Origin of the sequence: Amycolatopsis orientalis DSM 43388 (genome assembly GCF_000411975.1) — a bacterium.
Taxonomy (GTDB): domain Bacteria; phylum Actinomycetota; class Actinomycetes; order Mycobacteriales; family Pseudonocardiaceae; genus Amycolatopsis; species Amycolatopsis orientalis_D.
Map to the genome: position 1 here is coordinate 57,136 of NZ_ASXG01000109.1, position 93,063 is coordinate 150,198.

The 93,063-nt window shown below is 70.9% G+C and carries 79 protein-coding genes and 1 pseudogene (1 of these 80 only partly in view); 37 read left to right on the forward strand and 43 right to left on the reverse strand.

Annotation, left to right across the window (positions count from 1 at the left end):
* From L942_RS21210 to L942_RS21225, 4 genes are all read left to right on the forward strand, one after another.
* Positions 1-95 carry the end of a M20/M25/M40 family metallo-hydrolase gene (locus L942_RS21210; RefSeq protein ID WP_037363104.1) on the forward strand. Its footprint begins 1,195 nt before the window's first position, so only the last 95 of its 1,290 coding nucleotides appear in the window; the start codon falls outside the window, past its left edge; its stop codon occupies positions 93-95.
* Between the two features lie 28 nt (positions 96-123).
* The gene (gene pepE, locus L942_RS21215; RefSeq protein WP_037363108.1) at positions 124-858 is read left to right on the forward strand and encodes a dipeptidase PepE; all 735 of its coding nucleotides are present in this window, start codon (positions 124-126) and stop codon (positions 856-858) included.
* Positions 859-1,084: 226 nt separating this feature from the next.
* Positions 1,085-2,365 (forward strand): MFS transporter, encoded by a 1,281-nt coding sequence (locus L942_RS21220; RefSeq protein WP_200862873.1) that lies wholly within the window; start codon positions 1,085-1,087, stop codon positions 2,363-2,365.
* 26 nt (positions 2,366-2,391) lie between these two features.
* A complete protein-coding gene (locus L942_RS21225) occupies positions 2,392-2,916 on the forward strand; it encodes a MarR family winged helix-turn-helix transcriptional regulator (RefSeq protein ID WP_235079291.1) in 525 nt (174 codons plus the stop codon).
* 45 nt (positions 2,917-2,961) lie between these two features.
* Here L942_RS21225 and L942_RS21230 read toward each other — a convergent pair whose 3' ends face one another.
* The 4 genes from L942_RS21230 to L942_RS21245 all read right to left on the reverse strand — a co-directional run bounded on the left by L942_RS21230 (position 2,962) and on the right by L942_RS21245 (position 6,487).
* Positions 2,962-3,606: a carbonic anhydrase gene (locus L942_RS21230; RefSeq protein ID WP_037363111.1), complete on the reverse strand. Its 645-nt coding sequence runs from the start codon at positions 3,604-3,606 to the stop codon at positions 2,962-2,964.
* Positions 3,607-3,689: 83 nt separating this feature from the next.
* Positions 3,690-3,854, reverse strand: a complete 165-nt coding sequence (locus tag L942_RS44780) for a hypothetical protein (protein WP_086024907.1) — start codon at positions 3,852-3,854, stop codon at positions 3,690-3,692.
* Positions 3,855-4,442: 588 nt separating this feature from the next.
* The gene (locus L942_RS21240; protein WP_037363114.1) at positions 4,443-5,501 is read right to left on the reverse strand and encodes a M20 family metallopeptidase; all 1,059 of its coding nucleotides are present in this window, start codon (positions 5,499-5,501) and stop codon (positions 4,443-4,445) included.
* Positions 5,498-6,487, reverse strand: a complete 990-nt coding sequence (locus tag L942_RS21245) for a LacI family DNA-binding transcriptional regulator (RefSeq protein WP_037363116.1) — start codon at positions 6,485-6,487, stop codon at positions 5,498-5,500. The genes L942_RS21240 and L942_RS21245 overlap by 4 nt, the downstream gene beginning before the upstream one ends.
* A 111-nt stretch (positions 6,488-6,598) precedes the next feature.
* On the opposite strand from L942_RS21245, the gene L942_RS21250 reads away from it, so the two are divergent.
* The 4 genes from L942_RS21250 to L942_RS21265 are packed head-to-tail and all read left to right on the forward strand — an operon-like array spanning position 6,599 to position 10,247.
* The gene (locus L942_RS21250) at positions 6,599-7,351 is read left to right on the forward strand and encodes a glutamine amidotransferase (RefSeq protein WP_037363117.1); all 753 of its coding nucleotides are present in this window, start codon (positions 6,599-6,601) and stop codon (positions 7,349-7,351) included.
* A 31-nt stretch (positions 7,352-7,382) separates the two neighbouring features.
* Positions 7,383-8,378: a DMT family transporter gene (locus tag L942_RS21255; RefSeq protein ID WP_037363118.1), complete on the forward strand. Its 996-nt coding sequence runs from the start codon at positions 7,383-7,385 to the stop codon at positions 8,376-8,378.
* The gene (locus L942_RS21260) at positions 8,371-9,405 is read left to right on the forward strand and encodes a phosphotriesterase family protein (protein ID WP_037363119.1); all 1,035 of its coding nucleotides are present in this window, start codon (positions 8,371-8,373) and stop codon (positions 9,403-9,405) included. Before L942_RS21255 ends, L942_RS21260 begins: the two co-directional genes overlap by 8 nt.
* Positions 9,390-10,247 carry a ribokinase gene (locus tag L942_RS21265; RefSeq protein ID WP_037363121.1) on the forward strand — a complete coding sequence of 286 codons (858 nt, stop codon included), beginning with the start codon at positions 9,390-9,392 and terminating at the stop codon, positions 10,245-10,247. The genes L942_RS21260 and L942_RS21265 overlap by 16 nt, the downstream gene beginning before the upstream one ends.
* A gap of 309 nt (positions 10,248-10,556) precedes the next feature.
* Here the strand turns inward: L942_RS21265 and L942_RS21270 are convergent, their stop codons facing one another.
* On the reverse strand, positions 10,557-12,449 hold the full coding sequence (locus L942_RS21270; protein WP_051166129.1) for a putative Ig domain-containing protein: 1,893 nt from the start codon (positions 12,447-12,449) through the stop codon (positions 10,557-10,559).
* A 168-nt stretch (positions 12,450-12,617) separates the two neighbouring features.
* Here L942_RS21270 and L942_RS21275 point away from each other — a divergent pair, with 168 nt between their 5' ends.
* Positions 12,618-13,628: a helix-turn-helix domain-containing protein gene (locus tag L942_RS21275; RefSeq protein ID WP_037363124.1), complete on the forward strand. Its 1,011-nt coding sequence runs from the start codon at positions 12,618-12,620 to the stop codon at positions 13,626-13,628.
* A 536-nt stretch (positions 13,629-14,164) separates the two neighbouring features.
* Here the strand turns inward: L942_RS21275 and L942_RS21280 are convergent.
* Complete coding sequence (locus L942_RS21280; RefSeq protein ID WP_037363126.1) at positions 14,165-14,896, reverse strand: hypothetical protein; 732 nt, start codon at positions 14,894-14,896, stop codon at positions 14,165-14,167.
* A gap of 94 nt (positions 14,897-14,990) precedes the next feature.
* On the opposite strand from L942_RS21280, the gene L942_RS21285 reads away from it, so the two are divergent.
* The 8 genes from L942_RS21285 to L942_RS21320 all read left to right on the forward strand — a co-directional run bounded on the left by L942_RS21285 (position 14,991) and on the right by L942_RS21320 (position 22,422).
* Entirely contained in the window at positions 14,991-15,713 is a 723-nt protein-coding gene (locus L942_RS21285) for a cupin domain-containing protein (RefSeq protein ID WP_063695796.1), read from the forward strand.
* A 105-nt stretch (positions 15,714-15,818) separates the two neighbouring features.
* Positions 15,819-16,652 (forward strand): NAD(P)-dependent oxidoreductase, encoded by an 834-nt coding sequence (locus L942_RS21290; RefSeq protein WP_037363129.1) that lies wholly within the window; start codon positions 15,819-15,821, stop codon positions 16,650-16,652.
* A gap of 17 nt (positions 16,653-16,669) precedes the next feature.
* A complete protein-coding gene (locus L942_RS21295; RefSeq protein ID WP_037363132.1) occupies positions 16,670-17,065 on the forward strand; it encodes a nuclear transport factor 2 family protein in 396 nt (131 codons plus the stop codon).
* Positions 17,065-18,108 carry a maleylacetate reductase gene (locus tag L942_RS21300; protein WP_037363135.1) on the forward strand — a complete coding sequence of 348 codons (1,044 nt, stop codon included), beginning with the start codon at positions 17,065-17,067 and terminating at the stop codon, positions 18,106-18,108. Before L942_RS21295 ends, L942_RS21300 begins: the two co-directional genes overlap by 1 nt.
* A complete protein-coding gene (locus L942_RS21305; protein WP_037363137.1) occupies positions 18,105-18,983 on the forward strand; it encodes an intradiol ring-cleavage dioxygenase in 879 nt (292 codons plus the stop codon). Before L942_RS21300 ends, L942_RS21305 begins: the two co-directional genes overlap by 4 nt.
* 30 nt (positions 18,984-19,013) lie before the next feature.
* A complete protein-coding gene (locus L942_RS21310) occupies positions 19,014-20,228 on the forward strand; it encodes an MFS transporter (RefSeq protein WP_037363140.1) in 1,215 nt (404 codons plus the stop codon).
* Positions 20,225-21,262 carry a zinc-dependent alcohol dehydrogenase gene (locus L942_RS21315; protein ID WP_235079293.1) on the forward strand — a complete coding sequence of 346 codons (1,038 nt, stop codon included), beginning with the start codon at positions 20,225-20,227 and terminating at the stop codon, positions 21,260-21,262. The genes L942_RS21310 and L942_RS21315 overlap by 4 nt, the downstream gene beginning before the upstream one ends.
* Before the next feature lie 20 nt (positions 21,263-21,282).
* Positions 21,283-22,422, forward strand: a complete 1,140-nt coding sequence (locus L942_RS21320) for an alpha/beta hydrolase family protein (protein ID WP_037363142.1) — start codon at positions 21,283-21,285, stop codon at positions 22,420-22,422.
* Here L942_RS21320 and L942_RS21325 read toward each other — a convergent pair.
* Both L942_RS21325 and L942_RS21330 read right to left on the reverse strand, forming a co-directional pair.
* Positions 22,412-22,933: a type VII secretion system-associated protein gene (locus tag L942_RS21325; protein ID WP_037363146.1), complete on the reverse strand. Its 522-nt coding sequence runs from the start codon at positions 22,931-22,933 to the stop codon at positions 22,412-22,414. The two genes, L942_RS21320 and L942_RS21325, sit on opposite strands and share 11 nt — an antisense overlap.
* Positions 22,934-22,961: 28 nt before the next feature.
* Complete coding sequence (locus L942_RS21330) at positions 22,962-34,877, reverse strand: TcdA/TcdB catalytic glycosyltransferase domain-containing protein (RefSeq protein ID WP_037363149.1); 11,916 nt, start codon at positions 34,875-34,877, stop codon at positions 22,962-22,964.
* A 391-nt stretch (positions 34,878-35,268) separates the two neighbouring features.
* Between L942_RS21330 and L942_RS42075 the strand changes: the two genes are divergently transcribed.
* The 3 genes from L942_RS42075 (at position 35,269) to L942_RS44355 (ending at position 38,330) form a co-directional block, all read left to right on the forward strand.
* A complete protein-coding gene (locus L942_RS42075) occupies positions 35,269-36,198 on the forward strand; it encodes a hypothetical protein (protein WP_158684502.1) in 930 nt (309 codons plus the stop codon).
* Positions 36,199-36,351: 153 nt separating this feature from the next.
* Entirely contained in the window at positions 36,352-36,933 is a 582-nt protein-coding gene (locus L942_RS21340; RefSeq protein ID WP_037363151.1) for a hypothetical protein, read from the forward strand.
* A gap of 506 nt (positions 36,934-37,439) precedes the next feature.
* Positions 37,440-38,330 (forward strand): hypothetical protein, encoded by an 891-nt coding sequence (locus tag L942_RS44355; RefSeq protein WP_158684503.1) that lies wholly within the window; start codon positions 37,440-37,442, stop codon positions 38,328-38,330.
* Between the two features lie 28 nt (positions 38,331-38,358).
* Here the strand turns inward: L942_RS44355 and L942_RS44950 are convergent, their stop codons facing one another.
* From L942_RS44950 to L942_RS21410, 13 genes are all read right to left on the reverse strand, one after another.
* Positions 38,359-39,054 (reverse strand): hypothetical protein, encoded by a 696-nt coding sequence (locus L942_RS44950; RefSeq protein WP_051166131.1) that lies wholly within the window; start codon positions 39,052-39,054, stop codon positions 38,359-38,361.
* On the reverse strand, positions 39,051-39,449 hold the full coding sequence (locus tag L942_RS21355) for a YbaB/EbfC family nucleoid-associated protein (protein ID WP_037363156.1): 399 nt from the start codon (positions 39,447-39,449) through the stop codon (positions 39,051-39,053). Before L942_RS21355 ends, L942_RS44950 begins: the two co-directional genes overlap by 4 nt.
* A 17-nt stretch (positions 39,450-39,466) precedes the next feature.
* Positions 39,467-42,748 (reverse strand): right-handed parallel beta-helix repeat-containing protein, encoded by a 3,282-nt coding sequence (locus L942_RS21360; protein WP_037363158.1) that lies wholly within the window; start codon positions 42,746-42,748, stop codon positions 39,467-39,469.
* Between the two features lie 19 nt (positions 42,749-42,767).
* Positions 42,768-45,341 carry a hypothetical protein gene (locus tag L942_RS21365; RefSeq protein ID WP_051166132.1) on the reverse strand — a complete coding sequence of 858 codons (2,574 nt, stop codon included), beginning with the start codon at positions 45,339-45,341 and terminating at the stop codon, positions 42,768-42,770.
* Positions 45,342-45,358: 17 nt separating this feature from the next.
* Positions 45,359-45,592 (reverse strand): type VII secretion protein EccB, encoded by a 234-nt coding sequence (locus L942_RS21370; RefSeq protein ID WP_037363167.1) that lies wholly within the window; start codon positions 45,590-45,592, stop codon positions 45,359-45,361.
* A 16-nt stretch (positions 45,593-45,608) separates the two neighbouring features.
* Complete coding sequence (gene eccD / locus L942_RS21375; RefSeq protein ID WP_037363168.1) at positions 45,609-46,994, reverse strand: type VII secretion integral membrane protein EccD; 1,386 nt, start codon at positions 46,992-46,994, stop codon at positions 45,609-45,611.
* Positions 46,991-51,007 (reverse strand): type VII secretion protein EccCa, encoded by a 4,017-nt coding sequence (gene eccCa, locus L942_RS21380; RefSeq protein WP_051166133.1) that lies wholly within the window; start codon positions 51,005-51,007, stop codon positions 46,991-46,993. The genes eccD and eccCa overlap by 4 nt, the downstream gene beginning before the upstream one ends.
* Positions 51,004-54,942 carry a WXG100 family type VII secretion target gene (locus tag L942_RS44360; RefSeq protein WP_037363170.1) on the reverse strand — a complete coding sequence of 1,313 codons (3,939 nt, stop codon included), beginning with the start codon at positions 54,940-54,942 and terminating at the stop codon, positions 51,004-51,006. The genes eccCa and L942_RS44360 overlap by 4 nt, the downstream gene beginning before the upstream one ends.
* 45 nt (positions 54,943-54,987) lie before the next feature.
* A complete protein-coding gene (locus L942_RS21390; protein ID WP_037363172.1) occupies positions 54,988-55,542 on the reverse strand; it encodes a hypothetical protein in 555 nt (184 codons plus the stop codon).
* A 43-nt stretch (positions 55,543-55,585) separates the two neighbouring features.
* Positions 55,586-55,885, reverse strand: coding sequence for a WXG100 family type VII secretion target (locus L942_RS21395; RefSeq protein WP_037363175.1), 300 nt, complete (start codon positions 55,883-55,885; stop codon positions 55,586-55,588).
* Between the two features lie 33 nt (positions 55,886-55,918).
* Complete coding sequence (locus L942_RS21400; RefSeq protein WP_037363177.1) at positions 55,919-56,257, reverse strand: WXG100 family type VII secretion target; 339 nt, start codon at positions 56,255-56,257, stop codon at positions 55,919-55,921.
* 410 nt (positions 56,258-56,667) lie between these two features.
* The gene (locus L942_RS21405) at positions 56,668-57,216 is read right to left on the reverse strand and encodes a DUF1062 domain-containing protein (RefSeq protein ID WP_106964969.1); all 549 of its coding nucleotides are present in this window, start codon (positions 57,214-57,216) and stop codon (positions 56,668-56,670) included.
* A 241-nt stretch (positions 57,217-57,457) separates the two neighbouring features.
* A complete protein-coding gene (locus L942_RS21410) occupies positions 57,458-58,492 on the reverse strand; it encodes a bile acid:sodium symporter family protein (RefSeq protein ID WP_051166134.1) in 1,035 nt (344 codons plus the stop codon).
* A gap of 97 nt (positions 58,493-58,589) precedes the next feature.
* On the opposite strand from L942_RS21410, the gene L942_RS21415 reads away from it, so the two are divergent.
* Positions 58,590-59,444 (forward strand): LysR substrate-binding domain-containing protein, encoded by an 855-nt coding sequence (locus L942_RS21415; RefSeq protein WP_037363180.1) that lies wholly within the window; start codon positions 58,590-58,592, stop codon positions 59,442-59,444.
* A 411-nt stretch (positions 59,445-59,855) separates the two neighbouring features.
* Here L942_RS21415 and shbA read toward each other — a convergent pair whose 3' ends face one another.
* Positions 59,856-60,527 (reverse strand): RNA polymerase sigma factor ShbA, encoded by a 672-nt coding sequence (shbA, locus tag L942_RS45490; protein ID WP_235079305.1) that lies wholly within the window; start codon positions 60,525-60,527, stop codon positions 59,856-59,858.
* A 51-nt stretch (positions 60,528-60,578) separates the two neighbouring features.
* Positions 60,579-60,995: pseudogene (locus tag L942_RS46025) on the reverse strand (RNA polymerase sigma factor); the annotation flags it as partial.
* Between the two features lie 442 nt (positions 60,996-61,437).
* Here L942_RS46025 and L942_RS21425 point away from each other — a divergent pair.
* Positions 61,438-61,707, forward strand: a complete 270-nt coding sequence (locus L942_RS21425; RefSeq protein ID WP_009080567.1) for a WhiB family transcriptional regulator — start codon at positions 61,438-61,440, stop codon at positions 61,705-61,707.
* Positions 61,708-61,914: 207 nt separating this feature from the next.
* Here L942_RS21425 and L942_RS21430 read toward each other — a convergent pair whose 3' ends face one another.
* From L942_RS21430 to L942_RS21440, 3 genes are read right to left on the reverse strand one after another with little or no spacing between them, the layout of a single operon-like run.
* A complete protein-coding gene (locus L942_RS21430; RefSeq protein WP_037363183.1) occupies positions 61,915-62,919 on the reverse strand; it encodes an RNA polymerase subunit sigma-70 in 1,005 nt (334 codons plus the stop codon).
* 15 nt (positions 62,920-62,934) lie between these two features.
* Positions 62,935-64,491, reverse strand: coding sequence for an MDR family MFS transporter (locus L942_RS21435; RefSeq protein ID WP_037363186.1), 1,557 nt, complete (start codon positions 64,489-64,491; stop codon positions 62,935-62,937).
* Between the two features lie 34 nt (positions 64,492-64,525).
* Positions 64,526-65,134 carry a TetR/AcrR family transcriptional regulator gene (locus L942_RS21440; RefSeq protein ID WP_037363189.1) on the reverse strand — a complete coding sequence of 203 codons (609 nt, stop codon included), beginning with the start codon at positions 65,132-65,134 and terminating at the stop codon, positions 64,526-64,528.
* A gap of 100 nt (positions 65,135-65,234) precedes the next feature.
* Here L942_RS21440 and L942_RS21445 point away from each other — a divergent pair, with 100 nt between their 5' ends.
* Positions 65,235-65,978 (forward strand): SDR family NAD(P)-dependent oxidoreductase, encoded by a 744-nt coding sequence (locus tag L942_RS21445; protein ID WP_037363192.1) that lies wholly within the window; start codon positions 65,235-65,237, stop codon positions 65,976-65,978.
* 159 nt (positions 65,979-66,137) lie between these two features.
* Positions 66,138-67,364, forward strand: a complete 1,227-nt coding sequence (locus L942_RS21450; protein WP_037363195.1) for an LCP family protein — start codon at positions 66,138-66,140, stop codon at positions 67,362-67,364.
* A gap of 6 nt (positions 67,365-67,370) precedes the next feature.
* Here the strand turns inward: L942_RS21450 and L942_RS21455 are convergent, their stop codons facing one another.
* From L942_RS21455 to L942_RS21465, 4 genes are read right to left on the reverse strand one after another with little or no spacing between them, the layout of a single operon-like run.
* Positions 67,371-68,723, reverse strand: coding sequence for a sensor histidine kinase (locus tag L942_RS21455; protein WP_037363198.1), 1,353 nt, complete (start codon positions 68,721-68,723; stop codon positions 67,371-67,373).
* The gene (locus L942_RS21460; protein ID WP_037363200.1) at positions 68,720-69,400 is read right to left on the reverse strand and encodes a response regulator transcription factor; all 681 of its coding nucleotides are present in this window, start codon (positions 69,398-69,400) and stop codon (positions 68,720-68,722) included. Before L942_RS21460 ends, L942_RS21455 begins: the two co-directional genes overlap by 4 nt.
* Positions 69,401-69,450: 50 nt before the next feature.
* Positions 69,451-69,624 carry a hypothetical protein gene (locus L942_RS44955; protein ID WP_200862875.1) on the reverse strand — a complete coding sequence of 58 codons (174 nt, stop codon included), beginning with the start codon at positions 69,622-69,624 and terminating at the stop codon, positions 69,451-69,453.
* Positions 69,621-70,016, reverse strand: a complete 396-nt coding sequence (locus L942_RS21465; protein WP_037363205.1) for a hypothetical protein — start codon at positions 70,014-70,016, stop codon at positions 69,621-69,623. Before L942_RS21465 ends, L942_RS44955 begins: the two co-directional genes overlap by 4 nt.
* A gap of 143 nt (positions 70,017-70,159) precedes the next feature.
* On the opposite strand from L942_RS21465, the gene L942_RS21470 reads away from it, so the two are divergent.
* Positions 70,160-70,531 (forward strand): winged helix-turn-helix transcriptional regulator, encoded by a 372-nt coding sequence (locus tag L942_RS21470; protein WP_106964970.1) that lies wholly within the window; start codon positions 70,160-70,162, stop codon positions 70,529-70,531.
* A gap of 32 nt (positions 70,532-70,563) precedes the next feature.
* Here L942_RS21470 and L942_RS21475 read toward each other — a convergent pair whose 3' ends face one another.
* On the reverse strand, positions 70,564-71,331 hold the full coding sequence (locus tag L942_RS21475; RefSeq protein ID WP_037363207.1) for an IclR family transcriptional regulator: 768 nt from the start codon (positions 71,329-71,331) through the stop codon (positions 70,564-70,566).
* A gap of 157 nt (positions 71,332-71,488) precedes the next feature.
* On the opposite strand from L942_RS21475, the gene L942_RS21480 reads away from it, so the two are divergent.
* Together L942_RS21480 and L942_RS21485 are read left to right on the forward strand one after the other, a co-directional pair.
* Positions 71,489-72,199: a CoA transferase subunit A gene (locus tag L942_RS21480; RefSeq protein WP_037363210.1), complete on the forward strand. Its 711-nt coding sequence runs from the start codon at positions 71,489-71,491 to the stop codon at positions 72,197-72,199.
* Positions 72,196-72,825, forward strand: coding sequence for a CoA transferase subunit B (locus L942_RS21485; RefSeq protein WP_081655159.1), 630 nt, complete (start codon positions 72,196-72,198; stop codon positions 72,823-72,825). Before L942_RS21480 ends, L942_RS21485 begins: the two co-directional genes overlap by 4 nt.
* A 342-nt stretch (positions 72,826-73,167) precedes the next feature.
* Here L942_RS21485 and fahA read toward each other — a convergent pair whose 3' ends face one another.
* From fahA to L942_RS21530, 9 genes are all read right to left on the reverse strand, one after another.
* Positions 73,168-74,337, reverse strand: a complete 1,170-nt coding sequence (fahA, locus tag L942_RS21490) for a fumarylacetoacetase (protein WP_037363216.1) — start codon at positions 74,335-74,337, stop codon at positions 73,168-73,170.
* Positions 74,334-75,191: a hypothetical protein gene (locus tag L942_RS21495; protein WP_081655163.1), complete on the reverse strand. Its 858-nt coding sequence runs from the start codon at positions 75,189-75,191 to the stop codon at positions 74,334-74,336. Before L942_RS21495 ends, fahA begins: the two co-directional genes overlap by 4 nt.
* On the reverse strand, positions 75,158-76,357 hold the full coding sequence (locus L942_RS21500) for a homogentisate 1,2-dioxygenase (protein ID WP_037363221.1): 1,200 nt from the start codon (positions 76,355-76,357) through the stop codon (positions 75,158-75,160). The genes L942_RS21495 and L942_RS21500 overlap by 34 nt, the downstream gene beginning before the upstream one ends.
* A gap of 83 nt (positions 76,358-76,440) precedes the next feature.
* Entirely contained in the window at positions 76,441-76,980 is a 540-nt protein-coding gene (locus L942_RS21505) for a MarR family winged helix-turn-helix transcriptional regulator (RefSeq protein WP_037363232.1), read from the reverse strand.
* Between the two features lie 43 nt (positions 76,981-77,023).
* A complete protein-coding gene (locus L942_RS21510; protein WP_037363234.1) occupies positions 77,024-78,349 on the reverse strand; it encodes an MFS transporter in 1,326 nt (441 codons plus the stop codon).
* Positions 78,350-78,489: 140 nt separating this feature from the next.
* Positions 78,490-79,896 (reverse strand): FAD-dependent oxidoreductase, encoded by a 1,407-nt coding sequence (locus L942_RS21515; RefSeq protein ID WP_037363236.1) that lies wholly within the window; start codon positions 79,894-79,896, stop codon positions 78,490-78,492.
* On the reverse strand, positions 79,893-80,687 hold the full coding sequence (locus L942_RS21520) for an SDR family NAD(P)-dependent oxidoreductase (protein WP_037363239.1): 795 nt from the start codon (positions 80,685-80,687) through the stop codon (positions 79,893-79,895). Before L942_RS21520 ends, L942_RS21515 begins: the two co-directional genes overlap by 4 nt.
* Positions 80,680-81,525 (reverse strand): SDR family NAD(P)-dependent oxidoreductase, encoded by an 846-nt coding sequence (locus L942_RS21525; RefSeq protein WP_235079296.1) that lies wholly within the window; start codon positions 81,523-81,525, stop codon positions 80,680-80,682. Before L942_RS21525 ends, L942_RS21520 begins: the two co-directional genes overlap by 8 nt.
* A gap of 79 nt (positions 81,526-81,604) precedes the next feature.
* A complete protein-coding gene (locus tag L942_RS21530) occupies positions 81,605-82,024 on the reverse strand; it encodes a nuclear transport factor 2 family protein (protein ID WP_037363241.1) in 420 nt (139 codons plus the stop codon).
* 118 nt (positions 82,025-82,142) lie between these two features.
* Between L942_RS21530 and L942_RS21535 the strand changes: the two genes are divergently transcribed.
* On the forward strand, positions 82,143-82,820 hold the full coding sequence (locus L942_RS21535) for an IclR family transcriptional regulator (RefSeq protein WP_037363244.1): 678 nt from the start codon (positions 82,143-82,145) through the stop codon (positions 82,818-82,820).
* Position 82,821: 1 nt separating this feature from the next.
* Here the strand turns inward: L942_RS21535 and L942_RS21540 are convergent, their stop codons facing one another.
* Together L942_RS21540 and L942_RS21545 are read right to left on the reverse strand one after the other, a co-directional pair.
* A complete protein-coding gene (locus L942_RS21540; RefSeq protein WP_037363247.1) occupies positions 82,822-83,472 on the reverse strand; it encodes a response regulator transcription factor in 651 nt (216 codons plus the stop codon).
* Complete coding sequence (locus L942_RS21545) at positions 83,469-84,680, reverse strand: sensor histidine kinase (protein WP_037363250.1); 1,212 nt, start codon at positions 84,678-84,680, stop codon at positions 83,469-83,471. The genes L942_RS21540 and L942_RS21545 overlap by 4 nt, the downstream gene beginning before the upstream one ends.
* 168 nt (positions 84,681-84,848) lie before the next feature.
* Between L942_RS21545 and L942_RS21550 the strand changes: the two genes are divergently transcribed.
* From L942_RS21550 to L942_RS21570, 5 genes are all read left to right on the forward strand, one after another.
* Entirely contained in the window at positions 84,849-86,288 is a 1,440-nt protein-coding gene (locus tag L942_RS21550) for an ArnT family glycosyltransferase (RefSeq protein WP_037363254.1), read from the forward strand.
* Positions 86,285-86,914, forward strand: a complete 630-nt coding sequence (locus L942_RS21555; protein WP_037363257.1) for a GPP34 family phosphoprotein — start codon at positions 86,285-86,287, stop codon at positions 86,912-86,914. The genes L942_RS21550 and L942_RS21555 overlap by 4 nt, the downstream gene beginning before the upstream one ends.
* A gap of 99 nt (positions 86,915-87,013) precedes the next feature.
* Positions 87,014-87,778, forward strand: a complete 765-nt coding sequence (locus L942_RS21560) for an isocitrate lyase/PEP mutase family protein (RefSeq protein WP_037363260.1) — start codon at positions 87,014-87,016, stop codon at positions 87,776-87,778.
* A 10-nt stretch (positions 87,779-87,788) separates the two neighbouring features.
* Complete coding sequence (locus tag L942_RS21565) at positions 87,789-88,811, forward strand: aminotransferase class V-fold PLP-dependent enzyme (protein ID WP_037363272.1); 1,023 nt, start codon at positions 87,789-87,791, stop codon at positions 88,809-88,811.
* A 44-nt stretch (positions 88,812-88,855) separates the two neighbouring features.
* Positions 88,856-89,542: a hypothetical protein gene (locus L942_RS21570; protein WP_106964971.1), complete on the forward strand. Its 687-nt coding sequence runs from the start codon at positions 88,856-88,858 to the stop codon at positions 89,540-89,542.
* A 100-nt stretch (positions 89,543-89,642) separates the two neighbouring features.
* Here the strand turns inward: L942_RS21570 and L942_RS21575 are convergent, their stop codons facing one another.
* Positions 89,643-90,563, reverse strand: a complete 921-nt coding sequence (locus tag L942_RS21575) for a ferritin-like domain-containing protein (protein ID WP_037363274.1) — start codon at positions 90,561-90,563, stop codon at positions 89,643-89,645.
* A gap of 134 nt (positions 90,564-90,697) precedes the next feature.
* On the opposite strand from L942_RS21575, the gene rimP reads away from it, so the two are divergent.
* The 4 genes from rimP to L942_RS21595 all read left to right on the forward strand — a co-directional run.
* Positions 90,698-91,216 (forward strand): ribosome maturation factor RimP, encoded by a 519-nt coding sequence (gene rimP / locus L942_RS21580; protein WP_037363276.1) that lies wholly within the window; start codon positions 90,698-90,700, stop codon positions 91,214-91,216.
* Complete coding sequence (gene nusA, locus L942_RS21585) at positions 91,213-92,280, forward strand: transcription termination factor NusA (RefSeq protein ID WP_037363278.1); 1,068 nt, start codon at positions 91,213-91,215, stop codon at positions 92,278-92,280. The genes rimP and nusA overlap by 4 nt, the downstream gene beginning before the upstream one ends.
* Positions 92,281-92,402: 122 nt before the next feature.
* Positions 92,403-92,672, forward strand: a complete 270-nt coding sequence (locus tag L942_RS21590) for a YlxR family protein (protein ID WP_440201332.1) — start codon at positions 92,403-92,405, stop codon at positions 92,670-92,672.
* Positions 92,673-92,761: 89 nt separating this feature from the next.
* Positions 92,762-93,063: translation initiation factor IF-2 N-terminal domain-containing protein (locus tag L942_RS21595; protein WP_037363281.1), on the forward strand; the 302-nt coding region annotated here is incomplete at its 3' end.

Sequence of the window (93,063 nt, forward strand, 5' to 3'; positions counted from 1 at the left end):
ACAACCGGCTGTTCCACGGCGTCGACGAACGGGTGCCGCTGGAATCGCTGCGGTTCTCCGTCCGGGTCCTCGGCCGGCTGCTGCGGACTTGCTGAACAATGGCGGGGAACCAAGGAGAATCGCGTGACTGACTTGCTGTTGCTGTCCAATTCGACCAACCACGGCCGCGGCCCGCTGGAGCACGCGCGGGACGCGGTGGCCGAGGTGCTCGACGGGCGTACCGAACTGCTGTTCGTGCCGTTCGCGCTGGCCGACCACGACGGCTACACCGAGCGCATCGCCGCCGCCGTCGAGCCGCTCGGCGTGCGGGTGCGCGGGCTGCACGCCGCGGCCGACCCGGCCGCCGCCGTGCGCTCGGCCCCGGCGGTGTTCACCGGCGGCGGCAACACTTTCCGCCTGCTGGCCGAGCTGTACCGCCGCGAGCTGCTGGAACCGTTGCGGGAGCGGGTGTCGGAGGGGATGCCCTACCTCGGGGCCAGCGCGGGAACGAACATCGCCGGGCCGACGGTGCGCACCACCAACGACATGCCGATCGTGGAGCCGCCCAGCTTGTCCGCGCTGGGCCTGGTGCCGTTCCAGCTCAACCCGCACTACGTCGATCCCGATCCGGCCAGCACGCACATGGGCGAAACCCGGGAGAAACGGCTCGCGGAATTCCACGAGTGCAACGACATTCCGGTGCTCGGCCTGCGCGAGGGCACCTGGCTGCGGGTGCGCGGCGACTGGGCGGAACTGGCCGGGGTGTCCACGAGCGGCGGTGCGCCCGGGCGGCTGTTCCGGCGGGGCATGCCGGGCGAGGACGTCTCCGGCGACGTCAGCGAACTGCTCGCTCCGGCGCGCGAACCGGTGTGGGGCTGACGCGCCGCGGCTTCTGCCGGGTGCCGACGGGGAAGGGCCGGGGCCTGCGGGCTCGGCCCTTCCCCGTTTTCGCGTCCGGGGCGGAGCCTGCCCGGATAGCTTGACACAAGCATCTTAGGACAAAGATACTTCCCGGCGACCCCGCCGGCCGAGGCGGCCGGTCCGGCGCGGCGGGTCCGCGCGGTCCCGGCCGCCTCGCGATGGTCCGGCCCGGAAAGGAACCGCGGTGACTGTGCTGAGGGAAGGCCGGCGACCCGGCGCGCCGCTGACCGCGTGGCTGGGCGTGCTGGCGCTGCTGGCCGTCGTGGCGATCTCCTACATCGACCGGGTCAACGTCTCCGTGCTGATCACCGATCCGGCCTTCACCCAGCACTTCGGCATCAAGGGCAACCGGGCCGCGCAAGGCGCCCTGATGACGCTCTTCCTGGCCGGCTACGGCATCGCGGCGATGCTGATCACGCCGTGGTACGAAGCGGTTTTCGGGGTGCGGCGCGGACTGCTCGTCAGCCTGGGGTGCTGGGCGCTGTTCACGCTCGTGTCCCCGTACGCCGGGAGCGCGATGCTGCTGCTTACGCTGCGGTTCCTGCTCGGGGCCAGCGAGGGGCCGCTGTTCTCGCTGAAGACCATGTACGTCAAGGACAATTTCGCCGAAGGCGCGTGGGGCAAGCCGAACGCGGTCAGCTCGATGGGCGTTTCCCTGGGCACCGCACTGGGCATCCCGGTGATCACCTTCGCCCTCGTGCACTTCGGCTGGCACGGTTCGTTCCTGCTGCTCGCGGCACTCAACCTGGTGGTCGGGCTGCCGCTGGTCGCCCTGTTCGTCCGAGCCTCGCGGCACCGGACGGCCGTGCGGCAGCCCGCGTTGCGGCGGTTCGCCGGGGCGCTGCGCACGCCCAAGCTCGGCTGGATCCTGCTGATCGAGGTGGCCACGCTCGGCTATCTGTGGGGGAGCACCTCGTGGCTTCCGTCGTATTTGCTGCAGGCGCGGCATTTCTCGCTGGCGCAGATGAGCGCGCTGTCGGCGCTGCCGTTCGTGGTCAGCCTCGGGTCCGGGTTCCTCGGCGGATACCTCATCGACCGGCTGCCTGCCCGCCGCGCGCCGCTCGTGCTGGTGATCGGCAGCATCGGCACCGCGCTGTGCGCGACGACTACCACCTTCGCCGATTCGCGCTGGCTCGCGGCGGCGGCCCTGATCCTCGCCAACGCGTTCTGGGGCCTGCAGGGACCGGCGATCCCGACGCTGGTGCAGCAATACGCACCGGCGGGCGCCGTCGGCAGCGCCTACGGCCTGGTCAACGGGGTCGGCAACCTGGTGTCGGCGCTGCTTCCCACGTTGATGGGCGTGGCGATCGCGGCGGGCGGAGACCACGGATTCGCCGCCGGGTACGCCCTGCTCGCCGCGACCCAGCTGCTGACGCTGCTCGGTGCGGTCGTGCTGCTGTGCGGCCGGGCTCCGGCCCGCAAGGAAACCACCGCAGCCGATCAGCCCGCGGTGCAATCCCCTTAGGACGGACCCGGATAGGCTCCGTGCGCATGTCGCGGAACAAGGAGCCGATCACGATGGACCCGGTCGACCAGGTGGTCGCGGACTGGGCCCGGCAGCGTCCGGACCTGGACGCCTCGCCGATCGCGATCTTCGGCCGGATCCGCCGGATCGCCGACCTCGCCGCGGGCGGCCTCCGCGGGTACCTGGCCCCGTACGGCCTGACCCCGGGCGAGTTCGACCTCCTGTGCAACCTGCGCCGGGCCGGCCGCCCCTACCGCAAGACGCCGTCGGAACTGGCGGCCTCCGCGCTCGTCACCTCCGGCGCGCTCACCGGGCGGCTGGACGCGCTCGAACGCGCCGGGCTGATCCGCCGCCGCGACCACCGGGCCGACCGCAGGGTCAGCTACGCCGAACTGACCGCGGCCGGCCGCAAGCTCATCGACCAAGTCCTCGAGGGACACCTCGCCCGGGAACAATCGCTCCTCGCCGGTCTGGACGAAGCCGGCCGCAAGGACATCGAACGGGCACTCGCCCTGCTGGAACATGCGATCCGGGAAGCCGGTCCGAGGTGAAGGGAGTTCCGGAGGCGGGGTTCTCCCGCTGACGGAAGCGGACGGTCAGGCCGCCGAGTTCGCGGTGGGCGCCTCGATGCCGTGCGCGGCCACGACCTCGGCGCTGCCGTCGGCCAGCCGGTAGCGGAGGCCGACGACGGCGGCGCGGCCCTCGGCGACGCGGTCGGCGAGCACGCGGGAGCGGTCGAGCAGCAGGTCGACGGTGTGCTTGACGTGCTCGGCGAGGATTTCGTGCGGCTCGGTCCGGCCCGCGGCCCGGGCGGCGAGGACGCTGGGGGTGACCTTTTCGACGACGTCGCGGACGTAGCCGACCGGTGCGAGCCCGTCTTCGAGGGCGGCGGTGGCCGCGCCGACGGCGCCGCAGGAGTCGTGGCCGAGGACGACGACGAGGGGGCAGTTGAGCAGGTCGACGCCGTATTCGATGCTGCCCAGCACTTCGCCGCCGATGACCTGGCCCGCGGTGCGCACGACGAAGAGGTCGCCGAGGCCGCGGTCGAAGATGATCTCGGCGGCGAGGCGGGAGTCGGCGCAGCCGAACAGGACCGCGAACGGGTGCTGGTTCGGCGCGATGGCGGCGCGGCGGGCGGCGTCCTGGTTGGGGTGTTCCGGGGCGCCGGTGACGAAGCGCTGGTTGCCCGCCATGAGCAGGTCGAACGCTTCCTGGGGGGTCGTCGGTGTCGTGTCGGCCATGGGCTCAAGCGTAAGCCGCTCCGGGCGGCGATGGGTGTTGCCATCGTCTCGCCCGGAGCGGGTTTCAACCGGTCGTGACCGGGTCAGCGGCCCCGGCCGAGCGCCGCCCGCTTCACGAAGCCGACCGCGGCGGTCGCCAGGAAGAGGACCGCGCCGACGATGACGAGCCAGAACAGGCCTTTGATCACCACCCCGAGCACGATGCACACCAGCCAAATCACCAGAAGCAGACCGAGCAGCGCCAGCATGGAGTCCTCCTGACCGTGAAACTTGCGGTTGCCCGAGGAATACCCCCGCGAGGAGGGGCTAAGCGGTCCGGTCGGCACCGGATCGATGACGATCCCGCTGCCGGCGACCTTGACCGGCGAGGCGCCGGGCAGGTTTCGTGCTGGCTCGCGCCACCGCGCAGCGCGCTCATTCGGTCCGCCTCCTGCCTTCGCCGCCGCGATCGCGCCGCCACGGCGGGTGGGTCGGCGGGCGGTCGCTCCACGCCCGAGGCCGCGCCGTGGGTCACTTGGGCAGCCGCCGCCCTCTTGTCCACCATCGCTTCGGCCTCGGACGAGGGCCGTCCGGCAGATCTCAAGCGACACCGCCCTGCCGCGGTCGGCGGGACCGCGAACACGGCCACTGGCCGAAAGAGCCGGGTTGTCCGAACGCCGCAATCCGGCGCGTCGAGACCGGGCGGCTCCGCGCACATCCGATCCGGGCAGCGCGGGGCGGACGCGCTCAGCCTGGAGCCCGGTCAGCGCGCGGACCGCCGGGCGGCAGTCGCCGCGGCGGGCAACGATCTGGACCCGCTGCCGTCAGCCCGCGCCGGACCGGCAGCGCGGCGACAGTCAGCGCGCGGCGGACAGCACCAGTTCGCGGTAGTTGCGCACCGCCTCTCGCCAGGATTCCAGTTCCAGTTTCTCGTTCGCCGCGTGCATTTCCCGCGGATCTCCGGGGCCCCAGATCACGATCGGGGCTCCGGCCACCGAACCGGCCAGTGCCGAGGCGTCGGTGAAATAGGCGGCGGCGGGCGCGGCGTCCTGGCCCGCGAGCGCCGCCGGCAGCCGCGGGGTTCGGACAGCGGGCAGGTCGAGCTCCACCTCCGCGCTGATCGCCGGATCGAGCGACCGAGCCCAGGCGATCGCGGGCGCGCCACCGTCCACAGTGCGGACATCCAGCGTCAGAACCGCTGACGCCGGAACGATATTCGTCGCGGTCCCGCCTTGGAAGGTGCCGACGTTGACGGTTTCCTCGCCCAGATAGTCCTCAGTGGACAACGGGAGCGAGCCGAGCGAGCCGAGCGCGCGGTCGGCGAGCACCTGGATCGCGTTGCGCCCGAGATGCGGCGTGGACCCGTGCGCGGCCTTCCCCGTCGCGGTGAGACGCAGCCACGTGGCCCCGCGATGCCCGAGCGAGACGCGGTTCTGCGTCGCTTCCGGCACCACGACGATCCGTGGGGTCAGCTCCAGCGAGGGCGCCGCCTCGGCCGCACCCCGGCAGCCGATTTCTTCGTCGCTGGTGAGGAGGACCTGGGCGTCCGCGCCGGCTTCCGCGGCGTTGCGCAACGCTGCCAAGGCGGCGACCAGTCCGCCCTTCATGTCGACGCTGCCGCGGCCGTGCAGGAACTTCTCGTCGACGTCCGCGGAGAACGGGGGCCGCTCCCACAGGTCGGGGGAGCCGACCGGGACGGTGTCGAGGTGGCACACGAACAGCGCACCGTTTCTCGAACCGCTGCCGAGCAGTACCCACGGCCGGCCCGCGGTGGAGCGCTGCAGCACGCGGACGCCCGCGGTGCCGGTGGCGTAGGAGACGGCCAGCTCCAGTGCCGCGGCCTGTGCGGCGTTGTCGCCGGAGGTGGTGTCCTGGCGCACCAGGGCGCGCAGCAGGTCGAGGGCTTCGCCGGTCATGCGGAGTGCTCCCGGGTCGATTCGCGGACGACGAGCTGCATGGAAAGCACGTGGTCCGCGGGGCTCTGGCCGGCCGCGAGCCGGGTGATTTCGTCGACCGCTTTGCGGGCCATCTGCTCGGTCGGCTGCGCGACGGTGGTCAGCCTCGGCGACGTCCATTCGCCGAGGGTGATGCCGTCGCAGCCGATCACCGAGAGGTCGTCCGGCACCGAGACTCCGCCGCGGCGGGCCGCTTCGAGCAGGCCGACCGCGGCGATGTCGCTGGCGGCGAACACGGCGGTCGGCGTCGCGTCGGCCCGCGCCATGTGCGCGAAGAAGTTCATGCCGAACGCCGAGCTGAACGTCCCGCGCACGATCATCGACTCGTTCACCTCGATCCCGTGCGCCTTCAGCGCCGCCCGGTACCCCGCTTCGCGCTGGTCGGCCGTGCGCAGCCCGGCCGGGCCGCCGACGTGGGCGATGAGCCGGTGGCCCTGGGAGATCAGGTGGGCGGTCGCCTGGTAGGCGCCGCCGAAGCTGTTCGCGGTGACGTGCGCGATCCGCGGCCCGGCGGCCTCGACGTACTCGTCCAGGAAGACCACCGGGAAGTCGCCGGCCAGCCGGCTCGCGAAGGCCTCGTTGGTGCTGTTCATCCCCAGGTAGATCAGCCCGCCCACGTCCGGCACCCGCATCAGCCGTTCGACGCTGGCGCGCTCCCGCGAGGGCGACGAGCCGGTGAGGGCGGTGTAGACGTCGATGCCGTCCTCCGCGGCGGCGTCGGCCACCGCGTCCGCCAGCGTCGAGAAGTACGGGTTGTCCAGCGACGGCACCACCAGGCCGAGGCTGAGGCCGGTCACCTGTTTCTGCACGGGCGGATGCCCTTCGGCGGACAGCGCGGCGTCGATCCGCCGGGCCGTCTCGGCGGCGACGTTCAGCTCCCCCCGGACGTACCTCGACACCGTCGACACGGCCACCCCGGCCTCTCGGGCCACCTTCGCCAGCGACATCCGGCTCCTCCCCGTTCGAGCGTTGACGGCGACTGCACCCGCATCCTATATTGACGGCGTTGCGCTATGTTGCGCAACACACGCTAAAGCTTTCGCCCGAAGGAGTCGTCGATGGTCAAGGTCCTGCTAGCGGGGGAGTCGTGGGTCAGTGCGACCATCGACCACAAGGGATACGACCCGTTCGCGCACACCCAGGTGGAGATCGGGTGCGAGCGGCTGCTGGCGGCGCTGGCGGCGGAAGGGGTCGAGGTGACTCACCTGCGTTCGCACGACGTGGCCGAGAAATTCCCGCAGACGCTGGAAGAGCTCGCGGCCTACGACGTCGTGCTGCTCTCCGACGTCGGCTCCAACACGCTGCTGCTGCACCCGGACACGTTCACCCGGGGCCGTCCGACGCCCAACCGGCTGAAGCTGCTGCGCGAATGGGTCCACGGCGGCGGCGGGCTGATGATGGCCGGCGGCTACCTGAGCTTCCAGGGCTTCGAGGGCAAGGCGAACTACCACCGGACGCCGATCGAGGAGATCCTCCCGGTCGACCTCGACCCGTTCGACGACCGCGTCGAGACCCCGGAAGGCGTCCGCGCCCGGGTCGTGCGGCCCGGCCACCCGGTGGTCGCCGGACTCGACCAGGAGTGGCCGATCCTGCTGGGCTACCAGCACACCACGCTGAAGCCGGACGCCGAACTGCTGGCCACCGTCGAAGGCGACGTCATGCTCGCCGTGCGCCGGGTCGGCAAGGGCCGCACCCTCGCGTTCACCTCGGACATCTCCCCGCACTGGGCTCCGGAGGAGTTCATGGGCTGGGACGGCTACCGCAAGCTCTTCGCGCAGGCGCTGACCTGGCTCGCCGGACGCGAAAACTGAGCCGCGCGCACTCGGGATCAAGGAGGATTCGATGAGTACGTCACCCACCCGCCGCGCGACCTCGGTGGTCGTCCTGACGATCGCGACCGTCTTCGCCGGAATGCTCGGCCCGTTGCAGTCTCTGGTCAACGGACATCTCGGCACCGCGCTCGGCGACGGCCACGCCGCCGCGCTGGTCTCGTTCGGCACCGGACTGGTGCTGATGCTGATCATCGTGCTGGCGCGCGCCCGCACGCGCACCGCGTTCTGCCGGCTGCCGGGTCAGCTGGTGCGCGGCGAGATCCCGCGATGGAACTTCTTCGCCGGGCTGTGCGGCGCGGTGATCGTGCTCTCCGAAGGCGTGACGGTGGGCTTCCTCGGGGTGGCGATCTTCCAGACCTCGCTGATCTCCGGCATGGTCATCTCCGGCGTGGTGTGCGACCGGCTGGGCATCGGCGTCCCGTTCAAGCAGGCGATGAGCGCGCCGCGCGTCGCCGGGGCGATCCTGGCCATCTGCGCCACAGTGCTGGTCGTTTCCCCGAACTGGTCGGCCCCGCACATGATCGCGCTGGCGATCATGCCGTTCGTCGGCGGCCTGCTCGCCGGCTGGCAGCCCGCGGGCAACTCCGAGATCGGCCTGCTGTCCGGCTCGATGTTCATCTCCATCACCTGGAACTTCCTCATCGGCTTCGCGGCGCTCGGCCTCGTGTACGTCGTGCGGATGGCGGTCTCGGGCGCGCACTTCGCGTTGCCGGGCACGTGGTGGATGTACTTCGGCGGCCCGCTCGGACTCCTGTCGATCGCGCTGATGGCCTTGCTGGTGCGCGGACTCGGGCTCCTCCTGCTGGGGCTGGCCTCCACCGCGGGCCAGCTCATCGGCTCGCTGCTGCTCGAGGTCGTCGCTCCCGCGGCGGGTTCCAGCCTGCACCTGGTCACCGTCATCGGTGCTTTCGTCGCGCTGGCGGCCGCGGCGATCGCGATGATTCCGTCCCGGCACACCGCCGAACCCGCGGTCCTCGCCCAGCCGGCCGAGGTGCGCCGTGGCTGAGGTGCGCGGCGTCCTCGGGGCGATCGACGCGGCCGACCTCGGGCTGGTGCTGCCGCACGAGCACCTCTTCAACGACCTGTCCTCCGCGGTCGCCGAACCTTCCTATGCCTCCACCCGGCGGCTCGTCGACGCGGAAGTGGGGCCGGGCTGGCAGTTCCTGCTTCGCCAGGATCCGTACTGCTGCGCCGACAACGTGGCCGCGAAGGACCACGCGAGCGTCGTGCGCGAGGTGACGGCGTTCGCCGAAGCCGGCGGCGGCACGGTGGTCGACGCGACCGGCAGCGCGGCGATCGGCCGGGACCCGCGAGCGCTGGCCGCGGTGGCCGAGGCGACCGGGGTCAACGTCATCATGGGGACCGGTGCGTACCTGGAGAAGTTCGAGGGCGAGCGCATCACCGCGGTGTCCGTCGACGAGCAGACCGCGCGCATTCTCTCGGAGCTGGACGAGGGCGTCGGCGAAACGGGAATCCGGGCCGGCGTCATCGGCGAGGTCGGGATCTCGCCGCTTTTCACCGACGGGGAACGGGCTTCGCTGCGGGCCGCGGCGCTCGCGCAGGCGGCGCGGCCGGACGTCGGGCTCAACATCCATCTGCCGGGCTGGCAACGTCGCGGGCACGAGGTGCTCGACCTGGTGCTGGACGAATGCGGGGCGCGGCCGTCGAAAGTGGCGCTGGCGCACAGCGATCCGTCCGGCGACGACCCGGGTTACCAGCGCGAGCTTCTCGGACGCGGCGTGCTGCTGGAGTTCGACATGATCGGGCTCGACATTTCGTTCCCCGGCGAAGGCGTGGCCCCGACGGTTTCCCAGACCGCGCGGGTCGTGGCCCGGTGGGTGCGCGAGGGCTTCGGGGACCAGATCATGGTGTCGCACGACCTGTTCCTGAAACAGATGTGGACGCACAACGGCGGGAACGGGCTCGTGTTCGTGCCGACGGTCTTCGCCGATCTGCTCGAAGCCGAAGGCGTCCCGGCCGATGCCGTCGCCCGGCTGATGCGGGACGTCCCGGCTCGATGGCTGACCGCATGATCCCCTCGGTAGCAGTGGTCGCGTCGCTGAATGTCGACCACATCGTCCACGCTCCGCGCATTCCGGAGCCAGGGGAGACCCTGATGGGTTTCTCCACGAGCCGGGAACTGGGCGGAAAAGGCGGCAACCAAGCGGTAGCCGCTGCCCGGCTCGGCGCGGACGTGACCCACGTGCGACGGTCCCCGCTGCCCACCGGCCGGGCCGCGATCACCGTCGACGCGGAGGGCGTCAACTCGATCGTCGTCGTGGCCGGGGCGAACGCGGACATCCCGGCAGCCGCGGCCGAAGCGGCGATCGGCGAATTGCCCGGCCTTCGGGTGGTCGTCGGCCAGCTGGAGGCGGCCGCGGACGCCACGGAACGCGCCTTCGCGACTGCTCGCGAACGCGGCGTGCGGACAGTGCTCAACACCGCACCCGTCGACGAGGTGGCGGCGCACCTGCTGCCGCTGAGCGACGTGGTGGTGTCGAACGAGATCGAGTTCCGGCAACTCACCGGCCAGGATCCCTTCGACGACAAGGGTTTGCGCCGGGGAGGCGCCGAACTGTTCGCAGCGGGTTGCCGTTGGGTGATCGTGACGTTGGGGGCCGAGGGCTGCGTCGTCCTCGACCCGTCGTCGTCCGCGCGCGTTCCGGCGGTCGCGGTTCGAGCAGTGGACACCACCGCGGCCGGGGATTCGTTCGTCGGCGCGCTTGCTGCCCGGCTCGCGGAGCTCCCGGGCGAGCCGACGACCGCGGATGTGGTGGCGGCCTGCGGGTTCGCGGCAAAGGTGGCCGCGGTCGTCGTGACGCGGCACGGGGCGCATCCCTCCCTGCCGACCTTGGCCGAGGTTCTCGAGGCGTGACCCGGGCGGCGGCGCCCCTCCCCGGATGCCGCCGCCGGAGTTCGGGCAGCACTCGCTGGAGAGGTCCGGACGGGGTGTTCGGCTGCGGCGCGGCAGGTCTTCGGCGAGGTGGACCGGCAGGCGTATCCCTTGTGCCAGAACGAGATCGGGTCATGGTGCGGCTGGTTGTCCGTTCCACGACCCGCCGCTGGTGCAGCCGTTCTCGGAGAAATCGGTGCAGGACACGGTCTTCGGGCCAACGCCCGGGTCGTCTGTCCTTGGCGTGAAGCGGGGTCGCCCCGCGCACGGGACGGCCCCGCTGGCTGGGGGTCAGCTCACGGTCAGCGCCGTGTCGTCGAGGCAGAAGGACGTCTGCAGGCTCGAGTCCTCGGTGCCGGTGAAGGTCAGCGTCACCGTCTGGCCGGCGAAGGCCGACATGTCAACGGTGTGCAGCTGATAGCCGGCCGCCTGGTTCAGGTTCGAGTACGTGGCGAGCGTGGTCGAACCGGCCTTGACGGTTAGCTTGTCGTAGGCCGTCGTGGTGGTGGTCTCGGCGGTGTCGACGTGCAGGTAGTAGCTCAGCGACGCGTGGCAGCCGGCCGGGATGGTCACCGACTGCGAGACGGTGTCGGTGTGCGTGCTGCCGTAGCCGTCGAGGTAGGCGAGGTAGCTGCCGCTGTGCGGGGCTTCGCCGCTGGACGACGTGCTGATCACTCCGCTGGACGCGGTCCACGGGCTGGTGCCGTTCTCGAAGCCGGGGTTGCCCATTTTCTGGCCGGAGCAGGTGCTGCCGCCGGTCGGGGCGATCGTCCAGCTGAACGTCGTGGAGCCGGTGGCGCCGGAGGAGTCCTTGGCGGTCGCGGTCACCGAGTACGTGCCCGCGGTGGTCGGCGTGCCGGAGATCAGGCCGCCGGAGCTGATCGACAGTCCGGCGGGCAGGCCGGTCGCGGTCCAGGTGTAGCCGCCGCTGCCGCCGGACGCGGACAGCTGCAGGCTCGCCGCGGTGCCGACGACGCCGTTCTGGCTGCCCGGGTTGTTCGCCGTGACGCCGCCGCTCGGGGCGCCCGCGCTGAACGCCGCGGTGCCGTTGGGCGTGCCGAGGCCGGTCGGGCCGTCCCAGCCGGGGCCGGCGTTGCACTGCACCGAGGACGAGCAGCTGCCGTTGCTGCCGGAGGTCACGTCGTTGAGGTTGCCGGTGTGCGAGTACGGGTAGGCGGCGGGGGTGTCGGACGCGCCGGGCGTGCCGGCGAGGGCATACACGGACGCGATGATCGGGGCGGAGGCGCTGGTGCCGCCGTACACGGCCCAGCCGCTGCCGCCGTAGGTCTGGTACACCGCGACGCCGGTCTGCGGGTCGGCCACGGCCGAGACGTCGGCGACCGCGCGCTTGCCGCAGCCGGTCGTCACGTTCTGGAACGCGGGCTTGGTCACGTAGCCCGAGCAGCCGCTGCCCGCGCCGCTCCACGCGGTTTCGCCCCAGCCGCGCGCGCTGCTGTTGCGGGTCAGCGAGGTGCCGCCGACCGCGGTCACGTACTGCGACGAGGCCGGGTAGCTGATGCCGTAGCCGTTGTCGCCGGTGCTCGCGGTGATCGCGACGCCCGGGTGGTGGAAGTAGCTGGAGTCGGAGGAGGGTTCGGTGCCGTCTTCGGCGCCGCCGTAGCTGTTGGAAACGTACTTCGCGCCCATCGACACCGCGGTGTTCACCCCGGTGCCGAGGTCGGCCATGCTCGGCTGGTTCGCTTCGACGAGCAGGATGTGGCAATTCGGGCAGATCGCCGAAACCATGTCGACGTCGAGCGAGATCTCGCCGGCCCAGCCGGAATCGGCGGCCGGAAGCGGGCTGGTCTGCCCGTTTTCGTTGACCTTTTTGAAGCAGCCGTTCGCGGTGGTGCAGGGCGGGAGCCCGTAGGTGGAGCGGTAGCTCGCGAGGTCCGATTCAGCGTTCGGGTCGTCGTTGGAGTCGACGATGGCCACCGTGGCCGCGGAACTGCCCGAGGCGGTGAGGTTGTAGGCGGAGCGCAGGTCCGTCGGGCCGAACCCGCTGGGCAGCGCGCCCGGGGAGAGCATCGCGCGCATGGTGTCGGTCTGGCGCTCGGCGAAACACGTGACCATGCCGGGCTTCGGGTTCTCGGCGCAGACGCGGGCGGTCGGATGCGCCGCGGCGGGCGCGGCCACGGCGGGCAGTGCCGGGGCGGTCAAGGCCAAGGCCGCGAAACCGGCCATGGCAAGGATTCTTCGGGCTGAACGGGACACGATCCCTCCCAGGGAATTTCCTGCGAACGGCGTCGGGCCATTCGGTGCCCCGTTGTCTACAGTTCGTTCAGCCCTGGCGGTGACGCGCTGGTGCCAGTGGCGCAATGGTGTCGGCCAGCCCGGTGGAGGTGCCTCCGAATGGTTCCCGAAGCAATCGGCCATCTCCGTACGCTCGGGCTCAAAGCGGACGAAGCAGAAATCTATCTCGACCTACTTTCGTCGGGCCCGCTTCCGCCGGACCGGCTGGCGGACGAGACCGGCCGCGACCCCGGCGAGGTGCGCCGGGTGCTGGCGGTGCTGGCCGGGATCGGACTGGCCGGCCCGGTCGACGGACCGGGTTCGCCGATGTCGGCGCTCCGCCCAGACCCGGTGCTGGAAGTGCTGACCAGGCAACGCGAAGCCGAACTGGCCGGCGCCCGAGCGGCGATGACGCGCCTGTACGAGCAATACCGCCGGCATTCGGCCGGCTACGTCGCCGACTCGATGATCGAGGTGGTCAGCGGAACCACTGCCGCCGAACGGGTGCGGCAGCTTGAGCGAGCGGCGCGGACGGAGGTCCGCGGCCTGGACTCGCCGCCGTACTACGCCGACGCGGACGCCAACGAGATCGAACTGGAGAACCTGGCCCGGGGCGTCCGCTACCGGGCGGTTTACGGCAGGGTCGCGCTGGAGCGTCCCGAGTACGTCGCGGAAAACATCCTGCCCTGCGGCAAAAGCGGGGAGGAGGCGCGGGTGCTGCCGGAGGTCCCGGTGAAGCTGCTGATCGTCGACGACTGCGCGGCCCTCTCCGGCGCGGACCGCACCGTGCTGCTGATCCGCTCGTGCGGCCTGTTCGACGCGCTGGCCGGACTGTTCGAGATGTGCTGGCAGGTCGCGCTGCCCCTCGGCCTCGCCGCGGACACCTCCGGCCCGGAGATCCGGCCCAGCGAACGACGACTCCTCGCCCTGCTCGCGGCCGGCCTCACGGACGACCAGGTCGCCCGGGTGCTCGGCGTGAGCAGGCGGACGATGTTCCGCTATCTCGAGAACCTGATGGCCCGCACCGGAGCGGCGAACCGGTTCCAGCTGGCGTTGCACGCGACACGCAACGATTGGCTGTCGGTGGACAGCCAGCCGGGGGATTCGGTGGTGCGGTCGGTTCCGTTGTGAGGGGCGCGGGAGGGGCAGCTGCCGAGGCTGCGTGTTTGTGCGGTCGACGAACTGGATGGCTGGTGCGGGCAGCGAACCGGTTCCGGTTCGCGTCGCCTGTGCTTGGCCCTCGGTGGATTGCCCGCGGGGGAGGGCTTCGTCGGTGCGGTCGGGCGGGTTGTGGCGTCGGTTTTGGATGCATCGCGGGCGAAGGTGGGTGGTTGTCGAGCCGGAGGCACGTGCGGGCCTTGAGCCGGTTCGCACGGCACCAGCTGCCACGGCCGGCCGTCGGCGGACAGCTTCGGCGGTGCGGTCGGTTCCGTCGTGGGTGAGAGCCGGGGCTCGCGCGAATCGGCATCACGGGTGCTTGATTCGCGGTGCGAGAGCCGGAAAGCTGGCGCGGGGGCAGACCGAATGCGGTTTTGCGTTGCAGGCACCTCCCGCGGACGGCACCCCACCCGGCACGTCACCGCTCATCAGCACTCGCATCGCCGTTCCTCCCCAAGTCGGCTGCTGTCCGGGACATCATCTCGCGCCCCACCGACAAAAACCGGGCTTCAGCGGGAACGCGAGAGAGCGATCCAGTTCCCGAACTCGCACGCGAGGTGCATCCGGTGCCGGGCGATCATCGACGGCGCGGTCAACCGGGGGAACTCGACGCACAGCCGGGCGTGGAATCCGTCGGCCAGGTCGCGGAATTCGTGCCGTACCCCGCCGATCACGAGTCCGGCGCCGCTGCGGGCGGTGCCGGACGCTTCGAGCGGGAACCCGGGATTCCGGGGCGTGGCGAGCGAACCGGTCTCCGCGTAGTCGACGAAGAACCGCGTCGCGAACGGGCTTCCGCCGGTCGTCTCCACGACTTCTTGGCGGCCGTCGGGTGCCGTGTCGATCAGGAAGTGATCGGGGTTGGCCGCGACCATGCTGCGTGCGTAGTCCTCGCGGCCGGTGTCCGAGAACCAGGCGACGAATTCGGCGGCGGTGCCGGCACCGCTGACGTAAAGGTCGCACGTGCTGGTGGCTCGGCGGCCCCGGGACAGCGCGGTGAGCGCTCGCCCGGCGGCGTCGCTGCGCCGCAGGTCGCGGGCGAGCCGGTGGCGCACCTCGTCCGCGCCGAGGGCGAGTTTGGCTTCGGCGAAGGCCTCCCGCATGCGCGGGAGGGAGCCGGTCGGGGCGGGCAGGCCGATTTTCGCGGCGGCCTTGCGCATCCGGCCCGTTTCCCAGGCGAGCACGTCGTCGCGGGCGACCGGACGCCCGGCGAGGACGGCGCGGATGGACAGTGCGGCGGACATGGCGACCTCCGGAGGAACCAGGATTGAACAATCTTCGGTGTTAGGCTCACGATCTGACCAGCAATGTTCAGCGACAGCAAACAGGGGGCGCGCGGTGGAGGACAAGATCGGCCCGGCGCTGCGGCAAGCTCGGCTCGCCCGCGGCCTGAGCCTGCGCGGGGTCGCGTCGGCCGCCGGGATCTCGGCGAGCCTGCTGTCGCAGGTGGAGAACGGCAAGTCCCAGCCCTCGGTGAGCACGTTGTACGCGCTGGTCAGCCACCTCGGGATGTCGCTCGACGAGCTGCTCGGCCTCCGTGCCCGGACGGCGGACGCGGGGCGTCCGGCCGAAGCGGAAACCGGGCGGCCGGAGGTCGTCCAGCGCGCCGCCGACAACCCGGTGCTGGAGATGGCGAACGGCGTCCGGTGGGAGCGGCTCGCGGTCGGGCCCGGCGCCGCGGCGGACGCCCTGCTCGTCACCTACGAGCCCGGCGCGGCGAGCGCGGCGGACCGGAAACTCATGCGGCACAGCGGAACCGAGTACGCGTACCTGCTGTCCGGCGAGCTGACCCTGCTGCTCGACTTCGACCGCCATCACGTCCGCGCGGGCGATTCGCTCTGTTTCGACTCCACCCGTCCGCACCTGTACGTCAACCAGGGCGAAGAACCCGCGCGCGGCGTGTGGTTCGTCGCCGGACGGCACGATCTCGACCACACCCGGGACTGGGTCGCCGGACAGCTCGGCGCCGCGCCCGCCGCCGGGAAACCGTCCAACGCGGTCGAAGTCCTCGACCTGCTCGGTCTGGACCGGCTCTCCGCCGAACCGGATTCGCCCGCCTGATCGCACCCGTTCCTCCCGACCGCTTGTGTCTGCTCGCACTTGACATCTGTCCAGTGGTGTTTAATGTAGCTGAACACAAGAGTTAACACACCCTCGGGAGGTCCCGTGCTGATCGGATTCGCCGGGCTCGGGCGGATGGGCCGGCCGATGGCCGCGCGCCTGGCCCGGGCGGGGCACACCGTCCTCGCCTACGACCCGGGGCTCGCCGCCGCGCCGGAGAACCTCATCGTCGTCGACGCGGCCGAGCGGCTCGCCGAAGCGCCGCTGAGCTTCAGCATGCTGCCGGACGGAGCGACCACCCGCGACCTCGTGCTGCACGGGCTGTCCGGGGCGGGACCGGGCCACCTCCACGTGGTGATGGGGACCGTCGGACCGGCGCTGGTGCGCGAGCTGGCCGCCGGGGCGGTGGAACTGGCGGACGCGCCGGTGTCCGGGAGCGTGTCGATGGCGGAGACGGGCCAGATCACCACGATGGTCGGCGGAACCGTCGCGCAGTTCGAGCGGCTCCGCCCGGTGCTGGCGGCGATGACCGCGGCGCAGGTGCACACCGGTCCGGTCGGTTCGGGTTCGGCGGCGAAGCTCGCGGTGAACACCGTGCTCGCCGCCGTCAACCAGGGCGTCGCCGAAGGCCTGCTCGTCGCGGAAGCGGGCGGGCTCGACCTCAAGCTGTTCTACGACGTGTTGCGCACCAGCGCCGCCGGCGCCCCTTACGTGGGATACAAGGAGGAAGCGTTCCTCTCCCCGGCGTCGGCCGGGGTCGCCGCCCCGGTTTCGTTGCTCCGCAAGGATCTCGGCCTCGCGCTCGACCTGGCGGGACGGCACCTGCCCGGCGCGGAAGCCTCCCGCGCTGTCCTCGACGACGCGATCGCCGCGGGCCTCGGCGACGAAGACATGGCTCAGGTTCTCGCCGCACTGCGGCTGCGCAACGCCTGCGCGTGACCGAAAAAGGAGACGACATGACCGTTCGCGCCACCGCGCAGGTCGAAGCGGCCATCCGGGCGCTGGAGGAAGAACGTTACACCGCGATGGCTTCCGGCGACATCGACGCGTTCGCCGCGCTCGCGCACCCGGAACTCGCCTACACCCATTCGAACGCCGTCACCGACACCCTGGATTCGTACCGGGAGAAACTGCGGTCGGGCTACTACGTCTACCACCGCATCGACCACCCGATCGACCGCATCGTCATTTCCGGTGACACCGCGGTCGTCGTGGGGGAGATGCACGCGGACATCACCGCCGGCGGAACGCGAAAGACGTTGGCCAACAAGGCATTGGCGGTGTGGGTGCGAGAAGACGGCCGCTGGCTGCTCCTGGCCTACCAGCCCACTGTGCTGCCGGAGCCGAACTGATGACCGCGTTCGCCTACAACGCGTTGCCCGGCCGGGTGGTCTTCGGCCGCGGTGCCGCGCGGACACAGCTGGCCGCTGAAGCGGAAGACTTGGGGGCCAAGCGAATCCTCGTCATCGCCGCGGGTGCCGAAGCGGATCTGGCCACCGAGCTGTGCGCCCAGTTCTCCGACCGGATCGCCGCCACGTTCACCGACGTCCGGCCGCACGTCCCGATCGAGGTCGCGGAGCAGGCGCGAGCCGCGGCGGACGGCGTCGATCTGGTGCTGTCCGTGGGCGGCGGTTCTACCACGGGCACCGCGAAAGCGGTCGCGTTGACTACTGGTCTCCCGATCCTGGCCGTACCGACGACCTACGCCGGCTCAGAGGTCACCCCGGTCTGGGGACTGACCGAAGCGGGCCGCAAAACCACCGGCACCGACCCGCGCGTGCTGCCGCGGACCGTCGTCTACGACCCCGACCTGACCCGGACTTTGCCGCCGGGACTGGCGGTGGCCAGCGCCCTCAACGCGATGGCGCACTGCGTGGAAGCGTTCTGGGCGTCCCGGCGCAACCCGGTGTCCGGCGCGATCGCCGAGGACGGCATCCGGCACCTCGCGGCCGGACTCGCCGACCCGGCTTCGACCGGAGAACTGCTGCTGGGCGCGTACCTCGCCGGAGCGGCGTTCGCCGGTGCCGGATCCGGGCTGCACCACAAGATCTGCCACGCCCTGGGCGGCGCGCTCGACCTGCCGCACGCCCAGACCCACGCCATCGTGCTCCCGTACGTGCTCGCGTTCAACGCTCCCCACGCCGCCGATGCCGCCTCCCGCATTGCCCGCGCGCTCGGGGTGCCCGATCCGGTCGCCGGTCTCCACCGGCTGGGCGCCCGCTCGGGAATCCCCGCCGGACTGCGCGAACTCGGCATGGCGGAGTCCGATGTGGACACCGTGCTGGCCGAGATCGATCCGCCCGTCGACAACCCCCGTCCGGTCACCGCCGCCGGCCTCCGGTCCCTGCTGCACGCCGCGTGGGCCGGAACCGAGCCCGAGAAGGATCTCCCATGACCAACCGAGAAACCCTGGCCGCGCGACGAGAACAAGCCGTTACCGACGAGGTGCTGGCCAGCTTCGACGGGGCCGGCCCGCGGCTGCGCGAGGTGCTGCGGAGCCTGGTCCGGCACCTGCACGGGTTCGCCCGGGAAGTCCGGCTCAGCGAACAGGAATGGGAAACCGCGATCGGATTCCTCACCCGGGCCGGGCATCTCACCGACGACCGGCGGCAGGAATTCATCCTCCTGTCCGACGTCCTCGGACTGTCCATGCTGACCGTCGCGATCAACGAACCGCAGGTGCCGGGCGCGACCGAGGCGACGGTCTTCGGGCCGTTCTTCCACGACGAGGCCCCGGAGATCCCGCTCGGCGGCGACGTCGCGCGCGGCGCGGCCGGTACGCCGTGCTACGTGTCCGGACAGGTCCGCGACACCGGCGGCAAGCCGGTCGCCGGGGCCCGGATCGACGTGTGGGAGGCCGACGAGGACGGCTTCTACGACGTGCAGTACGCCGACGGCCGCTCCGCCGGCCGGGCGTGGCTGCGCACCGGGCCGGCCGGGGAGTACCGGTTCTGGTCGGTGCTTCCCGCGCCGTATCCGATCCCGCACGACGGGCCGGTCGGCGATCTGCTCAAGGCCGCCGGGCGCGGCCCGATGCGCCCGGCGCACCTGCACTTCATGGTCACCGCGCCCGGGTACCGGCGGCTGATCACCCACCTTTTCCTCGCCGGCGACCCGCATCTGGGCGACGACGCGGTGTTCGGCGTCAAAGAAAGCCTGGTCGTCGAGCCGGTGCCGCACGAGGCCGGCCCAGCGCCCGACGGGACCGAGCCGGCCGGCGCCTGGTCCAGCATCGCCTTCGACCTCGTGCTCGTCCCGGAACCGGCCTGAACTCGCGCACCTCACCGTGGAGAAGCGAACATGAGAAATTCCCGATGGATCGTCCTCGGCGGCTGTTTCCTCGCCTACCTCTTCGACGCGCTGGAGATCGTGCTGCTGTCGCTCGCGCTTCCGACGATCCGGCACGACCTGGGGCTTTCGGTGACGCAAGCCGGTCTGCTCGCGACCGCGACCCTGCTGGGCATCGGCGTCAGCAGCGTCACCGGCGGCTATGTCGCGGACAACTTCGGCCGGAAGAAGGCGCTGGTCGCCTCCCTGCTCGTGTTCGGCGGAGGCACGGCGGCGCTCGCCGTCGTGCCGGACTTCAGCGTGTTCCTGATTCTCCGGTTCCTCGCCGGGATCGGGCTCGGCGCGGTCTGGAGCGTCGTGTCGGCCTATGTGGTCGAGACCTGGCCGCCGCGGCTGCGCGGCCGGGCCGCCGCGTTCGTGATCAGCGCCTTCCCGGCGGGAGGCGCGATCGCCGCCGTCCTGTCCGCGCCGTTCCTGCCGAATTGGCGGATGATGTTCTTCGCCGCCGGGGTCGCGGTCGTGGCGCCGGTGCTGGTCGTGCTCGCCTTCTTCCCGGAGTCGGCGAGCTGGGCGGAGCAAAAAGCGCGGACCGGCCGCTCCGTGACAGTGGCGCACGTGCTGCGCGGTTCCCTGCGCCGCACTACGTTGCTCGGCACTCTCATGGCCGCGCTGGCGCTGACCGGGTACTGGGGCACGACCACCTGGCTGCCGACGTACCTGACCGTCGAACGCGGCTTGCCCGCTCCATCAGTCGCGGTGTTCGTCACCGTCCTCAACCTCGGCATGTTCCTGGGATACAACGGTTTCGGCCTGCTCGCGGACAGTTTCGGCCGACGCCGGACGATCGTGGCGACTCTCGTCGGCGTCACCGTCACCCTGCCCGTCTACGCCCTGGTGACCCATCAGCCGGCGCTGATGTGGCTCGGCCCGGTCTTCGGCGCGTTCACCGCGTTCTTCGGACTGTTCGGCTCCTATCTCGGCGAGCTGTTCCCCACCCGCGCCCGGGCCACCGGCGCGGGATTCTGCTTCAACGTCGGACGCGGGATCTCCGCTTTCGCCCCGTTCGTCTTGGCCGGTCTCGCCGGAACGATCGGCTTCAGCGGCGGACTTCTGGTGTGCGCCGGATTCTTCGCCCTCGCCGCGATCACCGCACTGTTGCTGCCTCGCACCGCTTCCGGCGACGTTGTCGCGCCCGAATCCGAGCGTGCCCGCGGAGTCGCGGCATGATGCGGGCGGCGGTTTATCACGGCCGGCGGGACATCCGGATCGAACAGGTGCCGATACCGAAGCCGAAAGCCGGCGAGGTGCTTGTCGCGGTACGGCGCAACGGCCTTTGCGGCACCGACGCGGCGGAATGGGCGAACGGGCCGGTCCTGGTGCCGCTGCACCGGCGGCATCCGGCCAGCGGGCACGTCGGGCCGATGATTCCCGGACACGAATTCGCAGGCGAGGTCGTGGAGGGGATCCCGGGGCTGCCAGCCGGGACCATGGTTTCCTCCGGCGCCGGTGTCTGGTGCGGACAGTGCGACCGGTGTGCCTCGGGGCGAACGAATGTGTGCCGCGACTACTACACCCTCGGCTTGAACGCACCGGGCGGTTTGGCGGAGTACGCGGCGGTGCCGGCGAAAACATTGCGGCCGGTCCCGGCTGGGATGTCCGCGGATTCCGCCGGGATGGCGCAGCCGCTCGCGGTCGGCCTGCACGCGGCGCGCAGGGCAGGCGTCCGGGACGGGGATTCGGTGGTGCTCATCGGCGCGGGGGCGATCGGGACGTTCGTGCTCGCCGGGCTGGCCCGCCTGCGGAACGCCGAGATCACGGTGCTCGACCTGCCCGGCCCGAAGCTGGAGCGGGCCGCGAAACTCGGCGCGGCCCGGACGTTGCCCGCTGGTCCGGACGCGGTCGAAGCCGTCCTGGAAGGCACGGGCGGCGCCGACGTGGTGATCGAAGCCAGCGGCGCTCCCGGGCAGTTCGAGAACGCGCTCCGGATGGTGGCGGCCGGCGGGCGAGTGCTGGCCGTGGGACTCCCGAAGGAGAAACCGGCGGTCGATCTGGCTTCGCTGGCGTTGCGCGAGGTGACCGTCGAGTCCACGGTTGCCCACGTGTGCGCGACGGATCTGGGGCCGGCACTCGAAATCCTGGCCGACGGGACGCTGGAGTCGCTGCTGCTGGACTCGGTGATTCCGTTGGCGGACCTGGTCTCGCGCGGGGTGGAACCGCTGGCCGCGGGCCGGGTCGACGGCAAGATTCTCGTGGCCCCCTGAGCAGGCAGAGAGGAAACAGCGTGCTGCAGTACTTCCGGGACTACCCGGCGAACCTGGCGTTGTCCATGGCGCTGGACATGGGCGCCAACATGGCCGAGATCGACCGGGCCTGCCGGGACCTGCGCGACCACGGCGCCGGGCCCGGGCTGGCGGAGGCGTTCTTCGAAGCCTGGGCCGGCGCCGGCGACCGGCTGGTCCGGGCGGCCGAGGCGGACGAGGCCGCCGGACGGCGCTACTCCGCCGCGGAGAAGTACCGCCGAGCCACCGTCATGTACCTCACCGGCGAGCGGATGCCGGAGCACGACAACCCGGCCCGTATCGCAGTGTACGACCGGCTTCTGGCCACCTTCGGCAAATACGTCGAACTCGGCGAGGTGAACTGCCAGCGGGTCGCGGTGCCGTACCAGGGGTCGGTGCTTCCCGCGCTGTGGGTACCTGCCAGCGAGGCCGAGGCCCCGGCCGTGGTGCACTTCAACGGTCTCGACGGAACGAAGGAGTTCCTGTTCCTGAGCGGCTTCGGCACGGCGTTGAACCGCCGGGGCGTCTCGGTGCTGTTCGTGGACAACCCCGGCGTGGGGGAGGCGCTGCGCAAACATGGGCTGCACAACTTCGCCGAGGCGGAGATCCCGGCGGGCGCGTGCGTGGACTACTTGGAAGAGCGTCCCGACGTGGACGCGGACCGCATCGGGATGGTCGCGCTCAGCCTCGGCGGCCACCACGCGGCACGGGCGACGGCCTTCGAACCGCGGTTCAAGCTCGGCGTGTGCTGGGGCGCCAACTACGACTTCGCCGCACGGTTGCGCGCTCGCGTCTCCGGAAGCGGTGCTCAGCCGTCGGTGCCGCATCTGGTCAAGCACCTGATGTGGGTCTTCGGGACGAATTCGATGGAGGAGTGCCTCGAGGCGACCCGGAACTTCCACCTGCGCGGGATCCTGGACCGGATCACGCAGCCGATCCTGATCACGCACGGGGAGGAAGACCAGCAGATCCCGGTCTCCGAGGCGTGGTCGACCTACGAGGGCTGCGTCAACAGCTCGCGGCGGGAACTGCGGCGCTTCACCGCGGACGAGGGCGGCGAGCAGCACTGCCAGATCGGCACCATGTCGCTGGGCACTGACTTCATGGCGGACTGGATCGCGGAGGTCCTGGTCAAGCCATGATCTCCCGGACGCTGTCGGCCAGCAGTCGCAGGCACCCCGGTGCTCCCGGGTTGAGCAGCAGATCAACGCCGTCGTACTCGTTCAGCAGGCGGATCAAATCGGCGGGAGCGGCCGGGTGCCAGCCAGCGGCGCGGACTCGGCGGCGGTGCGCCGGGGCGGTCGTGACGAGCAGGCACGGGATGTTGTCCGGCGAGGGCGCGACCATCGGGGAGTCGTCGGAGTCCACGGCCACCGCGAAGGCCGATTCGCGGAAGACGGCCGCCAGCTGGTCGAAGTCCGCATCGCCGCGGGCGGTCAGGCGGAGCACGGCGTCCAGCGGGTCGGTCGGGGAGTTCTCCGCCGCCGGTTCGTAGGACGGGTTGGGTTCGAAGCGGCTGACGGACCCGTCCTCGCGCGCGAGCCAGCCGCCCACCACGGCCCGCGGCGGCGGGCTCGGGATCTCGGCGCCGTCGGCCGCCGACGCTGGCTGCCACGCCGGGTCCACCAGCAGCACCCACTGGTCCTCGGACATCGCCGGTACCTCCTTCGCGTGCGGTGCATCATCCACGGCGGGGACCTCCTTCCGCCAGTTCGGCCAGTTCCGCGGCCTGGCGGGCGGACGCGGCGCGTTCCTGCGCTTGGTACCGGCGGATGGCCGCGGCCGTGTGCCACCGGTCCAGCCAGCCCAGTCCGACGACGCTCAGCCGGTGCGGGACCGGTCGCCTGGCCGGGCCGTCGAGGGCGGTGCGCAATGCGGTGCGGAACGCTTCCGGGGACAGGTCTTGGCCGGTCAGTTTCCGGACCGCGGCGGTCAGGTTCCGGGCGTAGCGGTCGGGGTTCGGGCGGTTGCCGAGCCGGGTGATTTCTTCCAGCAGCAAGGCGCGGCCGCCTGGGGCGTTTAGGACGGCGTCGAGGGTGCCGTGGCGGTTCAGAATCTCGACGGCTTCGGCGAGTTGGGCGACGTCAGCGCCGTCGCGGGTCGCTTCGGCCAGGTCGGTGAGCGCTGCGGCAGCGTCCGGCTTGCCGAGCAGGGTGCCGGTCACGCCGTGCAGGTGCAACGCGGCGTGTTGCTCGGTGAGGTCGGATTGGAGCGCGGACAACGCGACGACTTCATCGGCTGCGGTCCAGATCAGGTCCGGGCGTTCGTGCCGGGCGACGACCTCGGCGAGCGAAGCGGCCGGTTCGCCGCGGCCGAGTTCCGCGAGGATCCAGCCGAGCAGCTTGGCGGTGCCGTCCCGGTCGGTCAGCGCGATCGGTCCGGCGGGCGGGGCCGGGCGGAACCACCAGCGGTGCGTGGCGGTGCGCACCAGTTCTTCGAGCAGCAGGCCCGTTTCCGCGGGGTCGCCGCCGACCAGGTAGTCCGCGGTCGGGTGTTCGGCGGCGGAGAGCCGGACGGTAACCGCTCGTGCGGGAAGGTCGCTGCCGTGCGTGCGCAGCTGCTCGGTGAACGCCCGGGTCGCTGCCGGGTCGGTGGTCAAGTAGGACGATCCACTAGGGACGGACACTTCGGACGGTGAGTAGTGCACCCCCACCGGACGGCCGTGGTGTGTCCAGGGCCGAGGCGTCGCGGATGCCGGGCCGTCGTCCAGTCCGCGGAATACCCGGGGCGCCGGCGTGCCGGTCGACATCTCGACTCCGGGACCGGTGGGCGGGCGGAAAGAGATCGTGACCGGACCGTCCCCTTCGGACACTCGGATCTTCACCGGGACCCGGTCCAGCACGTCGGTGCCCAACGCGTCGGCGAGGTGCCCGGCCAGCTCGCGCGCGGCGGCGGTGGCGTGCGCTCGCCCGTCCGGTCCGGTTCCGGTGACGACGATCGGCGGGACCGGGCCATCCGTCGAGCGCAGCGCGTCGAGCAAGTGGTCCCGTGCTGCGGGCGAATCCGCCACCAAGACCGCGTCGGCGGCATGCAGGGTGGCGGCGCGCTGGACCTCGCCGAGGTGGTAGTGCACGCGGCTGTCGTCGACGGTCAGCAGGGCGCGGGCCGCCGGCGGCAGCGGAACGTCGTGGACCTTGCCGGTGTAGCTGCTGCGGTCGGTGACCGTGCGGACGAACGCGGACAGCTTCGGGTCGGCCGCGAGATAAGACAACGCCGCCTGCCATACCAGATCCGGATCCGCGTGCCGGCGCACGGCGGGCTCGACCGCGGTCAGGTGCAGGTCGCCGTCCCGGTTGTGCAGGCCGCGCACCAGAGTCTGGATCACGCCCTGGGTCAGTTTCAGCGTTTCTGACCGGTCGGACACCGGGGCCGGATCGCCTTGCGGCGGCAGGAGCCAGCTGTGGTCGCTGTTCATCCGGATCGCCGTCATGCCCGGCAGTTCGAGCGCGGAGTCGAGGCCGATCCTCCGGGCCGTCGCGGTCATCGCGACCGGGCCCGAGCGGTACATCACCGACTGGCGGTGCACCCGGCCCATCGGCGTGGCGAAGAAGTTCTGCCCGAGCGAGTCGACCTCGCGCGGCATCAGGTTCGCTTGCGTCTGCCCGTAATTCTCGCGCAGTTGGTCCAAATAGGCCGCGGCGAACGGATGTCCTTTCGCCATGGTGAAGGCCGAGTTCGCGATGTTCCCGCCGACCCGGTGCACCGCGTAGCCGGCGTCGGATTCGGCGGCGCGGACCACGTCGTCCAAGCCTTGCACGACGTTGTCGCCGTCGGTGTAGAGGCCGCCGAACCGGTGCATCAGCTCCAGCCGGAGGATGTCGCTCGCCGCCGCGTAACCCGGGCCGGTCTGCTTGGCCAGTTCGGACAGATAGAACTCCTGCGCGCGCATCGGGTGCTCGCTGGTGAAGACTTCGTCCACATTGATCAGCTGGACACGGTGTTCCGTCGCCCACCGCAGCAGGTCCCGGACGTCGTGCAGCGGGTCCGGGCCTTCTTCCGGGGCCGTCGTGGTCAGCGCCAGTTCGGTCTGCCAGCGCGGCACGTCGGTCCACAGCACGGGGACGATGCCCTCGCCGAGCCGGTCCGCGGCGTCGCCGAAATTGCGGCGGAAGGCGTGCATGGTGCCGGTGTCCTTGAGCGGGCCGCCGAGCCAGATCGCGTGCATCAGCAACGGTGTCGACGTGGTCTTGGGGAGCGGCTCGACGTCGCCGGGAGCCCAAGCGGACAGCTGGTCGTCCGGGCGCTCTTTCTCCAGGGTCCACTCGCGATTGTCGTCCAGGTTCGCCGGATCCAGGTGTTCGCGGCTCAGCTGGTAGCCCTTGGCGAGGTCGAGCAGGTCGAGGAAACTGATGCCCTGTCCGGCGGTGAGGGCACGGAGGTCGTGGCCGCGCAGGAATTCCGGCGGTTCCGGGGCGCGGTAGAGGCCGAACAGGTCCGGTCCCAGCAACGGGGCCGGCGATGGGCCGTCGACCGCGGTCTGCCGCAGGTCCGCCAGCAGTTCCTCGGGTGAAGCGTAGGGGGTTTCCTCGGCGCGTGGGGCGGTGTCGGGAGTGGACTGGATCGGGGCGCCGAAGGTGCGGAACTGGCCGCCGTCGGTGACCGCGGTGAACCCGTCCGTTGCACCGATGGCCTTGCCGAGTGCCGCGGACGCTCGCCCGAACAGCGCGGGCTTGGTGGGCGCGTGCACTGTGGACGGTCCGCCGAGTTCGCGGAGCGCGCGCTGGAAGTCGTGGGCCAGCCCGCCCGGACCGTCGGTCTGGCCGGTGCTGCATGCGATGAGCGTGACCGAATGGGATTGGGCCAGCGGTGCGGCCTGCGCGACGATCCGGGCGAACGTATCGCCGTCGACCCGCACGGCCCGGCCGCCGAGCAGGGTTACTTTGACCGATTGTTCGCGGCCGTGAGCGAAGACGAACAGGGAATCCTGGTCCCACGGTGCGGCGGTCTGGTCGGCCCATTCGCCGAATCGGCGCCCGGACAGCTCCGGCGTCGCTCCGGTGGTGGTGGCCTGCTTCAGCAGCGGGTCGAACTTCTCCGGTGTCGCACCCTCTGGAAGCGTGCTGACCATAGTGGAGTTGTTGGCGACCCAGTCTCGCTCGACGCTTTCGGTGTGCTCGTCCGCCGGGAGGAACGAGACTGCGCGGACCCGGCCAGCACTGTCGGTGATCTGGCGGACCTGGATTTCGGCTGGGTCGAAGCGGTAGGGCTGGTCGGTGTCAGTGTCCCAACCGGACACGGTGTCGTTCGCTTCGACAGTGCCTTCGCGGTGCTGTTCCGGAGTGTTCTCCGCTGGACGCGGCCAAGCGTGCGCGGTGATCTGGTTGTCCACTTCGGACTTGGCCTGCCACCATTTCCGCAGGGCCTCGTCGGCTTTTTCGCGGGCTTCCTGGATCCGGTTCGCCGCGTCGTCTTGCCGCGCGGTGTGGTCGGTGTGGTTGTTGCGGTACTCGTCCAGCACGGCCAGGATCCGCGCGGCCCGGTCCTGCGCGGCCTGCCGCTGCTGGACCAGCCCGGCCTGCTCGTTCCGGATCTGTTCGACTTGCCGCTGCGCGTCCCACGCCCTCGCGACCAGGTCGCTTTGCTCGACCGAACCCGGTTCTTCCCCGAGCGCCAAGGCAAGAAGCTGTTCGTCGAGTTCGTTGAGCCGAGCGATCTCCTCGTTGCCCGCGCGCAGTGCCTGGCCGATCTCGCGAGCCTCGTCCTGCGCCGTCTGCACCGCTTGCCGCAGCTGCGATACCGGATTGCCGTCGACCGGGAGATGCAACCCGCGTGCGCTCTCGGCGGCTGTGCGCGCGTTGTCCTTTTCGGACAGCCACGCATCATCGGAATCGCGCTGTGCCTGTTCGAGTTCCTCTTCGGCAGTGCGCCAGTCCTCGGCGGCTTTCTTCACCGCGTCTTGCGCTGACGCGAGCGGGGCGGGCAATGGCTCGCCGAGAGACTGTGCCAAGTCCGTTTCGCTCATCCGCGTCCGCGAAGACTGCGGCACCCGGACCTCGACCGCCGCGGTCTTGCCGTCGACCGTCGCGACGATCCGGTACTCGACGTCGAACCCGACCAGCCCGGTGCGGCCCTTGTCCTTGCCTACGACGGACCGTTGCGCCGCGGCGGTGCTGGACGTCGGGTCGTTGCGCCCGACCGGGCCGCGGACGTCGAGCCCGCCCCAGGAATGCGTGTCCCGGCCCGGGTCGGTGACGCCGCCGGTGCCGAGGTTTCCCTGCTGCTCGCCGGTGACGGTTTCCTTGGCCTCGCCGGTGAAAGCGGACCCGGACTGGTCCGAACGCTCCAGTTTCACCGAATCGCTCAGCCCGACCAGATCCGGTTTCACCACGCGGGTGTACACCGTTATCGACGCGTGGCTGCTGCCGGTCAGCGCGGACGAATGCAAGTCGGGAGTTTCGAACGGTTTGCCGACCATGTTCGGCAGATGCGCTTGCAGGGTCTCGTTGGTGATCGAGGACGTGAGCGTGTTGTGCGCGCCGGTGCCGGGTCCGGTGAGGCCGTTGCCCGCGCCAGCCAAACGCAACGCGCGGATGGCGGCGGCCCGCACGTCCGCGGCGCCGCGAAGCCCTTCGACGGTCGAAGACTTCGGCAGCGGACCGAAACCTTCCTGCTGCCACGCCGCCAGGCGGTCCGGAGTGGACTCCGCGGCACTGAGTTCGGTGGTCCGCGACCCGTACAGTGTGGTGTGGTATCGCTCGTTGCCGGAAATCTTGTGGTCGTCCGCGGACGACCGGGAGGTGACGGTCGCCTCTTGCGAAGCGACCGGGTAGGTGTGTCCGTCGCGGGCGACGACGAGTTCGAACTGGACCTGGTGCTGATACCGCGCCGACGGCCCGCTCGAAGACGAGGTCAAGGCCGTGGTGGTCGTCTTGTTCTCGACGGTCTGGTCGCTCTTCGCGCGGGTGCCGGAAGCCCCCAGGTACGCGCCGTCGTAACCGCTGACCTTGGCCTGGCTGTCCTGGAACAAACCACGGCCGGCACCGCGGACCTGCCCGCCGTACGACGAACCGCGGCCGGAATTCTTCTTGTCCGTCTGGGTCGCGTTGACGACGTGGTCGACTTCGCTGCCGTCGTGCTTCACGTCGAGGAACTGCGTGTCGAGGATTCTCGCCTTGAGCAGCAGCTGGTAATTGTCGGTCCAGAGCACGCCCGGGTCTTGCGCCAGCAGCGAAACACCGCCGTCCAGCGCACTGTCCACCAAGGACGTGACGGCTTCCGGGGAGGCGGTGTCGAGGGTGCGCTGGAGATTGTTCATCGAATCGTCCAGCACCGATTTCGGCAGCAGCCTGTCGCCGAGTTTGCCGAGCTGCTGCCGGGCGTCCTGCACCAGCTTCGTCAGGTTGGGCGCGTCCTCGAGGACCGCCGAGCCGAGCGAGCTGGATTTGCCGCCGACCAGCGGCGGAGCGGAAAGCTTGCCCGGCGCCGGGGTACGCGGCTCGACCGGCGGCAGCAACCCTTCCGCACGCGCCTGGTCCTCGGTCATCGCCACGAAGACCGAGCCCGGCAGATGGACGTCCGCGCCCGCGCGCGAGCTCGAACCGTTGACCGGGCCCTCTTGCCGGCTTTCCGCGATCAGCCGGACCTTCGCATCGTACTGCACCAGCACGGTCCGGCTGTCCGAAGAGGACCGATTGGTGTGGTCGACGCTCGCGGTGATCTCGCGCGACGAACCGGAGCTGCGCTGCCACGGGCTCCACTTCGCGGTGCCGAAGAGCTGGCCTTGCCCGTGGGTGTCGCTGCCGGGCGGCCGGACGGTGAGGCCGAATTGGACGTTGGCTTCGACGGACTGCTTGTGCGTGCCTTCGTAGCCGGCTTTCGCCCCGCCGGAATAGGTCCGGTCGCCGCCGCCGGTCGCGGAGACCGCGACGAGCTTCGGATTGCTCAGCGAGGCGCCCACGCCGAGGCCGCCGACTCGATCGGCGACGCGGCGTTCGTAGCGGAATCCGTTCGCCGTCCCGCCCTGGTTGAGCAGCTTCGGCGTGAGGCCGCGGAAGTTTTCCGGCGAGAACAGCCGGTCCACGCGGGCTCGCGCTTCGCTGCCCGGCAGACCGAGCACCGCGTCGCCGCCAGCCGCGCGCTGGAGCTGGCGCAGCGCCTCGTCCCGCAGCGCCTCGGTGTTCGCAAACGCTTCCACGTGCAGGAACTTCGGCGTCGGCTGGCTCTGCTGCTGGCTCAGCAGGTCGTCGATGCTCGGCGTTGCGTTCGGCGGCATCGAGACGATTCCCGGTTTGCCGGGCTGGAACTCCGCCGGGTCCTTGGCCAGCGCGGCCCCGTCGTTGAGCCACAATTCCACCTTGCCGGCGATCTTCGGCAAGCCCGGATCGCCGGTTTTGGCCACTGTGGACACCTTCGGCGTGACCCGGAACGGCGACCCGGGCGTCAGCCGCCGCACCCAGGGCCGGTGCCGGGTGTAGCTGGTGATCTCGACTTCGAACTCGACGTCGTGCTCGAAGACCTGCGAATCCGGGCTGCCGCCCTTGCCGGTCGTCGTGGTGACGGTCGGGCCGCCGGAGTTCTTCCACGTGCGGGTGTCCGAATACTGCAGCGGGCTGACGGTCGGGCTGATGCCGAGGTTCGCGCCCGCCGAGGCGCCGGGGATGATCACCCGGCCTTCGAGACCGGCCGACCAGCCTCGTTCGGTGGTGGTCGCGCTGGTCAGCGAAGGGCTGGTTTCGTTGCTGCTCTTGACCGAACGGCTGTCTGCCTGGCCGAGATGCCGGCCAGGTCCGGGCTTGGCTTTCACCGTGACGTTGAGGAACTCGTCGGTGAACAGCCCGCGCCGTTTCAGCTGCGCCGAAACGCCTTGGGTGAACAGACTGTCCATTTTGCCGCGAAGCGAGGCGACCGAGAACGTGGACGTGATCTTCCGCAGGTTCGCGAACTGTTCGGCGATGTCCCGGCTCGAGCCGTGGTCGTCGCTCTGGAATTTGTCCCAGCGAGGCAGGAACTTGTCCGCTCCCGGCAGGTTCCGCAGCGCGTTTTCGATCTGCGGCTGGACGCGGGCGGCCGGTTCGAACGACCCGGGCCGGGCGGTGCCTGCCGCCACGGCCGCCGCGAGATACGGCGGTTCGTACCGCGCGCCGACGTCTTTGAACTTCGGCGAGGTGTTCTTCGGCACCGGCAGTCCCTGGGCTTTCGCTTCGGGCAAGCCCATCCGCGTGTACGAGGTGGCCTGGACGGTGGTCTTTTCCCCGTTTGAGGTGGTGACTTCGAGGTCGACGGTCACGTTGTACAGGCCGATGTCGCCCTTCGCGTTCACTGTGGACTTGTTGGTGAAGCTGGTGCCGCTGGTGGACTGTTGCGTGACTTTCCGGGAGTAGCTGCCGCTCACGCCGCCGACCCCGCCGACCGTGCCGGGGACATAGGACCCGCCGCCGAAAATCGCGTTGACTTCGCCGCCGTATTTGGAGGAGACAGCGGTGCTTCCGCCGTTCACCGCGGAGTCGTTGAACCGCAGTTCGCTGTCGCCAGGGATCGTGCCGAGGTATTCGACCTTCGTCGGCCGCGCCGAGAGCTGGACTGCGTCGCGGTGGGCGCCATGCGGGCTGAGCAGGTCGTTCGATACTACCGGGCTGCCCTGCAGCGCCGTGGCGAGCATGCTGCGGACGCCGCCGCGGCTGAGGAATTCCCGCAGCGAGGTGCGACCCGGGGCACCGAATTTGGTCACCGAGGGATGCAGGTTCTTGCTTACTTGCTCGAAGAGCGCGTTCTCGTCGAAGTCGACCGCTTCCGGGGAAAGGAATTCGATCTTCTCGGCCCAGTCTGGTCTCGGATCGCTCGGTCCGACCGTCTTTTCCTGCTTGAGGTTCGACAGGTCCGCCGAAAGGACCAGGCCGACTTGACCGTCCACGGTGGAACCGACCAGTCCGCCGGTTTCGTTGCGCACGGTGATCCGGTAGGTCACCGGGGCGTCGGCCCGTTGCGTGTCGCCCGCGGTGCGGATCACGCGCTGCTCGGTGCCGGTTGTGGTGCCGGTGTGTTCCGCGGACGGGCTGGCGAGCTGCGCGGTGCCGCCGACGGACGCGTACGGGCCGGCCGGGAACATCCCGAAGTACGAGCTGCCGACGACCTTCGCCGTGGTGTCGGTGTTCGGGTTCGCGTGGCTGGTTTTGACCTCGTTCTTGACGTCGCCGATGGTCGGCTGCTCGAGTTTCGTGATCTGGTCGGCGGTGACCGAGGAGAAGTCCGGCTCCGCGGTGACGTGCACCTCGTACCATTTCTCGCCGGCCCGCACCATCGCTTTGCGGCCGTCGCCCAGGAAGGATTCGAACTCGGGGCCGGACAGGGAATCGGTGATCGCGTCGATGCCGTGAATGCGCGGCGGGTCCGGCTGTTTCGGGTTGAGGCGGCGGATCAGGTTTTCGATGCTTGTGCCGACGTCCTTGGCTCCGCGCACGTCGACCGGGACCACCGAGCCGAGCGTCCGGCCGTTGCGGGCGAACTCGGGCAGCCGGTCGGCGAGGGGGCGGTCATCGGGCTCCTGCTCAGTCTGCGTGTCCGTGTGCTCGTCGGCGACCAGCACCGCCTCGTCCCGGCTCGGCGTCCAGTCCGAGACCAGCTGGTCGAAGAACGCTGCGCGCTGCGGGGCTTCGGTTCGCAACCGGTCCGGATCGAGGAAGTAGAACTTGGCCGCTTCGGCCAGGTCCTCGTTCGGGTTCGTCGCGCCGTAGCGGGTGATCGGCCGTTCGCCGTCGAAGGCCGGGAAGCCGTCGGACGTCCAGTATCCGGTGTGTTCGTTGAACGCCGAGAGGTTCTCGCCGCGGAGTTCGTTCGCGATCCGCGCGGCTCGAACGCGGATCAGGTCGGTCTCGCCGCGTTTCGCGAACACGTCGGGATGGGACTCTTCGAGCTGTTTGATGAACTCCGCCCGGCGCGGCGCGGCGGCGGCCAGTTTGCCCGGCGCGGCCAGATGGGTCCGGATCGATCCGGCGAAGTCCTCGAAATCGCTGCGGACCTTCGGGTCTGTCGGAGGTTCGGCTCCGGGTGCCCGCTTCGGCGTGTTGTCCTCGTTCCAGACGCCGACGTGCTTTTTGTAGTCGTCGAGGGCGTACTTGAGCAGGCCGTGGGACAGTTCGTGGGTGACCGTGCCCTCGACCTCGCGGCGGCCGCCACCGAAGTCCCGCGCGAGGCCGGCCGTCGCGTAGACGTTGACTGTCCGGTGCGAGCCGAGGTACTCGCCCGCCATGCCCGGGGAGAGCTGCCCGTTCTCGATGCCGAAGTTCGCCGCGCCGATGTACTGGACTTCCTGCTCGATTCCGGCGCGGGAGGAATTCTGCCGCTGGTCGCCGATGATCGGGGCGTAGTGCTTGAGCGCGTCCGCGACGGCGGCCTTTTCGCCCGGGGTGAACTCGCGGGGTTTCACGCGGTTCGCGACGGTCTCGCTGGCCTTCGGATTGCTTTCCCGGATCGCCTGGACGCCGTGGCCGGAGTCGAACCGGACCCCGGTGCCGGGTGCCGGCGGGACGCGTTCGCCCGGCGGTCCCGGATCTGGCGGGGACTTGACGGGGGTATGCAGATTCGGCTTTCCGTCCGGCTCGGGCTCGGAGCGGTGGCCGTCCTGATGCGGCGGCGGGGTCGGCGCGGGCGCGTCGCCGAGGTGGTGGTCGCGGATGTTCGCGGTGTTCGACACCTGTTCGAGCTGGGCGAGATTTCCCGGGGTGAGCCGCGAATCGTGCCACGCGTCCGGGCCCATCACGCCGGGCTGGTCGTCGCGGTTGAAAAGCATTTCGTCGTTGCGGTAGCCGTCGCCGAGGCCGAGGAAGTGCATCAGCTCGTGCGTGACGCCGAACGGCGAGTCGTGGACGTCCCAGCTGAGCTGGTTCGTGTCCGGGGTAGCCGGGTCCACAGTGGAATCGTGCAGGTTGACCGGGATCCGGCGGCGGGGGTCGGCCTGCCAGCCGGTGTCGTCCGGGCGGAGGTCGTCGGCGACGCGGACGTCGAGGCGGACGTGCAGCTGGTCGCCGCCGGGCAGCCGGGAGGACTGGTTGACCCAGTCGTCGAGGTGGGCCTGGAGGTCTTGGACGAACTGTTCGCGCCGCGCGGGCGATACTGAGCCGGAACGCGAGGTCAGGTCGATCGGGATGGTGTGCTCGCGGACCCAATGGCCCGGTGCGATCTCGAACCGGCGCACGTCGAACCGGATCTGCGCCATCGCGCCGGCGAGCTGCCCGCCGTTGAGCCCCGCGCGGTCGCCGGCGAACTGTTCGGCGATCTTCTTGATCGGATCGAACCGCTCCGAGGAAAACCGCGTGACCGGCGCGGTGTCGCGGCGGCCGTTCCAGTCCTTCGGCCCCGGAAGGGTCTGCTGCGGGGCTGATATGTGTTGCGGTTTCCCGGTCCCGACGTCCCTCGGTGCGGCGGCGGGCGTCTGCGGGTCCGCCGGAAGGTTGCCGCTGAGGTTGTCGACCAGCGCTTGCCGGGTGGCGAGGGTGAGGGCAGCGAGCTTCTTGCCGTCCTCGACGTTCTCCTTCATGCCGTTGAACAGCGACGTGCGCTCGTTCTTGGGCAGGTTGGCGGCCACTTCGGAGAACGCGCCCGGCCGCTCCGGGGTCGGCCCGTTCGGCGTGATCCCGTGGAACGCGGCTTTCGCGGCGATTTTCGCGAGATTCGGGTCGAGCGACGTGTGATTGCCGAGGTAATGGCCGATCTGGTCGGACCAGGTGGTTTCGTTCGCGTGGCTTTGGGTGAGGGCGGCGTTCGGGTCGGCGCCGAGCTTGCCCGCGATGCGCGATCCGTCGGTCTGAATGGCGAGCGCGGAGGAGAATTTCGCGATCGCGGACGGGTGCTCGCTGTATTGCCAGCCCGGATTGCGCTGCGCCAGGACCGAATCGACCAGGCCCTGGCCTTCCTTGGCTCCGTAGTCGAAGTGGCCGGTGTTGGGGTTTTTGGTGCCGAAGGTCGCGTCGTTTTCCAGCCGGTTTCCTTCCAGCCGGACAAACGTGTTCGGCTCGGGGAAGTAAACCGACCGGGAGTCGACCCCGGCGAGCGCCTGCCGAACGTCGAGATCCAGTTGCGCGGCACGGTTCGCGAGGTCCCCGTCCTCCGGCCGGACGTGGTACCCGCCGCTGAGCACCTCCGGCGGGCCTTCGGGGTTCTGCCGGACCGCGGTGTCGACCGCGTCGAACAGCGGCCCGGAGCCGGTGGTGAGCGAATGGACGTCGGCGTCGCCGGTGTGGAGGTAGACCTCGTTGTTTCCGCCGGCCTCCCGGATCTGCTGGGCGAGTCGTTCCGTGACCGGGTTCCGGAGGATTGTTTCGCGGATGCCGCCGTAGGGGATGGTCTTTTGATCGATTGCCGGGTTGCTCGGGTGTTTCCAGGTGAATCCGATGACCGCCACCGGGAAACGGTGGTCCCAGGTATTCTGGAATTGCTGGATTTTCTGGGTGATGGCTTGTTCTGAGCCGGGGGTTCCGTTGATGCCGATGACGAGGCCGAAGCGTCCGTCGGCGGAGTTTCCGGTGAAGCCGGTGGAGTATTTCTCGGCGAGGCTGCGGAGGTCGTCGTTCGGCGTGGCGGCGACGGTGGCTACTACGCCGATGCTGTTCTGGTTGTTCTCGTTGCGGGCGCCGAGGTCGCCGATGATGCCGGTTTCGTGCACGACGGTGAACTTGAAGTTCTTGAGGTGCTGAGCGAAGTCGGCCTTGCCGCCGGTGACCGGGGGCTGCTGGCCGACGTTCGGGCCGCTGGCTGGGTTTTTGGGTGCTGCGGCGTGCGATGGGGTCGGTTTCTTGGGGGCCGCGACGGGGGTGTGGAGGTTGTTGCGGGGCGGGTGGTGGTTTTGGGGTGCTGTGGCCGGGGTGTGACGATTGCCGCCCGCTGGGGGTGCGGCGGGATTCGGTTTCTTCGGCGCGGCGACCGGGGTGTGGCGGTCCGGGGAGGTGTGGTCGCTCAGGCGCGGGGCGGGGGTGGGGGTGATCGGATTTGCCGGCGCGGGGGCTGGGTTGGGCTTGGGTGCTCGGGAGTCGCCCGGGTTCGGCTGGGTGGTGGGTTTGGGGTTGGTGGTCGGGTTCGGCTGGGTGGTGGGTTTGGGGTTGGTGGTCGGGTTCGGCTGGGTGGCGGGTTTGGGGTTGGTGGTCGGGCTCGGCTCGGTGGCGGGTTTTGTGCTAGTGGCCTGGTTCGGCTCAGCGGTCGGCTTGGTGCTGGTAGCCGGGTTCGGAGCGGTCGTGGAGCTTTGCGCCGGGGATGGGGTCGCGTTCGAGTTGGCCGCCGAGGCCGAGGGGGTGGACGGGGTCGGTGCGGAATCGGCGGGCGGTTTCAGGCTGGAGCCGGTTGCCGGACCCGCGATCGGAGTGGCGGCCCGGTTCGGCGTGGGGCTGTGTGCGGCGTTTGTGCTCGGGGCGGATTCCGGAGCGGGGTGCGTGCCTGGCGTCGAGCGCGGGCCGGCCGGCGGGTTCGGATCGACGGCCGGGTTCGAGCCCAGGTCGGCGGTCGGGCTCGGACTGTGCTGGGTGCCGTGGTTCGGCTGGGCGGAGGGATGCGGAGCAGCAGGCGTGGGCTGTGTGGCCGAGCCCGGAGTGGCGGGGCTCCGTCCGGTGCTGGGCTCGGGAGTGGCGGCCTGGTTCGGGCTGCCGGTCGTCAGGTGGGGGCTGACTGGCGACGTCTGGACCTCACTCGAAACCGAGGGAGTCGGCGCGAGGTTGGGGCCGTCGAGGGTGGTCTTCGGAGTGGGGCTGGGAGTCGAGTCGATGCCTTTGACGCTGGTCGACGTCGGCGGAGGCACTGCCTTGGACTGCTGGGCCGCGGCCGGGTTGGGGGAGTTCGAGTCGGTGCTGCTCGGACTCTGGCTGGTGTTTTGGGTGCGGACGGGGTCCGGGGAAGTGGTGGCGTTCGGGCCTGGGGAAGCGTTGCTCCCGCTAGGGGACGTGCTGTTGGTCTCGGAAGCCGGGTTGGGGTTGGGTGTGTTCTCCAGCCCGGGGTGAGATGCCGGATTCCCGGGATCGGTGGCGGAGTGCGGGTTGCCTCCGAAGCCGGGCAGACCGGTGCCGTGCTGAGGGGCGTGGTTGGCCACGGGGTTGCTGCCAGCTGACGGGTGGCCGTTCGTGCTGGTGGAGTGGGAGTTAGACGGATTTCCGGTGAAGCTTGACATCGCGTCCGGCGGGGTCTTGGCCGAGTCCGGTGTGGACGGTGGCGGGACGACGTGTTCGGTGCCGGGATTCGGGTGGGAGGTCGTGCTCTGGTTCGCGGAGGTGGTGTTCGGCTCGAGGGCGGTGGGTCCGCTGGTGACGGGAGTGTTGTGGCCGTCCGAGGCGGTGTCCCCGGTGGTGGGGGAGTGCGGAGGTTGCGCGGAATTGCCAGCCGCACCGTTCGCAGGGGCGTTGCCGCTGGAGGAGTTGGAGACGGTCGACGGATCCTGGTTGCCCGCGGAGTTGGGGTTGCCAGCTTGGGCAGGTCCGCTTGGCGAAGTCGCGTTGTCTGTGGCGCTGTGGGCTGAGGAGTTGCCGCTCGCATGCGAGTTGCCCGGTGCGTCGGGTGCCTGCGGATTGTTTGCGATGGGGTTGCTCGTGGACTCGGGATTGCCGGTCGCGTTCGAGCCGCTTGTGTGGTTCGGTCCGACGGGCGAGTTGGGGTTGCTGGTCGACGCAGAGTTGTTCGCGGATCCGCTGTTGCCAGTACCGCTGGAATTATTCGCACCACCGGCATCGGTGCTGCCGTGACTGCTGGAACCATTAACTCCGCCGGAGTTGTTGGCACCGCCTGGACCAGTGCTGCCGTGAATGCCGGAGCGGTTGGTGCCGCCGGTATCAGTGCTGTCGTGGCCGCTGGAGCCATTTGAGCTGCTGGAGCCGTTGGCACCGCCGGGGCCAACGCTGCCAGAACCGCCGGAACCGTGTGACCCGCCGGAACCCGCGCTGCCAGAGCCGCTGGAGCCGTGGGACCCGCCGGGACCCGCGCTGCCAGCACCGCCAGAGCCGTGGGACCCGCCCGGACCCGCGCTGCGAGCACCGTCGGAGCCGTGGGACCCGCCCGGACCCGCGCTGCCAGCACCACCAGAGCCGTGGAAACCACCGGCTTCCCCGCGACCGCCGAAGCCACCTGGCCCGCCAGGTGCGTCCGGGCCGTTGACCGGGGCCACCTTGATGTTCCCCGTCCCGCTGTCCCCGCCTGGGTCGTTCGGGCCCTTCCCCTGGCCGCCGCCGTCGTTGCCGCCGGTGAGTTTGTCGTGCAGGTGTTGTCCGAAGTGGCCGGCGCCGTGGGTGGCGGCTCCGCTCAGGCCGCCGTTCAGGGCGCCCCAGCCCAGGCTGTCCAGGTCTCCGCCGAAAAGACCCGCGCCGGCCAGGCCGACGACCACCTCGGTGGCCGCTTCGACCCCGGCCGCGCCGAAGACGTTATGCCCCCATTTGCCGAGGCCGCTGTGCGCTCCCGCGGCGAACGCTCCGCCGATTCCGCCCAGTGCCGCGTTCTGGCCGATTTGGCTCCAGTCGAAGCCGTCCCGGTTGCCCTGGGCGATCTGGATGAACTCGGCCAGCATTTCCTCGGCCGCCTCTTCCGCGGCTTCCTGCGCGGCCTCTCGCGCGAGCCTCGACAGCAAGCTCATCAGCCGCGACATCAGCGAGCGTTCGATCTGCATCACCGCGGTCCGCCCGGCTGCCCAGATTCCCGGGATCAGCGGGGCGGTGAACGGGTTCGTCATCGCCCAGATCAGGTCCGCGGCGGTGACCGCGATCGAAATGAGGATTCCGTATTTCGCGTTTTCCACATTCAGCGCGTATTCGCGCAATGCGGCGGCTTCCTGCTGGGCCCGGTAGGAGAAACCGGCGCCCATAGTGCTGAGTTTGTTGGCGTAGTCGGCGAAGTTGGCCGCTACCTCGCCGCCCACGTTGGAGACCACCTGTTCCGCCAGCTGGCTGAAACCGGTTCCGGCGGCCGAAATCTCCTGCGCGACCTGATCCCATTCGGCGGCCAGTTCGCGCGCTTTGTCCTCGTCGCCCTGCGGCCAGGCGTCACCCGCGATGATGTAGAACACCCAGTTCAGGCTGGGGTCCACCATGAGGCTCATTGCGGGGCACCTCCTCGGAGCGAAAGGGTCGGAGAACGGGTTTTTCCCGAGTGAAGGGCGGTTCGCCTTCCGCCGCGCCGAGCTACCCCTGCTTCGGGTCGAGCGGGTCCTCGACCACGTGCGCCGGTTTTTCCGAGCGGACGAAGACAGCCTGTCGCGACTGGCTGACCTCGGCTTCACGAGCGACCAGCTCCTGCCGAACCTTGCGCTCGACCGTCAAACGCTGCAATTGCCGAGGGTGCGCGCCGGGCAAGGGTTCCGTCCCGCGGTCCCGGATGCGCACCCGGACGTGCTCGGCCGCCGTCGATCCGTCTCCCTCTTCGGGGGCTTTGTCCCGCAGCTTTCCCTGCACCCGGACGGCGCGCCGGTACTCGGTCGGCGGCGCGTCGGAGCCTTCGGAGCCGCCGGGGTCACCGGGGTCGGCCCTGCGGACCTTCTCGTTCAGCTCGGTGAAGTTCTTCAACAGGGCGTTCGACCCGTCGTAGGCGCCCTGGTCGGCCTCGCGGAACGACGTGGCCATGTCGCCGATCGCGTCCCGGGTCGCTTCCACCGCCAGCGCCCAGGCGTTGATCCCGTTGTAGATCTCGGCCGCCGCCTGGATGTGCGTATTCGAGAATTGGTTGCCGTTCTTGTCGTTCCCGGCGGCGTCCTGGATTCGGCCGGGATTCGCCAGGCTTTGCACGCGCTGGGCCAGCGTGCGCAGTTCGGCGCTCTTGCCGTCGAAACCGTCGCGGCCGCCGTCGAGTCCGTCGGCGTCGACGAAAAACTGGTCGGTCACGGCAGATTCCCTTCGTCGAATCCCGGCACGCGTGCCGAGAACAGGGCGTTGACGTCCACTTTTCCGCTCATCAGATCCTGCGCGGAGATGCCCGGCGGGAGCATCGGGGCCATCAGCTCCGCGGCCGCCTCGACGGATTTCTGCCGCGCGGCGGAGACGGTCTGCACGATCACCGAGGCCAATTCCGCGGGGGCCATGCGCTTGTAGGCGCTGGTCGGGAAGGAAAGCTCGGTCAATTCGCCGGTGCGGCCGACGGTCGCGGTCACCTCGCGGCGAGCCGAAGTGACTGTGCTGGTGGCGGTTTCGACGTCCTGGCGGGCTTGATCGAAATGGTCGCGCTGGTGCTGGTAGGCCGCCATCGCGTCTTCGAGCATCTTTTCGTACTGCGAACTCATCGGTTTCCTCCCGAGGGTCAGCCGACCGAGGCCAGGCCCGGCCCGAGGGCCATGGCTCCGGTGTCGGGCGGGCGGATGCCGCGCAGGTCCGCGGCGGCGAGCGTGCGGGACGCGGCGGCGGCCGAAAGCGTGCGGGCGAGTTCGTGCGCGGCGTACGCGGTGTGGTCGGACGCGGCGGACAACTCGTGGGCGAGTGCGTCGCGCACGTCGTCCGGGACCTCGTGGCCGCGCCGGACCAGCAGGCGCACGGCGATCTCGGCGAGTTCGTCCACTGTGTACTCATCGAGCTGCCAGCCGTACGGGAAGGCGTCGCGCAGCGTGGGCAGCTGGCCGAGCAGTTCGCCGACGCGGTCGCTTTCGCCGGTGAACACCACGACCGGGTCGGCCGGGCGGCGGGCGATCATCTCGGAGAGAGCTTCCAGCGCTTCGATGCCGGGGGTGTGCGGCGAGGTGTCCCAGTCGCCGTCCAGGTCGACCACCAGGGTGCCGCCGGACGCGTCGTCCACCGCGGCCCGGACCAGGTGTTCGGCCTGGCCCGGCCAGCGCGGGGACAGTTCTTCGGCGAGATTGCGGTGCACCACCTGCCCCATCGGGGCGATGCGGAATTCGGAGAGGATTTGCGCGTACAGTTTCGCGTACTCCGACCGTCCGGCGCCGCGTTCGCCGCTGATCACCAGGTTCGCCTGATGGCCGATCGGCTGCCGTTCGTGGGTGAGCCGGCCGAGTTTGCGCAACAGCCGTTCGGCGTTCTCGCGCACCGATTCCTGCCCGACCAGGCCGGTGAGCCGCTGCCAGCCCGCGCTCGTCTTGACCGCGGCGTCGGGATCGGCGGCGACCGAAACCGCCGACTTCGCCGCGGTGGGCAGTTGCGCCAGTTCAGCCTGCAGGTCGTCGGCGGTGAGCCGGTTCAGCTCGATGTCTTTCGACGGCGGGTGAAGCGCCAGCCGCGACGCCTGGTTGTTCACCATCGCCTCGAACAGCTTCCGCGCGACGCGGCCATTGCCGAACGTCGAGGTCTTCGGCACCCGCTCGAAATACTCGCGCAGCGCGGCCAGCGCGTCGTCGGTCATTTCGTAGTAATGCTTGCGGGTCAAGCCGGTCGTGATGGTGACCAATTCGTCGACGCTGTAGTTCGGGAATTCGACGGTGCGCGTGAACCGCGACGCGAGGCCGGGGTTCGACTGCAGGAACTGCTCCATCTGCTCGGAATAGCCCGCGACGATCACCACCAGCGAATCGCGCTGGTCCTCCATGATCTTCATCAGCGCGTCGATGGCTTCCTGGCCGAAGTCCGGGCCGGAACCGCCGGTCGGCGCGCTCAGCGTGTACGCCTCGTCGATGAACAGCACCCCGCCGATGGCCTTCTCCACGACCTCGGTGGTCTTGATCGCGGTGGACCCGATGTACTGGCCGACGAGGTCCTGGCGGGCGACCTCGACCATGTGCCCCTTCGACAGGATGCCGAGTTCGGCGAGCACCGTGCCGTACAGCCGGGCGACGGTCGTCTTGCCGGTGCCGGGCGGGCCGGCGAACACCAGGTGCCGCGACATCGGCGGCATCGGCAGGCCCATCCGCTCGCGCATCTGCGACATCTTGATCAGGTTGATCAGGCCGGTGACTTCCTTCTTCACCCCGGCGAGCCCGACCAGCGCCTCCAGTTCGCCCAGCGGGCCTTCGAGCACCTCTCCGGCCGCCTCGCGCACCGTCTGCTCGCCGGCTGCGAAGTCGGCCGGCGGACCGGCGGGCACCGGCTCCGCGGTCCGGGCGGAATCGGTGCTCAGATTGTCCACGTCCGCGTGCTCGCCGCGCACGAGTTCGCCCGACGCGTCGTTGACCACGCAATCGCGAATGGTGACCGGCTCGGTGGTTTCCACGTGGAAGCCGTCCTCGCCCGCGCCGAGGATTTCGCATTCGGTGAACGACGCCTGCGCACCGACGTAGACGCCGCTGCCCCGCGCGTTGCGCACCCGGCACCGGGAGGCGGCCAGCGGCGCGCTCACGGTGATGCCGTCTCCGGGAGAATCGATGATTTCGCAGTCCTGCAAGGAGATTTCCGCGGCACCGGAGAGGTGCAGGCCGCCGCCGCGCACCTGCACCGACTTCGCTGACGAGGGCGCACTCGCGGCGAACGAGACTGCCTTGTCCGTCGTCGAATCGACCCGGAGGTCCGTCACGGTCAGCCGCGCGTCCTCGGTGACCTCCAGCCCGCTTTCCCGGCCGGCGTCGATGACAGCGTCCGCGAGGTCCAACGTGGACTGTCCGGAGAGGACGATCCCGACGCCGCAGTCCGGCGTCATCCGCAGCCCGCGAACGGTCACCGCGGACTCCGCGCTGATCGACATCGCGGTGTGCGCGGAGCCCCGCACGGTGGCGTGTTCGAACCGCGGCCGTGCCTGATCGTCGACCAGAATCGTGACTGGCGAACCCTCGAAGGTGCAGTCCACGAACTGCGGTGCGGCGGTTCCGGTGGCCTGCACCGCGTTCGCGCCCGCCCCGGCGAACACGCACTCCCGCAGCAACGGCGCGGCGGACGCGGCGATGTGCGCGGCCTGCATCGGCGCCTCCCGGAACTGGGACGACGCCACCGAGACCCGGCCCTTGCTGGTCACATAAAGGTCGACGTTCGCGCTGTCCCGCACGGTCAGCCCGGTGATCGTCGCGCGCCCCTGCTGTTCCACGACCATCGCCGGTTTCTGCGCTCCGACGATCTCGCATTGGTCGACGATCGCGACCGCTTCGCCGTTGACGCACACCCCGTTTCCCGCCGCGCCCCGCACCGCACAGCGGCGCAGCAGCACCGAACCGGTCTCGGCCACCACGACGCCGGACGACGCGGCGTCGACGATCTCACTGTCCTCAATGGTCGATTGCGCCGGCGAAGCGACCACGACCCCGGCCCCGCCCGTGCTGCTCACCGTGCAGCCCCGCAGCGCGAGCGAACCCTCCAGCCGGGCCAGCAGGGTCGCCCACGAAGTGCCGGACAGCCGGCAGCCGTCCAGCGCCGCCTCGCCGCGGACCACGTCCACCGTGACCAGCTGGTCGTCGAGGCTGGTGAGGACGAACCCGCTGAGCTGCACCGCCTCGGCGTTCGCGACGAGCACGCTCCCGGTGTTCGCCACGAGCTCCACGGTGCCCGGTTCCGCCACCAGCGACACCATCCGGTCCACCACGAGGTTTTCCTCGTACCGCCCGGGGTGCACGCTGATCGTCGCCCCCGGCCGCGCCTGCGCCAGCGCCGCGCCGATGGTTCCGAACGCACCCGGCCGGTCGCCGCCGACCACGAGCAGCTGTCGGTTCATCGTCTCCGCCTCTCCGCACTCACGCCAGGCCCGGGAGCGCCCCGAACCGCTCCGCCGCCTGCTCGTCCATCACGGTCCGGACCAGGTCCTCGCCCGCTTCCGCCCACGTCCGCAGCGTCTGCCGGAGCGAGTTCATGGCCAGCTCGTCCAGCGACGCCCGGTCGTTCGCCACCCGGCCGATCTCGTCGATCTCGCTCGCGGTCAGCTCCCGCAGCAGCACCGCGCCCCGCGCCCCCTCGGCAGGCTCGCGCGTTTCCAGCACCTTGAAGCTGGTCCCGGGCACGAACAGCACCCGGTTCTCGACCCCGCACTCGCTCGGTTCCAGCAGTTTGGTGCGCCGTCCGGTGATCGACCACACCAGCACGTCCGTTTCGCCGTCCACAGTGGACGACGGCTGGGTCAGCGCGTTGAGGAAACCCCATTCGGTCAGCACTTTCCGTCCGTCCAGCAACGACCACGCGGACGCCGGCAGCGCGGTGGCGAAGGTGGCCGGGCCGCGATGCGAGGGCAGCCGGCTCAACCCGGCCACGACGCACCGGGCGACCGGCACGTGCGGGCCGTTCGTGCCGCGCCGCAGTCCCGCGTCGATGCTGGATCCCTTGGGAGACAGGTAAAGCTGCACGGCCACCGCGTCGGTCAGCACCTCGGCCGAGGACGAAGCCGAGAGCACGCCTTGGAATCCCGGGTGTTCGGACAGGATCCGCGCGACGGTGTTCGACATCAGGCCGTACTCCGCGCCGAGCGATTTGCGCAGCCACTGGCGTTCCTTGTCCACCCCTCGCCGGGGCAGCAGCGCGGTCGCTTCCGCGCTGGGGGTCTCCTGGAATCGCAGCTCGGCCGGGGCTTTCGCGGGCTCCGGAGCGGACCCCGGGTTCTCCGCGGGACCCGACGACGCGGGCAGGTTCTCCGGGGCCGGTTTGGCGGCCGGCGGCTCGACGGGCTTCGCCGGGGCGACGTCGGCCGGAGCCAGCGAGGTGAGCGGTTTCGCCGCCGGAGGCACCGCGGGGACCTTGACCGGCGGAGCGGCTTCCGGCTTCGCGGGCGCGGAGACCGGGCTCGGCGCGGCGATCGCCCCCGGGACCTCAGTCGGCGCGGCAATGCCCAACGCCGCCGGAGCCGCGGGCAGATACGCCGCTGGAGGAGCCTCGGCCGCGACCGGCGCGGGAATCCCGGCCGTGATCGGTGCCGAGGGAGCCTCGGCCGCGACTGGCACCGGGGGAGCCTCGGCCGCGACTGGCACCGGGGGAGCCTCGGCCGCGACCGGTGCCGGGGGAGCCTCGGCCATGACCGGCGCCGGATGCCCGGACTCGATCGCGTCCAGCGCCCGCGCCACGACGCGCGGCCGGGCCCGCTCGGCAAGCAGCGCCGCGGCCGGCAACACCCGGCTCATCCGGCGAGTCTGCTCGTCCAGCCGGGCCAGCAGATCCTCCGCCAGCAACCGCATCCGCGACGCCGACCCCTCGTCCGCGGCGTCGAAGGCGAGGTTGTGCACGGCAGCGTCGAGAGTGATTTCGCGGACCGCGGCCGAGGACGGCCCGTCCTGCGGCGGACGCACCAGCAGACCCGACTGCACGACCTCGACCACCGCGTCCGGCGAGTACCAGTACACCGCCGGGGCGACCTGGTCGAGCCCGTGAATCGGCGGACGGTGCGAAAGCAGCTCCGGCAACGGCGTCTCGTCGCCTGCACGCGGCGCGTAGCCGAGCTCGGTGGTGAACGGACGCCAGCCGAGCCGTCCGTCGTACAGCACCGTGCGCAGGGTCGGCAGCTGCGGCGAACCGACCGGCACGCCCGCGTAGAACGCGACCGGCTTGCCCAGCAGATCGGCCAGCGCCTGCCCGATCGCGGCCTCGCCGGGCACCGACATCGGGCCGTACTGCACGAACCGCGCCTTGGCCCGCACCTTCTCCGGCAGCTGCACCCACAGCCGGGCCGCGTCGTCCAAGGCCAGCGGCGGGCAGCCGGGGCAGCCCAGCACGATGGTCATGGTGTCGTGCTGCGCGGGCATCCGGGAGATCAGCGCGGTGCGGTGGTGCCGCTGGGGCGCGTCGAACCCGACCGGGCGGACCCACAACCCGCCCGGCAGCGGCTCCGCGACGCCGCGGGAACTCGTCGGGGTCAGCTCGGCCGCGATCCCGGAATCCCACGCCGGGCGCGGGAACCGCTTCGCCTCCCAGGCCGGCGGACGGCCCGGCCGGAACCGCACCCAGCCGCCGCCGCGTCCGGCGTGCACGAACAGCGCGCCGCCCGCGCTCGGGATCACCGAACCGTCCGGCGCGAGCACCGGGCGGTTGATCCGCTCGGCCAGCCACTGCCCGGCCAGCGCGGTCGTCTCGCGCGAACGGCCGCCGATCACCAGCCGCACCCCGCGCCGGCGCCGGGGCAGCGCCTTGGCCACCGATTCCCACATCGAGATCGGCGAGTCCACCGGCAGGTCGACGACCACCAGGTCGTGGTCGGGATCGGCGGCGACGCCGAGCGCGAGCGACTGCGCCTCCCCGGTCATCCCCTCCGCGAGGTGCACGACCAGCGCGTTGCCCACGGTCTTCTTCTCCAAAGCGCCGTCGCCGCGCCGGATCAGCGAGAGTTCCACGGCTGCCCTCCTTCCGCTCAGGCGTGCCGGCCGGCGACGGGTGCCGCCCCGCCGGCGTGGTGCGCGATCAGCCCGTACACGAAGAACCCGACCGCGATCAGCAGGCCGAGGACGAGCCCGACCAGCAGGCCGACCCAGGCCCGCCGGGCGGGCACGTCGAGGTGGCTCGCGTCGCCGAGCACCAGCGCCGAGGTCATCCGCCCGATCAGGAACGAGTACGCCTCGACGTGGTCCTTCTGCGTCTGCACCATCGCACCTCTCCTTCGCTCATCCGGTGAGCCCGACGGCCCACGCGTAGACGCCGAACAGCTGCAGCAGGACCGGGACGATCGCCACCGCGCTCAGCGTTTCCAGCCAGTTCGCCAGGTGCCCCCAGATCGGCAGCAGCCGCCGCGGCGGCGGGCGCAGCATCGCCAGCAGGAGCAGGAAGAACACCAGGCACAGCCCGGCCAGGCAGGCGCCGCGCCACGGCGTGGGCAGCGGCTGGATGAGCGACAGCCCGAGCAGCACCAGCCCGATCGCGCCGGCGACGGCCAGCGGAACCCGCTGCCACCCGCCGAGCAGCGCCCGCGAACGCATCAGCACCGCCGCGGACACCAGCCCGCCGAGGACGGCCGGGAACAGCCCGTGGCCGACCAGGAACGGGAAGCAGCCGACGAAAACCGCCGTGGCGGCAAGGCAGGCGATGGTGAGGTAGCCGTCGGCGTACCCGGTCTGGTGGGCCATCTGCGCGGCGGGCATCGGCTCGATGTCGTACTGCAGCTCGCCCGCCGAACGCGGCAGCTGCGGACCGCGGATGCGGGCGAACCGGATGCCGATCCGCGGCGCGAACACCATCAGCCCGACCAGCACGAACGACACCAGCCCGGCCGCCTGCTCGGTGGTGAACCCCGCGCCGAGGTGCAGCCACAGCGACAGCGCCCCGGCCAGCCCGGTCGCCGCCACCGCGCCGAACGGCACGAACGGGATGGCGGGCGACCACGCGGCCCGCCCGCCGAGCACGATCCCGCCGGCCAGCGCGAACGTCAGGCAGCCGGTCAGGATCGGCGTGCCTTGCAGGTCGAACGCCGGCTCGAGCCCGGCCACCGCGACCGCACCGGCGAGGAACGCGAACGCGCAGCCGCCGAGCCCCAGCAACGTCAGCAGGGCTTTGTCCTCCGAACGCACTCCGGTCGCCAAGGCCGCGACGAGCAGCCCGAGCGACACCACGCCGCCGCCGATCGCGGTCAGCCCGGCCGAACCCGGGTACAGCAGCACCCGGGCCAGCACCACGAGCGAGAAGATCGCGAACCCGAGGAACAGGCCGCGGTTGAACTCCGGGCGCCAGCGCCCCGGATGCCGGCCCACCGCGGTGGCCATGCCGTCGGCGATGTCGTCGAAGTCCAGCTCCGGCAACGGATCGGTGCGCGGGCGCAGGTGGAATTCCTCGCCCTCCTTCCAGCCCAGCGACTCCGGAGTGCCGGACGCGTCGAGCGGTTCCTCGCCGAGCCGCTGCAGCACCCAGGCCTCGCCGAGGTCGTCGCGGCCGCCGGTGTGCTCGAGCAGCACCGGCAGCAGGCTGGTCAGCGGGACGGACATCGGCACCGCCAGGTCCGCCCGGCCCTGCGGCCCGTACACGGTGATCCGGCACAGTTCGCCGGTCGACGCGGTCATCGCACGCCCCTTTCGGTCATCGCGAGCGGGGACCAGCCCTCGCCGGTCCGTTCTTCTTCCGCGATCGCGGTCTGCACGAGCTTCACGCCGCGGCGGGTCACCAGCTGCGCGCGCCCGGCGGGCAGCTGCCGCGGGGCCGCCTCGCCGAGGAACTTGCCCTCCTCCTTGGGGTAGGAGAAGACCACGCCCGGGCTGCCGAGCTCCCAGATCCGGCGGACCACCGAATCGCTCAGCGCGCGCATCGCCCCGGACGTGCTGCGGCTGAGGACCAGGTGGAACCCGATGTAGGAACCCTGCGACAGCAAGGACAGCAGCGGTTCCAGCGGCGAACCCATGCCGCTGGTCAGCAGCTGGTAGTCGTCGACCACGAAGAACAGCCGCGGCCCGGTCCACCAGTCGCGGCGCTTGAGCCGCTCGGCGGTGATGGTCTGGTCCGGCACCCGCGGCGTGAGCGAAACGCTGGCCTGCTGCGCCAATTCCTGCAGCGCCTCGGTGGTGGTCGCGTAGCCGACGCGGTACGCCTCGGGCACCTCGGCGTCCAGCTGACGGCTCGGGTCGGCCAGCACGATCTTCGCCTCGCTCGGCGAGTAGCGCGCCAGCACCGAACGCAGGACGACTCGCAGCAGGTTGGTCTTGCCGGTTTCGTTGTCGCCGAAGGCGAGCAGGTGCGGGGTGGCGGCGAAATCGTGCCACACCGGCAACAGCCGCTGCTCGTCCTGGCCGAGTGCGATCCGCAGGTCGCCGTCCGGCGCGGGCAGCTGGGCCATCGGCAGCTTCGCGGGCAGCAGCCGCACCGCCGGCGCCGGCGCGCCCGGCCAGAACAGATGGACCTCTTCGGCGACCGCCTTGGCCGCGGCGGCGAGGTCGTCGGTGTTCCCGCTGCCGTCCATCCGCGGCAGCCCGGCGAGGAAGTGCAGGCCGTCCGGGGTCAGGCCGCGGCCCGGCTGGTTCGGCACGGTTTTCGCTTTGCGCGAGCCGATTTCCGACTCCATCGGGTCGCCCAGCCGCAGCTCGAACCGGGTCTGCAGCAGGTCCCGCAGGTACGGGCGGATCTCCGACCATCGGGTCGCGCCGATCACCACGTGCACGCCGAAGGACAGCCCGCGCGAGGCCAGCTCGCCGATCTTCTGCTCCAGCTCGCTGTAGTCGTTCTTGAGGCTGTACCAGCCGTCGACCACCAGGAACACGTCGCCGAACGGATCCTCCACCTGGCCGCTGCGGCGCAGCGCGCGGTAGGCGTCCATGGATTCGATGCCGTGCTCGGAGAACAGCGTTTCGCGGCCCTCCATGACCTGCGAGATCTCCTCGATGGTCCGCACGACGCGGTCGCGTTCGAGCCGGGTGGCGACCGAACCGACGTGCGGCAGCCCGGACAGCGACATGATCCCGCCGCCGCCGAAGTCCAGCCCGTAGAACTGGACCTCCTTCGGGGTGTGCGTCATCGCCAGCGCCAGCACGAGCGTGCGCAGCAGGGTCGACTTGCCGGTCTTCGGCCCGCCGACCACCGCGACGTGCCCGGCCGCCGACGACAGGTCCGCCGTCAGCAGCTCGCGCACCTGCTCGAACGGCCGGTCGATCATCCCCATCGGCACCCGCAGCTTGCCCCAGTGCGCCGGGTCCTGCACCGTCATCCCGCGCACCGGGTCCGGCAGGACGCTCGGCAGCAGCGAGTCCAGGCTCGGCGATTCGGCCAGCGGCGGCAGCCACACCTGGCGGGCGGCCGGGCCCGCGCCGGTCAGCCGGTCGATGAACGCGTCGGCGAGCGTCGGCCCGCCCGGCGCGGCCGCCTCCAGAGCGTCCGCATCGGACTGTTTCTCGGCCGGTTCCGGTTCGTCGTCGCGGATGATCAGCTTCGCCGGATGGGCCTCGGTGCGGAACGGGACGACCTCCCGGCTGGCCCGCGCCGCGGCGACCGCGGAGTTCTCGCCGTTGCCCGCGGGGACCGGGCCGGAGACGTAAGCGGCCTTGAACCGCACCAGGTTCGTGGTGTCGATCTTCAGGTAGCCGTTGCCCGGTTCCGGCGGCAGCTCGTACGCGCTGCCCGCGCCGATCACGCTGCGGGACTCCATCGAGGAGAAGGTGCGCAGCGCGATCCGGTACGACAGGTGGCCTTCGACGCGGTGGATGCGGCCCTCGTCGAGCCGCTGCGAGGCGAGCAGCAGGTGCACGCCGAGGCTGCGGCCCAGCCGTCCGACGGAGACGAACAGCTCCATGAACTCCGGCTTCGCGCTCAGCAGCTCGGAGAACTCGTCCACCACCAGGAACAGTGTCGGCATCGGGGCCAGCTGCTCGCCGGCCGCGCGCGCCTTCTCGTATTCGTACAGCGACGGGTAGCCGCTCGCGCGCAGTTGTTCCTGGCGCCGCACCATTTCGCCGTTGAGCGAGTCCTGCATGCGGTCGACCAGCGGCAGTTCGTCGGCGAGGTTGGTGATCGTCGCCGAGGTGTGCGGCAGCCGGTCCATGCCGAGGAACGTCGCGCCGCCCTTGAAGTCGACGAGCACGAAGTTGAGGATTTCCGACGAATGCGTGGCGGCCAGCCCGAGCACGAGCGTGCGCAGCAGTTCCGACTTGCCCGAACCGGTCGCGCCGATCAGCATCCCGTGCGGGCCCATCCCGCCCTGCGCCGATTCCTTCAGGTCCAGCTCGACGATCTCGCCGTCCTCGGTCACGCCGATCGGCACCGACATCCGCGCCCGCTGCGCCATCCGCGGCCGCCACTGGGCCGGGACGTCGAAGGTGTGCACGTCCTTGATGCCCAGCAGCGCGGTCAGCCCGAAGTCGCTTTCCAGCGGCTGGTCGGCGATCTCCAGGGTGCCGCTGGTGCGCTTGGGGGCCAGCAGCCGGGCCAGGCCCTCGACCTGCGTCACCGAAAGCTCGTCCCGGGCCGCCGAACCCACGCCGCTGCCCGCCGGGAACTCGACCAGATCGTCCTTGGTGGTCAGCCGCAGCACCTTCGGCCCGCCCGGGAGCGCTCCGGTCACGTCGAGCAGCACCACGTTGCGCAGCCCCGCGCCGACGAGCCGCGAGGATTCCGGGATCGTCGCCAGATGCGCGACGATCACCACGAACGGTTCGGTCGTCGTCGGCCCGACGGTCTTGTCGTGGTCGTCCCGGTCGGCCACGTCCGGGCCGAGGAGGTCCATCAGCTCGTCGTGGTCGGTGGCCAGCAGCCGCAGCGGGCCCGCCGCGTCACGGAGAGTCGGATGGTTGTTGTGCGGCAGCCACTTCACCCAGTCCCACTGCGCCTGCGCCGCTTCGGTGGTGAGCACCGCGAGCCGCAGTTCGTCCGGCGAATGGAGAGCGACCAGCTGCGCGAGCATCGCCCGGACCAGCCCGGCGGCCGCGTCCGGGTCGCCGTCGAACTCGACGCTGGTGAAGCTCCGCAGCCCCACTGCGGTCGGGATGCCGGACAGCGTGCGGTAGGTCTCGGTGAACCGGCGCAGCGAGATCGCCGACAGCGGTTCGAGGTCCTCGATCGGCTTGGTCACCGGCGGCACCAGCTCGAGCGCCGACTGCTGCGTGCCCAGGCCGATCCGCACCCGCGCGAAGTCCTCGTGGCTGATCCGGCGCTCCCACAGCCGCGGCCCCATCGCGAGCGACCACAGGGAATCCGGGGCCGGGTTGTTCCAGGCCACCGCGAGCCGCTGCTCCTCGGCGGTCGAACGCGCCCGCTCGCGGACCTGGCCGAGGTAGCGCAGATAGTCCCGCCGCTCGGCCTGCATCTTGCGCTTGCGCTCGGCGGCCGCGCGGGACAGCTGCCCGAGGCTCATCGCGATCATCGACACGCCCATGCCGCCGCCGATCACGTAGGTGAACGGCGAGCTGCCCGCGACCCCGGAGAACGCAAGCACCATCACCAGCGATCCGATGGCCATCGGCAGCATCATCAGCAGCGAGTTGAAATCGCGCGCCGCCGGCTCCGCCATCACCGGCGGTTCCTGCAGTTCCTCTTGCCCCTCGGGCATTTCCGGCCCCGCCGCGCGCGGCCCTCGCTTGACGGTCTCCGTGCTCATTCGAGCACCCCCGGCGCGCTGCGGTGCGTCGGCTCGCCCCAGGCCGAATCGTCCTGCCGGAGCAGATCGGCCATCGTGCGTTCCTCTTCTTCCTCGGGTTCGTCTTCCGCGGTTTCGGGTTCGGGCGCCAGCGGTTCCGGCGCGTCGCCGCAGGTGGGCAGCTCGTCGGGGAGGATCTCGGCCGGTCCGCCGCGGACCCGCTGGTAGGTGCCGAGCGCTTCGTCCGGACGCCACGGTCCGTCGCTGCGCTGGACGAACTCAGTGGTGATCTCCTGAGGCCGGTCCTCGGCCGGCGCGGTGACCGGCAGGAGAGCCGGCAGGAAGTCGGCGGTGCCCACGTCCCAGGCCGAGGTGTCCTCGGTGTCGAGGGGCTGCACTACGGCGATCCGGACGCTGTCGTCGTGGTTCGCTGTGGTGTTCGTGGGGACGGTCCGGTTTGGACGGTCGGCGTCGCGGTGCGGAGTGGCCGGTGGGGCTGTCGACCACGGGGTGGCTTCGGCTGGGGGAGTTTCCCGTTGGGTGCTGGGGTTTCCCACACCTGCGGGGACGCTCGTCGCCCAGGGTTGCCGGACCTCGCCGAGCAGCCCGGCGGAGTCGGGTCGTTCGGCGGCGGGCGTGTTCGCTCCGACGCCCGGCGGTACCAGCGGTGCGCCTGGCTGCTGCTGGCCGAAGCCGTTGCCCGATGCCCAGCCTGCCGCGCCGGGCGTGGCCAGCTCGGTGGCTGGTGTGACTAGTGGTCGTGGCTCCCCTGCCGGGGCGCCTGGTCCGTTGGCTGGGGTGCCCGGTCGTGGCGGCTGGTCCTCTGCTGAGGTGCCCGGCCCAGTGCCTGGGGTGCCCGGTGCTTGCGACTCCGGCTCGTCCGCTGAGGTGCCTGATCCGCTGGACGGTGTTGCCGGTGTTTGCGACTGCGGGCCTGTCGCCCAGCCGGTGGCAGTGCTCGGCGGGGTTTCTCCCTGCGCACTGGGGTTTCCGACCCCGACCGGCATGCTCGCGGCCCACGGCTCTTGGACATTGCCAAGCAGCCCGGCCGAGTCGGGTCGTTCGGCGGCGGGCGAGTTCGTTCCGCTTCCGGCGCTGCCGGGCGGGATGATCGGCGGTGTTCCTGTAGCGGGGAGCTGTTGTTCGTGGTTCCCGATGGGGTCGGGCGATTTCGGCACGGCCTTCTCGTCGAGTCCCTTCGGTCCAGCTCCGGCGGGCGGGGCCCATTCGGCCGAGTGCAGCGGCGGCGTTCCTCCCAGGGAGTCGGGGTTGCCGACGCCCTCGGGTGACGGGCTCAGCCATGGCTTCTTGAGGTCACCGAGCAGCCCGGCCGAGTCGGGCCGTTCTGCGGCGGGCGAGTTCATTCCGCTTCCGGCGCTGCCAGGCGGGATCATCGGCGGTGTTCCCGGGACGGGGGGTTGTTGTTCGTTCCCGATGGGGTCGGGCAGTTTCGGCAGGGCGCTCTCGGCAACCCCCTGCGTTCCCGGTCCGGCGGGTGGGGCCCACTTGGCCGAGCTGAGCGGTGGCGTTTCTCCGTGCGCGTCGGGGTTGCCGATGCCGTCCGGGGGAGGGCTCAGCCACGGTTTCTTGATGTTGCCGAGCAGGCCGGAGGAGTCGGGTCGTTCGGCGGCGGGCGGGTTCAGCCCGTTGCCGCTGCCCATGCCGCCCGGCGGGACCATCGGCGGCGTCCCGGCGCCCGGGAGCTGCTGTTCGTGATCGCCGACCGGGTCCGGCAACTTCGGCAGCTCGCTCTCGCTGAGGCCCTTCACTCCGGGTCCGACCGGCTCCCCGCCGCCCGGACCGTCGGCTCCCGCTGGCGGCGGGGCCCATCCGGCCGAGTGCAGCGGCGGAGTGTCGCCCTTCGCGTCGGGGTTGCCGATGCCGTCGGGAGGGGCGCTCAGCCACGGCTTTTTGATGTTGCCGAGCAGGCCGGAGGAGTCGGGTCGTTCGGCGGCGGGCGGGTTCAGCCCGCTGCCGCTGCCCATGCCGCCCGGCGGGATCATCGGCGGCGTCCCGGCGCCGGGGACCTGCTGTTCGTGATTGCCGACCGGGTCCGGCAGCTTCGGCAGGTCGCTCTCGCCGAGGCCCTTGATCGCGCCCGGGCCGCTGTCGCCGGGTACTCCCGCGCCATTGCCGGACACCCCGCTGCCCGCACCCGGCGGCGGGGCCCACTTGGCCGAGGTGAGCGGTGGCGTTTCTCCGTGCGCGTCGGGGTTGCCGATGCCGTCCGGAGGAGCGCTCAGCCACGGTTTCTTGATGTTGCCGAGCAGGCCGGAGGAGTCCGGTCGTTCCGCGGCGGGCGGGTTCAGCCCACCGCCGCCGCCCATGCCTCCTGGCGGCATCATCGGGATGCCGCTGCCGCCCGGAGTCTGGTTGCCCGGCGGGGTGTTCAGGCCCGGCGGCAGATGCGCCGGGTTGAGCGCGTTGTTCGGCAGGTTGCCGCCGGCCACGCCCGGAGGCGCCGGAATCGACGCCGGGTTGACGTGCCCAGACCCGCCGGACCCGCCCGAGCTGCCCGGCGGGGCCGGGATCGACGGCGGGGTGATGTGCCCAGACCCGCCGGACCCGCCTGAGCTGCCCGGCGGGGCCGGGATGGAAGGCGGGGTGACGTGCCCGGACCCGCCTGAGCTGCCCGGCGGGGCAGGGATCGACGGCGGGTCGACGTGCCCGCCCAGGTTGTTGCCCGACGCCCCGGGCGGCGGCGGGATCGACGGAGACTTGAGGTTGTTCTCTCCCGCCGAATCGCCCGGAGGCGGGGAAACCCGCGGAGGCTTGACGTTCGCGCTGTCGCCCGGCGGCCCGGGAATCGCCGGCGGCTTGACCGACGGCGACTTCTCGTTGTTCCCGCCAGCCCCGCTGGGAGGCGGCGGAATGGAGGCAGCGTTGAGCGGCGGCGGAGTGCCACCGGGGCCGTTGAGGTCGCCCGGCGGAGGCGACACCAGGGCGTTCTTCAACGGCGGCGGCGCGCCGTTGTCCCCAGGTCCGTTGAGGTCGCCCGGCGGAGGCGACACCACCGCGTTCTTCAACGGCGGCGGCACGTCGTTCCCGCCCGGACCGTTGGCACCGCCCGGAGGCAGCGGAAGCACCGGCGGAGGCGTGCCGTCGCCACTGCCCGGAGGCGGGGACACCGGCGGCGGGTTCGGGGCAGGCGGCGGCTGCGTCACCGGGGGCGGCGGCGGAGAAGTCGGCGGCGGAGGGGGAGGCGTCACCGGCGGCGGAGGAGGCGGTGGCGGTGGCGGGGGTTGCGTGGTGCCGTCGCCGCCGCCGGGGGTCGGCGGCGGAGTCGTCTTGCCCTCGTTGACGTGCACGGTGTTGTACTTCTGCGCGAGCTGCCCGGCCACCTTGCGCATGTCGTTCGTCATCATCTCGACGGCCTCGGGGAACTGCGAGATGTACGCCCGCCCGTCGCTGAGGTGGTATTTGCTTCCCTGGGCGAGGACCTGGCTGGCGTAATAGCTGTCGATGTAGCGGATCGTGTCCTGCGCCCATTTGAGATACGCCGCGGAATTGACGAGGTTGTTAGGCACGTTGTTCGACCCGCCGCCGTCGCCGATCCGGTCCGCCAGATCGGAGAACTTGTTGCCCAGCGCGGTCATCATGTCCTTGAACTTCGTCGCGGCGTCGCCCTTCCACGGACCGTCCGGTCCGGCGAGGGCGGCGGTCTGGTCCTGAATGGACTGCGCGACCATCGCGAGGTTCTGCTGCGTCTCCTGAAACACCCCGGCCGCGTCCTGAAGCGACTGCCAGTTGACGTTGCCGTACGCCTTGTCGAGATTGTCCTGGCCGCCCGACAGCGAACCGCCGCCGAGGACCGCCGCTTCGATCTGCTTCCACGTCAGGCCGTCGAAATCCTTCGACGGGTCGCCAGTGGTGTTCTGGTTGCCGGTCTGCGTGGTGTCCGGCCAGACCCCGTTGTCGTCCGAGGTGAACCCGTGGGTGTTGTTGTCGTCCGCCATCTTCCCTCGATCGCTTCCCACCCGGAGAGACCGCCGCCCGTGCGGTCAGGCTTGCTGACCGGCGCCGGTGATGTGACCGCTGACGGTGTTGAAGTACTGGTTGTAGTCGTCGGCCGACATCTTGTTGACCTCGTCGGCGTTGTCGTACGCCTTCGAAGCCTTGTTCACCGCGTCCGCCACCTCGTCGAGCGCTTTGCAGAGGTCGTGGATCGCGGTCCGGGTGGAGTCCCGCAGCGCGTTCGTGCCCTGGATCGGCTTGGCGATCTTCTCCTGCGCCGTCAGGAACACGCCGGGCTTGAGCTGGATGCTGTCGAGTTTCGCCGGCAGATCCTTCAGCGGCCCGTCCGCGAGCGCCTGCATGTTCTTCGCGAACGTGCGCATCGCCTCGGTGTTGACCGCGGTGACGCCCCTGCCCGGATGCTCGGAACCGCCCGGCACCGGCGGCGGCGTGCCGACCGTGCCCGGCGGGATCCACTCGTTGTGCACGTCCGGCGGCGTCTGGTCGCCCGGGCTGTGGAACTTGCCGTCGGCGGACGTGGTCTGGTGATTGTTCGACGAGTCGTTGTGCATCCCGTAATCGGTGTCGCCGAGAGCCACCATCGTCGTTCGCCCTCCTTTCTGGTCAGTCGCGCCGGAAGCGGCGTCAGTGCGCGGCGAACCGCTTGGCGTTGTTGCCCTCGGTGTTCGAGGTGCCCTCGTTGATGTTGGCGAGGGTCTGCGCGGCCGCGTCGAGCGCCTGCGGCAGCGTGAGGGCCGCCTGGTGGCAGTAGTCGTAGGTCTCGTGGAACATGTCCGCCGCGACGCCGGTCCAGTTTTCGCGCTGGCCCTCGATGACCGCCTTCATCTGGTCAAGCAGCTCGGTGATCTGGTTGGACTGCTGCTTCGCCTGCCCGACGGTGTCCTGCATGGTCGCGAAGCTGATCTGGAACTGGCCCAAAGCCATGGGAGAGGTCCTTTCGTGGGAAGGGAAGGTGGATCAGAAGCCCTGCAGGCCGCCGCCGCCGATGGTCGCGGCCGCGTTGCGGGCGGTGGAGGTGTTGTCCGAGTCCCGGCTGTCGTACTCGCTCGCCGAGGTCTGCACGTTCTGCGCGAGCTCGTCCAGCTTCTGCACGATCTTGCGGACCGTCTGGTCGAACTGGCCCATGGCGGTGTTGAACACGTTCGCCGAGTCCGACTGCCAGGTGCCGAACAGCGTCTGCATGGTGCCGTCGACCTTCTGGTTCACGCCGGTGATGTTCTGCCCGGTGTCGCTGATCGTCTGCGCGCCCTTGCGCATGACGTTGGTGTCGACGCGGGCGCCGTCCTGCGAAGCCATGCTTTCTCCTCTGGTCGGGTTCTCCGGATATGACGGACTGGCACGCCAGGCCGCCGACGTCGCCGCGGATGCCCTTCGTTCGGCCGATACGACAGAGCACGGGGAGACTGCGGACTTACGGTAAGCGCCGGTCTACGGGTTGTCGCCGCGTTGTTCCCTTCTGAACACCAGTGCGCGGACGGCGGGGCAAGCGGCTTCCCGCCCGGGGCCGGCGAGGCGCGGCAACGCTTCCCGCCGGACCCGGTTACGGACGATTGCCCGTTCAGGCACCGCGGTTTGCCCGGGTTCGCGGTTCGCGCTCATGCGAGCAGCGGCCGGGAGCGGACGTGTGATGGTCCTCTGTGGACAGACAGCGGCACCGGCTGCCCGTGCGGGGAACCCTGGTTGCCCCAGAGTTCCCCGCACCGCGCTCAGCGCTTGAGCGTGAAGGAGAAATCGCCGGAGAGCTTGCCGCCCAACCGGGACCCGGAAACGAGCTTCCCCTCGGCGAGCAGTCGCTCCACCTCGGCCCGGGAGAGACCGCAGCCCTCGGCGATCAGCCGCACCGGCCGGACCGGGATCCGGGCCGCGAAACCGACCGACACGTCGATCGCGTCCTGACCCAGATGGTCTGGACCGCCGGTGTCGAGCCGCCACGCGCCGGCCCAGTCGAGCGCGACGCGGTTGCGCCGGAGCAGGACCGGGTCCTGGAGGAGTTCGGCGGCGAGGCCAGGATCGTTGTGGTGCAAGCGATCCAGCAGGTCCGGCCGGACCGAGGCGACCCTCGCCCGTTCGAACACCGTGAGTTTCGCCGTTTCCCCGCAGCCGGTGCAGAGCACGAGGAGCCAGGCGTCGAGGAGTTTGTGGTTGGCATTGACCCGGAACTTGCCGTCGGCCCGGAAAAGCCCGGACGAGCACGTGTGGCAGCGCCGCCGGACGAGCGGCGGGCAAGCGGGCAGGACTGTCCAGTGACAGCGCACAGGAGTACCCCGATCCAGTGAGAATTCCGCAGCACGAAGAAGCGCGGCGCGAAAACGCGCCGCGCGACGAAATCAGAGCTTGGGATGTCTCACGCGAGGTACAACGGCACGTCCTTGCCTAGCCGACACTGGTCGCGCGACAGTAGCCGCGGACGCGGGCGCGGCTCCACTGGTTTTTCCGTTAGGCGTACGGTCAGGCCGCCCATCAGGCTCGCCGCCCGCGCCTTCTCCGGTCGACGAGTCAGCCGACCGTCGCGAGTTCCTCCGGCTCCAGCGCGTCCGCCTGCCGGGCGTACCGGCGCGCCATCGCCGCGCACACGATCAGCTGGATCTGGTGGAACAGCATCAGCGGGAGCACGATCAGCCCGACCTGCGCGTGGCCGAACAGCACCGTCGCCATCGGCAGGCCGCTGGCTAGGCTCTTCTTCGAACCGCAGAACATGATCGTGATCCGGTCCGCGCGCCCGAAGCCGAGCAGCCGCGCGCCGCCGCTCGTCGCGCCGAGCACCGCCGCCAGCAGGACGCAGCAGACCGCGACCAGGGCCAGCAGCGGGCCGATCTCCAGCTGGCGCCAGATGCCCTCGGTCATGCCCTCGCTGAACGCGGTGTACACCACGAGCAGGATCGAGCCGCGGTCGACGATCTTGAGCGGCGCGGAATGCCGCTGCACCCATCCGCCGATCCAGCGGCGCGCCACCTGCCCGGCCACGAACGGCACGAGCAGCTGCAGCACGATGTCCAGCACCGCCGAGCCGCTCACGCCCGGACCGTCGGTCGACAGCACCAGCGCGACGAGCAGCGGCGTCAGCACGATGCCGAGCAGGTTGGACAGCGACGCGCTGCAGATCGCGGCCGCGACGTTGCCCTTCGCGATCGAGGTGAACGCGATCGACGATTGCACCGTCGACGGCAGCAGGCAGAGGAACAGCACGCCGGTGTAGAGCGGCGACGTCAGCAGCCCGGGGGACAGGACCGACGCGGCGAGCCCCAGCAGCGGGAACAGCACGAAAGTGGCGCAGAGCACCGTGACGTGCAGCCGCCAGTGCCGCATCCCCTCGACCGCTTCCTGGCTGGAAAGCCTTGCGCCGTAAAGGAAGAACAGCAGCCCGACCGCGATCTTCGTCGCCGCGCCGAACCCGGTCGCGACCGCGCCGGACGCCGGCAGCAGCGAAGCGATGCCTACGGTGACGAGGATCAGGGCGATGAACGGGTCGATCCGCAGCTTGGCGAGCACGGCCGAGACGGGGCGGAAGAGCGAGGCGAGCACGGTGGTCATGGAACTCCTTTCCCGGCCATTCTCCCGTCGCGGACGGTCATTCGGAACCCCGATGACCGTACTGACTGTCATCGGGAAAGCCGATAAGATGTGACGCATGCTGGATCCGCGGTTGTGCCGTTCTTTCCTTGCTGTGGCGGAAACCCGCAGCTTCACCGCGGCGGCGAGGCGGTTGGGTGTGGGGCAGCCCACAATCAGCCAGCACATCCGGCGGCTCGAGTCGGAGGCCGGCGGGCTGCTGTTCGCGCGGGACACGCACGCGGTCGACCTCACCGCGCGCGGGCAGGCGATGCTCGGCTTCGCGCAGACCATTGTGGACACCGAGGACCGCGCGGCCCGGCATTTCCGCGGCGCGCAGGTGCGCGGCCGGGTCCGGTTCGGAGTGTCGGAGGATTTCGCGCTCGGCGAGCTGCCGGACATCCTGCGGCGGCTGCGGGAAAGCCATCCGCTGGTGGACGTCGAACTCCACGTCGAACTGTCCGATGTGCTCGCTCGCCGGATCGCCGACGGCCGCCTCGACCTGGTGCTCGGCAAACGCCGCCCGGGCGCGCCCGGCCCGGGACGGCTGCTGCGCCGCGAACCGCTGGTGTGGATCGGCTCGGCGGCGACGGAACTCACGCCCGGCCATCCGGTGCCGCTGGTGCAGTACCCGATGCCGTCGGTCACCCGGCAGCTGGCGGTGGAAACCCTGGAGCGCGCCGGGCTGGAATGGCGCGCGGCCTGCCAGACCTCCAGCCTGACCGGCCTGCGCGCGGCGGCCGCCGCCGGACTCGGGATCACCGTGCACGCGCGGAGCCTGGTGCCTTCCGATCTGGTCGAATTGCCCGCCGAACTCGGCCTCCCGGACCCGGGCGAGGTGGATTTCATCCTGCTGTCGCGCGACGGCGGCGAGGGCCCGGTGGCGGCGCTGGCGGAGTTCGTGGTGGCGCGGATCGGTTCGTCCGAGGGCTGAGCGGGGTGTTGTGCCGCTCGGGCTGCGTGGTGGGTGGCTGCTTCGGTGGGTCCGGTTACGGTGCGGAGCAGCGCAATTCCCTGCTGTCGCCCGGCAGAGAGGGCTGGGCGGGCCAGGGGCGGCGTCGTTCGCGGGCTGAGCGGAGTCACATGAGTGCGCGGTGTGGCACCGCTCGGCTGCGTGGTGGATGGCTGCTTCGGGACTCCGGTTACGGTGCGGAGCAGCGCAACTCCCTGCTGTCGCGCGGCAGGGATGGCTGGGGCGGCGAGGTTCGAGTGGTGAGCGGAGCGCGGCGTGTTCTGCCGCCCGGGCTGCGTGCGGGGTGGCTGCTGCGGGACTCCCGTTACAGTGCGGAGCAGCGCAATTCCCCGCTGTCGCCGCCAAAGAGGGCTGGGCGGGTCAGGGGCGGCGTCATTCGAGAGCTGAGCGGAGTCGCAGGAGTGCGCGGTGTTGCGCCACCCGGACCGCGCCCGGAGTGGAGTTGACCGCTTCGGCGGCTTCCTCGGCGGACAGCCCGACTACTACCCGCAGCAACACGATTTCCCGCTGTCGCTCCGGCAGCACCCGCAGCAGCCGCGCGAGATACCGGCTCAGTTCAGCGCGCAGAGCCCGCTCCTCGGGCCCGTCGGCGGGGTCGGCCGCTTCCGGCAGTTCGGCCGTCGTCTCGGTGCGGTTGCGCGCGTGCGCCCGGTGTGCGTCCGCCACCTTGTGCTGCGCGATCCCGTAAACGAAGGCGAGAAACGGCCGCCCCTGTTGCCGATAGCCCGGCAGCGCGTTCAGCAGCGCCAGGCAGACTTCCTGCGCCACGTCGTCCGCCGAGGAATACGCGTCCGCGCCGCCGAGGCGGGCCCGGCAGTAGCGCACGATCAGCGGCTGCACCGCGGCGAGCAGTTCCTGCACCGCGTCCGGATCGCCGTCGACCGCGGCGCGCACCGGGCCGTCGAAGCCGAACCGGCCGGCCGGGACCCGGGGCGCGGCCAAGGCGGTCGCTTCGGTTTTCACCCGGGTCAGCGCTTCTTCGACGTCCAGCGCCGAGCGCAGCGCGTTGACCAGCGCGGCGTTGGCTTCGTGCAGTGCGGTCATCAGCGCTCCCTCGCATCCGGCCAGGCCCAGCCGGTGTTTCAGCCGTTCTCGCGCGTGTCGCAGATTCGAGCGGACTGTGGTGCCCGCCATGCCGAGCGCGGACGCGATCGCGGCCGGGGAGAACCCGTCGAGCGACCAGGTCAGCACCGTGCGCTGGGTTTCCGGCAAGGTCGAAAGCAGCTCGACCCCGCGCGCGGTCCGTTCCACGACCGCGGCCAGCCGGTCGCCCGGCGGATCCGCGGACGGGACGCCGTCGTCGAACCACGTCTGCTCGGCAGCGAGCCGCGTCGCGGTCAGCCGTACCGCCGCGCGCGGGTCGCCCGGCGGCGGCCACGCGCCGGTTTCCTGGACGAACGCCTCCACCGCGACCTCCCGCGCGGTGCCCGGCCCGAGCCCGCCCGCGCACAGGAACGCGACGAGGCGAGGGAAATCACCGCGAAAAAAGCCGTCGAACCCCGCCACGCGCACCCCCTCCCGATCCGGCGCCTGTCGAACAGGTGCGGTGACGCGCCCGTGGGATGTAACGATCCGGTCACGGAAATGTGGTTAACCTCGGCCCTGGCGGGTACGCGGGTTCGACGGCCGGCTTGCCCGCGGGTGCGGCGGAAGGGGGAAATGGTGCGCGGAAAAGGAAAACCCGGGGGTCCCGGCGGCGGGGAGCGGCCGGCGCGGGGCCCGTAGCACGCCCGGCGGCAAGCGCGTCCGCGATGTGAGCTGAATCGAAATTCCCCGCGCGGGCGGTGATCGGTGGTAACTTGGAAAGCCGGTCGTCCGCCGGGTCCTTCGCGGCCCGGGGCGCTTCGGCCGAAAAAGCCCACCGAACACCCTCCGAAGGCATGGCGTGCCCGTGCGCGCGGAGAACTCGGTTGACCACGGTTCGACACTGAGGACAAGGAGGTGAAAAGCACCAATGGAACTCACGGCCACCAGCTGGCTCGCCCGCGCGGCGTGCCAGGACGAGGACCCGGAACTGTTCTTCCCGATTTCCGACATGGGTCCGGGGGCGCAGCAGGTCGCGAAGGCCAAGGCGGTCTGCGCGCGATGCCCGGTCCGCGCGGAATGCCTTTCCTATGCTCTCGACAACGGTCTCGGCAACGGGATCTTCGGGGGAACTACCGAGCTGGAGCGCCGGAAGCTGGTTCGATCCGGCTCCGCCGCCGCACGGCATCGAGTCGCCTGACCGCGAGCCGGTGACCATTTCCCGGCGGCGAGGGCGCCAGCAGTTTCCCCCACCAAGACCGGCCGCGAAGCCCGGAACTCGGTGGTTGCGCCCGGGCGGCGATCGCATCCCGCGATCGCCGCCCGGGCGTTCTTTATGGTCCGGCCGCGAGCAGGCTGACCCGATTCGCGCCGAGCAGCCCGTTTTCGCCGTGGCTGAAGAGCCGGTTCAGCAATCATCGGCCCCGTATTGCCCGAGCGTTTCGGGGAGCCCGTACGGGGCCAATGCCGCGTTTTCGAACGCGGCCATCGCCGTGACCAGTCCGTTTCGGACGGTGAGGACGCAGACGCCGAAAGCGCGGTAAACCGCGTCGCCGGGCGCGCGCAGATACCCGGCGACCGCGGGCTGCCGGTTCGCGCGCACCGGCACCATCCGGAAACTGCCCCGGTAGTACGGCGAGCCCGGGTGGAAACTCGGCCCGAGCGCGCCGAGAATCCGATCGCGACTGTCGAACCACAACGGGTACGGCGGCATCACCGCACGCGCGTCCTCGCTCAGCACGGCGGCCACCGCCCGCACGTCCGCCGATTCGTAGGCAGCGATGAATTTCCGTAGCAGCGCCGTCTCTTCCGCGGTCGTAGCGGCCGGCGCGGACCACTCGGCGCGCCGGGCGGGGAGGCGGGCGCGCAACGTCTCCCGGCCCCGCTGCAGCGCGCTGTTGGCCGAGGCCACCGAAGTGTCCAGCAGCGCGGCAGTGTCCTTTGCGGACCAATCGAGCACGTCGCGCAGGATCAGCGCGGCCCGCTGCCGCGGCGGGAGCAACTGGATGGTGGCGAGGAACGCCAGTTCGATGGTTTCCCGTTCGACGACCGCGGCGCCGGGGTCGTCCGGCGCCGCGGGGTCGAGCAGCAGATCGGGGAACGGCCCGAGCCACGGCGCGTCGAGCGCGGAGATCTCGCCGCCCGGGTCGGCCGCCGGACCCAGTTCGTCCGGCAGCGCCCGCCGCGGCCGGCGGGCGAGCGCGTCGAGGCAGACGTTCGTGGCGATCCGGTACAGCCACGTCCGCACGCTCGCCCGCCCGGCGAAGCCCTGGCGGCCCTTCCAGGCCCGTAGAAAGGCCTCCTGCGTGAGGTCCTCGGCCTCCTCGAACGAGCCGCTCATCCGGTAGCAGTGCACGCGGATCTCGCGCCGGTGCCGTTCCAGCAGGGCGCCGAACTCCTCGTCGCTCGTCACCCGGGCAACGGTAGCTCAGGCGGCCTCGTCCGCGAGCCGCTCCAGCCCGCTCTTCGTCTTCAGCGGCAAGTGCTTCAGGAACGCGACCGCGACCACCACGAGCAGCGCGATCGGCGCGCTGATCAGGAACAGATCGCTGGTCGCGACCCCGTACGCGTCCCGGATCACCGCCACGACCGGCGCGGGCAGCTGCGCCAGGTCCGGCACCTTCGCGCCGCCGCCGGACCCGCTCGCCGCGGCCGGCCCGAGCCCCTCGGCGATGAGGGTCCCGACCCGGCTGGCCAGCACCGCGCCGAGCGCGCTCACGCCGATCGACCCGCCGAGGCTGCGGAAGAAGGACAGCGTCGAGGTCGCCGCGCCGAGGTCGGCGGCGGGCACGTCGTTCTGCGTCACGAGCACCAGGTTCTGGTTGAGCATGCCCACGCCGACGCCGAGCACCAGCATGAACAGGCTCAGCTCCAGCAGCGACGTGTGCGCGTCGATCAGCCCGAGCAGGCCGAGCCCCGCCGCCATCAGCACCGCGCCGAGCAGCAGGAACGGCTTCCACCGGCCGGTGCGGCTGATCAGCTGGCCGGACACGGTGGACGAAACGAGCAGCCCGAAGATCATCGGCAGGCTCATCAATCCGGCCACCGTCGGCGATTTGCCGAGCGCCAGCTGGAAATACTGCGACAGGAACACGGTGCCGCCGAACATCGCGACGCCGACCAGGAAGCTCGCGACGGTGGCGAGCGTGACCGTGCGGTTGCGGAACAGCCTCAGCGGCACAACCGGCTCGCGCACCTTCGCTTCGACCCACACCGCCAGCACCAGCACGAGCACGCCGGCGGGCACGAGCACCGCGGTCTGCCAGGAACCCCAGGCGAAAGTCGAGCCGGCCAGCGACGACCACACGAGCAGCGTCGAAACGCCGAGCATGATCAGGAACGCGCCGAGGTAGTCGACGTGCACCTCGCGGCGCAGGGTCGGCAGGGCCAAAGTGCGCTGCAGCAACAGGATCGCGGCGAGCGCGAACGGCACGCCGAGGAAGAAGCACCAGCGCCAGCCCAGCCACGAGGTGTCCACGAGCACGCCGCCGATCAGCGGACCGGCCACCGTGCCGACGGCGAAGACCGCGCCGAAGACGCCGGAGAACTTGCCCAGTTCGCGCGGCGAAACGATGGCCGCCATGATCACCTGGGCGAGCGCGGTGAGCCCGCCGCCGCCGACGCCCTGCGCGATCCGGCTCAGGATCAGCACGTCGATGTTCTGCGCGAGCCCGGCCACCAGCGAGCCGACCACGAACAGCCCGAGCGAGAGCTGGATCAGCAGTTTCTTGTTGTACAGGTCGGAAAGCTTGCCCCAGAGCGGGACGGTCGCGGTCATCGCGAGCAGTTCGGTGGTGACGACCCAGGTGTAGGACGACTGGCTGCCGCCCAGTTCGGACACGATCCGCGGCAGGGCGTTCGCGACCACAGTGGACGCGAGGATGGCGACGAAAATGCCCATCATCAGGCCGGACATCGCCTGCAGCACGTGCCGGTGGCTCATCGCCGGGGAAGGCGCGGACGATTCCGCGGCGGACAGGGACATGACAGTCCTTTCCGGACTCGGGAAGGTCGGGGGATCAGCGAGGGTCGGGCAGGCCGGCGGCGGCAGCGGCGGCGGCCTCGTCGAAAATCTCGAGCAGCGGCCGGGCCCCGTTCTGGTCGGCCCAGCGGGTGAGCGTGGTGGTGAGCACTCCGCCCGCCACCGCCAGCAGCAGCGACGGGAACAGGTCCTTCTCCGCGTCGGTGCCGGACCGCCGCGCGATGGCCGCGATCATCGGATCGCGCGAGCCGGAGTTGAGCGTCGTCGCGCGGACGAGCAGCGACGGATCGCCGTGGATGATGCGCAGCCGGGTCAGCCACTCGTCGCGGTCGCGTTCGATGTCGGCGAGGTCTTCCCGGACGGTCGCGATGAACGCGGGGAAGGCGTCGACGCCGTCCGGCTGCGCGAGGAACCGGGCGATCGTCCGCTCGGCCCGTTCCGCGTGGTCGGCGTACGCGAGCAGCACCGCGTCCTCTTTGACCGCGAAGTAGTTGAAGAACGTGCGCGCGGACACGCCCGCCTCCGCGGCGATGTCGTCGACCGTGACCTGGTCCAGACCACGCTCGTCGATCAGCCGGAGCGCGGCGAGGGCGATGGTGCGGTGGGTTTCGAGCTTCTTGCGCTCGCGCAAGCCGGGAGGGGGCACGGGACCAGCGTAGCGAAGATCTTGCAGAGTCTGCAAAGTTGCAGTTTGTGAACCAGGGCACTCGGACCGCGCGGGGAACGGGCTGGCAGACTCACCCAGCGTGAGCGGAACGGTGCTGGTACTCGGCGGACGCAGTGAAATCGGGGCGGCGGTGGCCGTCCGGCTGGCGCGCGGCGGCGCACGGCGGTTCGTCCTCGCCGCGCGGCCGGGCGCGGACCTCAGCGAGCAGATCGCCGCTCTGCGCGAAGCGGGCGCGGAGACGGTGGCTACCGAGGACTTCGACGCCGACGACCTCTCCGCGCACCGGCCGCTGCTCGAACGCGTTCTCCGGGAGCACGGGCCGCTCGAGACTGTCGTGCTGGCGTTCGGCATCCTCGGCGACCAGGCCCGTGCGGAGACCGACGCGGCGCACGCCATCGCGATCGTGCACACCGATTACGTCGCCCAGGTGTCGGTGCTCACTCACACGGCGGAACTGTTGCGCACCCAGGGTTCCGGAAACCTGATCGTCTTCTCCTCGGTCGCCGGGATTCGCGTGCGGCGGGCGAATTACGTGTACGGCTCGGCGAAAGCGGGCCTCGACGGGTTCGCTTCCGGGCTGTCCGACGCGCTGCACGGCACCGGCGTGCACCTGCTGCTCGTGCGTCCGGGCTTCGTGATCGGCCGGATGACCGAAGGAATGTCGCCCGCGCCGTTCTCCAGCACCGCCGATCAGGTGGCCGACGCGACCGTGGCCGCGTTGCGCCGCCGCCGCGAAGCGGTGTGGGTGCCGGGCGTGTTGCGCTTGGTGTTCGCGGCGATGCGGTTCGTGCCGCGCGCGGTGTGGCGGCGGATGCCGCGCTGAACTCCCTGTGCCCGCAGGGGCACCGGCTGTCGCCGCGCGTTCGGCCGAACGGGCAGCATCACATCTTCGCGACAGGTTTCTCAGGCTATTCCCAGCTAACGCGGTGATCCTCGAACGAGGGGGGCGAAATCCGTCCCCCGGGGAAGCGAGGAACCGGCCGTGCTGATCACGTCCCGGGGCCGCCGGATCGGCGCCCGTGCGGTGCTGGGAGCGGTGTCCGCCCTGGTGCTGGGCGCCACCGGGTTCGCGTGGTCGCAACTGCACCGGCTGGACGCCGGCCTGGTCACCGCCGACGTCATCGCGCCCTCGGCGCGGGTTCCGGACGCCGCGGCCGGGGAACCGCTCGCCGTCGCGCAGAACATCTTGCTGGTGGGGCTCGATTCGCGCACCAAACCGGACGGGACGCCGCTGCCGCAGGACGTGCTCGACGCGCTGCACGCGGGCGGGGGAGACGACGGCGGCAACACCACCGACACGATGATCGTGGTGCACGTCCCGGCAGGCGGGGCGGCCGCCACCGCGATCTCGATCCCGCGCGATTCCTATGTGGACATTCCGGGCTACGGCAAGCACAAGATCAATTCGGCGTACAGCCGGGCGCGGGCCGACCAGCGGGGAAAGCTCGCCCAGCAAGGCATGAGCGGCCCGGAGCTGGAAGTGGCCGCCGACGCCGCCGGGGCGAAATCGGCGATCGCCGCGGTGCAGGAGCTCACCGGCCTCACCATCAACCACTACGCCGCGGTGAATCTCGCCGGGTTCGCCGCGCTGAGCGAGGCGGTCGGCGGCGTGCAAGTGTGCCTGAAAGCACCCGTGCACGATTCCTTCTCCGGCGCGAATTTCCCCGCCGGGCCGCAGACCGTCTCGGGCGCCCAGGCGCTCGCCTTCGTCCGGCAGCGGCACGGCCTGCCCAACGGCGACCTGGACCGGATCGCACGGCAGCAGGCATTCCTGTCGGCGACGGCGAAAACCGTCCTCGGCTCCGGCACCCTCACCGATCCGGCGCGGCTTTCGTCCCTGGTGGATGCTCTGGAAAGCTCGGTCACCCTCGACCAGGGCTGGAATCTGCTGAGTTTCGCCCAGCAGCTGCACGGCCTCAGCTCGGGCGCGATCGCGTTCGGCACGATCCCGGTGCAGAGCCTGTCGCTGGCCACCCCGTCCGACGGGGACGCGGTGAAGGTGGATCCGGCGCAGGTGAAGGAATTCGTGCGGACGCAGATCAGCTCGCCGGACGTGTCGGCCGCAGGAGGAACGCCGGACGCGGGCGCTGTCCGCCCGGCGTCGAGCGGGGGAGTGGTGCGGCCGATCGCGGCGACCACCACACCGGCGCCTCCGGCGGGGTCTCCGGCGCAGCCGAAGCTGACGACCGCCAGCGGATGTGTGAACTGATCCGGTTCACGCCAGCGGGAACGTGATCGTGAACGCCGCCCCGCCCTCCGGTGCCGGGCCGGCCGTCAGTGTTCCGCCCATCCGGGTCACCAGTCCGTGCGCCAGCGCGAGCCCGATGCCGGACCCGACCGGACGGCTGTCTCGATACCGGGCGTTGAGCACGCCGCGTTCGAAAGCCACCGGATAGTCCTCCGGTGCGAGCCCCGGGCCGCCGTCCCGGACCGAAAGGCGGGCGTGGCCGTCCGCGACCGCCAGGGCGAACACCATCGGCGCGCCCGCGGGCGTGACGCGCAGAGCGTTCTCCGCCAGGCCGTCCACGACCTGGTGCAGCCGCCGGGCGTCGGCGGTGACCAGGGCGGTTCCCGGGGGAGACTGCACGGTCAGCGGGACGTCCGCGCGGGCGCAGCGGAGCTGCCACACCTCCGCGCAGTCCCGGACCAGCGCGGCGAAGTCGACGGCGCCCAGGTCGAGCTGGAATTCGTCGGCTCCGAGGCGGGCTAGCTCCAGCAGGTCGGACACGAGCCGTTCCAGGCGCTGAGCCTCGCGGTGGATCGTCTCGCCGGCGCGGCGGGCGTCCGGGCCTTTGGCGACTCCGTCGGCGATCGCCTCGGCGAAACCGGTCACCGCGGTCAGCGGGGTGCGAAGTTCGTGCGACACCGACAGCAGGAATTCGCGTTGCCGGGCTTCGCTGCGGGCCAGCGCGTCGGCGAGTTCGTTCAGCGAGCCCGCGACCTGTGCGACTTCGGCTGGGCCTTCGACCGGCACCCGCACGTCGCGCCGCCCCGCGCGGAGACTGCCCGCCGCGGCGGCCGCGCGGCGAAGCGGGCGCCCGAGCAGCCGTCCGGAGACGTATCCGGCGATCGCGGCGACCACGAGCCCGATGCCGAGCGCCAGAAGAATGTTTCGCAGCAGCGCGTGTTGCGTGGACTCGGCGCTGCGCACCGGTTGCACGAGCGCGAACGCGGCTTGCGGGCCGACCGGGCGCACTTCCACGAGGTAGTCGACGTTGCCGATCGTCACCCGCGCCGAACGGTCCTGTCCGGACTCGAGCCCGGCCCGCTCCGCCGCGCGCACCGCGGTCGCCTGCCCGGAATTCTGGCCGCTGACCCGGTGCACGACGACCTCGATGCCCTGTCCCCGCACGACCGCGGCCACCTTGCCGATCGCGAGCCGGTTGCCGATCCCGGCGCCGTCGAGCTGCCCGGCGACGACGTCGGCCTGGTCCCGCAACGACTGCTGCAGCACCGAATCGGCGGTAGTGCGGACCAGCCGGGACGCGACCAGCCCGGCCACGAGCACCGCGATCCCGGCGACCGCCAGGCACACCACGGTGATCCGGAGCGCGAGCGTCGTTTTCATCCGGCGTCCGCCGCGTAGCCGATGCCCCGTACTGTCCGGATTGGACTGTCGGGCCCGAGTTTCGCCCGCAGCTGCGCGACATGCACGTCCACCGTGCGGGTCCCGGCCGCGGCGGCGTACCCCCAGACCGCGCTGAGCAGCTGATCGCGCGACAGCACCTGACCGGGGTGGCGCAGCAGGTACGCGAGCAGGTCGAATTCGGTGGAGGTGAGCGTGACCTCGTCCTGGCCCGCCCACACCCGGCGGCCCGGCACGTCGACGCGCACGCCGCCGCAAGCGAGTGTCGTGGCCGGACTGCCGGCCGCGCGGCGCAGCACCGTCCGCACGCGGGCGGCCAGTTCGCGGGGGCTGAATGGTTTGGTGAGGTAGTCGTCCGCGCCGATTTCGAGGCCCAGCAAGCGGTCCAGCTCGTCGTCGCGGGCGGTCACGAACAGCACCGGCGTCCAGTCGCCCGCCGCGCGCAGCGCCCGGCAGATCTCGATGCCGTCCATTCCGGACAGTCCGATGTCGAGCACCACGGCCACCGGCCGCAACCGGCGGATCGCCCCGAGCGCCTTCGCGCCGTCCGGCTCGACTTCCACCCCGAATCCGTCGCGCCGCAGGTACAGCGCGGCGAGTTCGGCGATCGCGGTCTCGTCCTCCACGACGAGGACGAGACCGCGGCCAGCTGACCCCATGCGGGCTCCCGTTCCTCCGGCCGGCTACGTCGGGGGAAACGGTACGCGGGTCACCGCTGCCCGTCGCCCGCCATGTCGGACTGGATCGAGTCCAGCGTGGACTGGATGCTGCTCAGATCGCCGTCCGGTGTCGCCCCCGTCGACGGCGCCGAACCGTTGTCGCACGCGACGCAGCCGAGCCCGACGACGGCCGCCGCGGCGGCGAGCGCGATCAGCCGCTTCACTTCGGCGCCTGACAGTGCGCCGCGGCGAACGCGTCGAGCTGCTTGGTCGCGTTCGCCAGCTCCCCGATCCGGCTCTGCCGCTTGTCCGCCCGCTTCTGCAGCCGGTCCGCCTGCGCGGTGCGGCCCTTGGCGCGGGCGTCGTTCGCGCGCGCCTTGAGATTCGCGACCGACCCGGAAACCTCCGGCCCGCCGTTGATCCGGTTGGTGAGATTCTGGGCCTGTTTGCGCAGTTTCGGCACCCAGGCGGTGCACATCTGCTGCACCTCCTGCGGGCTCAGCGTGACCGGAGCCGGAGCCGGGGCCTGCGTGTCGGCGCTGGCGATCGGCGCGGCCACGAGCAGTCCGGCCGCGATCCCGCAGCCCGCCAGTGCCAGCCGCCTCGTTCCTCGCATCGTTCTCGTCCTCCCGTGTCGGTGTTTCCCGAGGACCACCGTCGCGCGCGGGTGTACGAGCGGTGTGGGACGAATGTTCGGGTTCGGTAAAGCCCGCGGACTCGGTGGAGTGTTACTCTCTTGCGGAGAGTGAGGAGGCCGCCGTGCTGGGAAACCCGTATGACCGCGACTGCCCGACGCGCCAGCTGCTCGACCGGATCGGCGACCAGTGGACGGTGCTGATCGTCGGCGCGCTGACCGACGGCCCGCTGCGGTTCACCGAGATCGGCAAGCGCGTCGACGGCATCTCGCAGAAGGTCCTCACGCAAACGCTGCGCAGCCTGGTCCGCGACGGCATTCTCGTCCGCACGGCGTACCCGGTGATCCCGCCGAAGGTCGAGTACGAACTCACCCAACTGGGCCGCAACCTCGCCGAACCGCTGGAACTCCTGGACCGCTGGGCCCGCCAGCACATGGACCAGGTGACCGCCGCACGCGCGGCTTACGACGCGGAGAACGCCGCCACTGCCTCGTGAGTGCTGGCGCCGGTTCTAACCGGCGTCAACGCTCACGAGGGCTGCCGAAGCAGGTTCGTCAGCGTATGCGCCTCCTTGAGCAGCAACGCACCCAGCTCAGCCCGCCGCTCCGCGCGGAACCGCGATTCCACCCCGGTCAGCGTCAGCGCCCAGGCCGGTTCCCCGGCGGGCGTGAACACCGCCGCCGCCATGCCCCAGCTCCCCTCGACCACCAACCCGGGGTTGGTCGAATACCCGTCCTCCCGCGTCCGCGCGACGCGGGCGCGGACTTCCTCGGCCCGGTGCGCCGGGCCCCATTCGGCCGTCAGGTCCACTGTGGACAGATACTCCTCGACCTCGCGGTCCGGCAGCATCGACAGCACCACCAGCCCCGCCGACACCACGCCCAGCGGGAACCTCGCGCCCTCGTACAGCACGAACGACCGGATCGGGAAGTCGCCGTCCTCGCGCAGCAGGCAGACCGTCTCGTTGCCGCGGCGGGCGGAGAAGAACGCGCTTTCCCCGGTGGCCGCGGCCAGCCGATGGACGCTCGCGCGCGCCTGCTGCGTCACGTCGTAGCGCGGCGCCGCCGCCTCGCCGAGCAGGTACAGCTCCGGGCCCAGGTACCAGCGGCCGCTTTGCCGGTCGCGGTCGACGTAGCCCTCGGCGGCCAGCGACGCGAGCAGCCGGTGCACGGTCGGGCGGGCCAGGCCGCACTGGCGCGCCAGCTGCGAGGTCGACGCTCCGTCGCGGTGGGTGGACAATGCGCGCAGGACCGCGGACACCCGTCCGACGACGTGGTCTGGAGGCGAAGTGGGCACGGGATCGAGAGTACGTCCGCTCAGTGAACGCATCGGGCGCGGGTGTTCGGTGCGCGAGAGGTTTGCCGGGGATCCCGGCGTGTCGGTTGACCCGTTTCGCCTGCGCTGGGTTGTATGCGGGAGCTGACCACTCACCGAACGAATTGGAGAGGATGCCGTGCCGACGAAGTACCGCAGCGCCGCGGAGGCCCTCGACGGGCTGCTCGAGGACGGGCTGACGATCGCGGTCGGGGGCTTCGGCCTCACCGGGAACCCGAACGACCTCATCGAGGCGGTCCGGGACTCGGGCGTGCGCGATCTGACGATCGTCTCGAACAACATGGGAGTCGACGGGGCCGGGCTCGGCATTCTGCTCGAGAACCGGCAGGTGCGCCGGGTCATCGCGTCGTACGTCGGAGAGAACAAGCTGTTCGCGCAGCAGTACCTCGACGGGACGGTCGAGGTCGAGTTCACGCCGCAGGGCACGCTCGCCGAGCGGATGCGGGCCGGCGGCGCGGGGATCCCGGCGTTCTACACCAAGTCCGGCGTCGGCACGCCGATCGCCGAGGGCAAGCCGCACGCCGAGTTCGACGGCGTCACCTACGTGCAGGAGCGGGGGATCGTCGCCGATCTCTCCCTCGTGCACGCCTACGTCGCGGACCCGGCCGGGAACCTGATCTACCGCTACGCCTCGCGGAACTTCAACCCGCTCGTCGCGACCTGCGGCAAGGTGACGATCGCCGAGGCCGAACAGGTCTCGGACGAGTACCTCGACCCGGAGCGGATCATCACGCCGGGGATTTACGTCCAGCGGCTGATCCAGGCGGTCGAACGGGAAAAGCAGATCGAAAAGCGGACTGTGCGCGTGCGTGAGGAGGCGTCGGCGTGAGCTGGACCCGAGAGGACATGGCCAAGATCGGGGCCCGCGAGCTGCGGGACGGCGATTACGTGAACCTCGGGATCGGGATTCCCACCCAGGTGGCGAATCACATTCCGGACGGGGTGCAGGTGACCCTGCACAGCGAGAACGGGATTCTCGGCCTGGGACCGTTTCCGTGGGAGGGCGAGAAAGATCCCGACCTGGTGAACGCCGGCAAGCAGACGGTCACGTTGCAGCCGGGGGCCAGTCTGTTCGATTCCGCGGAGTCGTTCGCGATGATTCGCGGCGGGCACATCGACCTGGCGTTGCTCGGGGCGTTGCAGGTGGGGGCCAACGGGGATTTGGCCAACTGGACGGTGCCCGGGGCGTTGGTCAAGGGGATGGGCGGGGCGATGGATCTGGTCGCCGGGGCTCGTCGGGTGGTGATCATTACCGATCACACCGCCAAGGACGGGACGCCCAAGATCGTCGAGAAATGCACGCTGCCGTTGACCGGGGCCGGAGTGGTGAACCGGATCATCACCAATTTGGCGGTGCTGGATGTGACGGACGACGGGTTGAAGCTGGTGGAGCTTGCGCCTGGGGTTTCTCTGGACGAGGTGCGGGAGAAGACTGGGGCGCCGGTCGCGGGGTAGGCCTGGGTTGGCGGGCGGCTCGTCGCCCTGGCGGGCGACATCGCGCCCGGGTGAGCGGCGTGGGGCACCCCGAAGCCCATTGTGATGGCGGTCTGGGGGTGCTTGTCAAGGCGGGGAAGATGCCTTGACAAGCACCCCCAGACCGCATTTTTGGCTTCGTATCGGGGTGCGGGGGTGGTGTGGGTGCTTGGTGGGGTGGGTGCACCGGCTGCGGGTTGGTGGTGGCGAACCGTGGCTGGGTGGGTGCGTCGGCGGCGGGTGCGCGGAGCGCTAGAAGGTCGTGAGGGGGTCCTTGAGGGAATCAGATTCCCTCAAGGACCCCCTCACGGACGTCGGGGCGGCCTACTGTGCGGGAAGAATGCGGCCCCGGACCTCGCCGAAGCCCAGTTTCGCGCCGCTGCTCGTGGTGGCCTCGCCGGTGATCGCGACCTCGTCCCCGTCTTGCAGGAAGGTGCGGGATTCGCCGTTGACGGTCAAGGGATCCCGGCCGCCCCAGGAGAGTTCCAGGAACGAGCCGCGTTCGGTCGGTTCCGGTCCGGAGATCGTGCCGGAGCCGTAGAGGTCTCCGGTGCGGGCGGAGGCTCCGTTGACGGTCAGGTGCGCCAGCATCTGCGCCGGAGACCAGTACATCTCGCGGTACGGCGGGCGGGCCACCTCCTGGCCGTTCCACTCCACGGACAGGGTGATGTCCAACCCCCACGGCGACGTTTCCCGCAGGTAGGGCAGCGGTTCCGGCGAGGTCTGGCCGGGCAGCGGCACCCGGGCCCCCTCCAGCGCCAGGATCGGGACCACCCACGGCGAGATCGACGTCGCGAAGCTTTTGCCCAGGTTCGGGCCCAGCGGCACGTACTCCCAGGCCTGGATGTCGCGGGCGGACCAGTCGTTCAGCAGGACCGCGCCGAACACGTGGCGAGGGAAGTCGTCCGGCGGGATCGGGGTGTTGGCCGGAGTGCCCGCGCCGACGACGAAGCCCAGTTCCGCTTCGATGTCCAGGCGGACGCTCGGGCCGAACACCGGGCCGTCCTCGCCCTTGCGCTGGCCGCTCGGGCGCACCACGTCGGTGCCGGACACGTACACCGTGCCGGAGCGGCCGTGGTAGCCGACCGGGAGGTGTTTCCAGTTGGGCAGCAACGGTTCCGCGTCCGGGCGGAACAGGCGGCCGACGTTCGACGCGTGGTGTTCCGAGGCGTAGAAGTCCACGTAATCGGCGACTTCAACGGGCAGGTGCAACTGGACGTCGGCGACCGCGTGCACGGCTTCGGCGGGCACCTCGCCGGTCACCAGCGGCTGCAGCCGCGTGCGGACCTCGACCCAGCGGTCGTACCCCTGCGCCATGAAGGCGTTCAGCGTCGGTTCGGCGAAGACCTCGTCGCCGAGCGCGATCGACAGGTCCAGCACGTGCTCGCCCACGCGCACGCCCACTCGGGGACTGCCGTCGCCTGCCGAGAACACGCCGTACGGCAGGTTTTCGACGCCGAAAGGGGAGCCGGCGGGGATGTCGAGCACGGTCATGCGGGGGCTCCGATCAGGCCTAGGTTCGTCAGTTCGGTGAGCGGGTCGGTGATGCTGCAGGTGCCGAACGAGGTGAACCGCGCACGGGCCGCGGCCAGCCGTTCCGGGGGCAGCGCACGGATCCGGTCGGCCACCGCGGTGGCGTCGCGTTCGGCAAGCAGCGCAACGACTTCCTCGTCCCCGGCACCGCGGTCGACCGCCTCGGCGGCGAGCAGGAGATTCAGGAAGCCGTGCTGTTCGAAGCCCGTCTCGGGGTCGGTGTTGCGGATCGCGTGGTGCAGCCCCGCGGTCGCCTTGAACGGCACGCCCGCCTCGGCGGCCGCGCGGATCGCGGCGGCGAGTTCGGCTTCGTCCGGATAGTACTCGGCCGATGTGCCGCCAGTGCGGAACTTCGCCTTGTACGGAGTGCCGGAAAGCGCCTGCAGCAACGGAACCCGGCGTTCGTCGCGCGGAATCTCCACCGCGACCGGAACCGGGCAACCGTCCACTGCGGACAGGAACTCGGCGACGCTCATCCCTTGCGGCACCGCGATTTCCAGCGATTCGACCGACACCGGCAGGCCGTCGACGGCTTTGAGCACGTCGGCGATCCCGCTCGGTCCGGCAGGCAGCGTCACGGTGAGCGGCAGCGGCGTTTCCCGGCCGGCAACGACTTCGGCGAGTTCCGCCAAGCCGGACGCGGCGACCACCAACGGGCCGACCATGGCGGCGTACTCGGCGCGGGCGTGCCGGTCGTGCGCGGCGACGGCGTCCGGCAGCGGCGCGAGGCCGGGCGGGAAGACCGCCGCGTCGTCCAGCAGGCCGCGGGTCAGTGCGTCGGTCACGACTGCGATCCCCGTCCTGCCCAGGTCCAGGCGTAGCCGGGGTCGTCGCTCGCGTGGCCGCCCTCGCCGATCTCCAGCGGGCGGAACGTGTCCACCATGACCGCCAGCTCGTCGAAGAACTCCACGCCGATCGAGCGTTCCACCGCGCCCGGCTGCGGGCCGTGGCTGTGCCCGCCGGGGTGCAGGCTGATCGAGCCCTGGCCGATGCCGGAACCCTTGCGCGCCTCGTAGTTCCCGCCGCAGTAGAACATCACCTCGTCGGAGTCCACATTGGAGTGGTAGTACGGCACCGGGATCGACAGCGGGTGATAGTCCACCTTGCGCGGCACGAAATTGCAGATGACGAAGTTGGTGCCCTCGAACACCTGGTGCACGGGCGGCGGCTGGTGCACGCGGCCGGTGATGGGCTCGAAGTCGGAGATGTTGAACGTGTACGGGTAGAGGCAGCCGTCCCAGCCCACCACGTCGAACGGGTGCGTCGGGTACACGTAGCGCGTGCCGACGATGCCGCGCGAGCCGCGGTGCTTCACCAGCACCTCGACGTCGGTGCCTTCGACGACCAGCGGTTCGGCCGGCCCGTGCAGGTCGCGCTCGCAGTAGGGCGCGTGCTCCAGCAATTGGCCGTAGCGCGACAGGTAGCGCTTCGGCGGCGCGATGTGCGAGTTCGCCTCGATCACATAGGCGCGCAACGGTTCCGAGCCCTTCGGCACCCAGCGGTGCGTGGTGGCGCGGGGAAGGACGACGTAGTCGCCGGTGCGGGCGGGCAGCGCGCCGAACACCGTCTCCACGACCGCTTCGCCGGACTCGACGTACACGCATTCGTCGCCGATCGCGTTGCGGTACAGCGGAGAAGCCTCGCCGGCGGCGACGTAGGAGATCCGCACGTCGCCGTTGCCGAGGACGAGCCGGCGGTTGTTCACGACGTCCGCGCTCTTCCATTCTTCGCCCGGGAACAGCGTGTGCAGCTTGAGGTGCAGCGGCTTGAGCGGCCGGTTCTCGGTGAGGGTCTGGTCCGGCAGTTCCCACGGGGTCGCGTCGACGATCGCGGACGGGATGCCGCGGTGGTAGAGCAGCGACGAGTCGGAGGAGAAGCCCTCTTCGCCCATCAGCTCCTCGGAGTAGAGCCCGCCTTCGGGCGTGCGGTGCTGGGTGTGCCGCTTAGGCGGGATGCTGCCCGCGCTGCGGTAGTAGGCCATGGGTCGCCTCCTCGGCGCGAAGTAATCAAAGTATGTACTACTTTCCGGTCAGCCTAGTCCACCTGCTGGGCTGGGGAAAGGGGTCAGCGCCGGGTCGCGAACCCGGCCCGGCCGGAGATGAGCTTGTCCAGCAGCATCACCAGCACGCGCTGCTCGGCCTCGGTGAGCACCTCGACCCATCCGGCCTCGCGTTCGTTCTGCGCCTCGAACACCTCGAGCATCTCGGCGTGCCCGGCCTCGGTGAGCGACAGCCGCACCGAACGGCCGTCCGTCTCGCCCGGCGTCCGGGTCAGCAAACCGTCGCTGACCAGGGTTTTCGCCAGATTCGACACCGCCGCCCGGCTCATCCCGGCCAGCCGCGCGGCCGCCGACGGTTCGAGCGGCCCGGCCAGCCACACCACGAACAGCACCCGGAACGCCGACCACGACCGCCCGCGCGGCCGGTGCACGGCGGCTTCGAGGTCGTAGGTGACCAGGTTCGACGCCCGGTTCAGCGTCAGCAGCACCTCGGTCGCGAGCTGGTGGCGGAAGCCGAATTCCTCGGACAGCCTGCGGTTGGCCAGCGCGATGAACGACCAGAAGTCGAGCGAGTCCGGGTCCGGCGGCGCGGCGGAGTCCTGCATGGACTGCACGGTACCCGCGCCGCCGGGATAGTCAAACTCGAAACTACTTCTTGGCGCGGGCCCCCGCGTCGCGCGGCACCTTCAGGAACGCCAGCATCGCCGCGGCGACGACCAGGCAGCCGATCGGGAAGTACAGCCCGACCGTCACGTCGCTTTCGGTGGCCGCGAGCCCGATCGCGTACGGGCCGAAGAACCCGCCGAGCGCGGCGATCGAGTTGATCGCGGCCAGGCCGACCGCCGTGTGCTCCTTCGACAGCACCCGCGCGGCCATCGCCCAGTACGGGGCGAGGTAGCCGAGCACGCCGATGGCCGCCAGCGAGAGGCTGACCAGCGACAACGCCGGCACGGTCTTGAACTGCATCGCGCCGAAGAACCCGAGCGCCGCCACCAGCACGGTGCCGATCACATGGCCCTTGCGCTCGCCGGTGCGGTCGGAGTTGCGGGCCAGCAGCAGCATGCCGATCGCGCCGACCACGTACGGGATCGCGCCGAGCAGGCCGATGTTGGTCGAGGAGTACTTCGGGTCGAGCTGCTTCACGATCAGCGGCAGGAAGAACGTGAGCCCGTACAGCCCACAGGCGATGAAGAGGTTGGAAATCGCCAGCAGCAGCACCTTGCCGTCACGCACCGCGCGCAGCTGGCCGAGGAACGTCTCCTTCTCCTCCGGCACGTACTCGCGGTCGATCTCGGCCTGCAGCCAGGAGCTTTCCTCGGCGGTCAGGAACTTCGCGTCGGCGGGCTTGTTCGGCAGACAGAAGAAGGTCAGCAGGCCGATCAGCACCGCGGGCGCGCCCTGCAGGATGAAGACCCACTGCCAGCTGCTCATCCCGAACCAGTGCACGTGGTCGAGGATCCAGCCGCCGAACAGGCTGCCGAGGATCAGCGCGATCGGCTGCGCGAGCGCGAGCGTCGCGATGGCCCGGCCGCGCTCCTTGCCGCGGAACCAGAAGGTCAGGTACAGCAGCAGCCCGGGGAACAGGCCGGCCTCGGCGACGCCGAGCAGGATCCGCGCGATCATCAGGTGCGTCACGCTCGCGACGAACCCGGTCAGCACGGTCACGATGCCCCAGCTGACCGCGATCCGGCTGAGCCACAGCCTGGCCCCGACCTTCTTCATGATCATGTTGCTGGGGACCTCGAACACCACGTAGGCGAGGAAGAAGATCGCCGACGCGACGCCGAAGGTCGCGGCCGTGACGGCGAGCTCTTTGGCCATGCCGAGCTGGGCGTAGCCGATGTTCGCCCGGTCCATGTAGTTGAAGATGTAGAGCAGCAGGACGATCGGCATGACGCGGACGCCGACCTTGCGGACGGTTCGTCTGGCCAGCGGCGAGTCCGCCGTGGCGGCGGCTGCGGCGGGGACGGGCATGGGGTTCTCCTCGACGGTGAGCAGTACTGGGTTGATCGGTGCCCATCCAGCCGCAGCCACGGCCGAATGGCTTCGCGGCAACGGTCGCGTCCCGAGCACGGGGGCGGCCTGCTTTTGGCCGGATCGGCAAGTCGGTGGGATCAGGCAGCGGCGGAGCGGCCGGCGATGCGGCCCATGGTGACGGCGTTGGCGACCGCGTTGCCGCCGCCGACGTAGCGGAAGCCGAGCACTCCGGCGCCGGCCTCGCCCGCGGCGAACAACCCCGGCACGCGGTTGCCGCGGACGTCGAGCACGGCGGCGTTGGAGTCGATCTCCAGCCCGGCATGCGTGCATACCAGTTCGGCGGGCAGCGTGCGGGCGGCGAAGAACGGCGCGGTGGCGATCTTCGCGGGCGGTTCCGCCGCACCCTTGGCGGACAGCGTTTCGTGCCGCAGGAAATCCGGGTCCTCGCCGGTGGGCAGCTGGGTGTTCCATCTGTCCACAGTGGCCTGGAGAGCGTCGGCGGGTACGTTCATCTTGCCCGCTAGTTCCTCCAAAGTGTCGGCCCGGAGAGTGCGGCCCGTGTCCGCTTCGGACAGGACGTGTTCGGCGTTCCAGTGCGCGTAGCCCGGCGGGAGGTCGCGGCGCGCTCGGTCGTCGAAGACCATCCACACTGGACCGTCCTGCGCGGAGATGATGCCGCTGGACACCGCGTAGGAGGCGTCCTCGTCCATGAACCGGCGGCCGTGCGCGTTCACCAGCACGCGCGAGCGCGGCGGGAAGCCGGACTGCCAGTGGTGCAGGCGCTGGAAATACACGGTCGGCAGCAGCAAACCCCAGCCTTCGCCGGTGATCGAGGCGGACACCTGCTCGCCGAAGGCGAAGTGGTCGCCTCGGGAGCCGGGCGCGGCGACGACGAACAGATCCTCGCCCGCCGCGTCCGCGTCCGGGTAGTACCGCGAGCGCAGTGCCGGGTCCTGGGCGAATCCGCCGCTGGTCACGATCACCGAATTCGCGCGCACCTCGATGCCGTCCGCGACCACGCCGGCGACCCGGCCGTCCGCCACGAGCAGCCGTTCGACCCGAGTGTTCAGCACTGCCTCGGCGCCGACGCGACGGCGCGCGCGGTCGAGGACCTGGACCAGGCCGTAACCCTGGTCCTTCGGCACGTGCCCGCGCCAGACGTCCTCGACGCCCGCGCGGGTCAGGCCCGGCGTGTGCGCGTCGTGCGACACCTTCGCCGGGATTTCCGCGCCGAGCCCGATCAGCCATTCGACGGCCGGACCGGCCTCGCGGCAGAACGTCTTGAGCAGTCCGGGTTTCAGCCGCCACTGGTTGAGGTCGAGGTAGTGCTGGAAGAACCGGTCCGGCGTGTCCTCGATGCCCAGCGCGCGCTGGACGCTCGTGCCGGCCGCGGTGAGCATGCCCGCGGACAGCTGGGTCGAGCCGCCGAGTTCCTTCTCCGACTCGAACAGCATTGCCGAGGCGCCGTGTTCGGCCGCGGACACGGCGGCGGCCAGTCCTGCGCCGCCCCCGCCGATCACCACGACGTCGGCGTCGACGCTCATCCGAGATCACCTCCGGTTTCGGCGAGAATGCGGTGGTAGAGACCGTTCGAAACCAGGCCGCCGTCCACGGTGACCTCGCTTCCGGTCAGGTAGCTGGACCGGTCCGACAGCAGGAACAGCACCGCGTCGGTGATTTCCTTCGGATCGGCCATCCGCCCGGCGGGCACACTGTCCACAGCGGACTTGACGAACGCGTCCGCTCCGGCCAGCAGTCCGGTGTCGACCAGTCCGGGGTGGACGGAGTTGACCCGGATCCGCCACTTCGCGAAATTGCCCGCGGCGGACTTCGACAGTCCGGTCAGCCCCCATTTGCTCGCCGAATAGGCGGGGGAGAAGTAGCCGATCTGGCCGGAGATCGACGAGATGTTCACGATCGAACCGCCGCCCGAATCGCGCATCAGCGGCGCGGCCGCGCGCATCCCGTGGAACGGCCCGGAAAGGTTCACCGCGAGCACGCGGTCCCAGACCTCGGCCGTGGTGTCCAGGAATTCCAGCCGCCGCGAGATTCCAGCATTGTTCACGAGCCCGCCGAGCGAACCGTGCTCGGCGCGGATCCGGTCGAGCACGCGAGTCCACTGTGCTGGTTCGACCACGTCGATCGGGTACGGTGTCGCCGCGCCGCCCGCCGCGCGGATCTCGTCGGCGATTGCGTCCGCACCGGCGAAATCCGCGACGCAGACGTGCACGCCGCGTTCGCCGAGCGCGCGGGCGTGCTGTGCGCCCATCCCGTTCGCCGCGCCCGTCACGAGCACGACGTCCGGGTAACGCACGGCTTCGGTGGCGTCAGACATGCCGCGAGCCGCCGTCGACCGCGAGGCTGTGCCCGGTCACGTACCGCGAGCTGTCCGAGAGCAGGAACAGCAGCACGCCGCACACCTCTTCCGGCGAGCCGATCCGGTGCAGCGGCACCGCGTCGAGGGCCTTCGCCAGCGCGGGCGCGTCGTCCTGGATCCAGCGCGTCATTTCGGTGTCGATGTAGCCCGGGGCGATGGCGTTGACCCGGATGCCCTGGTCGCCGAGTTCCACCGCGAGCGATTCGGTGAGGTGCGCGACCGCGGCCTTCGAACTGCAATACGCCGCGCGGCCCTTGCGCACGCGGACCGCGGACACCGACGCCATGTTGACGATCGCGCTGCCCGGTTCCATCCGCGCGGCCGCGGCCTGCGCGCCGAACAGCACGCCCTCGACGTTCACCGACAGCGTCGAGCGGATCTGCTCCGGCGTGATGTCCGGGACCTCGGCGTACGGGAAGATCCCGGCGTTGTTGACCCAGAAGTCGATGCGGCCGAACTCGTCCATCGCGCGCTGGGCGAGCGCGACGTGGTCCTCGGCGCGGGTGACGTCCAAGGCGGACGCGACGATCCGGCCCGGTTTGTCCTCAAGGGACTCGGCGGCCAGCGCGGCGGTCAGCTCGTCGGCGGTGGCGGTCATCGCGGCGGCGTCGAGATCGCCGCCCACCACGTGCACCCCGCGGGTGGCGAGACCGGCGGCGAACCGCGCGCCCATCCCGCGGGCCGCGCCGGTGACCACGGCGACCTTGCCCGGCATCTCCGGGTAGCGCGCGGTCGCGGGCTGGTGCAGCACCCGGCCGGGGCCGGTGGGGGCGAGGGCATTGATCGGGGTGGGCAAGGAGGGCTCCTAGGTGAGGGTGGGTGGGTCTCGTGAGTGTTCATGCCGGTTAGAACCGGCATGAACACTCACGACGTGGTCAGGGCTCGCGGTGCACGGTGCGGCGGCGCACGCGCCAGCCGCCGGCGGTGCGCACGAGTTCGTCGTCCAGCACGGTGAGCCGGTGCAGGCGCGGGGAACCGCCTGCCGGGGTCCCGACGATCTGCAGATAAGCCAGCGCTCGCACGGCGTCCCCGGACTGTCCGGATCGGACTTCCACTGTGGACACCACGTGCCGCAGCCGTTCGCCGGACTCGACGCATCCGGCGTGGAACCGCTCGGCGAACGCGGTCAGCGCGGCCGTGCCCACGGCGGGTTCCGGGTAGCTGGGCGAGACGAACTCCCCGTCCTCGGTGAACGTGGCGGCCCAGCGCGCGGCCTGCCCGGAGTCGATGGCGTGACTCTGGCGGCCGTAGAGCTGATGCACCGCCAGCACGTCCTCGACGGGGACTTCGCTCATGTCCGGAACCTCGATCCGCGGGGAGTTGCCTGGAGCGGCAAACGTGCTATATTCGCACGCACCGTGCGATATGTAGGGAACAGTAGGTCGCCGGACAAGCTGTCGTCAAGGGAGTCGTGTGTCCGAATCGGGGACGTCGAAGACGCTGAGCCACGGGCTTCAGGTGCTGGAGCTGCTGGTGGAGCATCCGCAGGGGCTCACGATGACCGAGATCGCCGAGGGGATCGGCGTGCACCGCACCGTCGCGCACCGGCTGGTGCGCACCCTCGAGGCGCACCATCTCTGCCGCCGCGACCGGTTCAAGCGGATCTCGCTCGGCGCCGGTCTCGTGCGGCTGGCCGAACCGGTGGAGCAGGATCTGCGCACGCTCGCGCGCCCGGTGCTGGAGGAGCTTTCGGACGCCGGCCGCGCGTCGGCGCACCTGGTGGTCCGCGAAAACGCCGAGCAGGTGCGGATGCTGATGATCGTGGAACCGCGGCAGGCGCGGATGCACGTGTCGTTCCGCAGCGGCCAGCTGGACCCGATCGGCCGCGGCTCCGCCGGGCTCGCGCTGCTCTCGGCGGAGCCGCCGGTGGAAGGCGAACGCGAGGAGATCACCCGCGCCCGGGCACGCGGCTACGCGGTGTCGGTGGGGGAGATCGCGCCGGGGATCACCGGGATTTCCGCGGTGGTGCCGGCCGGCCGCGACACCCCGGGCACGGCGATCGGGTTGTCGTTGTTCGAGGCTCCGGATCCGGACGAACTGGGCCGGTTGGTGGTGGCGTCAGCGCAGCGGCTCGGCTCGCTGCTGAACTGACCTAACGGCCGACGAGCCCGGCTTCGTGCGCCAGCAGCCCGGCCTGCGTCCGGTTCGCGCAGCCGAGCTTCACCAGCATCCGCGACACATAGCTCTTCACCGTCGCCTCCGCCAGGTGCAGCCGTCCGGCGATGTCCGCATTGGACAGTCCTTCGCCCAGGCAGGCCAGCACTTCCCGCTCCCGGTCGGTCAACCCGGCGGTCCGGCGGCGGGCCTCGTCGTCGCGGCGGTGGCCGTCCGACGACAGCGCGACCAACCGGCGCGCGGCCGAGGGCGACAGTACGGTGTGCCCGTCCGCGGCCACGCGCACCAGGCCGATCAGGTCCTCCGGCGGCGTCGACTTCACCAGAAACCCGGCCGCGCCCGCGCGGAGGGCGCGGATGACGTAGGTGTCCGCGTCGAACGTCGTCAGCGCCACGACCGCGGGCGGTTCCGGCAGCGCGCAGATCCGCTCGATCGCGGCCAGCCCGTCCACGCCGGGCATCCGCAGGTCCATCAGCACCACCGCGGGCCGGTGCCGGACCACCTGCTCGACCGCCTCCGCACCGTCCCGCGCCTGGCCGACTACCTCGATGTCGCCGGCCGAACCGAGGATCGTGCGCAAGTGCGCGCACACCATCGGCTCATCGTCGGCCACCACGACCGTGATCACCGGGCAGCACCTTCCGTGGTCGGGACGTAGGCGGGCAGTATCGCACCGATCTTGAACCCGCCGCCGGGAGCGGGGCCCGCCTCGAAGGTCCCGCCGACGAGTTCGACCCGCTGGCGCAGGCCGCTCAGGCCCGCGCCGGAGCCGCTGCCGGCGAGCGCCTTGTCCGGCGGCCGGGTGGCGCGCGTGTTGACGACGGCCACGTCCAGTCCTCCCGGGTGGTAGCGCACCGAAACTGTCGCCGAGCAGCCCGGCGCGTGCTTGCGGATGTTGGTCAGCGCTTCCTGCACCACGCGGTACGCGGTGCGCGCGACGGTCGGCGACACCGACGTCCGGTCTCCGGACACCGACAGCTCGGTGGCGATCCCGACCGCCGCCGATTCGGCGACCAGATCCGCCACCTCGCCGGGCAGCGGCGGATCCGGCACCGGCGGCTCGATTCCGGTGCCGTTCCGCAGCACGCCGACCAGATCGCGCAGCTCGTCCAGCGCGTGCGCCCCCTCGCGCCGGATGTCCTCGGCGGCCGATTTCACCGCCGGATCCGGCGACGTCACGCCGAGCGCGCCCGCGTGCAGCACCATCAGGCTCAACCGATGCGTGACGACGTCGTGCATCTCGCTCGCCAGCCGCCGCCGCTCCGCCGCCAGCGCCTGCTCGGCGAGCAAATGCTGTTCGCGTTCCGCGCGCTCGGCGCGGTCGCGCAAGGAACTCAGCAACTGCCGCCGCGCCTCGAAGTACAGCGCGATCGCGACCGGAAGCGCGGTGCTCAGCAGCCCGAACGGCGTCGTGTTCCACGCCGGGTTCCACGGCCGGGTCGCCAGCAGAGCCAGGAATCCGGCGATCCACAGCACGCGCCGCCGGTCCAGCTGCCGGACGAGCTGCGCCAGCACGATCGGCGTGATCGTGGGGACGGTCATCAGCGTCGGCTGGCGGGTCGGCACGAGCAGGCCGGGGGAGAAGAGATCGGACGCCAGCATCGCCAGCGAGGCCACGATCAGCAGCCCCGCGACGCCGTTCGGGAAGCGCGCCAGAAGAAGCAGGGACGCGTCGCAGACGAGTTCCAGCACGAGCGTCGCGTATGGCCCGAGAAAACCGGTGGTCGGTCCGGCGGCGAGGAAAAGCCCGAAGTCGAGGCAGGCGAATACCAGTGCGGCGCCGCCCAGCCAGAGCCAGTCGGTCGACCGCGGCCAGGGGCGGCGCGTGCTGGTCACCGGGCCACGGTATCCGGTCGGGCGCCCGGCCGCGCCGGATTCGCACCGCTCGGGTGGCGGGCTACCGCCGAAAGTTGCGGGCGAGGCGGACGCGATCCACTTTCGTCGCGGCGAATCGCTACTGAACACGCTTATGCCGCATCCGCTCGGCGCGGTGGACTCGGTGCCATGACGAGCGAAGGAGTCCCGCGGTTCGCGCGGCTGCCGGTGCTGGCGGTCGCGGCGGCCGCCGTCGCGCTGCTGGTGGCGACGAGCACCCGGTACGCGCACGGATTCGACGAGCTGTACTTCCTCGTGGCCGGTCGAGATCATCTGACCTGGGGGTATTTCGACCAGCCGCCGCTCGTCCCGCTGCTGGCCGGCACCCTCGACCGGTGGTTCCCCGGTTCGCTGGTCGCGCTGCGGCTGCCGATGGCGCTCGCGGCCGGCGCCGGGGTGATCGTGACCGCGCTGACCGCCCGTGAACTCGGGGGCGGACGCGGCGCGCAGGTGATGGCGGCCGGGGCGTACGCGACTTCCGGATTGATGATCGTCAGCCACTGGGTCGCCACGTACGCGCTGGACCCGTTCTTCTGGACGCTTGTGGTGTTCCTGCTCGTGCGCTGGACCCGGACCCGGCGCGACGGCCTGCTCATCTGGGCCGGGGTGGTCACCGCGGTGTCGCTGCAGACGAAATTCCTGATCCCCGCGCTGTGGGGGGCGGTACTGGTGTCCGCGCTGGTCCTCGGGCCGCGCCGGCTGGTGTCCCGGCCGAAACTGTGGCTGGGCGCGCTGATCGCCGTCGTGGCTACGCTGCCGACGTTTCTCTGGCAAGCCACGCACGACTGGGCCTACACCCGGATGGGCGAAGTCGTGGCCGCCGAATTCCCCGGCTACCTCACCTTCGCGCGCGACGGTTTGCTCGGCGCGGGAATGGGAATCGGCGTGCTGGCACTGCTCTACGGAATGTGGCGGTTGTTCCGCTCGCCGGACCTGGCGCCGTACCGGTACCTCGCGGTGGCGTTGCTGCTGGTCGTGGCGGTGATCCTCGCGACGCACGGGCGGTCGTACTATGTGCTGAGCCTGTATTCGCTGCCGTTCGCCGCCGCCGCGACAGAGCTTTCCCGGCGGAATCTGGTGCGCTGGTCGAAGATTCCGGCCGGAATCGCGTTCGCGCTTTCGGCCGCGGTCACCGTTGCCGGGCTTCCGGTGTGGCCCGCGTCGATGAAAGCCACGTCGTTCGGGCCGTTCCCGCTCGGCACCGTGTTCGCGGCCGGGGAAACCGCGCAGCAGCAGGTGGCGGACGGCGTCGGGCAGACGTATCAGTCGCTGCCTGCATCAGTGCGCCGGGAAACCGTCGTGTACGGAGAAATCTACCCGTTCGCCGCGGCCGTCGAGTACTACGGCCCGCGCTACGGGATTCAGAATGTCTACAGTGGACACCGAGGATACTGGTACTTCGGCCGGCCGCCGGATTCCGCGCGGAACGTGCTTTTCGCGGGCTTCGATCCGGCGTTGCTGCGCCCGTACTTCTCTTCGGTGACTGAACTGGTGCCCGGACTGATGTGGCTGTACACCGGGCGGAAGCAATCCTGGGAAACGATCTGGCCAGAGGTGAAGAAACAATGAGCGATTCCTTGCCCGTGCGAGCGTATTTCCTCGCCTGCGCCCCGGACGGCGGCCCGATCTCCCGCCGTTCGCACGCGGCCCTGCTGGTCCGCGCCGCCGCGATCACCGACCTGGTGCTGCGCGGCAACCTCCGCGACCAACACGGCCACGCCGAACCGACCAGCGCCGCCCCGACCGGCGACCTCCTGCTCGACAACCTGCTCGCCGAACTCCGCGCGCACAGCCCAGCGTCTTGGCGGGCGCTGCTGCGCCGCGGCAAGAACGACGCGCTGCAGTCGCTGGAAACGCAACTCTCCGCAGCGGGTCTGCTCGAAGAGGGGAGCAGCTCGATCTTGCGGCGCAAGGTTTTCCGTCCTTCCGACCCGGCGCGGGTCCGGGACGCGCATGCGGAACTCGACCATGCTCTGACCGCACCGCTGTCCGATGTGGACGCTTCAACCGCAGCGCTGGCCGCCCACGCCGCGGCGTCCGGTGCCGGGATGTCCCGTTCGGAGGCGCGGCGCCACGCTGACCGGTTGAAGGAACTGGAGAGCCTCGCCGGTCCCGTGGTCCCGGCGCTGCGCAAGGCGGTGGCGGGCCGGCGCGCGGCACGGATCGCGGCGTTCTCCGGCGGTTCCGGCGGCTGACGCGACTCTCCGGCTCCAGAGGCGGAGCCGCCGGCCAGCCGAGGGGGCTGGCCGACGGTTCGGCCGCGGCCGAAGGGTGGACCTCGTACCGTGGCGGACATGACTTCCTTCGCCGCGCTGCACGTACCCGGCCGTCCGCTGTTGCTGCCGAACGTCTGGGAGTTCGGCTTCGCCGCCGCGCTCGCCGGCGCGGGTCATCCGGCGGTCGGCACGACCAGCCTCGGCGTCTCGGCGGCCGCCGGGCTCGCCGACGGCGCCCCGGAATCCCGCGCCGCGACCGTCGCGCTGGCGAAATCGCTGGCTCCGCTGGACATCCTGGTCAGCGTCGACCTCGCGGACGGGTTCAGCGCGGACCCGGGCGAAGTGGCCGATCTCGTCGCGGAACTCGCCGACGCCGGTGTTGTCGGCGTCAACCTGGAAGACGGCCGAGGCGACACCCTCGCGCCCATCGTCGTCCAGGCCGCCCTGCTCGCCAAGGTGCGCGAACGAGTCCCGGGCATGTTCCTCAACGCCCGCACCGACACCCACTGGCTCGGCACCGGCCCGGTCGCGGACGCGATCACCCGGGTCCGCGCGTATGCCGACGCCGGCGCCGACTGCGTTTTCGTCCCCGGCCTGCACGATCCCGCGGACGTGGCGGAGCTGGTCGAAGCGGTCGACGTGCCGGTGAACCTCCTGCATCTTCCCGGGAAGGCCACTTTCTCCGAATTGGCTTCCCTCGGCGTAGCGCGGGTCAGTCTCGGCTCAACCCCTTACCGGGTAGCGCTTTCCGCCGCACTGGCCACAGTGGACTCAGTCCGGGAGGAGACCGAGCTGCCGGTGAAACCGCCGTCGTACGGGGAAATCACGGCGTTGCTCCCGTAACCTGGCGGACATGATCTTCGGAGGAACCACCGACTTCGCCGTCCCCGCCGGATACCTCAACACCCCCAGCATCGGGATCCCGCCAGCGCCTGTCGCCGAAGCGGTCGAGGCCGCGGTCGGCCGGTGGCGCACCGGGCAGGACACCCCGTCGGACTTCGACGAGCCGGTGTCCCGTTCCCGCGCCGGATTCGCGCGGCTCGTCGGCGTCCCGGCGGATCGGGTGGCGATCGGCGCGTCGGTGTCCCAGCTGGCGGCGAACGTCGCCGCCGGGCTGGCCCCGGACGCCCGCGTGCTGGTCGCCGAGAACGAATTCACCAGCGTCACGTTCCCGTTCGCGCAGCGGGCGAACGTCACCGAAGCGCCGCTCGCCAAGCTGGCGCAGCACGTCGAAGGCCACGACCTCGTCGCGGTCAGCCTCGCGCAGTCCGCCGACGGCGCCCTTCTCGACACCGCCGCGCTGCGAGCCGCCTCCGAAGCCGCGGACGTGCCGGTCCTGATCGACGTCACGCAGGCCGCCGGCTGGCTTCCGCTGGACGTCGCGTGGGCGGACTGGGTCGTCTGCGCGGGCTACAAATGGCTGTTCTCGCCGCGCGGCTGCGCCTGGCTCGCCGTGCATCCGCGGGCGCACGAGCGGACCCGCCCGGTCGCCGCGAACTGGTACGCCGGCGACGATCCGTGGTCCTCGGTCTACGGAATGCCGCTGCGCCTGGCCGGAAACGCGCGCGGGTTCGACCTCTCGCCGGTGTGGCTCTCGCATGTCGGCGCAGCGGAAGCGTTCGGCTACTTGGAGTCAGTCGACCTCGCCGCGGTGCGCGACCACAACGCCGGACTGGCCGATTCGCTGCGCGCCGCCGCCGGACTGGAGCCGCAGGGGAGCGCGATCGTGGCGCTGGAAGCCGATCCGGCGCGGATCGCCGAAGCCGGGATCGTCGCGAGCGTCCGCAACGGCCGGATCCGGGTCGGTTTCCACCTCTACAACGGCCCTGACGACGTCGAACGCGTGCTCGCCGCCCTGGGCGCGAAGGCGGGCTGAACGGCTGGGTCGGCGGCGCCGGGACGGTGAACTACGGTGTTCGCGTGTCCCATCCGCACTTCACCCCCGGCGCCCCCGGCACTCCCGGTCCGTCGGACACGGCCCCGATCCCGGCCGTGCCCGCGCACCCGGGCCCGCCGCCGCCCGGGCCGTCGCGCAACCGCGCCCTGCTGCTGCGCGGCGCCGGGCTCGTGGCGATCGCCGTCGTGGCCGGGCTCGTCTGGTACCTGATCCGGCACGACAGCACGCCGGAGCAGCCGGTCGCCGAAGCCCCGGCGACCACGGCGAAGCCCGCCTTCGACTACAAACTCGCCGAAGGCCCGGTCAAGGCGACCGACTGCGCGGCCAACGCCTACTCGGGCGCCAAGAAGTTCTTCCAGGACAACCCGTGCCAGTCCGTGGCCCGGGCGCTGTACACGGTGCAGTCCGGCGACGCGAAGGCACTGGTGTCGGTCGTGCTGGTGACGATGCCGGACGCGGCGAAGGCGACCGAGCTGAAACAGCTCACCGACCAGGACGGCACCGGCAACGTGAGCGACCTGGTCCGCGACGGCACCTTCCACGACACCGACGCTCCGAAGCTCAGCGGCGACCAGGCCGAGTACCAATCGAAGGCCGACGGAGCCGAGGTGACCATCGTGCTGACCGACTTCTACTACGGCCACCACGACAAGCCGCTGCTCACCCGGATCGCGAAGAACGCGTTGAAGCTGTCCGGCAAGCTCCGCTGACGTCGTCTTCGAACGCGCAGGCCGGTACCGCCCGGCCTGCGCGTTTTTGCTGCGTGAGCTGCCGGGGAGGCAACGGCGGCTGCTGCTCCTTGCCGACGCCCTACGACGGCTGCCCAGGCAACGCCACCGCCGCGGGCTTCTGCCCCGCCTCCTGCCGCCAGGGCATCCCGCGCCGCGCCGCGGCGATCAGCGCCTGCAAGGCCATTCCGCGCAGCCCCGAATCGTCGGTATGCGTCAGCACCGCATGCCAGGCCGCTGCCGTGTCCGCTTCCGCGCTGGCCACCAGCGCAGCAGCCGAAGCAGTGTCGGTAACCGGCTTGGGCGGCACGTACGCGGCTTCAGGGGCCACCGGCGTCGCCGAAGCCGAAGTGATCATCTGCGTGACCGCGTCCCGGCGAGCGGTGTGCTCCGCGCGCCCCGCCTTCACGGCGTCCCCGAAATCACCCGGAAGGAACGCCGTCACCAGCCCGTACACCCACAGTGCCGCGTGCTCGGCCGCGAGCGCCTTCTGCAGCGAGTCCACCGCTTCCTTCGGCACCGACGACGGCGCGGCCACCGTCTTCGCGTCCGCCCCCGGACCGAGTTCCGGCGCGACCCGCTGCAGCCCGGCGCACCCGGCGGCCACCGACGCGACGAGCCCGGCCCGGTAGCCGGGCAGCGCGGGCACCAGGTCCTCGGCCTGCTTGCGCGCGGCCGCCAGCCGGTCCTTGAACCCGGCCAGATCGGCGGGCGCGGGCGGGACGTTCACCGCCTGCTTGGGCCGGTTCAGCCGGTCCACCTCGGCCTTCAGCGCGGCCGCCTGCGCGGCTCTGGCGTCGGCGACCTGGCCGGCCGCGTCGCCGCCGGCGGGCAGCTTCCGGGCCGCGGCGGCGTCCGCGTCGGCCGTCGCCAGCAGCGGGGCGAGGGGGTCGGGGGCGTCGTCGTAGCCGCCCGAGCAGGCGGCGAGCGGCACAGCCGCGGCGACAGTGGCGCTCAGTGCGCCCAGACGCAGCACGGCGCGCCGGGAGAGGTCTGCGGTCACGTCGGCCCATCCTGCCAGGCCCCCCGGGTGCGCCGCCGCTCGCGCGTCTTCGCGGGGGCGCAGGATAAGCTTGACCTTCACCGACCACAGCCGTGACCAGCCCGCGTCACGACGGCCGAACAGGAGTGCTCCACGTGCCCAACGAACTCGCCAGCCGGCTGGAGCCGATCGTGGCCGAAGCCGTCACGACCGCGGGTTTCGACCTCGACTCGCTCGAGGTGCAGCAAGCCGGAAGGCGACAGCTGGTGAAGGTGGTCGTCGACTCCGACGACGGCGTCGGGCTGGACGAGGTCGCCGAGGTCAGCCGCACCGTCTCGGCCGCCCTCGACGAGAACGAGCACGTGCTGGCGAGCGCCTACACCCTCGAGGTCACCTCGCCGGGCCTCGACCGGCCGCTCACCCAGCGGCGGCACTGGCGGCGCGCCCGGTTCCGCCTCGTCAAGATCACGCCCGTCGAGGGCCCGGCCTACCTCGGCCGCGTCGGGCACGCCGGCGAGAAGAGCGTGCGCGTGCTCGCCGACGGCCGGATCAAGGACGTGTCCTACCAGTCCGTCGCGAAGGCCGTGGTGGAAGTCGAGTTCAAGCAACCGCCCGCCGAGGAACTCAAGCAGCTGACCGCGGACGAGAACGAGAAGAAGGAGGAGTCGAAGTGAACGTGGACATCGCCGCGCTGCGGGCGATCGAACGGGACAAGGACATCCCCTTCGACACGGTCATCGAGGCCATCGAGACCGCGCTGCTCACCGCGTACAAGCACACCGAGGGCCACCAGCCGCACGCCCGCATCGACATCGACCGCAAGACCGGCCTCGTCCGCGTCCTCGCGCACACCCTCACCGCCGACGGCGAGGTCGACGAGGAATGGGACGACACGCCCGAGGGCTTCGGCCGGATCGCCGCCACCACCGCGCGCCAGGTCATCCTGCAGCGGCTGCGCGACGCCGAGCACGAGAAGACCTACGGCGAGTTCTCCGCGAAGGAGGGCGAGATCGTGGCCGGCGTGGTCCAGCGCGACGCGCGCGCGAACGCCCGCGGCATGGTCGTGATCCAGGTCGGCGACACCGAGGGCGTGCTGCCGCAGGCCGAGCAGGTCGCGGGGGAGTCCTACGAGCACGGCACGCGGATCAAGGCGTTCGTGTTCGGCGTTTCGCGCAGCAGCCGCGGCCCGCAGATCATGCTGTCGCGCTCGCACCCGAACCTGGTGCGCAAGCTGTTCGCGCTGGAGGTCCCGGAGATCGCCGACGGCACCGTCGAGATCGCCGCGGTCGCGCGCGAGCCCGGGCACCGGTCGAAGATCGCGGTCCGCTCCACCATCCCCGGCGTCAACGCGAAGGGCGCCTGCATCGGCCCGATGGGCGCGCGCGTGCGCAACGTGATGAGCGAGCTGTCCGGCGAGAAGATCGACATCATCGACTGGTCCGAGGACCCGGCCAAGTTCGTCGGGAATGCATTGTCGCCCGCGAAGGTTGTTTCGGTACGTGTCGTGGACGAGCGCGCCAAGACGGCGCGGGTGGTCGTGCCGGACTTCCAGCTGTCGCTCGCGATCGGCAAGGAGGGCCAGAACGCCCGCCTCGCCGCCCGGCTCACCGGCTGGCGGATCGACATCCGCAGCGACGCGGCCCCCGCGGAGCCCGCCGGTCCGGCCGGCGCCGGGGAGGGTGAGCAACACCACGCCGGCCAGGCGCGGCCCGCCGCGGCAACCGGTTCGGCCGACTGAAGGTGCAGGCGCTAGACTCGACAACGGTTCAAGACCCGCGAAGGGCTACTGGGGACACCCCCGACCTCCAGCGTCACCGGCACTCGCCGGTGCGCACGTGTGTCGGCTGCCGGAAACGGGACTTGACCGGCGAACTGCTGCGCGTGGTCGCGGCGGACGGGCGGCTGGTCGTCGACGAACGTCGGCGGCTGCCGGGCCGGGGTGCGTGGCTGCACCCGGGGCCGGACTGCCTGGCCAAAGCCGAGCGGAAGCGGGCGTTCCCGAGGGCCCTCCGGGTCCAGGGCGCGCTCGACGCCGCGGGGCTGCACGACCACGCGGCGTTCGCCGCGGACAACGACGCCGGGACACCCCCGGGGTCGCGAGAAACAAGGAAGCAGGTCGACCCGTCATGAGTCAGCCGTGAAGCTGAAGCCATGAACGCGCGACGATAAGGACGAGGTCAGCGGGTCTTCCGCCTGGCCTCCCCTAGATGAGGAGAGCTGTGCCAGGCAAGGCCCGCGTACACGAGCTCGCTAAGGAGCTCGGCATCACCAGCAAAGAAGTTCTCGCCAAGCTGAAGGAGCAGGGCGAGTTCGTGAAGTCCGCGTCGTCCACCGTCGAGGCGCCCGTCGCCCGCCGGCTCCGCGACGCGTACCCCGCCAAGGGCGGGAAGAAGCCCGGCCCCACGCCGGGACCGCGCCCGGCCCCGAAGCCGGCCGCGCCGCAGCAGCAGAGCGCCGCTCCGGCGCCCGCGCCGCAGCAGCAGGCCCCGGCCGCGAAGCCGGGCCCGCAGGCGGCCAAGCC

Bases quoted from the DNA above. Each gene is read 5' to 3' on its own strand.
- L942_RS21225 (WP_235079291.1), top strand. From the start codon at position 2,392: ATGTCGCGGAACAAGGAGCCGATCACGATGGACCCGGTCGACCAGGTG.
- L942_RS21230 (WP_037363111.1), bottom strand. From the start codon at position 3,606: ATGGCCGACACGACACCGACGACCCCCCAGGAAGCGTTCGACCTGCTC.
- L942_RS44780 (WP_086024907.1), bottom strand. From the start codon at position 3,854: ATGCTGGCGCTGCTCGGTCTGCTTCTGGTGATTTGGCTGGTGTGCATC.
- L942_RS21240 (WP_037363114.1), bottom strand. From the start codon at position 5,501: ATGACCGGCGAAGCCCTCGACCTGCTGCGCGCCCTGGTGCGCCAGGAC.
- L942_RS21245 (WP_037363116.1), bottom strand. From the start codon at position 6,487: ATGTCGCTGGCGAAGGTGGCCCGAGAGGCCGGGGTGGCCGTGTCGACG.
- L942_RS21250 (WP_037363117.1), top strand. From the start codon at position 6,599: ATGGTCAAGGTCCTGCTAGCGGGGGAGTCGTGGGTCAGTGCGACCATC.
- L942_RS21255 (WP_037363118.1), top strand. From the start codon at position 7,383: ATGAGTACGTCACCCACCCGCCGCGCGACCTCGGTGGTCGTCCTGACG.
- L942_RS21265 (WP_037363121.1), top strand. From the start codon at position 9,390: ATGGCTGACCGCATGATCCCCTCGGTAGCAGTGGTCGCGTCGCTGAAT.
- L942_RS21270 (WP_051166129.1), bottom strand. From the start codon at position 12,449: ATGGCCGGTTTCGCGGCCTTGGCCTTGACCGCCCCGGCACTGCCCGCC.
- L942_RS21275 (WP_037363124.1), top strand. From the start codon at position 12,618: ATGGTTCCCGAAGCAATCGGCCATCTCCGTACGCTCGGGCTCAAAGCG.
- L942_RS21280 (WP_037363126.1), bottom strand. From the start codon at position 14,896: ATGTCCGCCGCACTGTCCATCCGCGCCGTCCTCGCCGGGCGTCCGGTC.
- L942_RS21295 (WP_037363132.1), top strand. From the start codon at position 16,670: ATGACCGTTCGCGCCACCGCGCAGGTCGAAGCGGCCATCCGGGCGCTG.
- L942_RS21300 (WP_037363135.1), top strand. From the start codon at position 17,065: ATGACCGCGTTCGCCTACAACGCGTTGCCCGGCCGGGTGGTCTTCGGC.
- L942_RS21305 (WP_037363137.1), top strand. From the start codon at position 18,105: ATGACCAACCGAGAAACCCTGGCCGCGCGACGAGAACAAGCCGTTACC.
- L942_RS21310 (WP_037363140.1), top strand. From the start codon at position 19,014: ATGAGAAATTCCCGATGGATCGTCCTCGGCGGCTGTTTCCTCGCCTAC.
- L942_RS21315 (WP_235079293.1), top strand. From the start codon at position 20,225: ATGATGCGGGCGGCGGTTTATCACGGCCGGCGGGACATCCGGATCGAA.
- L942_RS21325 (WP_037363146.1), bottom strand. From the start codon at position 22,933: ATGTCCGAGGACCAGTGGGTGCTGCTGGTGGACCCGGCGTGGCAGCCA.
- L942_RS21355 (WP_037363156.1), bottom strand. From the start codon at position 39,449: ATGAGTTCGCAGTACGAAAAGATGCTCGAAGACGCGATGGCGGCCTAC.
- L942_RS21360 (WP_037363158.1), bottom strand. From the start codon at position 42,748: ATGAACCGACAGCTGCTCGTGGTCGGCGGCGACCGGCCGGGTGCGTTC.
- L942_RS21370 (WP_037363167.1), bottom strand. From the start codon at position 45,592: ATGGTGCAGACGCAGAAGGACCACGTCGAGGCGTACTCGTTCCTGATC.
- eccD (WP_037363168.1), bottom strand. From the start codon at position 46,994: ATGACCGCGTCGACCGGCGAACTGTGCCGGATCACCGTGTACGGGCCG.
- eccCa (WP_051166133.1), bottom strand. From the start codon at position 51,007: ATGAGCACGGAGACCGTCAAGCGAGGGCCGCGCGCGGCGGGGCCGGAA.
- L942_RS44360 (WP_037363170.1), bottom strand. From the start codon at position 54,942: ATGGCGGACGACAACAACACCCACGGGTTCACCTCGGACGACAACGGG.
- L942_RS21390 (WP_037363172.1), bottom strand. From the start codon at position 55,542: ATGGTGGCTCTCGGCGACACCGATTACGGGATGCACAACGACTCGTCG.
- L942_RS21395 (WP_037363175.1), bottom strand. From the start codon at position 55,885: ATGGCTTTGGGCCAGTTCCAGATCAGCTTCGCGACCATGCAGGACACC.
- L942_RS21400 (WP_037363177.1), bottom strand. From the start codon at position 56,257: ATGGCTTCGCAGGACGGCGCCCGCGTCGACACCAACGTCATGCGCAAG.
- L942_RS21410 (WP_051166134.1), bottom strand. From the start codon at position 58,492: ATGACCACCGTGCTCGCCTCGCTCTTCCGCCCCGTCTCGGCCGTGCTC.
- L942_RS21415 (WP_037363180.1), top strand. From the start codon at position 58,590: ATGCTGGATCCGCGGTTGTGCCGTTCTTTCCTTGCTGTGGCGGAAACC.
- shbA (WP_235079305.1), bottom strand. From the start codon at position 60,527: ATGACCGCACTGCACGAAGCCAACGCCGCGCTGGTCAACGCGCTGCGC.
- L942_RS21425 (WP_009080567.1), top strand. From the start codon at position 61,438: ATGGAACTCACGGCCACCAGCTGGCTCGCCCGCGCGGCGTGCCAGGAC.
- L942_RS21435 (WP_037363186.1), bottom strand. From the start codon at position 64,491: ATGTCCCTGTCCGCCGCGGAATCGTCCGCGCCTTCCCCGGCGATGAGC.
- L942_RS21455 (WP_037363198.1), bottom strand. From the start codon at position 68,723: ATGAAAACGACGCTCGCGCTCCGGATCACCGTGGTGTGCCTGGCGGTC.
- L942_RS21460 (WP_037363200.1), bottom strand. From the start codon at position 69,400: ATGGGGTCAGCTGGCCGCGGTCTCGTCCTCGTCGTGGAGGACGAGACC.
- L942_RS21465 (WP_037363205.1), bottom strand. From the start codon at position 70,016: ATGCGAGGAACGAGGCGGCTGGCACTGGCGGGCTGCGGGATCGCGGCC.
- fahA (WP_037363216.1), bottom strand. From the start codon at position 74,337: ATGACCGTGCTCGACATCCCCGCCGGCTCCCCTTTCGGCGTCGAAAAC.
- L942_RS21500 (WP_037363221.1), bottom strand. From the start codon at position 76,357: ATGGCCTACTACCGCAGCGCGGGCAGCATCCCGCCTAAGCGGCACACC.
- L942_RS21505 (WP_037363232.1), bottom strand. From the start codon at position 76,980: ATGCAGGACTCCGCCGCGCCGCCGGACCCGGACTCGCTCGACTTCTGG.
- L942_RS21510 (WP_037363234.1), bottom strand. From the start codon at position 78,349: ATGCCCGTCCCCGCCGCAGCCGCCGCCACGGCGGACTCGCCGCTGGCC.
- L942_RS21515 (WP_037363236.1), bottom strand. From the start codon at position 79,896: ATGAGCGTCGACGCCGACGTCGTGGTGATCGGCGGGGGCGGCGCAGGA.
- L942_RS21520 (WP_037363239.1), bottom strand. From the start codon at position 80,687: ATGTCTGACGCCACCGAAGCCGTGCGTTACCCGGACGTCGTGCTCGTG.
- L942_RS21530 (WP_037363241.1), bottom strand. From the start codon at position 82,024: ATGAGCGAAGTCCCCGTCGAGGACGTGCTGGCGGTGCATCAGCTCTAC.
- L942_RS21550 (WP_037363254.1), top strand. From the start codon at position 84,849: ATGACGAGCGAAGGAGTCCCGCGGTTCGCGCGGCTGCCGGTGCTGGCG.
- L942_RS21555 (WP_037363257.1), top strand. From the start codon at position 86,285: ATGAGCGATTCCTTGCCCGTGCGAGCGTATTTCCTCGCCTGCGCCCCG.
- L942_RS21560 (WP_037363260.1), top strand. From the start codon at position 87,014: ATGACTTCCTTCGCCGCGCTGCACGTACCCGGCCGTCCGCTGTTGCTG.
- L942_RS21565 (WP_037363272.1), top strand. From the start codon at position 87,789: ATGATCTTCGGAGGAACCACCGACTTCGCCGTCCCCGCCGGATACCTC.